Source organism: Paenibacillus sp. 2TAB26, assembly GCF_052115145.1.
Classification (GTDB): domain Bacteria; phylum Bacillota; class Bacilli; order Paenibacillales; family Paenibacillaceae; genus Pristimantibacillus.
This window is the reverse complement of sequence record NZ_JBFRGC010000029.1, coordinates 1-95586: the sequence shown is the minus strand read 5'-3', so window position 1 is coordinate 95586 and position 95586 is coordinate 1. Positions and strand designations below refer to the sequence as shown.

Below are 95586 nucleotides of genomic sequence, written 5' to 3'. Positions count from 1 at the left end.
CCTTATAACTCATAACGCTGCTCAATTGAACTAGCTTGCCTGTTAATTAAATAAAATGAGCGGGCCACCGCAGCGCCTGCTCATTGTAATTCTTACTCATGTACAAATCATTTAAAAGAAAATCTAGGACGAAAAACAAAGTCTCTGTTAAACGGCAGTTAAAGTTATTTTTTAATTTTCTCTGATTCGAAGTCGTCTACGATTATATTAATAATTTTATATGATTCGTCTGCAATAGCTTTGTTAGTATTTTTATTACCATTGTAGGTTATTAACGCCTTCCATAACGCCCATCCTCTTGCTCGGTTCCAAGTTCCTTCATTCATATTTAATACACTTTTGAATATCTTTCTACTCTCTTCATCAAAAAATGTCCAAGCCATTGCAGCATCACAAGCGGGATCACCAACTCCCAATATACCGAAATCAATGACTGCATAAAGTTTTCCGTCTTGAATGAGTATATTTCCTGGTGCAATATCACCATGGACCCAAACCGGCTCCATTTCCCATTTAGAATCAAGGGCCGATTCCCAAATTTCTTTTAATACCTGTTCATTAAAAACATCTTTATTATTCTCAATTGCATATCTTGACTCTCCATCGTATACAGCTATAGATCCGCCTCTATAGAAATTATGCTCCCCAGCTAACGGACCTTCACTAGCATCAATGGATTGTAATTCAATTAAAAAAGAACCCAAGTCTATTGCCAATTGGTTAAGATCATTTAAATTTTCCTGAGACAATGTCTCTCCTTCCAACCATTTGTTGATTGACCATGGCCAAGGATATTCTTCACTAGGATTCCCCTTAGCTATTGGCATGGAAATGGGTAAAGAAAGTTTTTTTGATAACAATGGCAGCCACTTTTGCTCTTTCTCCACTTGAGGTGCATAGGATACTGCACTTGGCAATCTTATACTCATATGTTCACCTAAATGAAAAGTTCTATTATCATTCCCACTAAATTTTACAGGTCTGATTTCTAACTCAGACCATTCTGGGAATTGTTCATTTATTAATTTTACAACAACATCAACATTTATATTTTTCATTAATTACCTCTCTAACATTTCAAATTTTTTAGGAGTTTAAATTTTATTTTTAAATAAGCGCACTAACATGTTTATCAATCTCTATTCTTCCGTTAGCTTAACCAGGCTATGTATTTTGATGGTCCTTGTGAAGAAAATTTACATACTCATCCTTCGTTAAACCGAACAAGATGGAATCATGATATTTTCCGTTTATGTAAAACACTTGACGCCTGATTCCTTCTTGAACACACCCTACTTTTCTAAGCATACTAGCCGATGGCTCATTTCCTTCAAGAACATAATCATTGAATTTATTTAGTCTACGCTCGAAGAAAGCATATCTTAGGAGCATGTGTACTGCACTGGTTCCATATCCTTTACCTCGGTAGGGTTTATCAATCACGATGCCTATGCTGAATGTTCCATTCCTCTCGTCAATGCTATTTAAATTAATACCGCCTACACTTACACCATTCAGGTCTTCAATGGTAAACATAATTCTACTGTTCGTTGATGAAAAGTCCGTATTTTCCTCAACAAATCTTTTTGCTTCAGAAATTGTAGGCGGCAATTCTATTGTACATTCTAACAATCGACGCGCAGGAGTGTCATATCCACTTACATAACAGCTTTCCCAATCTTCTAGTGAAATTCCCCGCAATCGTATAGCTTCGTCTTGCCAAAAGTAAGTGCTGTAGTCTATTTCTTGCACAGATACACCTCCACATAATGATTAATTGTTATAATTATAACTAGTAAATTCAATGCGTAGTTAGTAATTTTCGGTTATAACTATTTTGCCCGTTAGCTTAATAAAAAAAAACAGGCCACCGCAGTGCCTGCTCATTCTTCTATGCTATTCAATCACCATATCTGTTAGATTAACGACCTAATTATACAAACAGCTATTCTTCTCGTTTTACTTTTTTTCGTCGAGAAAGTGATATTCCCCCAAAGCCACTGATGACAGCAATGTAAAAACCTATATCATACCACCAGCCAGAGTTGTAAATTTCATATACTCTAATATCGTGATTGAAAATGCCAATAATAATTGAAATAGGAGCAACCCAGCCATGCCATATCCCCCAGAAAAAACCTGCAGGATTTTGAGCATTATTCACGCCATCTCCAGGTACACAACCCGTTAATGAAAGAACAGTAAAAGTCATTAGTACCATTATTAATAAATACCTTTTTTTCATATCTCGTCACCGTCCAATAACAAGTTTAACGAAGCAAGTTTGTAGAATATAAAATTTCCTTTCTATACTATGGAGACTAATCTCAAAATATTCTACAATTTCTTTTCCCTATATTGATCATGCTGCCAACCTTTAAATATCTGAGATGTCCTCGCTTTCAAAGCGCTCCGTACGTCAATGGGTTCTCGCCACGCTACATGCTATACCAATACATCGGATGCTCTGCGATTTGATCAAATCCAAGTTTATTGGCAAGAGATATCGATGCTTGATTATCTGAATGACAACTCCAGTTTGGTAGTAGTCTTTTACTCCGACATTCATTGATAAACTCGATACCAACTTTTGTCGCGAGCCCTCTACATTTATGTTCCTCAATTGTAATAATATCAATCTCAGCAAAACCTCTGCCAACGTAAGGAGATGAACAAACGCTTATGATTTTATTCTCTTTTGTAATAAAATGTCCGATGCCGCGCTCATTAAAATGCTCGTTGGAATCCCACACTAGCTTATAGTATGTGTAGAAATCCTCGCGATATCTATTCGAGATATCATCGTTTAGCGCTTCATATTGCAGTCCTTCATCGATGTTTATATGTATGTCTTTACTATTTTCAATAAACTTTTGATCATTAAATCGGAAATAAGTACGTTTTATTTTATTTGCATGTTCTAGTTGATATTTCTGGAAAGCTCTTTCCCATTCGTCTGTGAACATCGCCAGTGCATAGAACCCAATGTGGTTGTCCTTATGATTTAGAAAGTTCGCTACAGCATCATTAAATCTGCAATCTGAGGCATTACCAACTAAACAATAAAATCCACCGCAACTTGTAAGAAAAGCAGCAGACGGATATAATCTACTGTTTACAAATATCCTTCCATTTTGCACATGTTCAATTACAGAAAAGGCAAAGACTGCTTTGTTTTGGATTTTTGAAAACATCGGTAATACTTTAGTAAATTCGTTCCTACTCAACTCGAGCATAACCCACCTCATTAAATATGCTTTCATTATTTTTCGATCATAGATTCAGTTACCATTAATTTTTTGATCTACCCATTAGATTAATAAAATTAGCAGGCCATTGAAGCGCCTGATCATCCATTTATGTTATTTAACTAATGTTTCCTGTTAGTTAAACAAATTTTAGGGAGCTAGTCCTTATTTCTTAGCTTATTAAAATGATTTATTGTAGATTTCATATCATCTTCATTATTCAAATCAACTAGTTTACGAAGTTTCATGCTCCAGCAATTCAAATTCAAGGAAGCGCATAACAACCTACATATTCGTAATGCTTCTGTTACACTACCCTCTCCATTATAAACATTAGTTCTGACAGATATCTCTTCAGCCTTTTCTGATTCGGTTCCTGTATTTAGTTCGATCTCAACTTTGTATATCCCATCATCATAGAGAAAATAACACGCATCATTAAATGAATTCCAAGATTTCAAAGTTGGTTCATTCTTTATATAAGCTGAGTTTTTGAGTAATTCTACTGTTTGAACAAAGTCGAAATTATTCTGCCCAACAAACTCCATCCCATCTTCAGTAACGGTTGGTTCATTTCCAAATGGAAATAGAATAAACTGATAATCTCCGATAGCCACAGTAATCGCCTCCAAATATGGAAAGTGAACAATTTACAATTGTTGATCGTTCAATCAAGCTAACGAAAAACATCGATTAGCTTATTCAAAACGATGTATTCCAACACAACTATTCCTATGCAAAAAAGTATAAAAAACTGAAGTCTCGCTGTGTTAATTCTATCCTTCCAGTATTCCCCTCTAAAAAATGAGATTATGTTAGGAGTGAACGTATGCCGAATAGATTCGTTATAATCATTTTCATCCACAAAGAAAATACGGAACAGAAATTTATATATTGGAATATTTAAAAGAAATAAAACAATAATCATAACCAGTTCAAAAGTCAAATTGTTTTCCTCCAAATATATCTTTACCTTATTTTACAATATATGATTTTGTTCATGCATAACAGACTGATCCATCATATGGATCAAGGAACTAGCTGCCGATGTGGGAGTATAGTGATACGTATTAAATTTCCTTCCATTATAACGTCTTATTTAAAAAGTTTGTGATCATTGCATTAAGGTGCTCTCAAAGTAAATTAATCTATCAAAATTGGACTAATAAATAATCATCACTCGTAGGATTTTCCGGCAGAGAGAATAATTGCGAAAGTACGCCAATCTGGCTCAAGATTAGTCCCTGAATCTTCAAGCCACGCCTTCATCCCTTCTAAAAATGATTCCAAATTCGGATTTTCCCAATCATTTTTATTTGTATCCAAATCGCTCATTAAAGAAGCTACAAAATGAAGCATATCCTCTTTTGTTTTTACCTCATAAGGGTTTAAGCTCATTGTACTGAATCACCTCAGGAAAAATTGTTAGTTTTATTTTTTTGTTACCCAATTTTAACACATATTGGAACCATACTGCCCGACAGTAAAAAACAAGAATAAGCAAAAAAACTTCCCCGCAGTACCCTGCAGAGAAGTTCTCTCTAATAAAATATCTTCTCATTCCGTTATAGTTGCTGCTTTGTAACATCTCAAATTATTGATTTTTAAAATATTGCACATTCTCAGACACCCACTGGGCAAAGGTGCGTGCTGGGCGGCCAGTGACCTGTTCGACGGTAGGAACCACTGTATACGCAGATTTAGGAGGGTTGGCATGCCAGCCTATTACAAAGTTAATAACATCCTCTTGAGCTCCCATATTCCGCATGCGTTCGCGCGCTTGCTCTTCGGTGAGCACGACGAATTGGATATCCTTCCCGATTGCAGTACTGATCGTGCGAACCTTTTCTGGTATCGTTAACACTTCAGGTCCAGTCAACGTATAGATTTTACCTGCATGACCGGTATTGGTCAGTGCGGTTGCAGCGACACTAGCGATGTCGGCCGGGTGAATCATCGCATCCAAAGAATCAGCAAACGGCTCCTTCACAATGCCTTCCGAGCGAATGGACTCTGCCCAGATAAGTGTATTGGACATAAACTCTGGAGGCGGCTGGAGAAAGGTCCACTCCAAGCCGCTCGCTTCCACGGCCTGCTCCACGGGTCCGTTCACACCGCTCCACAATACTGTGACTCGTTCTACTCCAGCTTTCTTGGCCAGTTCAACAATTTCGGGTCCAGTCTGCAGCGGGCCAAAACCTTCACTGTTAAAAGTGATTAAGTGCATGCTTGTAACGCCCTTCAGCACGGGCACAAGAGACTCTGGAGAAGCAAGATCGCCATATACGACCTCAACCTCTTTGGGGAAATTTGCTTTTGCCGGGTTACGCGTCAACGCACGCACATTATGACCTGTTCGGACGAGTTCTTCAACGATATAGCGACCCACATTTCCGGTTGCTCCTGTTACTAAAACCGTCATGGCTCAGCCTCCTTGATTTCTTTTATCTTGGTGGTTTTTCATTAAATTGATTTGCTTTTTCAAGCTTAATTCCGCATCTGCTAAAACATTCTGTTGTCGAATAACTTCATCCAGTTTTGTTTCATAGATTTGAAGTAATTCATCACAATACTCATCTTTTTCGCCGAATTCGTCGTTATCGGGATATTGGCAATACATAATATCTTTTATCTGATCCGTTGTAAGTCCTAAATTAAGATAGAGTTGAATCGTATGAATGACTTCGACAATAGAATCATCAAATTCGCGATAATTATTGTCGAGACGAGAAGCGGTTATCAACCCTTTTTTCTCGTAATGTCTTAAGGATCGAATACTAGTGCCGGTCTGTTTCGCTATTTGACTTATTTTCATTTTCATAGCTCAACCTCCTTTCTTTGTATTCTTAGTTCATCATAAAGTATGACACTAGTGTTATAGTCAAGTCCCTTTTAATAAAATGAGCAGGCCACCACAGTGTCTGCTCACATTTTTTATATTTCAACTATTGTATCCCGTTATCTCAACAACCAATATATCCGTAGCCAGCCTTGTTATAAAAATAATTAGAACCCTTCAATACTATTCAGATTGTCTCTCACGTTCCATCGCCTCAAGTACTTCGAGTTTTTGCTCATACTGACGAATTAGGGCTGAATCTGGCCCATTGCGGTGTTTTTCGATGAACGCTTGAAGCGCTTGGCGGTATTGCGAAATGAATTTTGAGTTGCCGGAGTTTGTTGCAAGCTTGGCTTCAGCTTTTATAATCGGTTTCAAATCCTTATTGATTATCCATTTCTTCCCGTATTCTGACTTATCGCTCATGATGAGGAGATTACGTTCGAAACCTGGAACATACTTGGCGACGAAAACTTCATCCTTAGGCGGAATAAGAATGGCATTACGCAGCGGATAAATACTGGCGGACATGGTAGTGAAACTCGCCTCCATATCTTGCCCCTCGGAGGTTTTGAGGACCGCTTCGTACTTCCAAACRTATTGATCATTGTAAAGGGAGTTAGTTTCCTCTGCGTAAACAATGATTGCAGTACTTTCCGTTCCAACTGCGTTAAGAAATAATGAGTTTAGATAATGCGTGATAAAAATGTTGAGAATTGCTGCCAGAAGCCCCAAAGACGGCAGTATGAAAAACCATTTTCCATGATTACGCCATATCGATAAGAAGATCCCCATGGCAAAGCTGAAAAATAAGATTATCAACAATGACCAGAACGGGTGATGCGTCAGGAAATACAATACAGCCGAGATTATATACATGTATTTTACTCACCCCTCATGGTTATACTATGCCAGCCCTATTGTTGTATTCTAATGCGTTCTTGTTTGCCATGACCTTGTTCGACTATCAGCGGCTTCTTATCTAAATAATATTCCCACCATTTGCAATTGCATATTTAATCAAACATTCGCAGTTCTTAGGCATATGAGGGTTGAAGTGCCATCTTCCCATCTAAAGAATCTCGATAACAATTAGTAATTTAAAAATTCGTTAGATATACTGAACTATCCTGCTCGTTAGCTTAATAACAAGAATGAGCAAAAAAACCTCCCAGCAGCATCCTGCAGAGAGGTTTATTTTCAGTTTGAATGGGTCGAAATTTTGATTTTTTTGATTACCTATTGCTCGCCTGAAATTCGTTCCGCTTTAAAGTAAATTCAGCGCCTTCAGCAAAGCCCATTCACTGGATTTGAAGCCTTCTATTGAAAAATGAGCATCTGGAAACATCGGGGACAAATGATGGTACCCAGGGTATACATGTAATTCCACTAACACACCATTAAAGACCAGTTGTTTTGCAAATAATAAGGCTTCATCGATGAATAAATCAATGCTGCCTATACTTATATAAGTGGGTGGCAAACCAGCTAGTGATTTTGCACGCGCAGGCACGTAATATTGACTAACCTCTTCATGACCGAGTTCATGCCCTAAAACAGATTTCCAGCCAAAATAATTGCTTCCTTTTGTCCAAACAAACTCACCCGCATAGGGATGTTCTGGCGCAATACTTGTACGGTCATCAAGCATTGGATTACGCAGCCTTAGATGATGAATATCAAATTCCTTTTGGTCACGAATATAAATGGCTAGACCCGCTGCTAATCCTCCACCTGCGCTGCTGCCTGATATGGCCACTTTTTGAGAATCGATCGCTAATTCCTCGGCATGCTCAATACACCATTTTAGGGCCGAATAACAATCCTGTAGCTGATTAGGCTGAGCATGCTCTGGTGCCAATCGATAATAGACAGATACACAGCAAAAACCGTGCTGGGATGCAAGTGACGCGTTAGCTGTACGATCACCAACCGGACTTCCCATAACCATACCGCCGCCGTGAATAGAATAAAATAATGGCAACTTCTTGTGCTTTGGCTGGATTGGTTTAATGATCTCTATGCGAATATCTGGGCCTCCAAAATAACTTGGTACTGTTTTTTCTTCAAAAGTAACTGGGAACAACTGCGTAACATCTATTTGCGGCATCATTTTTGCTTGATTTTTGCGTGATTCCATTAACATTGATTCAGAAAGATCAGTTGTTGGAAATAAATCAACAGCACTTATAATTTCTTGATCAACTAAATGTCTGCTTCTGTTTTTTTGCTCACTCATGGTTTTTAATTTCCTCGCTTTCTATCTATACACATCATTCATTATGATGTGCTGCTCATCGTTTTATGCAGAAATTTAAGCCCTTTCTAACTTTCTTTCGTCAGCTAATTTCCAACTATCATGTACACTCTCACATGCTAAACCTATTTTAAATAATGTAGACAGCTATTCATATGTCAATAATGGCTTAGATTCATTGTTAACACAAAAAAGGCACTGATGAGAAATTCTCACCAGTGCCATTTATTCTTTATTCATTATGTGAATACACAATTCTCTTAATCGTATCTATGGAGAGGAAATATTCCTTCGAAAGCTGCTCGATACTACTCTTACTCATAAAAGCATTTCTAATAGCGGCATTTCGCTGATCCAGTAATTGTCTACCACCGCTCAAGCTTCCCCAGTTTTTATATTCCTTTTCTTGCTTAGGAATGTAAAGAGCCTCTCCTTGAACATACTTTTGAATTTCCATAATTAGCTCTTCTGGCAATATCTTTGATGCATTAATATATTTCAACTTCGCCCGCTCCTTATTTTGACAATTAAAAATAAGGTGCAAAGCCAAAATATTAGAAAAGCTTATTCAGCGCTATAAAATGTTTCGCCCCACACAAAGTAACGCTTTTCCAATAACAGGCTTTGCATGAGTGGAAGAAGTACCAGATAATCTTAAGAGATTTTCCATCAGTAAGCACCCCCTTTTCCTAACAAGTATAACATAACTTCAAATGGAGAAGATCCGCATAGAGAAAACGTGAACTAAGCCTTTAACCATACGATAAATCGGTTTGTATTAATTTGATATTGATGTGTGCTTGGAAATAGAAGTAATTATTTTATCCCAGTCATCATAATGAAGTTCATGTCCAGTACCCTCCAATGTCAGCAAAACCGCATCCGGAATTTCATTAGCAAGATTTTCTCCATGTTTATAAGGGATAATGGGATCTTCAGTACCGTGTACAATCAGAGTAGGTGCAATGATTTCACTCGTCCTAACCAGATAGGATTCCCCACCTGCCAATAAGGCGTGATTACCCATGCTGGCGATATTGTTGCTTCTAACAAATTCTTTTTCCGCCAATGCGCCAATGCTCTTCTCATCAAAAACATGCTTTGAACCGACCAGAATCTTTGATCTATTAATGGCAAATTCGACCACTGATTGTTTGTTCGTCCAATCTATAGCCCCCATATTTGAGAAAAACTCAATAACGCTTTCCTCCATCGGAGGGAGACGCGGAGCAAAATTGGACGTTGAAACGAGGGTAATGGTTTTAACCCTCTCCGGATGCCGCAGAGCGATCATTTGAGTCAACATACCGCCCATGGACATGCCTATGATATGAGCTTGCTCAATCTTATAAGCATCCAATACTCTTATTGCATCATCTGCCATATCTTCAAAAGTATAACCCGGTTGACCAGGCTCGTAAGTTGTTGAACGTCCAACATCTCGGTTATCATAACGAATGATAAAACGTCCTGCATCTACCAAACGCTGACAAAATTCTTCTTCCCACCATATCAATGAGGATTGAGCCCCCATAATTAGCAAGATGGCCGGATGATCTGGCTTTCCGAAACTGTCTGCACATATATTAATCCCATTTACTTTTATTAGTTGTTCGTTCATATGAAACCCTCCAATGTTTCTTAAAAATAAAAAACACAGGCCATAGGCCTGTGCGCATACTGTAATCGAAAAAGAATTTGAGAATGAACACTGTATTATGATTACCTTTGGAAGACTATCAATTCAGTCACCGGGTTTATCATAAAAGGTTCATTCCATTTCCTTTGTATCTAGTTTATATGGCAGGAGGTAGGGTTACCCCTCTCCCCAATGATATAAAACTAAACTAGGTTACCGTGAAGGCAAACTAATCTTCGATTACGATGCACACAAAATAGTCTTAAACCACAAACCAATTCATTGTGCAAAAAGTATCGAAGAATTAGATCAACACACGTAACCCCTCCGTTCGTATAAGTTAAATTTATGCTAACATATGGAAAAGTCATATGTCAAATACTAGGCGGTTTCCTTTGTGTTAACCTTTATCCTAGTTTCAAAAAGCTATGTTGCCTCTTCCCTTATGTTTTTTGAAATTTTCGCAAATTGATTTACATACCCTGCCAGATAAATAGCGCAGCGCCAACAATTTGACGTTTTTTCTACGCTCAGCATTATTGGGCATATGCTTAAAATAGATCGGTTTCTCAAAACGCTAATCATATGGTCAGCCTGTTTTTTGAATCTTTCCTTTAAGTAACCTAAATACTTTTATTGTTTTTTCAGAGAAACCTTGAAAGAAATCACTTAGATATTTTTGGACAAGGAACCGTACCAAACTAAAGAATAAAGAAATAACTATTATAAACACAAATAGTTTTATTCCTGTTTCTATATATACCATTTAGATAACGCCCTCCTATTCAATTATCATTATATACTAATACATCGATTGAACTGGAACATGTCGATAACAACCGCTATCCGGACATTTAGCTGAAAAGGCTATCGCTTATAGCGGTAGCCCTTTGTGAATGAATTCTTATTATCCGATAGTTTAGAGAATTATTTTCTTTTTATTAATTTATGAATACTCGAAGGCTTTAAACCAGCTTGAATAAGCAATTTAATATTGAAACCCGACTTCCCATAGCTTAAACGATACCAATAGTAATTTATGTATTCTATCACGGAAAAAACATAAATCAACATACCAAAAAATAAGTCTCTTTTATTCTGTGCAAGCATTAACAACAAAATAACAATTATCACAGCCAAAAGAAAATTAATTCTTCTAAGCATGATTAGGATTTTCCGCATTAACAATGATTTCTCTTTACCTAATGATTGAGATCTAAATACCCAATACAGCACACCTTGAATTAATTGCAACACAAGAAATGAAAACGCAAGCAAGCTTGCGAATCCTAAATCTAGATACAGTTTAAATACAACAAAAAAAGAAATAGCCGCTACTAACTCACCAAAAGCTAGATTCAACAGGTGTTTTCTTAGTTTTCTCATAAAACTCCTTATAAAGATCACAAACACCAACTGTTTTAGATCAATTAATGTATTCATTTTACAACAGTATCTTGTTAACGATGAGCTACCACGCGGCAGCCCCTTCGGTGTTCAACTAACGTCCCCCATCCCTTAGTCATATTCGTTCAGGTAAAGTCCAGGTTGTTATTATTTCTTAACCTAATCACTTTCTCTTTGTATTTTTTTAACTTGGCTTCGAAACCGCTTCTATTTTGTTCAAAATCCTTTGTCCATTTATACATCATCTTCAACATCAGGATGTCTGGCTTATAATGACACTTTTCAATACCAAGATTTTGCTTAAGAAATCTCTTTAGGATTCTTATCCTTCGCGTCCACAATGGAGTATCAAGAAATATGATTGTATCGGCCATTTCATACAAACATTGATAGGACTCTCTATCTGTTCCTTCAATTATCCATGTACCGTGTATATCTATTTCCTTTATAACCTCAATTTGTTCTTCTGCTGAACGTTTATATCGTCCCATGGGTGTTTGATGATGGACTATGGAGTCAAGTTCATAACAAGGTACACTAACTTTCTGCGATAAGCGTTTAGCCAATGTCGTCTTACCACTAGCTACAACTCCAATAATGAAGATCTTTTTCATTCCTATTCTAGCTCCCTGCAACGAGCATATTTGATTTAAATGACTTCTCTATTGACAACAGGGATTCCTTCTAATGCAATTTTGGCAAGATATCGGATCACGGTTATAGAACGAATACTCATTAGCGTAACCTGCCCGTTAGATTAACAGCTGCCGTGGCTAAACTGCAACCCGAAAGATAGACACTTTAGAAAGAGTGATCATCTTTCGGGTTTTGTCTAGTCAGGGTAATGATCAGAAAGTGCACCTATACCCTCCAGTTCAAATTCGAGAGATACCTCATTATGTTGTAAATAATCCATAGTTATTTTATCAAGCAATTTTTAAGTACTTGTTTAAAAAATGCTTTGAAAAACGTTCATACTCGACCTAAGCAGGGGGGAAATCCTGATCAAAGGTCTATTTTATGACAAAGCAACTTCCAGTATAGTTCCATATGTAAGTTAATACTAGGAGGTTTTAACGCATGACAGAAGCCGTTTTGAAGCTTCGCAACGTGACCAAATCGATTGGCGGACGTAAGATCGTCGACAATCTTAGTTTCGATATACCAGCAGGCGAAGTATTCGGATTTCTCGGACCGAACGGTGCCGGCAAGACGACAACAATAAGGATGATTGTTGGCTTGATATCGATGTCGAAGGGCGAGGCCCTAATTAAAGGCGTATCCGTTCGCGAGCACTTCGAGCTTGCTATGACGCATGTAGGAGCGATCGTCGAAAACCCGGAAATGTATAAATTTTTGACCGGTTATCAAAACCTTGTTCATTTTGCCCGTCGGCATAAAGGCATTACGAAGGAACGGATCAATGAGGTCGTTAAGCTTCTCGGACTTCAGAACCGTATTCACGAGAAGGTTAAGCGTTACTCTCTCGGCATGAGGCAGCGGCTTGGCGTTGCCCAAGCGATTCTGCATCGTCCATCGTTGCTCATCCTTGATGAGCCGACAAACGGGCTCGACCCTGCAGGCATTCGAGAACTGCGCGATTATTTGCGCAAGCTAACGAGAGAAGAAGGCATCTCCGTCATCGTCTCTTCCCATCTTCTGTCCGAAATGGAGCTTATGTGCGACCGGGTAGCGATAATACAAGCCGGCAAGCTCATCGATATTCGCTCGTTGCAGGAAACTCGCGATTCGATACAGTCGAAGATCGTTATCGAAGTCAGCGATTTACTTGCCGCTCAGCAGCTGCTATCCGCCATCTTCGATGCAACCCGCATTACGGTGAAAGGCAATCAGCTCGAAATTGCGGCTGACAAAGCTGCCATCCCCGATATTACAAGGCTGCTTGTAAGCTCGGAGATTGACGTGCTCGGCATTCAAGCGGCGCAGAAGTCACTTGAAGAACAGTTCTTGGAAATTACCGGAGGTGAGATGGTTGTCTAGTCTGTCTAATCTAATTCGAAACGAAAATATGAAAATATATCGTCGTCCACGTACATGGCTTATGATCGCCTTCCTCGTTTTAACAATCGCATTAATGAGCGGCATCATGAAGTGGGAATCAAGCAAAAATAATACGATCGACTGGCAAAACAACCTGACCGAACGGAATAGCAACATGCAGCAAGAGCTTCAAGAAAACAAAGAACTCTCGGAAGAGGACAAAACATACTTCACTAACGAAATCAAGCTCAATGAATATTATTTGGAACAAAATACAAATCCTAACGAATTGTCATTGTGGAATTATGTAGATACATCATCATACTTAATTATTTTAGCGACGATTCTAACCGTCATTATCGCTGCCGATATGATTGCGGCCGAATTCACTTGGGGCACGATCAAGCTGCTGCTTGTCGGTCCGGCTTCGCGCACGAAGATTATGATCAGCAAATATATCGCCACGCTTGGGTTCGCGCTTCTGCTGCTCATATTGACATTTGCGTCTGCTTACGCAGCCGGAGGTATTCTCGAAGGCTTCGAAGGAACAAGCCAAGCGAGAATATCGATTACCGATGGCGGAGTTATCCAAGAAAGTTCCTATTTGTTGAATTCGTTGGAGAAATATGCTTTCTCGATCGTATCCATGCTCATGTACGTAACGATGGCTTTCATGATATCGTCCGCGTTCCGCAGCTCCTCGATGGCCATAGCCTTCTCGCTTCTGTTCATGCTGGTCGGCAATACGCTATCGGCGCTTCTCAGCGGCTATAGCTGGGTCAAGTATTTGCTCTTCTCTAACATCGACCTGACGCAATATATGCAAGGTGCGACGCCGCTAAGACCGGAAATGACGTTGACGTTCTCGATTATAATGCTTGTCGCCTACTACATCGTATTCCAATTCTTAGCTTGGTTACTGTTTACGAGACGCGACGTCGCCGCTTAAGGGCAATTCCAATACTAAGAACCTCGGGCACTGCTTGCAATAAGCTGTGTCCGAGGTTCTTTTGTTTTAATCCAACTAACCTGTCCCGTTAGTTAAACGATCTATATCCGATCTTTTAATTTTGGACGTGGATAAAAACTTAGAGTATCATCATTCTTTTGCAAAATTATATCTGGTTACGACCGCTAGTGTAGAAAAGACAACCGATCATTTTGGTCGATTGCCTTTGTTCTTAATTGAACCAACGTTATCCGTTAGCTTAAATCCACTTGAATAAATTAATGCCTCATGATTCATTGCTGAGTAAATAATATTATTTTCTATTCCGACACTTTATTTTCTGCGTTTCCCTGTCAATTCGGCGTCCGGTCGACTACTCTTTTTACCGAACCCACTGTATTGCAATTGAATCCGGTCTTCCGGGCGAATGTCGACAGTATACAGAACGAGCAGAAAGAACCATTCCAGCGGCTTCATCGCCACATAGATCACATCCGCTGCTGTCTTCGTACGAATCTGCCGACTAACCGGATATCCGTATTTGTCGTATAGTCGGCGAATCGTCCGGTGGCAAGCGGGCATGTACTGTTCCAGCACGTTTTCGAACGCGTTAGCGATCATCAGCTGGCGATTCACTGTAATAGACATGCCGTGCCGGATTCCCGGCCTAAGCGGCTTGACTAGGGATCGATGCCCCAGAGCGGCGACGGTGCACAAATAATGGCCATCCCCCGACACCATTTCCGGCGGTGGCGCCGGCAGCCTCGACAAGTAGAAGCCGCTCGTATCTAGAAACGCCCGCACTACGCCATCCGGCCGCTGCCCGAACAAGACTAGAAGCAATTGAACAACAAGCTGAACGGGGAATAGCAGTGCGATCCATAGCGCCGGAATTGCCCGGTGACGCATGATGATGAAGCGATGCAGAGGCCGCTGCCAGGCGGGCATCGTCTCCGCATCTTCCCCCCTTCCGAACGCCTTCCATACGTCCAATGAGCGCTTGAGCTGCGCCAGGTACAGCAGGCAAGACGTTAAGCTCCCAGTTTGAAGAAGCAACACGGAGAAGATCTCATTAAAATCGTAATTGGAAAAGCCGGTATGAATGAAATAGACTGCGGTCAGCGAGATGCAAAGAACCAAAAAGACGTTGCAGCAAGTATATACAATTGGAGAAAGCTTCCTATGATAGATTCTCAGCGCCCAATAGGAAAAGAAGCCGAGCAACCAGTCTACGCAAAGTACGGCACTATGCTTGTGGGACAGAGATGCGTATGCATATAATGGCTCTCCGGTTTCTGAGTACATTTTCAACGGCGCTCCTCCTGGTACCCCTTTCGCATCAAATATGAAGCCAACGATCAGGAGAAACGAGGCGATCGAAAGTAGAATGYCGTCTACGAGCCGTGTTAACGTCAATCCTTCGCCTTGTTCGCTTTCCCCAGCTTTTCGCGCGAACGTAAACACCGCCCGAATGAGGGCGGTGAACGCTAGGAGAAGAAATGGAGTGAACAACAGTAGCATTTTCTTGATGCTCCTTCCAGTCGATATTGGACAAGACTTGTGCGGCAGGCGCGCTTGTCGTTTCGTCGACATCGGGCGCGTCGCGTTTCGCCACCGCAATCACAATAAGGTAGACATCATCGTTGAATGCCCGATTTCAAAATTTTAAGAAAGCAGTTTTGGAAGCGGCGAATGCTAGATTCCCTTTGACGCGGTATGATACTTATCCAAAAAAAGGCAGTCTTTTGAGAGGAATCAAAGTCAAACTGCCGCTGTGTTATTAAATGAACGTGTCCTATTTGCACCTCCGAAGATTTTTTTTGATATAAGTAAAGAACTGACCATTTATCTAGTCAATGATACTCTGAATTTATAATTCAAAAAAAGAGAAAAATGATCATGTATATTTTCCTATTTATTGGTCCTTACTGCCCATTAACGTAGCGTAGGGCTGCCATGTGGCAGCCCTTAATGCTTAATATGAGACCTGATATCGGAATTACAGCAGCGAGGTTACGAACTTCACCTCCGGAAAGCGGCTATCCGGTCCTTTCATTAAGATTCCGCCTTGATTTTTTAGATAAATATCGAAGAAATCCAGCATATAGGCATTGATAACGGAGTTCACTCTTTCGGGCGCAATCTTTCCTGTAACTCCCAGCATTTTGAAAATCGGAGAAATGAGCTGTACGTCGGTAAAATTCAAATGCTCCGTATTGTCGATATAGAGGAATTGTCCCCCTACGTCAACCGTTTCGCGCATCCGTTCAAGCTCTACCTTTTTATCTTCCGTTACTTGATCCATCCACTCTCTTGTGTTGCCCATACGTTTAAGCTCTGCCTCCGTATAGGCGTGGTTATCCTTCACCATTTTTAATCTTTCGAATTCGCTTTGCGAGTTCATGAACAAAAACGGCTTTCGCAGACCCTCTCTCTCACGCAGTCGATAAAGCGCTCCATCCAAGTCTATTCCAACCGTTATTCGTGGATCGTAAGTAGCGTCATAGGCCGTCGCTCCTCCGATGGAATGACCGAACACCCCGACATGTCCAAGATCAATCCTCCCCTTTAGATGACTTGGAATCTGCCCCGATTGGATGAGCTCGAATTGGTCCAGGGTAAACGCCACATCGTCGGTTAAAACTTTTCCCAACTTGTCGCGATTTCCGCTTTCCGTCCGGTAATCATGATCGGGCGAGAATAAGTCGTTGGTTGTGCTCGTCGTGATTCGACCATCCGGAAACTCGGTTGCAAATGTATTGTAGGTGTGGTCGATCACTGCCACGATATATCCGTGACTCGCAAGATTTTCGGCTTGTGACGTATGGAGGAACCTGGAAGAGCCGAACCCGGGATTAGCAAGGATCAGCGGGTATGAAGTCTGTGCCGAAGAGACTTCGGCCCCCGAATAAGCATGACTGGATACGTACTTCAGGTGTTGAAGAGTAAACCCGGGAAGGCCATAATTCCCGGCCATATAACGTAAAATCTGGGGATTAGAAATAAAGGGAGCGTATTTACCGGTGCCAGCTTGAGCCGGATACCATACCTGAACCATCAATTCTCTCTTACCATCTCTGGCTTCGTCGAAAATCTCTTCCCTCTCTGTATCCACAAAATGATAAGTTTGCGTTCCTACCTTAAATTCGCCTGTCGGTTCAGGCAGCTTAAATACAGGAAAAGCATACATGAGACCCGCTGTAACGACCAGCATTAGCGCTATAGCGGTATTAGCTGAACCCAACATGAATCGCGGGATTTTTTTTTGGACGTTTTTTTTAAAATAGCTATAACCTGAAATGGCTAAAAAAATGATCGTTATGCAATATAGGAAAAATAGCTGAACTCTGTATCCTTCCACCGTCGAATGAATGACCAGTAAAAGTGTGGCGATCCCGCTTGCAACGAATACTGAAATTTTACGCCGTCCTTTTTTTAATAGGACTGTTAATGCAAACAAGCCGATGTTTGACAAAAAAAGCAACAGTTCAAACAGCCTCATCTCGATTCTCCTTTTAAAAATTTCTATGTTTCTTTATTCCAATATTATCCTGCCAAACTGGCCTAAGCTATCGCTTTGCCTTACATCTACCTTACAATTTTGTAAGACGCTTATTTAGCACGTAACCATGAAGTGGTAGCCATGGTAACCATTCCTGAGACTGATCTTGCGACCCACTTTTCTTGTCCACCCTGATAAACTGACCGTTAGCTCAACGAGGCTGCCGATTTATTTCGGCAGCCTCGTCCTGATGATTATTTACCTGTTAGCTTAATAAAGCATCGTCTGCCTAAGACTTTATTTTCTTATGACACCGCTGGCGCCTGGCTAGCGTCTTGAGCTTGTTCGCATGCTTTTCAATTTTTTGAATACATTTATGTATTCGATTAACAGGAGGACACAAGTCATGTCACAACTCGGGCAATCGTTTATGAGAGGTACTCTGGTTTTGTCTGTTGCTGCTTTCATCAATCGTATTCTCGGTTTTATCAGCGGCATGTATATAGCTCGCGTACTGGGCGCAGAGGGAATCGGCATCTTGATGATGGCGCATCCGCTTGTTCCGCTCGTCATTACGATTACGGAGCTTGGATTACCGGTGGCAATTTCCAAGTTGGTCGCAGAGGCCCAAGCTCGCGGCGAACGGATGAAAGTGAGGCGCATTCTGTATGTCTCACTCGCTGTTACGGGCGTTTTGAGCGTAGCGCTCACGACCATATCGTTACTTGGATCAGAGTGGATCGCGTCAATTCTGTTAAGCGACCAGCGGGCTTATTACGCCATGCTAGCGATTACACCGATCGCACCGATTATCGCAGTCTCCGCCGTATTAAAGGGTTATTTTCGGGGCATGCAGCAGATGAAGACCATTGCAGCTTCCGATGTGCTGGAGCATACGGTTCAAATCGCTTGTGTGCTAGCGTTGGTACACCTATTGCTGCCTTACGGAATTGCTTACGCAGCTGCTGGTGCAATGGCTGCCTCTGTCGTCAGCGAAGCGATAAGCCTCTTATTTCTGATGACAAGCTACAAGCTATATGGTGAATCAAAGGTATCGGGCGAGACTTGGGCGAGCCATCTGAAACAAGGAAGAAGCACACTCGCCGAGCTGCTGCAAATCGGACTTCCGACGACTGGTCATGGTATCATTCATTCGTTATACAACGCCTTCCAGCCGCTTCTTATTACAACCAGCCTGGGCCTGTACGGCATCGGCACAGCTTTAGCCACGAAGCAATTCGGTCTGCTGGCCGGCTATGTGTTTCCGCTATTATTCATGCCAAGCTTTATCACGCAATCCTTATCCACCGCTCTTATTCCCGCGATTGGTGAGGCCACGGTGAACAAGAATAGTTTGCTCATACATGAGCGGATGAATCAAGCTATGATATTGGGACTTCTGATCGGTGCGCCAGCAACCGTTATCCTGTACGAATGGGCAACTCCACTAACGACACAAGTCTATAATGCGCCTGAGGCAGGATTACTTCTAAAAATACTGGCGCCTATGTTTTTTCTACATTATTTCGATGCTCCACTTCATGCGATTCTACTTGGCCTCGGTCGCGCGAAAGCAGCTCTATGGAATTACGTAATAGCTACTGTATTTAAGGGTGTCTCGGTCTTCGTGTTAGGCAGTCAATTAGGAATCGTTGGTGTTGCGTTCGGCATCGGTATTGGCATTTTGATACAAACGCTATTGAACTTTTTTTCCATCTCGAGTTCGATCGGATTTTATGGGAGCATTCGTCCTTATATCAAGGTTGGGATCTGCATGATGCTAATGGCAATCTGCGGACACTTGACCTATAACCAGCTAGTCAGCCACGGTATGCCGCAGTTATGGTGCGTAATCATTTCAATCTTCTGTTCCTTGTTTCTTTATTTCGCTGCTCTAGTCGTGACAGGTACGTTGAATTGGAAAAGCACACGTCATAAATTTTCAATTCCATGGTAAGAAAAAGCAGCAGTCATGATTCGATATGTAAAAAGAATAAATAGTATTAGAATGGATGTCTTTATTCCACCCGATTTTTCGAGTTGTCATACCGTTAGACTCCATAAAATAAGTTTTGGACTGAACTTAGAAATTGAAATAGCGACAGCCAAGGACGAGAAAACAAAGAGTCCTAGACTGTCGCTATTTTATTGAACTTACGTGTCCCGTTAGTTGAATCCCATTATTGAACAGACGATGATCAAAAAAGCTCTATCAACACGGTAAAGTATAAGAGCCAGCGAGATAGGTTCTTCAGTTACAAAAACTAGTTTCCCTTGCTTCAGTATAAACATTTTTACTAACTGATGCCTCTCTATAGCCCAATGAATGTGATAAACTCATTTTCAATTAACTGTTTTTCAATCCAGTAAATCATCTCATTGATTAATTCACCAATTAAAACCCTATTTTCTAAATAACTATTTAAAAAGCTCTCTGTTTGTGTCATAAAATATGGTTGTATGTATTCTGTTAGTTCAGTCTTTTTTTGATTAAGTAAGTATTCCCTTATTAAGACAAGTCCACTTTTAATCTGATTCCAATATTCCCTTGAAATTTCAAAACGATCGAAACTTTCGAAAGGTTCATATCCGTTTTTAATCGCTGGTCTTAAAAGGACAAATAAGTCATCTTCAATATATACAGACTCAGCATTTCTATAGGCTTTTCTTAAAACACCTGGGAATAATTCATGGTAATTTTTATTTACCAATTGATTTAATCCTAGTAGATGATTCAAATTAGGATTCCTCCCTTGTGTTTTATATGAACACCCTATGCCGCACTCTAAACTTCCCTTTAATTCTTCAATGAATTCAACGACTCCCACTCAACTATCCTGCCAATTAGCTTAACGAGAAAGGAGCAGCTGCCATCCGGCTAACTGCTCTATGGTCCGTTGAACTATCGTTCCCCGTTAGCGTAATGAAGGGCTACCACATGGCAGCCCTTTCGGTGTTTAACCATCGTTTCCCTTTAGTTTAATAATTTGGACGTTTTTGATGTACCGCTTTTAGGTCTTCCAATTAGAAATGAGACGGGGAACTCATAATGCTCAGTGGTAATTAAGACCACTCGCCAATATCTGTTGGTACTTCTCTGGTTGCTTGAATAGTCATCATTCCACATAATAAGCAGCTTAGACAGCTCATTCTGCACCTCAACAATCTTAACCTCTACATCAGAAATCCCACTATATAAATCAAGTAAAGGAAACCATGTTCCGGATACTTTTTCGAATAAGAAATCCCATAAGTCAGTTTCTTCTCCGATATCATATAAATACTGAGTTAGTTCCTCCACTTTATTCAATAATCGGTTATTCTCAACAAGAGATTCTAATGGTGTTGGTATATATTCTAGATAAAAAGTTGAGTCGTCTCCATAGAATTCCTTGAAACATTGAAAATGACAAAAGAAGGTTTCTTCTTTTTGTTCCATGCTAGTGCTATCGTAGTTTGTAGTTATTTTCAATGAACACGGGTTATTGTTATTCATCATCTTATCTTCCAATGTTATTTTTTGTTTACATATGCAACACTTATAATCCAAGTATTAGCCTCCTCCTTTTTAATTTTCGCTTCAAAAATTATATTACCATGAATTGTAACTAAACTGCCCGTTAGTTGAACAAAGGGCTGCCTCACGGCAGCCCTTTAATTATTGAACTATTGTTCACCGTTAGTTCAATCATATCAACTCTGAGATAAACATTGGTGTAGCTCCTTCCTCTGTATTAAAGCCAAATTTATTATAGAAATCCACTGCATGAGGATAAGAAATTAATACTTTTGTTTTACACCCTTTATATCTATCAAGCATTATATTCATCATTTCCTTACCTATACCTATACTCTGATAACTCGGATTAATAAGCATATAATGAAAATATACCGTTAAACTACCATCTGACAAAGCATTTATTAAACCGACAAGCTTTCCTCCTTCCCAAGCGGTAACAATTGAATGAGACCCTCTGATTGCTTGTAAAAGCTCGTTTGGATACTTGCCAGACTCCCATTCTACCGAAAGAAATAGCTCTTGGAGTGCATCCTTAGTGATATCCTCTTTGCTTGAAGCGTAATAAATACTCACCCCTATACCTTCCTTTCATAAAACTAACTACGCCACAACATCTGTTTTAAACTCCCATACTTCAATGGTTTTGCAATCCTTACGAAGCCATAAAATGATAGCGACAAAGGAATTTCGGATTTATCAAAGTGAATAATCACTTTATTTACCTCAATATACTATTAAAAAGATGTATAGAAAATGGATTAACTGATGTGGAATTTGTATTTATTTACTTTAGAGAATTCATGAGAATACTTCTTTTATTTAAGCTTACTAATCCTAAGAGGCTTATAGCGTTAATCTGCCCGTTAGTTATCGAGATGTGAAGCTGATTCCGTCCTACTTGTATGCAGGTAAGGTTATCATTTTATTTATTTCATTATTTTAAGAGATACTTATAATATGCTGGGAATTCTCGTATTAAGGAGTAAATATCTCTAAACTCAAAGACTTTGGCATGAGCTGAGTACACTTCTTTAATATCCATTTTTCTAAACGCTAATTTTGTTCTAGATATATGAAAGTATTGAGTAATAACCATCACAGACTCTAAATCTAATTCATCCATTATCTTGCTGGTATTTTGGGCGGTCATATATGAGTTGTACCCATTATTATCCTCTATAATTTTATCTTCCGGTAATCCTTTATCTATTAAGTATGATTTCATAACCTTTGCTTCATCGAAACCTTCCTTACCAATACCGCCACTTACAATAATAAAAGTAAAGTAGCCCCCTTTATAAAGCTCTACGGACTTATCTAATCTTGCTTTTAACCGCTCAGAAGGCTGTCCATTAACTTCTACTTTATTTCCTAATACTACAGCTGCCTCAACTGGTTTCAATTCATCATTCAACCCATCTATTATCACGAAAGTAGTGTGAATGATAAACCAGATGCAAAGACTTGCTACTAATATTCCAAATCGTTTAATGAAAATATATTTCAATCTCTCACCTGCATTCTCTCATATTTCTCCATAATCATACCCTAATTTTATCACACAAGGGTGCATGAAACATTCCACGCAGACGTCCCACCGACTTAAAACTTTATATGTATTATCAAAATTGAAACTAATTGCCCGGCAGTTGAATGCCACGCCAGCTGCTTACATCGCATTGGGCAAATTCATTATCACCTGCAGCAACCACCGTGCCGTCCGATTTAAGACCGAGCGTATGAGCGCAGCCCGCCGCTACCGCCACTATATCGCGCCAGCCACTTACATTGCATTGGCCATGTTCATTCCTACCCAGAGCGACCACCGTGCCGTTAGATTTAAGCCCGATTGTATGATTACTTCCCGCTGCTATCGCCACAATACTGCTCCAGCTGCTTACATTGCATTGGTCATGCTTATTCAAACCCACAGCCATCACCTTTCCGTCAGATTTAAGCCCGACGGTATGAAGGTAACCTGCCGCTGCCGCCACTATGTCGTGCCAGTCGCTTACATTACATTGGCCATACTGATTATTACCCACAATCATCACCGAGCCGTCCGATTTAAGCCCGACGGTATGCCAGTCACCAGCTGATACTCCCACCATATCACTCCAGCCGTTTACATTGCATTGGTCTTCATTATTTCGGCCCACAGCCACCACCGTGCCATCAGATTTAAGCCCCACGCTACGACGCCATCCCGCCACAACCGCTATAATATCGCTCCAGTCATCTACATTGCATTGGTCATGCTTATTCCAACCCACAGCAACCACCGTGCCATCAGATTTAAGCCCGATTGTATGAGAATTACCCGTGTTCGTCGCCATATGAACATTACTTGCCGCAATCGCCACAATATCGCTCCAGCCGCTCACCTCACATTGGCCATATTTATTATCACCCACTGCCGTCACCGTTCCGTCCGATTTAAGACCAACGGTATGTCGACGACCCGTCGCTATTGTAGCTTTAGGCCATCGTTTCACCTTTAACGCCGCTTCAAATGGTGAAGTGTAATCCATGTTTTTCCTCCTTGAAACAAAACTTATTTTTTGATCAGATTATGCTTCTTGCGAACTGCATAAACACCTAACATTATAAGTATTTCGCACATTCAATAAACGATCCTCCCCGTTAGCACAATCACTTATCTCAGTTTCATAGCTTTAGTGTCTTAGATCTCCACACTCGATACAGTCCGACAACTAGAAAGATAAAAGCAACAACTTCTATGATTCTAGGGATGATATTCAGTATTGTGATCATCTCTCCAAATGTCATTCCAAGCGGTAATGTAGTACCGTTCGCATCATAAGAATTAATGAGTCGACTTATTGTAAAAGGTGCAATAAAATCATAGATCTTCAATATTAAAATAATAAGAAAGAAGTAAAAGCCTGCAATGAAGTTATTTTTCCTGCACTGTATAAGTCCAAAAATTAATAAAAATATGAAGAAAATCGAAAATACAATTGCAAAAATTCCTAATATAACCACCAAATCACCCCTTTTTTTCACAAAATTGATATTCATATCTTACGTTTGCCCCAAGGAATAATTCCACTATCTTTCCCGTTAGAATAATGAAATGAGCAGGCTACCGAAGTACCTGCCCATCACTGTCTATCATTTAACTATATTTCTCTGTTGCTTCATTAATCGCTGCCGCCGCTTACTTCTTTATGATGGGTATCCATATTTCACTTTTAAATTGCGGTGATGCTACATCCTTATGCTCATGCCAGAGCATTTCCGGCCCGTTGTTTAGCTCATATTCCGCGGATGGAAACCATTCGGAATAAATGCGCCCCCAGATCTCTTGAAGCGTACTTGGAAAAGGGCCGACGGCTGTGAATACAGCCCATGTAGAGGCTTGCACCTCCAACTGGGCTAGACCATCCCCATCTCTCGTTGTGGCCGCCCCAATGTAATGATCGAGCTCTCCTTTCTCCTCAAACCGCTCTTCACTGAAATTCGTGGAAGCACTGATTAGTCCTGAAGGTTGAACATTCGAAAAACTCTTAATCTTATCAATCATTTCTGGAGTGAGTCCTTCAAACATCGATGCAATCTCCGGATTCACCCCTTGAAATACGATTGGCACTCTTTTTTTGATTCCCACGATGCGAAAAGCCTCTTTGTCTTCAATACGGTAATTCATTTCACTTCCTCCTTTGATAGTCAGTTGAAACGTCATCCGCGGGAAGGCTTTGAGGGACTGTCCATGGATTCGGGCTTCCGAGGGATTAATCCCATGCATGCTTTGGAAAGCCCTAGCAAAGGAATCCGGCGAAGTATATCCGTATTTCATCGCAGCATCGATGATCTTGATGTCACTGTGGCTTAGCTCGAGTGCTGCCAAAGTTAAGCGTCTTCGGCGAATGTATTCCGACAGAGTAATGCCTGCAAGAAATGAGAACATCCGTGTAAAATGATATTCTGAACAGCAGGCAATTTTTGCTGCCTCCTGGTAGTCCACATGATCAGTAAGATTCTCCTCAATATAGCTTAAAGCTTTGTTAAGTTTCGCCAGCATATCCATAATATCGCCTCCCCTCGTTACTCAAAGCATAGCAGAGAAGGTAATTCCCTTCCCGACATTTACTGCACAATACTGTAGGTTCACTCTCAGCTCAGTGAACAGAAGACAAGTCTAGTAGGAAGGCCCCCTGCTCCTTTGTTGTCTCGTTGAAATTAGAAGGCAAATCCATAGGATTAAGTACATGAAAAACAACCGTAGAGTAACAGAAAAAACAATGAGCAGCTGCTGCGGCAGACTACTCATTGTTTTCACGCTAACGTGTTCCACTAGCTGAATCACTTTTTTATTTTAAATTAATTAAATCTGGAAGTTCATTGAACTATCGTTCTAAAAATCTCCAGCCAGCTGCTAACATCACCTTCGGGATATAAGCGTAGGCCATTAATAGGCAGGATTCTAAATGCAATACCTAACTTTAAATTATTGTGAGATGCAAGAAAATCAGCCTTATACTTTTTACATACTGCTTTTTGCGCGTCCATTTTATTCACTTTATTGACAGTAACAACGGACAATTGCACTAATCCAAAATCGATAAATCTTTTATAAACCAAGCGTCTGTAGCATTATGCTCTGAACCATCTAATGGTTTTTCAAGTTGTTGGAAACCTAATTTGATGTAGAGGAGATTTGCTGCTTGAAGTTTCTTCAATGTTTCTAAATAACAATTTGTATAGTGTTCCTTGGCGAAGTCGAGTGCTACTTTCATAAGATCATTCGACAGACCCATACCTTGAGCTTCCGGTGTAATGTATAGCTTTTGCAATTCACAAATTCCCGGATTCTGCCCAAAAGGTGCAATCCCCACACCGCCTACCACTTCGTTTTGTTCATTCACTACAACCCAGTACTTTGAATTTGGTTGTTCCTTGTAATATTGTGCCAGACTGCTGAGTTGAGGGTCAAAATATGCTGTTCCCGGAATGTTTAGGTTAAACGATTCCAATGAGCGTCTAATAATTCGCTCTATTGTTTGATTGTCCTTTTCTTCAATTTCACGAATTTGCATTGATACATTCTCCAGTATCTAAGTAATTTTAATTCTAATATTATTCGCCAAATGATTCAAATTCAAGTATCCAGCCCGTTAGCTCAAGCGATATTCTGAGTATTTTGAAAAAATGTTGGATTTCTTATCACAAATAAGTCAATTAGGAAAAGTAATTTCTAATGTCTTATCATCTTGCTCTTCTCCTTTAAGAATAATTGCAACGACGTCTTCTTTTATCCATGTAAACTCGAAATTTTCGGCCAAAAGTGTCTTGCCATCATTATTAATTCTTTCTTCGATAAAAGTTCGTAGATGTCCAATTTTTCCATAGTAAATTCGTATCGGTGCATTCGAAAAAAAAGCATTCTGTCCTCGAACCCTAATTTCAACTTGGTTTTTTTGTTAGGGGAATTTTGAGTGAGAATTAATTTTTCTGCATAAACAAATTGGAAATAACCGTAGTACAAAATAGCAATTGGTATGGTTATGATACACAGGACTATAGCCAAAGCACGAAAGGTTCTTTCTCGTTCTTCTTTTCTATCTACCATTTAATGCACCATCCCACCGTCATTAAGATATTGTTTATCTTCGTAGTACACAAGCAAAACATCTCCAAAGAAGATTGCCATCAAAAACGCTCTCCATTAATATTTTAAAAACACCGTTAATGCACCTGTCTCCTTATTTCTGCATTTACTTCATTTAGGAGGCTGCTAGGACATTATATTTCATTTACTTTAATCCAAAAAGTGTAACTTTCAGGTGTTCTATTTCATGTTTTCGACTCGGTCATTTCCACGCTAAACTGCCCATTAGTTTAACAACTTCAGCAGGCAAAAGGAAAAACCTCCCCGCAGCACCCTGCAGAGAGGTTCTCCCAAATAAAATATCTTCTAATTGCACTTATCCTTAAGTATCTCCACCGCTATGATATGCACGTTGGTACTCATCGTTTTACTACCACAAAAACAACTCGTTCCCTTTTAGCTTGAAAACAGCTTCCATGAAATAATAGTCGCCATAAATGATTGAAATATGAATGTCATGATGATGATACGCTGCTGAACCATTGATCAACAGATGATCAGAATCCGTCGTCCAGTCGCAGCGAGAAACGTCCAGCGTTTTCAACAGCTTCAGTGCGGCATTCAGATAGACTTCCTTTTCGTACTCGCCAACCGCTTTGGCGATTTCGATCAGTCCGCAAGCCGCGATCGCCGCTGCCGTGGAATCTTCGTAAGCGGGCTCGTTCGGTTGACGGAAATCGATCGGAATAATGCCGTAATCCGGAATATTCGCCATAAAATAATGTGCCACGCGTTTGGCTGCCTGCAAATACTCCTGCTTCCCTGTATGCTTATAACTGATCATAAAGCCGTACAAAGCCCACGTCTGCCCACGCGTCCACGACGAGCCTTCCTCGAATCCTTGACCGCCATAAGTTCGGACAACGCTTCCCTTGAACGGGTCGAACTCCACGATATGATTCACGGAACCGTCCGGCCTAATAAAAGCATCGAGAGCGGTGTCCGCATGCTTCATCGCGATTTGCGCATATCGCGGATCTTTGGTTTCTTCGCTCGCCCAATACAGAAGAGGAAGATTCATCATGCAATCCACGATCGCCCACCCTCTCGTATCTTCGCTGGTTGTATCATCGTTCCAAGCGCGGATAAACCCGCCCACCAAGTTTAATCGTCCAGCAAGCAAGTTGGCGGCATGCAGCGCCCTCTTGCGAGATTCCGTATTACCTGTAACTTTATAATTGGCCACACTTGTAGGCAGCCACATAAAACCGACATCATGATGCAGACCGTAGAATTGATGGAGACAAGCATCCAAAGCATCTTCCGTGAAATTGGCGATATCCTTGTACTTCTGAGCCCCGGTTTCATGGTACATAAGCCACATCATGCCGCCCCAGAATCCATTCGTCCACCAGTTGATATCTTTTTTGATCTGGTTATCGTGCTCACCGTTACTTGTGGTATATGGTATTTTGCTGCTTGATCTTTCACTTACTGCGCCTATTTTGGCTGTTATTTTGGAAACAACATTTTCAATCCAAATTTGATCGTCAGTCTGTAGGTTCAACATCTTTTCACTCCTATTCTTATCTTTCTAAGGGTTTCGCCTTTTCAAACCTATTTGGATATGTGCATATCTCTTTCGTGTATTGAAACAAAGTATCGCTCTCCAAGCTCGAAGTTAAATACACCATCCGCTGTTTCAACAATCTGAACAGCAGGCTGCTGTCCCCCTTGGAAAGGAATAAGCACCGTCAAGAAAGTAACCGTACCGCTGAATCTATCTTGGAAGCGTACCCTTGTCGAAGGCCTTGAGAGATCGGTCTCATCAGACAACCTTCCTTGTAGAAAATCCAATTCTCCTATATAGCTTGTCGCAATCACCAGATTCGCAATTTCGCTCGTCGCAATCACGCCGCCCAAGTTCGCCTTCACTTCGACAAAATCCAGATGGAAATAGCGCTGAACGCTATGGTTATTCAGCCCATCTACCCGATCCGCAATAAGAACGAACCGATTATCGACCAGTGAAATATGCCGGTGATGAATCACCGGTTCGTAGTTTGTATGGCAGGCGCTGGCGAGCCGGTAGAAACCTCTATCCTCCACATTGTAGATTCCGCCGGGTTTTTGCGGTCCGTATTGAAAGGGGCGAATATACTCAAAATGATCTCGCTCATCGATTAGCAGCGTAGAGTGAAAATTTGAACTCTTGAACTGTTTGCGGTCCTCATCATCTCGATAACAAAAAAATCCGGGATCGCAAATCATGTCTTTTCCGAGCGCAGTAAAATCAAAGCTCATCAAATCAATGTGGGCATGGGCATTCTGAACAGGGCTTTTACATGTAAACAAAAAACTAAGAGCCTTTGAATCCCAGCCGCTGCGGATAATTGCTTGATGCAACGTTCGATTCCAAAACGTCGTCGGCTTATCTAGTACAAACTGTCTGCCCTGCAGGGAATACAGCTCTTCCACGAATTTACTGACATCGAGCGCTCTCCATACATGCTTGCTTGCTTCCCGTACCACCTCGTTCACATCGATCAAATTCGTTGCAAGTCCGAGCCAGGATACATCCTCCAATGCAAAGTACCCATAGACGCCGGACATTACAGCAAGGGGATTCGCATAGGAATCACCGACAGGCACACATTTCCCGGTTGGTCTTAACGAGTAGATCGAGTAATCCAAATTTTTCCTAAACCGCTCCATGTACGCTGGTGAGAACTGAAAATGGAAACGTTTAGCCAGAACCACAGCCAGCCCGAACCAGAACATGCAGCCATTATGATACGATGGGCAACCCTCGATTTGACCGCCGTCCTCCGTCAGCTGCCCTATGCTGCACTTCTCGATGCCATCGATCGCAAAAGCCTTCCATTCTTCCGCTTCTTTCAGCTCGGGAAAATAAAGAGCCGTCGTCAGAAGACCCAAACACTCCATTAAATAATGATTATGATCCGCTTTAGGCCACAGCTGAGGCGACACGTTGCGCAGAGCTTTTATTTGCTTGTAAATGACCGTTAAATACTGCTCCAACACTGCCTCCGTAAACAGCTCTGAATGACCTAGATGCTCCAGGATAAGCGGCCAAATTTTGTAGGCTCGAATACCAATCTCCAAAACCCTGAGCGGATGGCATTCCGTAAAATAGTCAAGCGGCTTATCGAGTAAGTCCTCGGGAATAGTGACGAACTCGATCCAGTCCATCATTTCGTCGATGACCTTAACACCGTACTTTACATCCTTAGTGAGAGAATAGGCTTCCAGCAAGTCCTGCCAATGTGTCATGCGATTCAGCTGCCATAAATATTCATTATCATTATGTCTGCGCTCCAGCCAGTTAGGCGGGTGCCCTACAAACTCCCTGACTCCCCCCGTACCGGGAAGCATGATCATACCTCGATAAGCGAGTTCTGCATTCGCGATCGTCTCGCGCACATGATCAGGCATATGGGCTGCTATATAGGCGGCTTTATCTTCCATCGGCTCTAGCCGCGAACGCAAGTTAGCTAGCAGCTCTGTTGTACTTATCGGCTCAATCAACAATGATTGCAGATTCATTTCTTCATCTCCATCATATAATTTTTGTTTCGTTACGATGTTCTCGATCACATTTTCGATAACGTGTACAATTCAGAAGGAATACTCCCTCCGAAATGATCACAACTCCGGAGGGAGGGGTTCCAACTATTTCATGTAACGGTCATATGCACCTTGTTCCAGTTCAAGCAATTGCTTGATGCCTAAGTCTTCCAACTCCTTAATATACTTGCTGAATGTCTCATCGTTGATCGGTTCTACGCCGAGCACCCATCTCTGCAGCTTTTCCTCGACGTAGGTCAATACGCCCGCGTTTAGCTCCTCAAATTTGGTCCGTTCCTCATCCGTATAAGAGATCGGCGGGTAGGCCTGCATAATATAACCATTGTCAATGTATTCCTTGATACCTTTCAACGCAGTCGCGTTTGTCCATTGTTCTTCGTAAGCATAGTCTTGATGGAAGGCCAGCTCGATCTGAGCTCCCTCTTCCTGAAGCTGTTGAATAACTGTCTTTTCTTTATTTTTCAATACGGAGTCTTTAAACTTCGGCTCGCCGTCCACGAGGTCATAGTCCTTTCCTTCGATGCCAAAGTTCATCAGTCTCCGACCCTCCTCGGAGAACCAGAAATCCATATATTTGATCGCTTCGACGGGATGCTTGGTACTCGCTGAGATTCCCCATCCGCTCGCATGCGTCCCTTTACGGGAACTCTCTTCGACAACTTTGCCCTCAGTATTCACTGGTGGCGTCATCGGAACAAAGGAGAAGCTAGGAATCTTAGACGCAAGAATATCATTGAAATTAGCCGTGCTGGCGAACCAATCGTGCGTCATGCCGCCGACATTGTCTCCGAGCAAAATGTCACGCGCTTTCGCTCCGCGGGTGAAAATTTCTTTATCAATTAAGCCTTCCTTGTACCACTTCGCAATATTTTCGATTGCCGTCTTATATCCTGGCTCATACATGCCGTACTTGACGACACCGTTGTCCGCGTAAAATCCACGTTTGGCTGCATCAGCCCCGCCCTGCACACCCCACTGGATCAGCAGGTCGTAAATTCCGTCCAGCTTCGACCTGCTGAAATATGGAATTTCATCCKTTGCTCCGTTGCCGTTCGGATCCTTTTCTTTGAATGCTTTCAATAGTGCATACAGCTCATCTACCGTTTTCGGTTGCTCAAGTCCCAGTTTTTCCAGCCAATCCTGGCGTACAAACCAGCCCCTAGCAGCCGGTCCGTCCGGAGTAAAGTTAAGGAAATACGTTTTGCCGTTATTGGCTTTCATATATTTGGCTGCATCAGGATGTTCGGAAAAGAACTTTTTAATGTTCGGGGCATGTTCTTCAATCAGTCCATCTAGCTCAAGAAAGGCTCCTTCAACCCCTAGGCTGTCGTACTGCTCCTTAATTTGATGATGAACCAAATCAGGAATTTTCCCGGAAGCCATCATTGTATTGAACAGTTCTTTACTATTCGTCGAAGCTTTAGATGCCGTTCCTTTCAACTTAATATTGGTCATCGCTGCCGCTTCTTTGAAGATGGGCCAGTTATCGTCGAAAATAAACTTATCTGAGTAGTGCATATGGATCGTCAGCTCAAGCGGGTCTTTTGCGATTAGTTGCCCGGATAGCTGCTTTGTATCCGCTTCTTTTGAATTATTCGCAGGACTTCCACTATTTTGCGGCACATTATTGTTGCTACAGCCCGCTAGCAGCATACCGACTGTTACCATGATTAATGCAGATGCTTTTATCCTTTTTTTGTTACCCATATTTATGACCTCCCAATATTGGTTTCTTGATTTCATAATAAAAGATTGAAGCAGCCACTAGCCTTTGACGGAGCCGATCATGGTGCCTTTGACAAAATATTTCTGAATGAAGGGATAGGCTGCAACAATCGGAATAATGGAGACGATGATCGTTGCATAAATAATTGTTTCCTTTGAATATACCGCCATATTGCCCATCTCGTCGCTCACGTTCATCTCTACGATGAGTTTCTTTAGCAGGACTTGCAGCGGTACCTTGTTCTCGTCTCTCAGCAGGATCATCGTCCAGAAATAACCGTTCCATCGATGCACCGCATAGAACAATCCGATCGTCACAAGCGAAGCTTTGGACAGCGGCAAATATACTTTCCATAAGATCGTAAGATCATTTGCACCGTCAACCTTAGCCGCTTCCTCGAGTTCCTCCGGGATGGTCTGGAAGAACGTTCTCATGAGGAAGACATAGAAAGTCGTAATTGCGAAACCGATAATAATCGTAAATCTACTGTCGAGCATGTTCAAATCTCGAAAATTAAGATAGGTCGGAATCATGCCGGGTTGGAACCACATCGTCAGCGCGATAAAGAAGCTGATGGCCGTACGCCCCATAACCCGTTTCTTGGATAAGGCATAGGCACCACAAATGGTGAGAATTAAATTGACGATTACACCGAATATGGTGTAATAAAACGTGTTTAAATAGGCAATCCAAATTCCCTTTTCCGATAGTACCTTTGCATAGGAGTCAAAGTTAATATCGTGCGGCAGCAAGATCACCTTGCCTGTAACGACCGATTGGGAGGAGCTTAAGGATGCAGATAAGACATAGACAAACGGGTACAACGCAAGCAAAGCGATAATTCCAAGAAATACACAATTAAAAATATAAAACAGCTTTTCGCCTCTGGTTTTTTTCATCTTCCATCACCTACCATAATCCAGTCTCCGTTAACTTCTTGCTCATCTTGTTGGCAAATACGACGAGAATAAATCCAACGACGGCATTGAACAGTCCCACCGCTGTCGCCAGGTCGTAACGTGCATCCTGAAGACCAGACCGGTACACGTAGGTGTTAATAACGTCGGCCGCCTCATAGGTGGCCGGCTGATATAGAAGAATGATCGCTTCATATCCGACTTCCAGCATAGAACCCACCTTCATGACAAGCATGATTGCGATCGTCGGAATGATGGCGGGAAGCGTGATATGCCATGTTTGCTTCCATCTATTAGCTCCATCGATAACCGCTGCTTCGTACAAGGCAGGATTGACACCAGACAAAGCGGCTAAATAGATGATAGTACCAAATCCCGCTTCCTTCCAAATATCCATGGACCCGATAAAAATCGTACGGAAATAATCGGGATTGGTCAGAAAGTATTGCTTTTCGCCCCCTACCATCTCAATGAGGATATTGATAATACCGTTGCTAGGAGCCAAAAAGTTGGTAACAATCCCAGCTACGACAACGACCGAAATAAAATGGGGCAAATACGTAAAAGTCTGTACCGTTGCTTTGAAAATCCCGCTCTTCAATTCGTTTAGTAACAAAGCGAGGATAATCGGTACAGGAAATGCGAACAGCAATTGATAAAAACTGAGCAACACGGTGTTTTTTAATAGCCGCCAAAAATACGGACTTTTAAAAAACGTCTCGAAATGTTCAAACCCAACCCAAGGACTCGCTTCGATTCCTTTATATACACTGAAATCCTTAAAGGCGATTTGTAAGCCATACATCGGCTTATACGCAAAAATGATATACCAAGCCAGGAACGGTATCAGGAGCAGATAAAGATAACGGTCCCTGATCAGATTGGCTTTTATTTGTTTAAAGTTAAGCAGCACGCATCCTCTTCTCCTCTCGCAATGATGTTTAGCTGATTTCCTTAGGAGCGCTCCCATTTGAAAGGTCAGCGTTGCAATTCAAACTATAGATACGAATGAAAGCGCTGTCTATCGCCATTATTTCATCTAGCATCAACTCTTTATGTCGTAGTCCATAATGTGCATTATTTCATGTATCAACACTTTCCCTTCATTGAGGAAAGTGTCTGTCGAACATACAAAAGCCGCCTGGCACTTAGGCTAGGCGGCTTTTTATGAATCAACGATTCTCATTGTATGAAGCCTTACTACTTCTCGCTAAGCTTCTTTGCGTACTGGCCGGGAGCTAAACCTTCATACTTGCGGAACATTCGAATAAACGTGTTCGTATTGTTGCAACCGACCATCAGTGCCAAATCGCCAATCTTAATATCTTTCTGCTGGCGCATCATTTCTTTCGCTTGCTGCACGCGATAAAAATTTAAATAATCTTTAAAATTTTCGCCGGAATGATTTTTGAACGCGATGCTGACGTAACCAGGAGAGAAGTTAAACTCCTCCGCTATCATGCTAAGCGATAAATCCTTGTTGTAGTTGTCATGTATATATTCGATCATACGTTGAACAGTGCTATTATCCATCATCTCATTCTGCTGATCAATCGTATCAATCATGGCGCTAAACAGGGTCGTGATGGCCGAAACCATTCGTTCCTTCGATTCGCCGTTCTGAACGATGTCCAAAGATTCTTTGTGTGCTCGAACAAACTCTTCGAAGGACATGTTCAGTTGCTGGATAATTCGACTCAGAGTAGCTAATACAAGCAAACAGAACTGGTCGAGCTGCTGCGGTGTTAACTGTCTTTGCTCCAAATTTTCCGATAGAAGGAGGTTTAGTGTATGTAATGCATTTGCCCGCTTGCCCCGAATCACATAGCTGATCAGCTCTCGCTCCGTATCGATAGGATAATAATAGCTGACCATCTGAACTTGACTGAGCTGTTTATAAGTAATGACGGAAGTCTTATCAACTGCCGATTTCCTCTTCAGGGTATCAAGCGCCTGGATAAAGGAGCGGTCAATTTCGCCAGCAGATGCTACAGGCCTGCCAACAGCTGCAGTCAATCCGTACGCATGTGCGTCCTCGATTTGAGCCATCGCTTTCATGAGCTTCTTCTGAATGGATTCCGTATCTGAATCCTTGATTATGAAGACAAATTTGGTGAAATCGTGATCAAGCAGCTCGCAAGGGAAATGGACTTTCATTTGTTCATGAATGATCAAGGAAGTCTTTGATTTTATCGTAAGAATTGCGTCTTTCGAATATTGCTCCTCCAATTCTTTATCGTTCGAGAATGAAACTACGCAAACGCTTAAAGCGGTAGATAGGCTTTGCAGTTGATGTGTATTTAGCAGATCATCCACCTTGTCAGGAGGAACGAGTCCATAGAGCAAATCCCGCAGGAACTTGTCTCTCATTGAAAGCCTGTGCTCATGCAACGCGGTTTTCATCTGTTCATTAGCCTTACTTATACTCGTCACCGTCTCATTCAGGAAGGCGAATTCGTCTGCTCCCGTAGGTTCCCCGTAGCTTTTGAACAATCCGACGAGATGACCGACAGGTCGGTACATGCGCTTGGAAACCATATAGGCGAATGCTAGTCCCACAAAGATAAGAATGGCTAATAAAAGCACAGCCCCTTTCAAATTCGGTGAAAAGGAATCTACCAACGAGTAGTTCTGTGTAACATACATATACGTCCATTGTGGCATCGTTTTTGAGCGAATCAAATGGAAATCAAATTCATCATTGGATAGCTTCGTATAATCCCCGGTTGCCTGTTCATCTAGTTCTCGCAGTGGATAGGCAAGCAATTGCTTCCCCCGTTTATCGTCAAAGCTTGATTTGAGCGTAACGTATCGACCATTCTCAATTATGGCAAAAGCTTCTTGCATATCAGGCGATAGGGACGGTAGCAACAATTGTTCGAAGAATGAGACAACAAAAAATAATGAATTTCCTATTCCTACCCGTTCCGGATTAACGATTATTATCGATGCGTTTTCATCGCTCTTAGAAATTATATTTTTGCTGCTCGATAGTGTTATGGTTGGACTCGTGCTGTCTGTTCCTAATTGTGCAAGATCCTCATTCGTCATTCCCATATCTTCCATATAGCGTCTTCTATCCGATGAAATTTGCGGCGTAATGACCAAATCGTCGTTAGTCTTCATTAGATCGATGCTATAGCCGAATTCAGAGAATGCGTCTATATGATTTTGCAGTGCATAAGAAGTTTGTGTGATCTCATAGTAATTACGATCTTTTTCAGCGAATTTAACAACATGCTCATTTAATCTCAATTGCGCGATTAAGTTGAAAGAAACGCCGAGTTTCGTGTCAATATTGTCGCGAGATTGCATGAGGAAATTTTGCTGGTTTTGACTCAATTCCGATCGCACTCTTTGGCTGTCCTTAAAGAAAGACAGGCAGACCGCAATCATAGTGTAAGCGAATACAATAATAAGATAAGCGATAAGTAGTTTTGTGAAAAAAGACTTTCTAAGCAATTTTATCTCCCCTTGGCAATTCCTTCTGAGCTGAAAATAACCTAATAAGAAAGCAAATATCCTCATTGGTTACTCGTATACGCTTACATTCTTCGAAAATATCATAACTTACACTATATATGAATGTGAAAATACCGTCTATCACCAAAACTCACAAAGCGGTTCTAACTCACAGCTGCTTTTTATAATTGAGTCATTCTATATGACCTATTGTCTAATTGTAGAGAAAATTATTGTACTCATCCATGTATATTCATATGAGTTACATGTATAATCGTACTGAAATTAATGAGCTTTAAAGTTACATGTAGAATGAGATCATATAGGAAAAGAAATATTTTTTTGAATTTAGCAGTATTGTTCACGACCCTAGCCTTCTCTTTCACCGTATCTCAGAAAGAGAATCTAGAGTCGGATATAAAGTCTGAATGTTATAAATATCCTAAATTTAACTAGGGTCCCATATAGCCACTGGTTTATTTCTTATTGAACAATCCGCTCGATCAGCACCGAAATCACTTTTGCTATTTCTGCTCTAGTCAACTTGCCTTTAGCATCAAATTGATTGCCTGGTCTGCCACTAATGATTCCATAACGCTGCAATTGTTGAATAGCAGGCAAAGCCCATCCTGAGATGAATTGTTCATCTGCAAAAGGAAGTACTGCATCTGCTTCAGTAACCGATATGGCTGCATAGTTCATGAAATTTGCGATCATTTGGGCCATTTCTTCTCTTGTAACATCTTTATCCGGAGCGAACTTGCCATTTCCTATTCCGTTTACAATCCTATTATCACTTGCAAAAGCAATAAAAGGAGCATAATACTTGTCAGCATCCACATCATCGAAAGTTGTCTTAGAGGCAGCCATATCCACGCCACTAAGCCTGCCTAGCACTGTTGCCAGCATACCTCTGGTCATTGTGCTGTTTGGTGCAAAAACACTACTCGAGACCCCTTGAAAAAGCTCCCTCGCTGCCACAAAATCCACGCTGTATGTTGCCCAATGCTTCCTCATATCTGCATAAACCTTCGAGTTGTATGCAATAACAAATGTGGAAGCCTGCCGAGTCAAAAATACAACCTTACCGTCATTCGCCATAGCTTGAGCAACAATCACTTTTTGTCCCTCATTCATTCGATAGACGATGATTCGCTCATTAAATTCATTCATTTTCACCTCATAAGGAACACTTACTTTAATATTGCTGCTAAAATTCGTTACTTTCTTACCGTCAACGATAATTACAACCGTTCTTGCCGGCTTTCCATCAACTGGTGCTTCATGCTCGATTCTGATTGTGATGTTTTCACCACCTAATTCCGCAATGGTTTCGCCGTTTATTTCTAGATCGCCGATAGACGTTTGAATGACTAACTTCTTACCGCTTTGGGCGATAAGCTTTGCGGATTCACCGCTAATAATGGCTTCGACGCTTTTTGCAGTCTTAGGTACAGTGATGGTGAACGTTACGTTCTTATATTGACTTTCTCTTATATTACCCCTCACAAACTCGTCCTCTACCCGTACACTTACATGCCCATTCGATTCTTGAATTGGGGTTGGACTTGGATTCGTGGATGGACTCGATTCCGGCTTCGGTGTCGGTTGCAGCGGAGAAACGATCTCAAAGCCTCCCGTCTTGCTTGTCATAACTGCCGATGTATTCAAATCCTTATACGCCTTTAAATCAATTACGGCAAACTCCGAAACCCCTGCTTCTCCAATAGCCTTGAACGTCAAACTCATCACGACCACCGTATCATTTGTCTTAAATCCGTCGGAGTTGACGGCAGCCACTTTTACCGTTCCTCTTGCGGAATCCACATGGTACTCGTACAGCCAATCGGCAACATCCTTCCCTTTCTTAACCACTCCTCCCGACAATTCAAGGGCTGTGTGATCGTAATTCAATTGAAATTCAAACGTCTTTAGCCCTTTCGATCGGTGAATTACGATGTCCACGGTCGCGCTTTTCCCAGGCGAGGCTTGTGCGGACTTCACTTCCAACTCCGGATTAACTGTTGGCGACGAAATGGCATAACTAACATTTTGAAGCAAGAACGAGAGGATGAGCAAACAGCCTATCACTTTCCACAAATGCCTTATTTTCATAGGAATCGTCCTTTCTTGATTAAGGGGGAAGGCGTTCTGTCGCCTTCCCCGCTCGATAGTTTATTATTTAATATTCGGTCCGGCTAGCTTGTCCGCAATGATCTGCAATAGTGCTAGAACATCGAGCGTATCAACCGCTTTATCGCCATTCACATCCGCAGCCGCATATTGAGCTGCATTCTCTTTACTTGGACCAATAACAATTAGTTTAAGAATTCCCGTCGCATCCATTACATCAATTTTGTTGTCTCCATTAACGTCGCCAAGCATCATATTTGTAATGGTAATCGCTGCATTCTTCGATCCGATCCGCGCATATGCCGTCTCGCCTGTGGCGTTCATCGTTATCGCCTGCAAAAGCTCGAACGAAATCGCTGTCGTTTCATCCTTTGCAATATCCGCTTTGGCGCGGAATACCAGGTTGGCAACCACCGTTGGCTCGTCCGTACCAAGTGCAGCATCAGATACACTTGCGAAGCTGACTGTACCAGGTGTTGCTGTATTGGTAGCGTTTGTTTCCTTAAACTTCGTTAACTCAAACGATTCTAGTGTCAGCAGTTCTTCATCATAACGAATGACGCCTTCAAGACCAACGAGATCAGATGCCTGCTCTACGTTAACAGGTACCTTGAAAATACTACCCTTCGTAACGGATTGATCCACGGCACTCAGTTGCATCCCATTCTCGCCGGGATTCGGTTCATCGTCCGGATACAAATTAAGATCCATAGCGAATTGGTTTTTGTCGCGGAACAGTTTGTCATTTTTGACGGAATACCAATTCACATTCACATTGTTGCTGCCTTCCTTGAACGTCATCAGCATAAGCATGCCTAAGTCTCGCGGCTGCATGAATTGGGCATCCACCAGCATTTGCTGGACTGAATTGCCATGTTCGCCGATATCCTCTCTCACAACAAGATCCGGATAGCCAATATGCCCCGAAAGTACCAGCACAATGTTTTCGTGTTTGCTTACGAATTCATTCCACATATCATCGCCGTTATTTGCGTCATTGATATAAGCGGTCGGGTAATCGATATGGCGGGTGCTAATAAGCTCTCCGTTGTGATACACATAATTATGAGTTTCGACGATAATTCGTTTATCTGGGTTTTCAGTCGCGATTTGATTCGCCCATGCCAATACGTCATCGTTTGGAGCAAACTCCATCGCAATGACCATATACTGCACGCCGCCTATATCGAAGTAATGGTACGTATTCTCCATTTTGCCTTCTTGAAAAGCTCCTCCGAAGGTGGATAACTTGGAATATTTGCTGTACGGAAAGTAATTGTTGTAATTCGTGTAATTGCGGGTCAAATTCGTTTTATTCAAAATCACGTCGTGATTGCCTGGTGGCGCCACATAAGGTACTATGCCATCCAAATACGAATACGCTTCAGATGCGACCGCCCATTCTGCTGTGCTCGATGCCGTATCTACGATATCGCCCACGCCTATCGCCAACTTGATATTCATATCGTCAGCATGATCCTTGATCCATTTCATATATTTCTTCATCTCTTCAGGATGCAACCTCGTCATATACTGGGTGTCAGGAATAACAGCGATCGTATAATCACCTTCTGCAAATTCGGGCTCTAGCCAATTAGTCGATTCATTATCGTAGATGATTCCATCGTTCTTATTGGCGGAGACATCCGGATACACGCCATTAGCGGCTTGATTGAGCTTCCAGTTCCCCATCAATCCCGCTTCATTTCCTTGCAATGAAACCTTATAATTCGTTTTTATCTCTTCGTCCGTTCGGATAGTGGACCATACACGAACATCGGCGATTTGACCCTTGAATGTCATCAGCGGCTTGCCGTCTGTGCCATATCCTCTAAAATCCGAACCGATCTTCAGCTCGCGTGCGGTCCTGTCGTTCGGAATCTTCGCCTTCAAAACCTCCTCTTCTAGTTTTTCTCCATTGATATAAGTACTCGCTGTATTGTTCTTGTCATCCAATACCATAGCGACATGAACCCAATCGCCGACATTTACGTTAATATCCGAATAGTAATTGATTTCACTGCTTTTATCGGCTCTCCAGTACAATTTCGGATTGCCGTTGCTGCCAATTTCAAAGTTAAACCGGGAAACATCACTATAATATTGATCTTCGTAATTCCCCAAAACTACTCCAACTGGTTGATCCTTTGGTGTATTGGCCGGTACATTTACCCAAGCTTCAACCGTACGAGGGGCATCCGATAAACGTTCCTCAGTCATTAATTCCAATTGTCCATTGGTAAAATCAGTGCCAGTTCCTTCAAATTCGCTAATGTAAGGCGTTTCGATCTCATAAGCTTTTTTGAAGCCAAGCGCTGTACCGTTAATTTTACCGGCTTTATCGACTACCATATTCGTAAGAGGCACAGAGCTGTCCAGTGACCAAGCATGCATTAAACCTTCTTCACTGCCCTTGATTTCTATATTGACATTATCTTTAATCTCATCCAACGTACGGACATCACTCCACAATCTAACCTCTGCGACCTCCGCTCTAATGTGCATGGAATTCCTTGTGTCCTTTCCGATGCTGTGTACGTACTGAGGAGTGACCTGTGCAGCCAAATCCAGATTTTCAAAGGTGGCAATAACGGCTCCATCTTGGATAACGGTTACTCTCTTATTCACAACGTCTCTGGTCACCGCCAGATGCGTCCATTTCCCCGTCGCAATATTTGCGCCTTGGGTCGATTTATCGATCAGCTTTGAATTGGATAGTTCATAATAACGGAATTGGTTGTCGGCTTTGAGTTCAAGGTTAAATTGAGTGCCTGCATTCGCGTTGTAATTCCCGAACAAAACCTGACGCTGATTGGGGTTAACTGCAAATTTAGCGCGCATCTCAAAGGTGGACGGTACATTGCTCAGCTTCTCATTAAGTTCTACAGCGTTGCTTTTCGCCGCATTAAAGACCAATCCGTAAGGGTCGCCAGACTCCTCAGCTTGTACCGGAGTCATGAAGCCTTGCATAACCATCATGACGGCTAACGTCAATGTAATGAATAACCTTCTTTTTTTCACAATTATCGCCCTTTCTGCCATTTGATTAATAAAGATAAAATTAATACCGATCCGCATCCTGAGGTAAGGTTATCGTCTGTTTGCTTTATCGTATTGACCATTGCCTTATACGTAACTCACCCTCTCAAATCAGTTTGTCATTCCCCATCGCCCGAATCGAAGCATGCTGTTGAACTACAGCAAGGTAAAGTTAAGCACCTATGGTTCATGCTTTTTAAAGTATATAGAAATAATGCATTTTAAAGCAATACATTTTGCTGTTTTTAACAGTAACTTAATACTTTATGCAGTATATTAATTTTTAAAAATGCAAATTATATAAAAAAAAAGCCCTTCCCGCTGTTAAAGCGGGAAAGGCTGCCTTGGCGATTCCTGTTCTGTCCGTCCATTACCGGCTAACTCTGTTTGTAAACGACTTTCATTCCTGAATGTTTATACTTTTTCACAATATCTTCATTAATTGAAGAGTCCGTAATAATCATATCAATCTGATCCAGCGGACAAACATTCAAATAAGAAACCTTCTCGAATTTGCTGGAATCGGCCGCAACATTAATCTGCCTGGCACTTCCTATCATCGCCTTAATAATATCGATTTCATGAATACGGAAATCAGTTAAACCTTTGTTAACCGAAATCGCATTAATCGAAATAAATACCTGGTCAATATTGTATCCGGCGATATCCTCTTCACACTTCTTCCCATATAACGCGTATTCTTGTTGGTCCAAAATGCCGCCTGGCACAATGACAGTGAAGCTCGCCTTGTTGGAGAATTGTTCGATAATACGCAATCCGTTCGATATAATCGTCAGCCTTTCGAAATTTTCGGAGAGCTTCTTGGCGATCTCCAAAGTTGTCGTCCCCGCATTTAAAGCAATGGCTTGGCCTTCGGATACATATTCGCACACCAACTGAGCGAGCTCTATCTTTTTCTCTTTGTTTCTATTCTCTCTATAAAAAAATACACTCTGGTCTCCGTGATCGTCAGCTGGAATAGCGCCTCCATGGACGCGCTTAAGCAGCTTCTTCGATTCCATATTTTCCAAATCCCGTCTGACTGTATCAATCGAAACATTGAGAACATGGACTAGATCGGTTACTTTAACAGAATCGTTTTGCTTTAATATTTCTTGTATTTTTTTGTAGCGCTCTTCTTGGAGCATGAATCCACCCGCTTCCGACAATCTGACAATTGTACAATCAATTGCAACATCAATAGTATACATTTGATAATGCCAGTTCTCAAGTGGTTGGTTCTTTGACAATCCTATTTTTTGCTTTATTTTGCGTCATAAATAAAAAAAGCCGAATCGTTACACATTCATCTTCAATTTCTTCTTGATTATTCTCGCCACGATTTCCAGAATAATAGCGAATGCCAAAATCATGTACGTAATCAGTCCGATTTCCCGTACATCGAAATAATAATTGCTGGCCATAAACATATCATAGCCGATGCCTCCAGCCCCTGCCGCAGCGCCCATCGCTAACGCAACTACGAAGTTGATCTCGAAGCGCATAAACGTCCAAGAGATCAGATACGAGATTGAAGAGGGAAGGACAGCCTGAAACACAATCTGCCACCAATTAGCTCCGCTGGCTTTCATCGCTTCAATAACACCATCCTCCATTTCTTCGAAAGACTCGGAATACGCTTTAACTAAGTAACTCACGGAGTGGAACGTCATGCCTATAACAGCGGCCACACTCCCAAGCCCTGCCGCTACAGCAAAAATAAGTACCCATAATACCGTGGGAACCGCTCTTATGAAGGCAACGATGCTTCTAATGAGCAGCGATACTGCCGGACTCGATAGATTACGCGCAGCAAGTAAGCCAAGAAATAGAGCAATTACCCCGCCAAACAGCGTCGTTAAAAAAGCAAGCCCTAGCGTGATGACCACTTGCTTCAGCGCCTCGGCTAAAGTGAAATGCTTTGCCCTTGCTTCTAGGAACATGGTGCCGAGCGTATCGCCCGTGCCTTTCACTGCCTCCAAGAGATTTAGATCCTTGTAGTCAAACGTGAAAAAACCGAATAACGAAAGCGCTACTAGCGTCATTAAAGTTAGTCGAATAACGAATGAAGCTTTATTAAAGGGCTTAACTATGCGATTCATGTTACATAATCACTCTCCTCACATAGCTTGATACAGACTCGATGATCATGATGGCAATGACGATGACGACTACGACTAAGGAGGCGGCACCGTAGTTCAAGCTTTTGTAATACAGATTGAATAAAAATCCAATGCCCGTTCCGGTTAGAATACCAATTAAAGTCGCTTGTCTAATATTAGTTTCGATCGTGAACAAGATCCAGCTCAGCAACTGAGGAATACTCGATGGAATGACAGACTGTGCAATGATAGCCAGATAACTCGCACCTGTAGCCCTTAACGCTTCTACGGAGCTGTTGCTGACTTCATCAATAGACTCCATGAAAGCTCGTGTAAGAAAACCGAATGAGCCGAAAAACAATGCCAAATAACCCGTCAGCACATTCATCCCGAAGGAGAACAGCAATATCATCGACCATGCAGCTACGTCGATATTACGGAATATTGTAGCAATCCAGCGGCTTGCCAGACTGAATACCCCGTTTATACCTGTCGTCTGCGAGCCTAGGACTGCGAAAGCCAGTGCAAATACCGATGCCGTGGTCGTTGCCGCGATGGAAACCAATAGCGTCTCTATGAGCTTTTCCAGTATATCCGGCAGTTTCATCATCGATTTCTCATCCGGATAAAAGTTGCTGACCGCCCATTGCACCGCTTTAGGAATCGAAGTAAATCCCTTTATCACATCATACTCCGTAATTATTATCGCCAGCATCGTAGCGCCAAGCATCAGTGCGCAGAACAACAGGGTGTTCAGTCTTTTTCGCAGAAAAAAGTTATCCCGCATTAAGGCCACCGTTCGAATCAAGCAACTCATCCAGCTCCGAGCCATATATGTGATGAAGACGCTCCTTCGTCAATCCTTCCGGAGTACCATCGTATACGACCGTTCCTTTGTTGACTCCAATGATGCGATCCGAATATTTCAGTGCTACATCGACTTGGTGCAAATTGACGACGACCGTAATTCCCATAGTGGAGCAAATATTGCGAAGATGCTCCATAATGACTTTGGAAGCATTCGGATCCAATGATGCGATCGGCTCATCGCATAAGAGCATCTTCGGATCCTGTATCAGTGCCCGCGCAATGCCTACGCGTTGCTTCTGGCCGCCGCTTAACTGATCACAGCGTTTATAGACTTGCTCCTCCAAGCCCAGGATCTGCAGAACACCGTACGCCTTCACCTTCTCCTCCTCAGTATAAATACCGAGCACGCCAGCCAAGGTAGACTTATACCCAAGCCTTCCATGTAGAACATTCTCGAACACACTCAACCGGTTAACCAGATTGTAATGCTGAAAAATCATTCCGATTCGAGTCCTTAGCCTCTTCAGCTCTTTCTTATTTATTGCTAACACATTCTTGTTATCGAATAGGATCTCCCCGCTGCTTGCTTCAATCATTCGATTAATGCAGCGAAGGAGAGTCGATTTGCCCGCCCCTGATGGTCCGATGACAGAAACGAACTCCCCTTCATTCACAGCGAAGTTAACATTCGATAACGCCTTTGTATCCGAGCCGTATTGTTTCGATACATGCTTGAATTCCAATAACGTTGTCATGAGTAACTCCTTTTCTCTTTCCCAGTTGTTTTAAAAATGGCCGTATGACGCGATGCCGAATAATATTTCTTATTTAGCCATTTCGCGAACCGGGTTGAAGAAAGCGTCGTCCACCGGTACAAATTTCTCTTTACCCGATTTTTTCTTAAAGATGCTCGTTCCTTCGCCATCTTTCGGAAGGAAAATTTTCTCGTTATTCGTTACAGCGTCAGATGTGAATATTTCCAATAATTTCTGTTGGTCCTCTTCACTAAGTGTGTTTTTGTTAACTGCAAAAGGCTGGTTTAGAACAGGCGTAACAGAGATCAAAGTGAACTCTTTGTTCGCTAGTGTATTGAACGGTTCTTCCGCACCTTCTTTCACTTTGTATACTGCACCTGGTTTATTCGCATCGCCGGATACAAGCTCTACATAGTTCTCCACGCAAGTATCGCAGAATGCTGCAATGTCGGCTTTGCCGGACAAGAGGTTGACTGCCGCTCCTTGGTGCGATCCGCCAAATAAAACCTCACTGAACAATTTGTCGTCTCCGCCTTGCAGAAGATCTTCAGTCGTCAACGTCTTGTACTTGTCCATTTTGCTGAAGTAGCTGATAATGCCTGCCGATGGAACCTTGAATCCGGATGTAGAGGAATTCGATACGAATGAAAATTTCTTGCCTTCCATTTTATCGAGAGCGAAATCGCTGCCATTCATGTATTCAGATTCTTCGCCTTTGTTAACTGCGAGCCAGCTGTAATAAACAGCATCATCGAGCGTTCCGGACTCACCGCTTTGCACAAATAAAGACTGAACCTGATCGTTCTTTGCGTTAGCATCAATGTAGCCTTGCGCTCCCATGTAACCAATATCCGCGTTGCCGTTTGCGATGGCTTCAATCGCGATAATATAGTCGGTCGTCGTTTGGTGTTCTACTTTTTTGCCTGTTGCTTCTTCAATAATTTTTGAAAACTCATCGCGTGCGTCTTTCAATTCGGCTCCTGATTCATTCGGATACCAGACCATCGTAATGGTGTCTTTCGATTTCGCCGGTTTCGAACTGCTGCTGCCATTCTCCGCTGAGTTATTGCTTCCGCATGCAGCAAGAACCGTAATTAGTACAAAAGTAAGAACGATCGATAATGCCTTTTTCATCATCTAACACTCCTTTGTTTTTTGTATTTCGAATGCTTATATCAAGCGTAGTCGGCTGTTCTTTGCGTAATGGAAGTACAAGCCAAACATGACGCTGTGAATTTAAAGCAGTGAAACGAGCATATGCTTCAGTTCTTCAGGCGAAATAGGAGCGGGGTTGTTGTCCATTCTTCCCTTTGTGTATGCTTGGGCGATAATGGCTGCAATTCCTTCTTCAGTAACGCCGTAATCGTTCAGGTTGCCCGACAAGCCGTATAGTTCATAAATGGATTGAACAAACCGTTGCACGCCTTGAACATCCTCCGCTCCGAATGCATGAAGAAGCTTCATCGGCTCTACTAACGTAGAATAGTTATGCTTTAGAACAGTGGCTAACGTCACGCTGGCAGCAATTCCATGATCAATGCCGTAGGATAATGTCAACGGATAAGAAATGGAATGGCAAGCGGTCGTTCTCGTATTGCTGAAGGCCAGACCGGCAAGCACGCTGCCTAGTGACAATTGCTCTCTGCAACCAAGCTGCTCAGAACTTTCTTTCAGCAATGGCAGCGCATTCCGAATTCGTTCAATCGCTTCCAGAGCATACAAGCGGGATATTTCGTTGGTATGGACGGACCAATAGGCTTCAGTGGCATGGCATAACGCATCCAGAGCCGTTGAGACGCTCAAGCGGAGCGGCATGGTCAAGGTTAACTCAGGAAGAATCAAAGCCGCGCTTGCAAACAAACGTTGATCGGATACCGAATATTTGCAGCCGAGCTCCTCATCCCATATCGTTGCCCAGCTCGTTACCTCAGACCCCGTTCCGGAGGTAGTCGGAATGCCGATCCAGGGCGCGAATCCTGTTTGTTTATTATATTGCTCGCCTGTGATTGCCTTCCTAACATCCTCTGGGCTGTCCAGATTTAAGCGCTGCAGTGCCGCTAACGTTTTTGCTGCGTCCATTACACTTCCGCCGCCAATCGCGACAATCAATTCATAATCGAATGAGTTAACCTGCTGAATAAGTTGATAGATATCCTTAATGTCGGGATTGTTCAATGTGACTCCATGAATAAAAACGTCTTTATCGGCTAAAATGTCCTGAACAGGCTTCAAACATTCGGATTTCTCGACTTCAAACCCTCTAGTTAAAAGCAATACGCGCCGTACCCTAGCATACTCGTGCTTTAACTTATCGCAGAGCGCGCCAAGAGATGCTTCGCCGAAATAAATAGATACCGGATTAAAGTAATGATTCATCTGAGCTCCCTCGCTAGACCGCTTAGTTCAAGTTCTTTTATCACGGCTGGAAGCTGGGATATTGAATTAATAATGAAATCAGCTCCCGCTTTTTCGAACGATTTTCTCGTCTCGTCCATGCGCGCTTTCAGCGCGCCTGCGTCCATCATCTCTACCTCTGATTGTGTCAGTCCAAGCTCGCTGCTGCCCGAGATGATAGCCACTGTCCAGACGCCTGCGTTCTTTCCTTCATAAATGTCAGATACCGTGTCCCCGACCTTCATCACTGAAGCGGGAGGAAATATCCCGAGTTCTGTCATATTACGGAATATCATATACGGATAAGGGCGTCCCGCTTTCACCTCATCTGAAGCAATCATAAAGTCAGGCGAATATCCTTTGCGCCTTGCCTCAGGCACGATAACATCCATCATTCCTTTGGTGTAGCCTGTAGTCGAGCCAATAACGATCCCCGCTTCACGGAGAAGACTAATCGTCTCCAACGCTCCTGGTATCGGATCCGTATACGCTTTTAACGACTCCATCAAGGTCGATTCAAAATCGGAATATAATCGATCGATATCTTCTTTAACAGGTTCAGTACCGTACTTGTCAATCCATTGTCCCCTTACCCTATCCATCTGCAATATCGCTTGAATATGATCCCACTTCAACATGCCCATAGGTTCTCTTGCTTCCCGATTTGTGATGGGCACTCCCGCTTTATCGAATGATTCCAAAAATGCGTGCATTGGGGCAAAGCAACCATAATCAATGACCGTTCCTGCCCAATCGAAAATAACCCCTTTAATGCGCTCGTTATTGTTGTCCATTACGTCTCCTCATTTCATTAACTTCGTCGAACAACTCTGATTATAGAGAATAATTCAAAAAGCCGCAATATAATTTGCTTTATTTTACGTACTTTTAACAATTCAATGCTTTTTTATGCTGTTTTAACATTGCGAAAACATAAAAAACTGCAAAACGCGGGTTAAAACCACTCAATACTACATTTTCCTGATCACGTGCTGCAAAAAACTGACTAGGAATTAAGGCATCTTAGGGAAAAACAAGCTTTCTTCCTGAGGGTTGTTGGTTAATGCCATCACTTTTTCAAATACAACATTATATTTATCCATTTATTATTAGAATGGAAAGGCTATTAGCTAGAACTAGAATGCTTAAGAATATAAACAAACAAAAAAACCTCCCCGCAGTACCCTGCAGAGAGGTCCCCTCTCATAAAATATCTTCTCATCTCGCTTATCCTTAAGTATTTCACGACTTCCAGGAGCCGCAGCGAATGCATAATCTCACGCTCCAGCAGATACTAAAAGCTAACCTCATTCTTTTGTCTAATTTTCTTGTCATCCAACATCGAACGCCCTGCCACGTAGGTATAGTCTCCGAAACACTAAACACAAAAAAGCCGCGATTTACGCGGCACTTAATGAGATAAAGCTGTTGTCAACCGACACATGGCTGTGACAAGTCAGGTTATGAGATACTAATGAGCTCTTTGCATGTATAAAATTAAAACGTATTATAGATATTTTCACATTCTTCCCCGGTCGGTTCATAAAAGCAGTGCTTCTTCCAACGTCCTGCGAGCGGCTGATTATACCAAGTTGGCGGACATGGACCGGGATTTTCGAACGATCCTGGACGGAAATACCATAGGGAGAATTTGGCTGGCCAATTCCGCTCCCCATTCACTGCCCGTTGCGCCAGACGGCGTTCCCTGTCTCTTGCATTCTGATAGTACAAACTATGTTGCAACGCTTCGAACGCATGCTCCTGGTTGATCATTTGGGGAATTGTCCGGATATCTTTAAAATCGGAGCAATTCCCTCTTATTCGGTTAATGCCAACATTTCCAACAAGCAGCATTCCCATTTCGCCTTCGGTCTCAGCTTCAGCTCGAAGCAACCTTGCCAACATGTTAATATCCTGTTGCCTTGCTTTTACGACTGCCATTGACTCACCTCTTTAGATTTCTAGACTCATCATATTGTAGGTGAAGCGAATGTGTTACTCTGGCATAAGAAAGAGCGATAATAAATTGCCCACCACACTCTTCTGCCTGTTAGTTTAATGAAATATTGGTTGCTTGTTAAGATCTACAGTCCACTAATTATAAAAAGGATTACGTCTATTTCCAAAAGGTCCAGCTTGGCTGACAATCACTTTCTTAACTGCAACCCATTCAGTAGACTGATGAATTGTTTTTTCGTCGATGCCTCTTTATCATCCTTCGAGAATTCCAATACATATATTATTTTTTCTTGAATAGGTATGACTGCGAAATAGACGTCATGTGTGCCAGTCAGGCCAGAGGCGGCCGTACCGTTATCCGTGTCGAGCGTATACAGCTTGCCGCTTCCGATGGAAGTATCAATTACTTCTTCATCTGTAATTTCACTATGGTTCGGCTTATACATGTTAAAGCTGAAATCGTCAGTATACGGGTATGTGACAACACTTCCGAGATTGATTCCATTCTCGTCGGTGAGGGATGCGCCAAAGTGGTCCTCCGTATTCAGGCTCCATCCCTTCGGCAGGGTCAATTCCAAATTGGAGATGCCGTATTCGATCATCGAATTTGGTTGGCTTAATTTAGAATGTTCCCCAGAATCGATGGTGTTTTCGATATTCTGGTTTGGCAAAACAGATAATTTGGTTGGGTTATTCTTTGAGGCGATATCTTCCTGGTTATCAGAACAACCGGCAAGAACAAAAACCAGCAGTTGAACAGCCAGTAGCAGTTGCGTTTTTGTCATTCTTAGACTCCTTTTAATTATTGAACTAAAACTAGCAGCAGAGATGGTCGATAAACAAATACATAATTCACATATTGGAAATATTCTGTCGTTAGTTTAGATAAGGGCTGCCATGTAGTATCTCTTCTAAAATTGAACAATCGTTCTCCATTAGTACAACCCATTTTAATTCCTAAAATTCAATCGGTTTATTGTTTTTGTCAAAATACTGAATACCGCCTGTTCCTGTAGGGAATATAAAGCACTTCTGATTTGGTTCTTTTGTAAAGGTTCCTATTCTGGTTGTATAAGTGTTTATTTTATTTAAAATACTCTCATCGATGATAAATTCAACTAAGTATTTGTCAGAAAAACCTCCAATGAATCGCTGTGGAATCTTTGTCCCCTCTACATTCTCCCAATGTTTCGAAAATGTTCCATTACCTGATTGATCCAATTAGAAACCTACCTCTGTATCGTTCTTATATGCAATTGCTGTGTACTCCTTGTACTTCACCAACTCAATTACGTTAATGTTATTGTCACTAATAAAGGCCTCAATAACTTTATCATCTGGTCTTACTGGTTGTGATATACATCCAATAATGAGGGTAGCAACAACTATCATTGTTAGAATTAAATTTATAGGAAACAGTTTACCYACCACCCAAATGATTTGCATTTGGCCTTTAATTTTTATCAACAATTGCATCACTCTTAGTTTAATAAAAATGAACAGGCTAACACTCACCTGCTCAACATTAAGTATGATTCAACTATCGTTCTCCGTCAGTAAAACAAGAATCCAACATTTTTTTATTCGAGCACTCCTTTCCAAAAAGACCGTTAAAACAAGAATTAACTCCCTGTACTAGAGATCATTGTTCCCGTAAATATAGACGCACATCGATAATAAAAGGTTCCTTTTTTTAAAGTTCAATATTAAGTTGTACTGCCCTTTATTTGAGTAACAGCGGCTAATATTCTAAAAAAAGTGCCTTTAATTAATTGGTCAAAAAGCCGCTATAATGACCACCTGATAGTCGGGATAGCCAAATTTAGAAACCAGCATCTGTAGCTATAAGGTGTATGCTTTTAGTGTGTTTGGACTAAATCCCTTAATCTGCTTTTCGACTACATACAGTTTCCTTAATTCACCAAAATTCATAATAAAACTTCCCATTAGACCTAATAATTCTAGAGTTGCTTTTAATGAGAAGTTTTAATATAATTTGCGTTCCCCATTAGCACAATGATTCTCTTAAATCGAAGTTTGATCTATACTTCTCCCCAAAATATTTCAGTTTCATAATCGAATAGAACAAAACCATCCTGATTATTCCTATCAAATAGATTTCGCAGATCCGTCATCATCGGTTTGTAATTGGGATGCCCAGGTACAGGGCTGTAGGAAGATGATAGCAACCGGCCTCTCAAGCCCTCGAAATCAAACTCCTGGCTCATTCTGAATCGCACCTCATGCATCGTACCTTCCTTGAAAAAAGAGTGAAGCATCGACTGAGAAATGTTTTTATGATTAACTTTTACGTAGTCGGTTCCGTATGTATGGAGCAGTTGATCGTACTCTTCACGAAATGCAGTACCGCTTGTAAGACGGGAATTCCAGATTAGTATTACTCTCCCGCCCGGCTGTAGAATTCTACGAAACTCGGTTTGCGCTGCTAAGCGATCAAACCAGTGAAACGCTTGTGAGCAGACAATAAACTCAACCGACTGATCAGGTAATCCAGTAGATTCTGCAGAACCTGATATACTCTGAAAGTTCGGATTGCTTTCTAACATTTGCTCGGCGGCTACCCGCATTGCCTGATTCGGCTCGACCGCAATCACATAGCTTCCGCGTTCCAGAAGTAGTTTTGAAAAGATGCCTGTACCGGAACCGATGTCAGCTATTTTACTGTTCGAACGCAAACCGACGTAGTCGTACAAATAATCAACAGCCTCTTTCGGATAGCTCGGGCGATACTTCAAATATGAATCAACCCGGTTCGAAAAGCTTTCTTTACTGTTCATCTCACGTCACTCTCCTAGTATTTCTTACTTTCATTTAGTGAAGTGTATTTTTTAATTATTAAACTCTTGTGTCACTTCTCTTAAGTCGTTCCTAGGGCATTATATTTCATTTACTTTTATCCAAAAAGTGTAACTTGCGGTTTTCTAATTTCATGTTTTTGATTTGATCATTTCCATGCTAACCTCCCTATATGGAGAATCGCTTTTCTCTTAAATGCTCACGTTTTCTTAGATTTTGACCAAGTATTCTTCTTCTCAGATAGCATCTAGATGGAACGAAGTTGTGAATGAAGAAAATTATAGGGCTGGTAAAAGCACCAAAAGTCTCTACTTAGACCACCTTTCCATAAAAAGTGGTTAATTCGGTAAAGTATGGTTGAACCTTTGAATCTCCACATATGCTCATGGCGGTCAACCCTCCCACATCTCACAGCACAACGCGATGAGAGATTGCATTTTTTTAAGTGGAATCGGCCGTTTGGTATAATATTGATTATTTCTCCTAGTAATCCATAGATGTAAAAAAAGAAATCAGCTTTCGAATGGTATTTAAAAAAAAAGAAATCGTCTGTTTATAGATTTTTGAAAATCAGATTTAAATTTCTTCTATAGAAACTTGTTTTCTAGGACTAAATATGTTGTTTCTTAGCAAAATACACACCGCACCCAATATCAATGATAGTAATCCCCCTACTACAATGTATTGTGTACCGATAATTGATATAAATAATCCACCTACAGCTGTACCAATTGTTGTTCCTATATTAGCAGATGATAAAAATAATCCATTAGCGAAATCAGGAGCTTTGGGAGCTGCGGACGTGATCCAATATTGAGCTATATTACCTCCAATACCAGCTAATATTCCCCAAACCAAAGTAATGATAGCCATAGGTACAGTGAACTGTCCAAATGAGAATAACAAGATGTAAACTGCTCCTAATGTGAAAGGAAAAATTGCTACTGTCTTGATGGCATTTTTAGTAAGTAACTTCCCAGCCACAATGTTTCCAATAACATTTGCCCCACCGTATACTACTAACATCAAACTAATCGTTTTCCCTGAAATATTAGTAATGGTTTCAAGATACTCAGCAAGGTAACTGTAAACCCCAAATATTGCTGAATTTATAAAAACAACTGCGGCAATGGAAATCCAAGTAATGGAATTTTTTAATACGCTTAACTGTGATCCGTAAGTGAGTCTTTCCTTAACAGGCATAGATGGTACGAATAGCAATGTAGCAAGGAATGTTAAAGCATTAATGATAGCAAAGAATAACATGGCCATTTCAAACGAAGTTTCACTAGCTATAAAACTAGTAATTGGCACACCAAGTACCATACCTGCAGATACTCCCAACATTATTTTGGAAACAGCTTTTGGAGCTTTTTCTTTGCTCACTGAGTTAGCAGCTACTGTCAATGCCATTGAACAATAAATGGGATGAAAAATAGCTGGAATCACACGAGCAATTAATGCAATTGTAAAGTTAGATGCAAATATCGAGACTAAGTTACCCAAAACAAACACACCAAGTACAAGTAACATTGCCTTTTTGCGATTTATTCCTGAAAACAATAGCGGCATACTTGGAGCAGAAATTGCAACCACAAGTGCAAAGAGACTCACAAACAATCCAGCTTTTGATACACTGACATCATAATAATCAGCAATCAAAGGCAATATACCAATAACACCCATTTCAGTATTCAAAATACCGAAAACTCCTACCGCCAATATAAATATAAGCAAATTACTTCGTTTATCCATAAAAAGCATCTCCAGCCTTCCTTACATCTTTACTATTTTCTAAAGCAAAGCAACAATAACTCTTAAAGTCGACTTTAAGTCAAGCGATATTCTAAAATCACTAGAACAAGATGAGAAAGCGCTGTTGCATTAAAGTGCACTTTAAGGTCTATAATAAAACCTAACTGATGATCACATTAATAAGAGCAAAATAATTATAAGGATTTATGGAGGATTCAAATGAAAATTCATATCAAAGAAGCAGCAGATAAGATAGGTTTGCCTGCACATACACTCCGATATTATGAACAAGAAGGTCTTTTACCTTTTATAAAAAGGGATGAAAATGGAAATCGTATTTTTAACGAAGCAGATTTATTATGGTTAGAGCTTATTGTATGTTTACGAAAAACTGACATCCCTCTTTCAGAGTTACGTGCAATCGTGGAGTTAACAAAAGTAGGAGATAGCACTGCCTCGCAACGCAAACAGATATTTGAAAAGCATAAAGAGAAAATGATGGAGAAACAACGAGACTTGGATAACGCTTTTATAAAAATTGATTTGAAAATAGAATACTACGATGTATTAGAAAAGAAGTACTACAAAGAAAATCTTAAATAAGAACTTTTTTAATAATTTTCAAAAAGCCCTTGCCTTAAAGTCCACATTAAGGATTAAGCTAATCCTGCTATTAAAATAAGTTGATCCGAGTTATTTCTTCAATCAACTTATTATTTTACCAAAGAAAGGATTGTATTATCTATTATGTGTAATAATCATAAAAACATTTCTACAACACGTGTTCTAAGTGTCCCAAGTGCAAAAGCACCATTTGAAAAGATCATTATTGAGAGAAGAGATTTACGGCCAAACGATATCTTAATAGATATTAAATTTAGTGGCATTTGCCACTCTGATATTCACAGTGCATTCGGTGAATGGGGTGGCGGAATATTCCCCATGGTTCCTGGTCATGAAATTGCCGGAGTCGTAGAAGCAGTAGGGACAGAAGTCACCAAGTTTGTTGTTGGAGACCGTGTTGGCGTTGGCTGCTTTGTTGATTCCTGCGGAGAATGCGAATATTGTCTCATTGGAGAAGAGCAATATTGTACGAAGGGTGTAGTCAACACATATAACGGTCTAGACTATGATGGTAATCCAACATACGGAGGATATAGCCAAAAAATCGTTGTAAAGGAAGGGTTCGTTGTCCGTATCCCAGACGGTCTGAATATGGATGTGGCTAGTCCACTATTATGTGCCGGCATTACGACATTCTCTCCTTTAAAACACTGGAATACTGGCCCAGGTAAGAAGGTTGCCATTGTCGGAATGGGAGGTCTTGGCCACGTAGCAGTTCAATTTGCTCATGCCATGGGTGCTGAAGTATCAGTATTGAGTCGCTCTATTGATAAGAAAGAAGAAGCATTGAAATTTGGCGCAGATCATTACTTTGCTACAAGTGAACCTGCTACATTTAAAGAATTAGCGGGTCGTTTTGATTTGATCTTAAACACCGTGTCTGCAAATCTGGATGTTGATGCGTATTTATCACTACTGCGCGTTGATGGGACACTTGTAAATGTTGGTGCACCAGCCGAACCCGATAAGTATCATGTATTTTCCTTAATTATGGGTCGTCGCAGCATTTCAGGTTCACTTGTTGGTGGAATTCGTGAAACACAGGAAATGCTTGATTTCGCAGCTGAACACGGTATTTCCCCTATGATTGAAGTGATAAGTGCAGACCAAGTCGAAGAATCGTATGAGCGTGTTCTCAAAAGTGATGTGCGGTATCGGTTCGTTATTGACATTTCTACTTTATAACTCGCAATGATCCTATATATCCACTTAAACCGGACCTGATGAAAAGAAAAAAAGCCATCGTTTAGTTAGATCAAAACGATGGCTTTTTGCTATTTGATTACCAACTTTAAGTCCTTTGTAACACCGTGTCATACTAAGATCGTTCTTTCAACGACCAATAAATCATACTTACCCGTTAGTTCCGAAGGAATAAACTTATAGCGCTCTAGCAATCCTTAAGCGGAATGGAAAATTCAACATAAAAAGGATGAAGTTCTTCATTCAAGCAAAGCTCAATTCTTTGCTTGAAATTCCCCCAACTTACCATCTTTAATGCTGTTTCGATTGGAAAAAATCCTACTTCCAAAGACTCAGCGGTAGTTGTTAATTCTCCTCCGACCGGTCTGCCTAAAAATAAAGTGTTACAAATACTACTACTTACATTTTGAAAAATACCACAAAACTTTGTCACTTCTATATCTATACCGCTCTCTTCCTTTGTTTCCCTTATCGCTGCATCTTTCAATGATTCACCTTCTTCAACCTGCCCTCCTGGCATTTCCCATCCTCGTTTAGGTCCTTTTATCAATAATATTTCGTTACGCTCATTAACTACAATTGTTGCCGCAGAAACTATATGTTTTGGAGCCACTATATCGTCCTCCCCTTTTTTAAAATAACAAAACTAGATTACCACTAATTTCCTATAGCTGTATACTGTCCTTTTGGGGCAGACCGACGCAGACTGCGTATTGACGCTAAACATTTCCATTCATAGCTTTCTCTCTGGTAAAATAGAGAAAATCATATTTTACTTAGGAGGCAAACGGCAACGATGGAACAAGAGCTAAGCGCACAGATATTGCAGTGGCACGAAGACGACGAACACCAGCAGATCGTAGACACTCTGATGAAGATTCCTACAGCGGACAGGGATTACGATATGATCAGCAGCATAGGTCGGGCTTATAACAATCTGAGTTTGTATAAAAAAGCACTGGAACAGTTTGCTATCATTGCTGAGCAGGGAAAAAATGATCCGTTGTGGTATTTTCGCGTAGGCTATTCCTACTATTATATGAAGCGGTATGAGGAAGCGGCAGGTGTGTTAAGCACCGCGCTAGAGCTGGATCCTGACGATCAGCATTCAGCCAGATTGCTAGACTGGAGCCATAGCAAATGGCAAAAACAACAAAAGGCTGAATCTCTGCGCAAACTCAGCAAACAAATGAAAGACCAGGGAGCGATCCCTTTTGAAGGTATGGATCTCGACAGCTTCTGGGAAGACAGTAACTATGCTAGAGAACAATATGTCTCTGATCCGCCTACAGATGAGCTGATTTCTTCTATAGAAGAAGAACTCGGCTATAAGCTACCGGCAGCCTACATCGCTCTGATGAAGCATCAGAACGGTGGCATTCCCCATAATACATCCTTTCCGACAGATGAAGCCACCTCTTGGGCTGAGGATCATATTGCTATAACAGGAATTATGGGGATCGGACGCGACAAAAGCTACTCTATCTGCGGTGATCTCGGCAGTCCATTCATGATTGAAGAATGGGGATATCCAGATATCGGCGTGGTAATTTGTGACTGCCCTTCGGCAGGGCACGATGTTGTGATGCTAGATTACCGTCGCTGTGGCAAGGACGGCGAACCTGAAGTCATTCATGTCGATCAGGAAGATGATTACGAGATCACATTTCTGGCACCGAACTTCGAGTCTTTCATCCGCGGTCTGGTGAATGATGAGGATTACGACACTACTGAAGAAGATAAAGAGAATGACCTGCGCAAAGTGGCTGAAGGAAAGTTCTCTCCGCTGCTCACGGAACTCTGCAGTCAGGCCTCTGAGGTTGACGGGCTGGAGTCCAAAATACGCAGTGTCTGTACCCGGATCGTCCAGGAGAAGAACCATTTCTCATTTCATGCGGATGAGCGGTCTCATCTCATGTACGATGTCCAGTTCTGGCTATACACCAACGCTTACCCGACTACCAGCCGTCAGCAGTATCTGGATACCTATGAGCAAATGATCGCTTTCGGCGGCGAATTCGGCCAAGGAGGGTACGCTCCTGGCTTCATCAGCGATTGGCTGGATGGACGGATCGCGGAAGGTCTTATCGTTGAGGAGAACAGGGTTCTCCTCTTCACGGACGAGGCACGCAGTGCGGTTATAGCAAAGCTTTCCGCGGAAGCAGAAGCTGCACAGTCATTGTCAGCTACAGGAGAAACGAAGGATGTGGCCCCCTTTACCATCGTGAAACAAATTAATGGCGGCAAATCTGTCATTCTGACGGTCGGTAGCTATTTGGCCAAACTATTCGGCACCCGGGCGGACGAGGGGTTCGAAGGCAACGGTTACGACTGGGCTTCACTGGCGGCGGTGTTCTTGAATGAGCGGATGCCGGAACTCGAGGAAACGATTCATTTTGACCCGGAAGCAGACATGTTCTGTGCCTACTCGAGTAATGGAGCCGCATTAGAACAGTTCGCATGGGCGTTCAAATTCGCCTGTGAGGATGAAGTGCTTATTTACGATCTGTTCACTCGCGCAGAATTGGACTGAGCTAATCATTCGAACAATTCCAGTTATGAATTATCCATCATTAAATCGCCATTTAGATCAACATCGTCGATATTATCATTTTTCAAATTAAGGATAGAGCTTTTAATACTAGTGCTTTTTTCTAAATTTTTATAATTATTTATCTTATTTACTTTTAGCACTGTTAGGTCTACGATCAAGAAGCAGCCGATCGTTGTCATCGGCTGCCTCTTAATTTACTGCTATCCGACGAACTAAGCCTCTCAGATGTGTCTGTGTTAGCTGCTTTACATTCTTCTTCGATTAACTTATAGATCATTATTTTTTCATTATCAAAACCAATAAACTCTTTTGATTTATGATGATAGTTGTATGGATTTATTTTCTCGTCTTCGAATAGTACAATTCCACTATTTATATCATATATTTTCATTCCTGTTTCCTTTAAACAAGAGAACAAATATGTATCCATAAAAATATTACCTGACGATATTGGAAACTCCTTAACTACATTTCCTGTCTCCAGATTAATCACTCTGAAAATCCACCCATGTGGCTCATCCTCATCAATGAAATCATAATTATTTCTACCTACTAATCCAATCTCGTTATCACTTACCCAGCATAATGGATCGTTCCAATCCTCTTTTCCACTCCAGAGATTTTTTTTGCTCATTCCATCTTCCGATTCCCATCGATTTTCTATCCATTCAAGAATGCTCCAACCTGTCACACACCCCGCAGGGTGCCACACCCATCCATTATCAACAATCCATTTATTATCAGGTGAAACTACGAGTTGGCCATGAAAATAATCTAAATAATGTTCTGAATTACTTGATTTGCTTTCAGTTAATTCATATTCCGGATCATTTCTATCAGTTAGTACTTGATAATCGATTGGATTTGTAATATCCAGTCGATTCCATTTTGTACCATGAATTAATAAAAGTTGAGCATTATAATTGACAAATGCAACCGGAAAAATGGTTTGTTCATTATAATAATCATCACGATTAAATCGCATTATGGTCTTCATTGAAGTAATATCTATTACAATTCCCTGTCTACCAAAAGTATTAAATACAGCAATTAACTCAGCATTTGGCGAGACAAGTAGAGAGACTTTCTCTTCAAATGATATTTCTTCATTATCAAAAATAAATAGCTCTTTAAACACATTCTCATTTGTATCCAACTCGATAATTTTCATGGTTGTAGTAAGAATCAGAAATTTGTTACATTCATTAATTATTGGTTGTACATCAATAATATGTTCTTCATTTCCCTGTATTGTTTTTGTTTCAAACTGAAATGTTTTTGTCATTGGGTCACCCTACTATAATTTATTTAAATTCAGCTAACGTCATATTTACGAACTTCGAGAACGTTCCATATATTACGTATTCGAGAATTTCATTAAACTGACCTGCCCGTTAGCTTAATAAAATGAGCAGGCCACCGCAGTGCCTGCTCATCTATGCGTTATTCAACTAATATTTCTTACCAATCAACATTTTAAAGTCCATAGTGACTCTTTTCAGATTCATCTGTAACACTTTTTCTATGCGTTCCTTGGAAGTTCCCCAGGATAATGGTGTCATACCGAGCAATGGTTCGATTAAATGTTCACTCAGGTTTACTTGATATCGAATACTTTCAACATCTAGTAACTTGAACTGTTCGTTGAAGTGGTTAATTGTAAGTGAATTTGAATAAACCCGTTTATCTGATCCCTCATAAAAGATTTCTCTTAATTCTTTTAGATAATCCTGTTCAGGGACGATTTTAATTACCAAACCATTATCACCAATCAATCTCTGAAATTCTGAGTAATTTGCCGGTGAAAGAATGTTTAAAATAAATTTAAATTGCTGATTTGCAAACGGACAGTTTGCAATGTCCGCGACACACCAAATAACATTTGAATATTCAGCTGCAGCAAAACTAATTCCCTCTTTTGAAATATCAATCCCTACAGCCAAAAGAGGGTTGAGTTTTTTCTTATTTATTTCTATTTGTATGTTATTTAAGTGAGAACCTTCTCCACAACCTGCATCCAGTATGCTTAAAGGTTCATCGCTCGGGAGTTGACTCATTATAATTTCACTTACCGCTGCATGTAAGGGATTAAATAAACCACTTCTGCTTATTACCCTTCTATACTCGAAGATTTTTTTATCATACTTAGTATTACTGGTTCCAGACAATAGGTTTATATATCCTTGCTTGGCTATATCAAAACAGTGCTGATTGCAACAAACTAAACTTTGTAAATGGATCATTTGCATCTGTTTTTTACATAATGGGCATATAAATATCTCCTGAGAGTTTTCAATTTTCTCAGCGCTCATCAACTTTTTACTTTTTTCGAACACAAAAAGCACCCTTCCATTCGTTTTAGGTGAATGAAAAAAGGTACAGTCAAATAAACCCTAGCTAGTTTGTATAAAAAAGCCGGGTTATGTGAGCTGCACCTTTCACTACCTTAAACGAATGAACTTGATGATCATGGTTTGAATCTCCCACATTTTAATATTTTAAAACACTTTTATATTAGCATAACTCGCTTGTATGAGAAACCTTAGTACTAACTGCCCGTTAACTTAGAAGAGGCAACCGATCGATGTGATCGGCTGCCTCTTTGTGATGATTGAACTATTGTTCTTATTAGAATTAAACGATCGAGCGACTCTAGAGTATATTGTTCTTATTGGCTGCCCTGCTCAGCTTCCGACTCTACGTTCGTAAACCAGAACGTATTACTGGTTTCAGAATCGCATCCGGTTAGCTTGTAATGGGAGCCTAACTCCTTGTCCTCCTCGAGCTCAATGCCTCGGCACAACGTGCTCGGACGACCTGCATTGCTCCCGAACCCGTCACGCGAGTTGTCGTACGTATACGTAATCACTTCAGCCCCGTCATAGACTAACTCATAGAAGATCGGGTCACCTTCAATCGTATACTGCGTAATACGCACTTGATCCGGCACGCCAACATCTAGATTCGCAAGAAACAGCTTCCACTTGTCGAGATTGTACATTTTCCCGTGAACGTTCACGATATCGCCGTTCTCCGCTGCTTGGTCGGCATCATAAGGGTTAGACACAGCGGGAAACGCTTCCGGCTTCGCTAACGGCGTAAACGTCTCCCCCGGTGCAGGAGCAGTAGTAGGATTAGTCATATTGTCACTATGTCTGCCCGACTTCTCACTGCAGCCCGATAGCAGCACTAATACTGCCGCTAATGTTAACACCCATTTAATCATGAATTATCACCTCACATTTAAGAACGTTATATCGAGTACGATTGTTTCAGTCGTACATGCGCTTTTGTTTCTGCAGCTGCCGTCGTGTTTTATTGAGCTATCACGTCCCGTTAACGTAATGATTTACTGCCATCCGACGAATTACTCTCGTAAGTGTCCTCATGAATCCGTTAACTCGAAATGCCTCTGCTGACTGAGGATCGGTGAAAACGATCTTTTGCGTGAACATATATGAAATCCATTTTACGTAGCTCTAACCGAATACCAATTCTTATTCAGTTTTTTCACTTCCATAAAGTTTCCGCCAAAAAGCATTTCATCAGGGGCGCTATCATTAGCGGTATAAATAAATCCAGCCATATTACCTAATATTCCACGATAGGAAAAAAAAAGAATTTGAGCACTCTGTCCGTATCCATGAACCACGATCTCACCACCGCCTTTGGAAAGTTTCTTATATTCCTCTGGCAAACGAATCAATATTTCATTATCAGATACATTCGGTTTCAGTGTGCCATCCAATACCATTCGAACTACATCTTCTCTTTCTTCCTTATTGAAGCGATAATCTAAATCTAAAACTATTGAGGTAAAAGGAACAATTAACATCAAAATAAAAATAAATAGATTCAACAAAAAAGGTATTCCTCTTCTTGCCCTATTGAAGGATTTACTTACGACAAAATACACAAAAACAATCAGTGAACAAATCAAGAAAATAATATAACCCAGTATCTCAATAAATGGCGCAAAAAAGGAAGTGAGGATATCAGCTAAAGTAAAGCGATAGATATTCAGAAGCAATATTATCATTGATCCAATTATTGCAATCGAAAGCATGAAATAGAATATGATTTTCGATTGATTATTCTTAATTCGCTTTATTTCATCCTCTATGAGATTTAATTCATCCTCCATGAGACACCTCCATAACAAAAGTTTTTAAGTGAATTTCCTAGATCGTCTTATTTACGAACTTCACGAAATTTCCATATTTATGGTATTCGTTACGCGAACTAAATAATCCTGTTCGTTCAATGAAACGCTAACACAAGAAATTGTTTCACCATTATTATACATTTAATTAAAAAATGGCATCAAATTCAAGCGTCGTTTTTATCGTGTTGATCAATTTTTCACTATCATTTTGAATGCTTTTTTTCATGTTCATTTAAATTTTCTACATTACTCTGACAGATATAGCTTTACTTGTTACATTTCGAACAGTTTTACGTATTAACCAAGGGAAATATTTAAATGTGTTTGTTTATTACGCTATAGTAAATGTTTGATATAAAATTTTTGGAGGTTTGATATGCCAGATTTGTTGTTGTTGCTATTCTTGTTTAACTTATCCTTATTTCTCCTGCACGAAATGGATGCAATTCGACGATCGGAATGGAAACTATTTTTTGTTCTACAAGATATGGATGATGCAAAAGCCTATAAAGTGTTCACCCTTATCCATCTCCCCCTGGACACCATCATACTCACTTTACTTTTTAGCCAATATCAGACGATTACGTTTTGGGTGATAGACATCTTTCTCATGATCCATGCGATCCTGCACTTATTTTTCGAAAAGCACTCCCGCAACGAATTTAAAAATACATTCTCTCGTTTAATCATCTATCCGATGGGAATTCTTGCTGCTATTCATTTATTATTAATTGCGAATCCTTAATTTCTCACTTAGGTCTTAGCGATTGTACAAGGAAGGTATCTCCGGTATCGGTCCTCTCATATAGCTTGCATCTGGCTTATGTAATGGGAGGAACAGCTATGGCTTTTTTTGAAATGTAATAAATTGACCCAGTAGCAATTATTCCGTATAATTACTCACTGCCCCAGTATCCAAGCAGCTTTTTCATTGCTCAAACCTGCCCGTTAGCTTAATAAAAAGAGCAGGATACCGTAGTACCTACTCATCAATGTCTATTATTCAACTATCGTTTCCTGTTTGATTAACGCCAGGATTTGTAAGCCCTCTTTTCCCATTAACCTATTTGATTGTAACTTTCGCCTAGGTTTTTAGCAAAATTATGCAATGTAATACCGCCGATAATTGCCAAGAACACAAGAATACCAACAAAAAGTAAAATTCGTTTTTTCATTCTATTATTAGCTCACCTCGTTTATTAATCCTGAATATGTAATAATTTAGACTCTATCTGCGATAAAAGGTTACGCTATCCTGCCCTTCAGCTTAACGAGAAAGGAGCAGTTGCCATCGACTAACTGCTCTATGGTCCGTTCAACTTTCGTTCCCTGTTAGTTAAATAAATTTGTTGTCTGTTTTTATTGATTGTCTTCGTCGCTTTTGTACTCCAAAATATCACCTGGCTGACAATCCAAGGTTTTACATATCGCTTCTAATGTTGATAAACGAACCGCTTTTGCTTTCCCATTTTTAAGAATGGAAAGATTCGCCATAGTAATTCCAACCCTCTCCGAAAGCTCCGTTACGCTCATTTTTCGTTTTGCTAACATCACATCAATATTAATAATAATTGCCATATGCTCCACCTCAGACCGTTAAATCATTTTCTGATTTTATATTAATAGCCTCTTGTAAAAGTCTTTGGAGAACAGCAGCAAAAACGGCGATCACCATAGAGGCGAAAATAATGACCAATCCCATTGGTATGAAACTTGGAGGGTCAACTCTCTTCCCCATGAGATAATAAAGTGGCATACCTAGCAGGTACAAGGTACTGATTGTGATGGCACAGTATTTTATATTCTTTAAAGCTTTTACCGATAATTCCGAGAACGCCTGGTTCTTATCAATATAGCTTAAAAGTTTAAAAGCTTGATACARAGCAAAATAAAAAGGAATCGCCGCTGCGTACATATCGATTAAGACGAGAGATTTCATATAAGCCTTTTCTGGATACAATTCTCCAGCAAAATTCCCAATCTTAGGCACTAAAAATATGTACATAGCAAGAATTGGGATTCCAATAAGAATAACAGCTATCTTCAAAAAGAGTGTTTTTCCTCGTTTCATAAACTGCACCTCACTTGTTTAATGTAAGTTTTTACTTTACCACAAATTTTATCGTTTTACGATAAAATAATATCGTTTTGTATAAAAATAAAAAGCATTTCTCATTACAAAGAAATGCTCTTACTTTAAAATGTTAAATTTGCAACTTGTTCAACAAAACCGCCCGTTAGCTTAATGAAGGGCTTCCGCTTGGAAGCCCTTTGGATGTTCAACTATCGTTCCCCGTTAGCTCAACGTTTAATTGTATTCCCCTTTAAATGGCTTTTTAAAATCCCGTATTTGTTTGTTATTTTGATCGTATTCAGCCCAATAGAACACATCTCTAAAATCTATTTTTGCAATGTTGAGATATTTTTGAAGCTGTTCAATACTTCCTTCAGATAAAAACAAAATTGATCTAATTAATCTCAATATAAACTCTTCTTCGGTGTGGAAAAAACTTTGATTAGTTAATAGGTCTTCAACAAAATCGTATTGATCCTTATATTCCTGCTGTATTTTTTCAATAATATCCAAAGGAAGAATTAAACTCATATTTCAACTCCGAGCTTAATGGATTTTTGAAATTAATGGTACTACMGCAGTTTCTCATAACGTCTTATTTGCGATGACCGTAAATTTCCCATATCTGAGGTATTCGTGAAGAGATCAAACTATTAGCTAGAATAGTTTAACAAAGAAAGGGAGCAGCTGCCGCAGCAAACTACTCCATGTTTGTTCAACTATCGTTCCCAGTTAGTTAAATATTAATTTGCCGAATAAATCATTCCCTCCTATTAAAACTTTGCTGTCGATTCAATAAAAGTTAGTGAGAGTTTATGCCGTCATTTGTCTAACATTTTTGAAAAGTACTTAGGAGCCTCCTTAAAACCTTGTCTCTCATAAAATTTATGAGCATCTATTCTTCTGGAATGACAATGAACTTGGATACTGTCACATCCCCTTTTTCTGGCAGAGGCAGAGGCAAATCCCTCTAATTCCTTTCCAATTCCTTTACTTCTAATTGAGGAGTCCACAACAAGATAACTAATTGATGCGATATCTCCTCTAATTCCTAATTGCGGGATATAATGAATGGAAATACAGGCAATAACACGTCCTTCATCTTCATAAACCATTAATTCTTCGTTGGGGTCAGTAAGAAGTCTTTCCATGTTCTCTTTAATAAAAAATTCGGTTTCCGGGTAGCCTAATTGCGTCAATAGTTTTGCTATATCTTTCCTATCCTCCAATTTTGCAACTCTTATCATAAATTTCATCTCCACTCATCTAACACTTTATAGGCTGTCGCTCGACATAAATCATAATTTGGTTTTGATATGCTTAAATAACTATCGGCAACTGTAACCCTTCACCATAAGCATGGCATTATATTAGCGAAATTACTAGAACCACGGTGTGACTATTTCAATGCAGGTGTGGCTTATTGTTGCTAAACCATAACTTATAAAAAATGCCAACTAGCGCTTTTACGCAATTTATTTAATAAGAAAATCCATAACAAGGACCGTCTGCTTTCTTGTTTTTATTGAGTTAAACTGCCCATTAGCTTAACAAAAAATGGGAGCAGCCGCCACAGCAAACTGCTCATAGGTATGTTCAACCATCGTGTCCCGTTAGCTCAATGATCTGAAGAAATTGTTTTACTCAAGTTATTCCTCAGAAATCTCTACGTACGATCTAAACCTAATTTGACGCCGAAATTGGGCATTCACCTTGCCTAGGGCGAATATCTTAATGGGGAAGTACTTTTATAAAATTGAGGTGATACACTTGGGATACTTCGTTACTGTGGAACCGGGCGTAAAAATATTTATCGAGGACATCAATCCGAAGGGAAATAAAACGATACTTTTTATTCATGGATGGCCGCTAAACCATAACCAGTTCGAATATCAGTTCAATTACCTTCCGAAGCTCGGATATCGTTGTATTGGAATGGACTGGAGAGGATACGGCAATTCGGATAAACCATTCGACGGTTACGGTTTCAATAGATTAGCAGATGATCTTCGTATGGTCATCGAAGCGTTACAATTAAAAAACATAATATTAGCAGGACACTCTACCGGAGGCGCGATCTCGATTCGTTATATGGCTCGTTACAAAGGGTACGGGGTATCTAAACTCGTCCTGATCGACGCTGCGTCTCCATCAAGCGTTCCCAAAGAATTTACGAATAAAATCATCGAAGAAACAAACAATGACCGTCCGAAAATGCTGCAAAACCAAACGGAGATTTTTTTCTTTCAGTACATTTCTGAACCAAAATCCGAATGGTTCTTTCTAATGGGTTTACAAGCTGCGAATTGGTCGACTTCCGCTATTATGGTCACGCTAAGAGACGAGAATGTTTACAACGATCTTGGACAGATCGATGTGCCCACATTAATTATTCATGGAATTCATGATAAAGTCGTTCCGTTTTCCCAAGCTCAGGAAACAAATAAGCTGATTAAAAATTCGCAATTAGTTTCATTCCAATACAGCGGCCATTGCCCTTTTTTGGAGGAGCGTGATAGATTCAACCAACTATTATCTTCTTTTGCATAATGCACATTCTATCTAGGGGTTCCAGCGTTTCATTAGTCGAAAAGTCATTAAGTGCTTGATATGTTTGTTTTTCATCCATTAATTAAGTTCACTTCCCCTTTTATTACCAGTAGCTGTCTTCACTTGCTTAGTGACTAAAAAAACCCCCTTCTAACGAAAAGTATTATATAAAACCAGAATGGTAACAGCATGTTGCTAGGAGGGAAAAATTTATGACTAACCAACTCACTGAATGTATTAATCACTCAGCTCAAAATAATCCCAATATAACTTCTATTATGGCCGAAATGATCGCAACTATGGAGAATGACGCAAAACTCAAAAAAGAAATTCTTTTTAAAGTTGATGAAATCAGTATGGAGATTTTCAGAAAAGATAAACTTTGTTATGACGTAGTGAATGCTACTCGTAATAACGGTGATTATTACAAAGCTATGATGTTATGGAAACAATTTAGAAATGAAGTAGAGATTGCCCTAGGAGATTTGTATAAGCGAATTCAATGGACAAGGTACCCTGACGAGTGGAGTGAGACATATGAGCTCCTAAAGCGTCGAGCAGCTTTACATGATGATGAGGTGGAACGATTAGAGCGGCAAGAGTTATTGAGCGTCTAATCAGTTCTATAAATTGGAACAGTCATCTCTTATCACACTCAATTCGAGCTCGACCCCGGGTAGTCTTGCGCTCGGGCTACATGTTTGAATTTTGCGATGTCAACACCAACAATTAAAGTAGAAGAAGTGATTTGATTAATGCGTTCATTTATCTTGTAGTCTCCTTGGTTTGATTTGAATCCGGTGGCTGACGAGCAACTTGGACCCAATAACATCATACCAAGGAGTCTTTTTGTTACTCAAACCTCGTATTTCTTCATAATAGGAATGCTGCCCGTTAGCGTAATGACGAAGGGCTGCCACGCGGCAGCCCTTTAGTTTTCAACTATCGTTACCGTTAGTGGAAAATCTTGTACGGCACGGCTATTTCTCCAACACATAGCGGGCTGCGATAATACCTGACTGGAGCGTTCGGCTGGACAGCAGCTTGAGCCTGATTTTCTCACCGCCGCCGTGGAATGCCGATTTTCCGCCGCCCAAGATGACTGGACAAATCGTCAGCAGGAATTCGTCGATCAGGCCGAGCTCAAGCAACGTCTTCGCCGCCCCCGGACTGCCGAAGATAACGAGATTTTTGCCTGGCTGCTCCTTGAGCGCCTTGATTTCATCTGCAATATTGTCCTTGATCAGTACCGTATTGTTCCATTCGACAATGTCCATCGAGCCAGAAATAACGATCTTCTTCACATCCTGCAGCCATTTGGCATGCTCCATATCGTGCCTCGACGCATCCGGATTGTCCAGCATCGCGGGCCAGTAGCTCTCCATCATCCGATACGTCGTTCGTCCGTATACCGGTGAGCCGACTTCGGCTACGACTTCCTCGGCGTATTTCTCTAATTCCTCGTTGTACGGAATCCAATCTAGTCCTCCGTTCGAATCCGACGCATACCCGTCCAGCGATACATGCATAAACAATACGAGTTTTCTCATGTTTGCTTCTCCTCCGATTTCTAATTTAGTAATTCGATTATTTGGCAGTAGGCCGTGTTTCGTCCTTCTCTTACGTTTACTATAAATCATTACGTTACGTAAGGGTCAAGTGGAAATCTGAAGACAAAATTATTGCGTATCTGTTCGTTAGCTTAACCAATTTACGGATTCACCAAGACTCTAACATCGAAAGCCGAAAGAGACTTTAGACCAATTTTATTTAGATATGATAGACGCAATTCCAGATCATTAATCAATTCGCAATAATTATCTAATACTTGTTTGTCGAGGCAATTACGTAATTTCTGGACAACTAATAGTGATTCTGAGATCGGCATTCTCAACACATCTGAAAGGGAATTCCCCATAACCAAGCGTTCCTGTTCCAACAAGCTTTCGGTACAATTTGGACACTTTCCATGTTCGGAGAATAATTTTATTGCCCAAAGGTTTCCTTTACTAGTTGTTCCTGCAGCACGCATATGTTTCAAATCGAAAACGCACCCACGATAATAGTTTTTATGTTCCCTTTTCTTGAAAACGTATGTTACAGGCTCCTTATCATATCCATAAAGTAAAATATCGGTAAATTGCTTATCTTGCTCAACAAGTGGGCTTTCAAAGTCAATCCCGATCATTTTAGCCAGTTCTCTAATCTTTACAACAGGTCCGCAGTTAGTACCCGCCCATAAAAGCACAGCTCCTTTTTTAAGCGAGAGTTCAGTTGCGACCATACGACTTGAATCAATATCACCAAGGACAGTACCTGTACCGTTACATGTAGTGCATGTTGGAGTGCTTTCTCGTAAAGACCAAATGCCATTTTTCTCCCTGGCCTCACCAATATTCGCATACAATGACGAAAGATGTTCTAAGACTCCGGTAATTGTACTAACAAGAGACCCTGGTCTTTTGGCGTTAAACTTTTTATGGGAAAGTCCAAATTCCAATTAAAAAACACCCCTTTGGCTGTTTGCTCAATACCCTTAAATTATACCGACCACTTTATATTATGTAAATATTTACCTCCAAAACTATCTTGCCCGTTAGTTCAATGAAAGACTGAATAATTAAAGGCATCCAACAATACCATTGAACCTGATTAACTAAATTCTAAAAAAAATCGGCGATAACGTTCTCTCCGACGCTCTCCGCGGAGCTGAGCATAAGTTTGCATGGTCGATGCTTTTTCATGCTGAGATCGTGAACTAACCGACAGCCCAAAGTATGTAAAACGATTGATGAGCTTAAGCTACAATTGGGTTAGCCTCTTTATTTGAGGGAATTCGAAAGAACATTGAATACTTGGGTCACATTTCGACAAAATAACTATCTTTTTTATTGACAGAGTTCCAAATGATAGTAAGATAGTAAATAGTGGAAATAAAAACTAGTTCTGGAGGCGTTTTTTTTGAAGAGATTGTCGATTACTGCTATGATTTGCGTTTTATTGTTCAGTATAGGTGTTATTCCTGTATCAGCAGCCAATAAAGGAGCTTATATTTTTGTAGATGGAGTCCCACTCAAATCTAAATCAGTAAGCAAGAATGGAGTTTCCTTCGTTCCCTTCAGAGAATTATTTGGAAATTTGAAAATGGAAATCGGCTATGATGCAAAACTTAAACAAGTTACGGGCAAAAAGGATGATTTAAAGATTACATTTACGATTGGCAACAAAACAGCAGTTGTGAACGGCCAGAAGAAAGCATTGCAAGCAGAACCCTTTACGCAAAATGGTAACACTTACATCCCAATTAGAATCGTTGGGGAAGCAACAGGTAACTCCGTTTATTGGTCTGCAGAAGCAAATGTGATTCAAGTTAATAGTCCATCCTTTAAAGGGGCCTCTTACACGATCGACGGTATCCCGATATTTTTCAGTGCTGATGGAGTGATATCGTTTGGTCCCGTTGCAACCAACGCCCTGAATACCCAAAAAGAGTTAGCCGAGATCGATTCCATTACTGAGACAATTGCAAATTTCCCTGAATTCCGTGTTGTTGGTGCGCCACCAACAGAGAAGGAATCCAAACTACCAGGGTATAAAGGATATCCGGATTATTTTGACGCCAATTATGTAGCTGCAGCAGAGAATAAAGAAGCATTGCCACCACTGATGAGCAAGGGATGGATTTCATTATCTATGCTGTCTGAAATCGAAGGCGTAAGCAAACTTGGCAATAGCAATGCCAACATCATTACGATAGGCAAATATGTCGGCTTCGAAATCGTCAGAGTGGATATTAATTTGACAGCGGAATACAAAAAGGCGACGGATGGCGACTTTACTTTAAGTGACATTCGTATTAAGAAATACAAAGGAACCATGTATCTGAACATTGAAGATTTGATAACAACTGGACTCATAGAATCTAATTAACACTCATTTTTTTTCAATTAGGAGTCAAATCATTGCTAATTTAATCGATTGAGCTGATCATGATTGACGCTTCTAAAAAAACTAGGGCCACTTTGGGGCCCTAGTTTTTTGTTTGTTAGCGATTATCCACTTTCAATGATAATCAACGAACGCCAATTTAGCTGTCGAAAGCCTTCGATACATATTCCTGGCTGACATTAACCAAGGTAACTTGAGTTTGTTTCTTTCAGGCTATTCAACGGTTGCATCGAGGAGTTTGTTCGTTATTTCAGCTTTATCAATTGCCACAATAATTTTATCAAACCTATTCATCGTCCTTTCTGTGGCAGTTCGTAACTATTTCAGCTACCTACAAAACGGTTTCTTCCTGCTCCTATACCGACTAAAAAGAGTAAGACCGAAGCGCCAAGCAGAATGAAAAGTGGTAGATTCCAACTATTTGTCAAATCATGCAGAAAACCTATAAGGGCAGGACCGATTGCGGCAAGAAGATATCCGATCGATTGCGCCATGCCAGACAGTTCCGCTGCTTGATGCGCATTTTCAGTACGTAAACCGAAAAACATCATGGACAAACTAAAGGCGCAGCCTCCACCAATTCCGAGTATTATTATCCATAACAGAATTATATTGGAGCTTCCGTATAGAAGTCCGAGCGTTCCCGTCAAAAGCAAAATGGTTATGATGACCACTAACAAACGTTGACTAGACATACGCCCTGCAATAACGGGCACAATAAAAGTAAATGGAAGCAGAGCTAACTGCATTATCGAGAGGTACCATCCTGATTGGTTTGAGTCAATTCCTTGCTGTTTTAAAATTTCAGGCAACCATGCGATCAACACATAGAAAACCATGGACTGTATACCCATAAACAAGGTTACTTGCCAGGCAAGAGGTGATTTCCAAACATTCACATCGTTGCTGGCTATCTGTTGACTCATCGTGGTTGTTTGCTTCGTTTGATTTCTTAGTTGGGGTAGCCAACAGAGAATCGATACAAAGCTTAGAATCCCCCATATTCCCAATGCTCCCTGCCATTTTAGACCTGCGTTCAAGGCTAGCGGTACACTGATTCCCGATGCGATTGCTCCAAATAAACTCATTGAAATGGAGTAAATACCTGTCATGGAGCCAATTTTATTTGGGAAATCCCTTTTGATTAAACTTGGCAATAATACATTACATATGGCAATTGCGAATCCAAGAATTGCTGTCCCAATATACAAATTAGCTATGCCAGATAAAGAACGTATTACAATGCCAACAGTCAGAAAGATTAGGGCAATCAAAATGATACGTTCAACACCATACCTTCGTCCTAATTTTGGTACTAGTGGCGATAATAAAGCAAAGGCAAGCAAAGGTACCGTTGTTATCAGGCCGGCTAATGTATTTGAAATAACAACGTCATCCCTTATGAAACTCACCAAAGGACCGACTGAGGTTAAAGGAGCACGTAAATTAGCTGCAATAACAATAATGCCGAGAATTATCAGTCCTATAGATGATGGTACGGCTTTTTTATTTTGTTTGTTCGACATTCTTCATTTCTCCTTCCTGAATTTATACGTATAATTTGTTTCCTACTGATTGAAAAACTATGAAATAACATCCGCGCGAATAATAAAAGTATATTATAGTATATTATTTTTAACAAGTGGTATTGTATAATATACATAAAATCATCTGAAAACAAAAATACAACTCTGAATTCCCGTCATGGAATTCGGAGTTGTATTAAATAAGTAGGATTTCTGACTTTTAGAAATCATACTTTAAGCATATATGGAGCACTGTTTCGCTATTCGTATGATTGGTATAAGAGTGAGGACAATCTGCACGAAAACTGATCGTATCATATTGATTCAATGTGTAAACCTCTCCATTGACTTGAATTTCAATGGAACCAGTCATTACTGTCGCAATTTCAGTTGTATTCGCATGATGACCTTCAGGGTGATACGAGCTATTCGGCTGTAAGTAAGCCCGACACATTTCAATATCGTTGCTTGTGTGTTTAAAGACTGGTTCAATGATCCAATTTTTTTGATCATTAGAAAACCGCAGTCCTTCTCCTGCTCGATACAAACTAACAGGCTCTTCTGATTTCAACAAAGCCAATAGCGGTAAAGACATGCCTTTTGAAATTTTCCAAATAATCGCCAAAGTTGGATTTGTATCGCCACGTTCGATATTCCCCAGAGTAAGTTTGCTTACACCCGTTAATTCCGCTAATTCGTCTAAGCTCATGTTTTTTTCTTTTCTGTACTTTTTCAAGGCACCGCCGATTTGTAATACAAGCTGTTTTGATTCATCGATTTCATCCATTTGATATTCACCTCAACAAAAAACAATTATAGCAAGTATACTGTTTATCTAGACTCTTTTCCATACAATTAGTATTGGATGGTGGACTATTCTCCTCTGTACAATTCTGTACACAAACAAAAAAAACCTCCCCGCAGTACCCTGCAGAGAGGTTCCTTCTAATAGAATATCTTCTCATCCCGCTTATCCTTAAGTATTTCCACCGCTTCCCGGAACCGCAGAGAGTGTATAATCTCCCGCTCCTGCAAATACTTCAAGCTATCCTGCAGATCCACATCATCCCTAAGATCAATTAGCCACTGATACGTCGCCCTAACCTTCTCCTCCGCCGCTATGTCCTCATATAGATCCGCAATTGGATCACCTTTGGCCTGAATGTACGTAGCCGTAAAGGGTACGCCGCCTGCATTCTCATAAAACAAGGCGCTGTCATGAGCAACATAATGAGCACCAAGTCCAGCAGCCTTAAGCTGTTCTGGCGTTGCATCTTTTGTCAGCTTGTAAATCATGGTCGCAATCATCTCAAGGTGTGCAAATTCGTTGGTGCAATGCCTTCCAAGACTGACTTGGCATTATGGTATCCTACTCATTTAGACAATATATAAAAAAGCCACATGTTATGCGACTTCCGTTGTATAGATATTCATATCATCAGACAGCACTAATGTTGCTCTTCAAAATAATGAACTCTGAAATAACTTCTTTTAATGTTATTTTCTTTTTTGTTTCGATCTATTGGAGTTAGAAAAATCACATCATCTGGGTTTTTCGCAACTCTAAACACTTCTCCTTTAAAACTTACTGTTTCTAAATCCCAAGTCAATAGACTTACCGTAGCTTTGATCAGGGCTATGGTGCCGATTGAAATCAAATCCTCTAAGTCCTCACCCGTATTATCGTATTTTTTGAGGTTGTGGACACAACCCTATGTAAATCATTGCTGCCAAGAGTGGAAAGTTATCCTCTGCAGTTCGATCCACACTAATAGTAAACACCCATTGTATAAATACAATGAGTGTCTGTCTTTCATTACTTAATCGTTTTTAGCTTAGGCGAATTGCTCTCTCATAATGAAATCACCGTTGATAAGCTATTTCTCAAAATCCGAACCCAATTAGCCATTCTCCAAAGCAATTGGTCTACGGCCAGCATGCAAAGAAGCTCTTTATAAACGTTCACGTTAACCAGAAGAGGAAGATTGTCGAACGTATTGTCAAAACCTTTTATCGTGCAGCTTTGGGGGATAGATAACCCCCGTTTCTCTAACGTTAAGAATGCGAATTGAGCGTGCGAATCGTCACGCAAACCAGTACCTCTGGCATGCCTTCTCCGGGAATTTCTCCATCTGAAGATTAACACGGCTTCAAGCCCAATGTGCTCCGGGATGCGAACAGCCCACAGAGTAACCTGGTTGAAGGGTTAAAGAAGTGGCTCAGAGCAGATGTCATCAACATCAATAGTTTGTTTTAGCACATAACCGCTGAGATACGGAAGAATGTAGGGACATTTATGATTAATATTATGAAAGAATCCCATGAGTATTATCGATCGTCTTTGCATCAGAATGCAGAAGTGTCTTTAGTTCAACTTATATTATTCGGATAGGAAAGATTAATAACCGCTTGACCGCGATGCGTCTCGCGATCGCTCTCCACGTTCGGATCCAGCACGCTGCGAATCTGGTCATAGCTGAGTTCTAATGATGGGTTGAACTCCGCAGATGCCGCATATTGCAGCAAGCTATGAAGAAGCTGGCGTACCTCCGGCTTATCTTGGTGACCAATAAGGTCGCTTGCGCATATGAGCAAGCTTCCATTGCCAACCTTAGCTTCAACGATCAAGCCGAGCTTATGATTGCGCTCAAAGTTGTCAATGACCTGCACTAGGGGACGGAACGCTTCCGGCCACTTATCCAGTATAAGCGAATGAGAGTGGGTCAGGATCGGCCACCACTGCCAGTTGCTATGAAACTCGGTTGGAAAGGCCTCGAACATGGGATGCTTCTCATCACATAAGATTCCGAGCGTTCCCGGTGCTGGAGCCGCGTTTTTCCCCTCACAGATGGATCTAAACATAGGATAACACCAAAAGTCCGAAGCAAACGCTCCGCCGATATGGGAGGATAGCTGCTCTTGATGGGGAATGAGCAAAACACGCCCGCCTTCTTCGAGAATATCGCCTACCTCTTGATTGAATTCTCTACGCAAGTGAAATTCAGCTTGTTGCGGCTTGGCTTCTGTCTGCGCCGACGGATATACCCAGATCGGATAATGATTTATAACGTCGCTGCCCTTCCATTTCAGAGTAAGCTCCAGCTTGGCGGGAGCCTCTGCTGCGGACAGGTCGATCTGCAGCGTACCCACATTTTCCAAAGCCCCTTGTTGAATATTCTTTGCCGCCATCGCTCCAGCCTCAATTAGTCGGTCTCCTTGCTTTAGCGACCACTCCAACTGCATAGCTTCAAGCGAGTCAGACCCGTAATTTGCGATTTCCAGCTCGGCGACAAACGTCTCCTCCTGGGTATACGTAAACCTCGGAATCCTTGCCAGCAGAACGATTTCCGAGCAAAACTCGCGCCACTTCTCCGGTTCTATGAAGCCTTTGGATTCCATAAACGCGTCCAATACGCCAACCAATGCCGTTCCTTGGCCCGGAAAGTCCTGCAGATCTAGCAGTTGAAACCCGCCGAAGCCCGGAGTGCGCAAAGCGGCTTCAATCTCTTCGCGGTAGCATATAACCGCGAGCTGTCCGGATGCCCGGAAGAAATGATCGGCTTGATCGAGCATTCCCGCAGCCTGAAGCCTCTCGCGAAACACTTCTAAGTTCCGTGCTTTCAGGACGCCTGTGTATTTCTCTATTTCGCCAAAGTTTGGGAAGGATTGATATTGGCCAATTTCATGGCTTATCGTAGGCACTTGAATGTCCGGAAGATTATCACGATAGTCCGTTAAGGTTGAAGGATAGCTATCCTGCACATGCCCAAGGGGCAAGTCCGCATGGGAGAACGAAGCTCGAACCATCGATTCGCCATGCCCTGTTCGCATGGTAACCCAGAAATCAGAGTCTTCCGAGAAAGCCGGCGCCCAGAAATAGTTATTCGCCCCTTCAGCGTATAAGCGCCTGCTATCTTGTTCCCGATATTCCTTCAACAAGCTCGACATGGCGTTGCGACTGCCATGCAATTCGTTGCCTAGCGTAAACAAAGCAAATGATGGGTGATTGCCATAAGCCTTTAATATGCGCAGTCCTTCCTCCCGCAAGTAGTCCGATCTCGCCTCATCATAGTCTTCATCCGCTGGATCTTGAAATGCGCCCCAATACGGCAGCTCAGGCTCGAAATAAATACCGAGCAAATCCGCGGCTATAAATCCTGCTTCTGGCGGGCAGCAGGTGTGGAAGCGATAATGATTAATCCCGTAGGACTTGGCGATAGATAGCACCTTGACCCATTCTTCCACCGTCATCGGCGCATAACCGGTTAAAGGAAAAGCCAACGCGTCATGTTTTCCTCGCAAAAATACTTTACGACCGTTATTCGTGAACTGTGTGCCTTCCGTACCGAACTTGCGCATGCCGAAGCTTACGGATTGCTCATTCCGATACGATTGCCCGTTAGCGTTCGCCTCCAGACTCACAAGCAAGCGGTATAATACGGGGTTGAACTCATCCCACAGCATGATATCTTCGCCGAGTTCATAGTGCAGTTCAACAGACTGGTTACCCGGTACGGACTGAATCATAGCGATCTTTACTGCTGTTGCAGCATTTACGTTGCCTTGGATTGTTCCAATCATATCCATTAAAGCGATAGATAGCTGGGTATCCGCATTGTCCATCGTGTCGTTGATTAGCTGAAACCTGAGCTGAACGGACTTATTAGCAACATCGGGGAACGCCTGAATGTTGTCTAATCGGATTAAATCCGCTGCTTGAAGCTCCATTCTGCCGAGCAGTCCGTTCCAGTTCGTCTGCGTATCGGGTGATGTCATATGACCGCCTTTTATCGGCAGGCCGCTGTTATCAACCAATATGGTTAACGTATACGTGCCAGGAGTCATGATCCCAAATTCATAGATATGGGGTGCGCTTACGCTGTTCTGCATGCCTTGCAGTTCATCGCAGATCCAAACCTTCGTTACTCTTGTCCGCTCCACGTACAGCTGGATATGCTTGTTCGCCCATTCCGCCTTGATTTCAATCTCGCGTTGGTACCATGCATAACCGTTTATCGGATAAGCCTCAGTTAGGTGAGCGACTTCTTTGGCCGTGTTATATTCGCCTTTTTGATACTCCGAGGTGGTTCCTGGCAGCTGAATGTGATCTTGCAGCCGCTCGTTATACCATTTTTGATCAATGCCTTGCTTGGTCTCATCAAAGCAAAATCTCCACGTTCCCGCAATTGACTCTATCATCATTTTTTCATAGCCTCCAGCTCTTAGCAAATGCCTTAATGGTAATCCCTATATTCTTGCGGCGTATAGCCCGTCGTCTTCTTGAACAAGTAGGCAAAATAAGCTGCGGTCTGAAATCCGACCTGCTCAGATACCTCGTACACCTTGATGCTTGGATTGTTAAGCAGCTCTTTGGCTTTATTCATGCGCGTTTCCTGTAGAAAATCAGATATCGTTTTGCCCATCTCTTTTTTGAACAGCACGCTTAAGTAACTCGCATTCAGATGATGAATTTCAGCAATTTGCTTTACTGTGATATGTTCTTGGAAATGTGCCTCCAAATATTCGGAAACCTTGCCGATCAGATTATGCCTTTGACTGGCTTCACCTTTCTTTTCGATAACCATATGGCGTTGAACGTAATCGATCACGACTTCACGAATTTGCGCCTCGCTTCTGCAATCGATCAGCTTCTGCCACATCTCCAAATTCATTTCCCCGCCCAGCTCTTTATTCCATGTCTGCTTGCGAGCCAGTTCGCTGAGCAATGCCATGCCAAACGCCTGTATATACGTAAATGGCATAGAAGGCTGAGGAAGCAGCATATCAAACACATTATTAACGTAGTCAACAACCTTATGAGCATCGGCAGCATCTTCTGTCAGCTGTATAATCTCGGGTATAATCTCTTCACGCAGACGAAATTGTTGGAATTCCGATTCATCCAGTCGATCATAGTGCAGAACTTGCCCGCTCTCCATCAAGCGGAATCTTGCCATCATGAATTTAACTTCCTTATAAAGCGTCGGTACATCTTCCCAAGTCGTACATACTCTGCTATTGCCAATCGTAACCGTTGAGCCGTATTGCTCCTGCATGACATTTTGGATGAAAGCAAGCTGTTTTTCAATTGACGCACGTTCAAGCGGACTTAAATTAATGTGCAAGGCCACGATTTCATCGGTGACGGTCTTTGCGACATAAACATGATCAAAATCGCTTAAACCGATATGGACCGTTCTCAAAAATCCGTTGCTGATCACAACCCGCTCTCTTGCGTCCTGCACCGAGGAATGAAAATGATCATAGCCCAGTACGATTAATCCGATTTCTTGGTTGCTTGCAGGAAGCTCCAGCAGGCTGCCCCATGAATGCAGCATCTGGGCATGAATGCCTGCCTCCCCAATAACATCGGATACGAACCGTTCTCTGACGATATCGAGACTGCCGGATACTTTCTGTTGCAGCTCCTGCGCTTGATTTTCAATTTGCTTTAACTTGGTTAATGTCTTGCGGAACCCGGTAAGCTTGCTCTCTACCTCTTCCACTTTAATCGGCTTCAACACATACGCTTGCGCCCCAACGTTCATCGCTTCCTGTACAAATTCGAATTCGTTGTAGCCGCTGATCATCAGCACTTGAAGCTGCGCCTGGATCGCTTTAGCCTCTTCAACAAGTTCAATTCCCGTCATAACAGGCATTGATACATCTGATATCAACACATCAATAGAAGTATTCCGCAATATGTCGAGAGCTTCTTGACCGGACTCTGCGGTGAAAGGCGTATCATAGCCTAGCTCCTTCCACTTGATATAGCGCACAAGCCCCTGAACATGGGTAGGCTCATCATCCACGATCAACGCTTTTAACAACACTACATCACCTTCCTAATCTGCGGCCTATGAACACTTGCCGGTATGATAATCGTTGCCGCCGTCCATTCGTTCTCTTTGCTGTCTATGGTAAATTCATGTTTATTCTCAAAATAGAGCTGGAGCCGCTCGCGAATATTAGCAGTACCGTATCCGTTTCCGTTCCCCGCCTGCTTTCCTAATTGAATCTGTTTCAGCATCTCTCTTGAGATGCCTATTCCGTTATCGAACACCTCGAATCGAATGTTGTCTTGTTCGAGCTGCGCCGAAATTCGGATAACGCCGCCCTTCTTCCCTGTAATGTTGCCATGCAAATAACAATTTTCCACAATAGGCTGTAATAACAGCTTGATTGTGTAAAGCTCCAGCAGCTCTTGCTCGATATGCCACTCGATGGTCACCCTTCCCGGATAACGCATTTCTTGAATGTCCAAATAAGCTCTCACATGATCAAGCTCGCCCTTTATTTGTATGACATTAATTTTATTGTCCAGCGCCAGACGGTAAAAGGCGGTCAAGGCGTCTATGGTACGCAGCTGTTTTTCGTCTTGAAGATCCAGCGCACGCCACCTTAGCAAACTTAACGAATTGTATATAAAATGAGGATTGATTTGAGCCTGCAGCGCTTTGAATGATTGCTCGCGTTCCTTGAGCTTCGCTTGCGTAATGTCTTCAACGAGCATACCCAGACGGCCGGACATCGAATTAAACAAAACTTCCAGATCGCCGAGCTCATCTTTAGCCGTATTGCGAATACTGACATCGAACTGTCCTTGACTGACATCGTACATGCGCGTGCCAAGCTTACGAATACGCCATACGACATTTTTCAGCACCGTCATAATTAAAAAAATAGAGCAAAGCAGAAAAAAGAAAATAACAGCCACGATGCCGTATAAAATCATCTTGGACTGGCGCTCAAGCTGATCCATCTGGATCAACGCGGCCACATGCCAGTTCGAATCAATCGGCCTTACCATAAGCAGATTGCCATCCACCATTACGCCATCAGATAGGCTCGCATCATCCCAGTGATTGTTCAGCGTTGTCGATTGAAGCTTTAATCCGATTTTTTCTGGATCGGAGGAAACGATGATCGTGCCGGAATCGTCAATAATCGATAATTCGCCTGAACCACTGAACGGCTGATTGAACAGATTGCCAAAAACCGATTTATAGTCTAACAGCATATAAATAATGCCCTGCAAATTGCCGGTCGGGCTCATCACTTTATGTGAGATGACAAGCTTATTCTTGTTCACGTTGCTCCATATTAACGAGTTGGAAGCCTCGCTCGTTTGGGTAAACCAATCCGTCTCATTCAAGTCAGGCTGCAAGATGCGCCCCTCTGGCTTCCACAGCAATCGTCCGTCCTGCACAAGCATCGGATTCGTGTGGTAAATCCGGAAATCATCGATACCCGGCAAGTATTTACTCGTAAATACAAATGAACGGTCTACATACTCAACCGTGTTCAGCTGCTCGAACATATCCGAGTAATTACGGCTTAACCGCGAGATTAGCTCCCCATCCGTTGCCGTACGCGTAGCAAGCACATCGTAGCTTTGCTTGCGGAATTCTATATTTTGAACGGTTTGGCGCATCGCTTCATTAATGGTGACCAAGTAATTGTCCCTGAAGCTTTCAAGCGCAAGATAGCCCGCAACAATGCCTAAAAAAATCGTTGGAACAAAAATAATGGCTCCATACAGAATTAATATTTTTCGGCGCAGGTTCATTTTCTGGGTGTATTTAATAACGATTCGTTCAAGACTGCGGCGTAATAGCATCGTATCCCTCCTTTCCGTATTGTAATCGTATTCGCAACAATGGAAAAGGGAGCAACCTCCCAGAAAGGAGTGCTCCATTTTGGTGTACCGCTAGCCTTGCTCTTTCAGCAATACTTCATATTGCTCCTGCCATTCTTGCTTAACTTCAGTCCAGTGCCCACGTTTCTCAAGGGCATCACGGAAAGCCATCCACGTCGCTTCGAACTGCTCGCCGCTTTTGGACATGATGAGTTTCGCTCTATACTCTTTGCGAATATTTTCGAGCTCAGGCAAGTATTTCTCTAGCAGACCGCCTGCCTTCGCTTTAACCAAGTCATAGGTTTGCGTGCTACGCACGGCACCCATCTGTCCTACCGTTGCCGTGAATTTCGACGTTTTTTCGTTTCCGACTTTATCGCCTGTGCCGTAATTCCACCACGGATACCAGTCGTTATTATAGGAAGAAATCATATACAGCTCTGGCGTTACTTTCGCTTTCTGTGCAGGCTCGCCAGAATTACGCGCTTTATCATATTCTGCATCAATATAATTCCAACGTCCTAGCGGCTGATCGATCCAGCCCCAGAACTTTCCTTCTGGTCCTTCGTTAATGACTTGCTGCTGATCCGCTCCAGGCTTAAGTGAGTAATCAAGAAACTTCAAAACCGCTTCTAGATTTTTGGAATTTTTGCTAATGTAGACGTCATATCCTGGATACGGGTTGATGACAGTGTTCGCTCCAAGCTTCTCAACGCCCTCTACCTTAGGGAATGGAACGACTTGATAGAACCAGCCTGGCTCAGTCGGGCCGTCCAACGTCTCCCAGATCGAATTATCCACGTTAAAGAAGGAGCCTACGTTCATCGCTACGCGTCCAGCTTTGTTTTTCTCTTTGTAGCGTTCCTTTTTATCGGTTACGACCTCTGGGTCAACCAGATTGGAACGATACATTTTGTTCATCCATTGGTAAGCCACTTTATACTGTGGGTCGTCATACAAGAGGACAAGTTCGTCACCCTTCTTCTCTACCGGGATAATACCGCCTCCCGTCGTTACGCCAAACGTGCTCAAAACCGTATTTTCATCGTTCCAGCCTGCCGTATCGTTAGGATCCATTAAGAAGCTAAGCGGAATCAGCGGCTTGCCTGACGCGTCTTTTTGCTCAGAGGCTTTTTTCAAGTACGCTTCAACACCTTCAATCGTAGCCAAATCAGTTGTGGTCATTCCCGCTTTCTCAAGCACGTCCGTACGGACAAGCCATGTTTGCGATGCCCAGCCCGGCCATGGATTGTCAGGATTTTGGTCGAACCAGGTTGGAATGGACCAAATATGCCCGTCCGCATCCTTCATTTGGTCCAAATATTGCTTAGGAATCGCTGCAAGGTTGGGATATTGATCAGGCATATCGAAATATTGCTCGACTGACAAAATTTTATTGGAGCGAATCATCGCTGCTTTCACGATTTCACTTCGATTGAAGACAGCTGCATCTTCGAAGCCGCCGGTATTCAGCTTCAAGTTAAGCGCCGTAACTGCATCACCTTGAGTAGCTTCAAGCACAACCTCAATGCCTGGCTCCGTTTCCTTCCAATTTTTTTGGACAAGGCTATCATTATTAACCGTTGCCGACCAGCCCAGCCATAGATTGAACTTGTTGGAGCCTTTTGTCGTTTCCGTTCCGCCTTGCACTGCGTTTGTGCTTTTCGGATCATTCTTGGATGCGTTCGAACCCGAACATCCTGCGATGACAGAAAGCAATACGACCGCGGACATAGCCATTAAACCGGTCTTCTTTACCCATTTGCTCTGCATGCTTCTTTTCTCCCCTTTTCGCTTACCTAAGTTACGGTATGTGATGAAGCCCAATACCCTCATTAACGGTGCCTCTTAACCTTTGACGGAGCCGATCAATACGCCCTTCACGAAATACTTCTGAAGGAACGGATACACACATAGAATCGGAATCGCGCTTACCATTACGGTTGCCATTTTGACTGACATGAGTGTCACGTTCTGCATTTGCGACCCTCTGGCTAGTGCTTCCTGATTCGAGTTCGAGCCCAGGATTGCTGACATATCCTGCGCCGACAATAACTGCTGGAGAAACGTTTGTACCGGAATGAGATCCTGCTTAGTGACATAGAACGCTCCGGCGAACCAATCATTCCAATGGCCGACAGCGGTGAACAATCCGATTGCCGCAAGCATTGGCTTCGACAGCGGAACGATAATTTGGAGCAATACGCGGAACGGCCCTGCACCATCCAGCTCCGCCGACTCGACAAGTGCCTCTGGAATACCTTGAATGAACTTCAGCATGACAAACATATTCCAAGCCGAGAACATTCCGGGTATGATATAAACCAAGAAGTTATTAATAAGCCCCAAATTATAAAGTTGAATATAAAGAGGTACAAGCCCTCCGCTGAAAAGCATGGTCAGCAAAATATAGCTGAGAATCGATTTACGGAATGGAACCTTCGTATACGATAAGCCGAATGCCACCATCAGCGTGACCATGAGGCCAGCTAATGTACCCGCGATAGTACGCAAGATCGTAATTAGATATGCGTGCTGAATCACTTCGTTACCGAGTACGATTTCATAGTTAATTAGTGTAAATGCCCGTGGCAACAAATATACGCCGCCCTTCGCTGCGTCGGTTCCCTCATTCAGCGAGATCGCCAGCATATACGCGAATGGATAGAGCACGGATAAACACAGCAGAAGCATAAGAACAATAAGAATGATTTGGGAAATGATCTCACCAGATGTACGTTTCATCGATTACCATAACCCCTCGCCATTCAATTTTCTAGATATCTGATTCGTGAGCACCACTAGAATAAGACCGATAACGGATGACAGCAGACCGATTGCTGTAGCCATTCCGAAATACCCCTGTTGAAGGCCGGTTCGAAGCACATACGTATCGAGAACGTCCGCCACCTGCATGTTCGCCGGATTCAAGAGCGGATAAATTTGATCCATGCCCACGGTAATCAAACTTGGAATGCTAAGAATGAGAACGATTGAAACCGTCGGGATCATGCCTGGCAGCGTAACATACCGGATTTGCGCCCATTTCCCTGCGCCTTCCACCTTGGCCGCTTCATACTGCTGGGGATCAATGGCTGTAATTGCCGCGAGATAAAGAATCGTATTCCAGCCTACTTCCTTCCACAATCCGCTGGAGACGATCATCGGCCGAAACCAGCTCTCCGAGCCTAGGAAGAAGATAGGCTCTCCGCCCATTTTTGTAATCAAATCATTCGCCAAGCCGCCGTCTAACGTAAGAAACGATTGTAAAATATAAGCGACGACAATCCATGAGAAGAAATGAGGCAGGTAGCTAACCGATTGGACGAATCTTTTGAAGCCTGCGCTCACCAATTCATTAATCATAATGGCCAATACAATTGGAGCCGGAAATCCGAATACGAATTTCAAAACCGAAATGAACAACGTATTTTTCACGACAATCCAAAACTGAGGCTCTTGCAGAAACGTGAAGTTTTGGATTCCAACCCACGCGCTGTCCCATATAGATGACCCGATCTGAAAATCGCGAAATGCGATTTGAATGCCCGCCATAGGAACATAATTAAATAGAAACAAAAGCAAAACAGCCGGTAAAATCATGACATACTGCCAACGATATTTGTATAGTTGTGCTAACATGATGTCGCATTCCTCCTTCTGTAATACATTGTAAGGGGTTTCAGTTAGGTAAACCATATAACGTTGATTGGATTTTCATCGTAATGATTTGCTCTTTGTTCGATAACAAAAATAGGCGGCCATGAGGCCATTTGTTAAAATCTTCGTCTTTTCTCTCGAGAGAGATTCGGATGAACTTGATTCTTTTCTTAAAAAAAAAATCCATAATTCGAATGGGATTCGTTGGTGATTGCCTTGGTCATTTCATAAAGATAATCGGGCCGAACGGATGTTTTTCCGCCAGATCCGCATAACCGAAATAGCCTTCGTAGATCGTTTTCCCGCGATGAACAACCGAACAGCACAGCCGGCAAGACCGTCATCCACAAAATGTTGAAGAAGCTCGTTGCTGCTGTAAACGTGACTGTACCACACAGCGCTAAGTAATAGTGACACCTACACATGAAAAAAATCGGCCGTCTCCGTTAAATCCGAGACGGCCTGTTTAGAACTCAACTGGTTTAATACAATACGGGTAATTTATCGAGTGTAATCGCATATTCATGATGGTAAGCCTGGAGTAGTTCCTCCTCGGAAGTCCACTCTGCAGTCGATCCAAATTCGTTTGACCAGATCATGTACCAAACCCACGGAATTCTAGTTATAGAGAGTTGATTTATGCTAGGCAGCACCCCAATCTCTCCTAATGCAACTAACTTCGGTTCTGAGGTTATGCGCATGAGTTCCTCATATTCGGGCTGTAAATCCGTATGCGTATGCTTGGGAGGGTACAGGTCTCTTGATATCACATCAGTCACATCATCACCTGCATATCCTTCCGCCAAAGGTGAGTTCCAGACCCAGATTAGATTATTCAGAGCATGGATGTGTGTATATCGGTCATACATAATACGGTACAACTGCTTTGCAACCTCTGGCCCTTTGTGACCCCACCAGAACCATTCCCCCTCGGCTTCATGGAAGGGTCTCCACAGAATCGGAATCCGATTCTCGCAAAAAGGTTTCAGGATATCGGCCATATGATCCATATCGGAAATCAATGCCTCATACTCCTCCGTTCCTTCTATTACAGCATTGGAGGCGTCAAATGTTGTATTATTCGAATAGAACCCCTTATCCCAGCTTCCAAAAGGAGAGAACCAATGCCAGGTGAAGGTGATCATACCTTTTCGTTCTGCCCATTCCCAAGCGCGGTCAAGCGTGTTTCGGTTCTCATCAATCTCAAGCAGGCACTCTGGACTGCTGTTTTCATAATTAATATTCGGCGAATAACTTAACAGCTCAAAGCCACAAAGCGCAGGAAGCCTCCCTGTAACCTTTTCGATGTACTGGAGTTCCTTTTGCAAATTGGTTTGCGTGTGTTGACCGGTAATAATAGCTTTGCCAGCTATCCCGCTTAAGTACTGTAGTACTGCTTTTACTTCTTTAGAAGCATTCGGATTGCAAGGTACCATAGCAGCGAGATTCGGATTTCTCATGGGTCACTTCCTCATTAGGTATAGATTTGGCATTAAATCAGACAGTGCATAAAAAAGGGCCGTTCCGCCTCCGCTGGGACGGAGAATGTCCCTTAACTTTTCAATCAAAATAAATTACTTGGAAGACCATTAGCCCCCAGGATAACAGCTGGGTCGTCATTTGGATGGGACATCGTGTATGCCGCTCCGTATGCTCTCATTTTGAATTCTTCTTCTTGAGGATTAGGTCTTTCCAATGCTCGATATTATAGGCTTTCAGAGCTTCTTGTTCCGGTTCACTGTAATTCCCTGTCAGCATCTCCGAATAATTGCGAGTAAAATAATATAAAGTTGAGTCCTCGAAGTCACCGCCGTAATGTACCATCAGGTTCCAATAAATTCATATGATTCAGCCAACGGAAATTTTTTTCCGGACGACCAAATTTCTCTAGAACATTAATGAAGTCAGGCCTTACCCAGCCTTAACTGCTTTAAGTCTGAACCATCCACTTTCATAGTCTTTCTGATGATAAGCTAGGTGTAGTCCCAATTGCATGAGCCTGTCTCCCCCATAGCTTGACTTTTCTCCATAGTTACCTGACCAAACTTCGTATTCAAGATCCGGGTTAAGCCCATCAAGCCGCAAGGTTCTTCGCGCTGCATTCGGCACGGCCATCACTTGGAAATAGTACACAACGGCTTCCTCTTTGTCTTCAGATACAAACATCCAAGCCGATTCGTTCCCTTCAAATGGACTCTTCAAGCGATACAAGTCACCCTTTTGAACTAATCCACGAATTTGCTTGTAAGTTATGACTTGGTTTTTGACAATCTCTTTGTCTTCATCGCTGAATTTGGTTAGATCAAGCTCATATCCAAAGTTTCCAGACATGGCGACGTTCCCACGAAAATCAAGTGGCGTTATCCGTCCAACTTGATGGTTAGGAACGGCTGATACATGGGCTCCAATTGCACTTACAGGATAAACAATGCTAGTACCATATTGTATCTTTAACCGTTCTACAGCATCCGTATTATCACTTGTCCAGGTTTGAGGCATGTAGTAGAGCATTCCAGGGTCGAAGCGGCCTCCACCACTTGAGCAACTCTCAAACAGAATATTCGGATATGCCGTGGTGATGCGTTCCAACAGCTCGTACAATCCTAGAACATAGCGATGGGCCGTCTCCGATTGACGTTCAGAGGGCAGTGAAGCGGAACCCATTTCAGTCAGAGCGCGGTTCATGTCCCATTTCACATAAGAGATCGGCACGCTGGAGAAGATCGCTGAAAGGGAGTCATAAATGTAATCACGAACTTCCTTTCGAGTATAATCCAGCACGAGCTGCCACCTTGCTTCGCTGCGCCTGCGTCCAGGAACATGAAGACACCAGTCCGGATGCTCCCGGTAAAGATCGCTGTCCGGCGATATCATCTCGGGTTCAAACCAAAGTCCGAATTTAAGCCCAAGCCGATTAATGCGTTCCGCCACATCAGCAAGTCCGTCCGGCAGCTTCCGGCGATCCTCGTACCAATCACCAAGAGATGAATTATCCGAATCCCTCTTGCCGAACCAGCCGTCATCCAAGACGAACAGCTCAATTCCTAGCTTCTCCCCTTCTTCCGCAATTGATAACAACTTTTCAGCATTAAAATTAAAATAAGTAGCCTCCCAGTTATTAACTAGAATCGGCCGCTCTTTATCTCTATATTCCCCTCTGCATAGCCTTGTCCGGTACAAGCGATGATAAGTACGCGACATATCGCCCAACCCTTGCTTAGAGTAAACCATAACGACTTCCGGTGTTTGGAAACTATCACTTGGATTCAGTAGCCATGTGAAGTCAAAAGAATTCACTCCCATGCTAATTCGCGTAGTGTTGAATGAATCCACTTCAGCAACCGCTTCAAATCCGCCGCTGTATACTAAGCTGAAGCCGTAAGCATCACCATGGTTTTCCGTTGTTTCCGGAGTGACCAACGCGTAAAAGGGGTTTAATTGATGGCTGCTCATGCCTCTCTTGCTATCTATTCGAGTTTCACCTTGATGAAGAGCTCTGCGGGTCATATTACCTTCTCGAGCCCAGGCTCCAGAAAGATAGATGATTTCTAAGTCCCCTTTATCCAGGAAGTCTACACTTGCACTTAGAGCACGGAGAAGCCGAAGCTTCTTTCCCCCTTCATTACTCAAGCGTGTAGAACGGATAATGACATTCCGATCAACAAAAACAGTATAAATAAGGACTACTTTTAGATCCGAATAGGCATCCTTCAACTCCAGCTCCAAAGTCTCTGCTTCGGCTTCATTTTCTACATAAACGGCTGGAAGTCCAGCTAATGAGGGCTTCCCCTTAATGAGCTTATAACCTACGTACTTTAACTCCGTAATTCGGGTTCCATCCTCAAGCTCAACTTGATAAGCCGGGTTACGAAAATCCCCGCTCCCGTATTGAGGGTATTCTTGGAATAAGCGATCCAATCCAGCCTTCTCGGGAGTGTGAATTAATAAATCCGCCATGGGTTCCCGATGCTTCAGGTTACCCCCCCAATATACATGGATAGGATATCCGTCCTTAATTTGAATAAGATAACTCATGCCGGCCGACTGCAGGTGAAAAAGCCCCGTATTCTCTTGAACAATAATGCCCATAAAACTTCTCCTCTCAACACTACCCTCTCAGAGCAAATGTTTTAGTGTTCTCAAAATAAAATATGGTTTTAAGCTTGGTACTAATTAATAGATTATTTGTCAACTATACAGGAATAATATATCAATACTTAATATTGAGTACATAGCTTGATGCTCACTAATTATGTTATAATGCTTGGAATTTAATATTAAGGGGTTATACCATGATTGAGTATTTGTCACGAAGCAAACAGCACACTGAATTGTATCTAACACAATTTGGCATTGAAGAATGTATTCCGAGTCATTTTTTTGGGCCAGCCATAAGAAGTCACTTTCTTCTTCATTATATTTTGGACGGAGAAGGGATTTTTGAAGTTGATGGAAACAAATACCGGCTTCAGAAAGGTCAGGGTTTTCTTATATGCCCGGCTGTCATTACTTATTATCAAGCCGATTCCAAAATCCCATGGTCATATTGCTGGTTTGGTTTTGACGGAACACTGGCAGAATTGCTCCTCAAGCAAGCAGGATTAACGAGGGTATGCCCAATACTCAACTGTGGTAAAGACGATATGATTTATAAATATTTGATGTTAATGGCCGAGTCCAATGGAAATCAAAAAACGAGAGAAACAAGACTGACCGGTTTGCTTTACTTATTATTATCCCTACTTGCAGAATATGGACCGGTAACGCCAATTGAGCAACAGGATAGTCGTGCGGAAATTTACGTAGAAAAGGTGAAGGAAATCGTCGAAACTAACTTTGCTCAGAAAATTACCATTGAGGACATTGCCCGCATCATCGGACTCAATCGAAGCTATCTTTGTTCGTTATTCAAACAACAAATGAATACTAGTATCCAGGAATACTTAATTCGTATTAGGGTCCAAAAAGCATGTGAAATGATGGGGAACGTTGAGCTGACGATAGGTGATATCTCCCGCTCTGTCGGCTACAATGACCCTTTGCTCTTCTCCAAAATGTTTAAAAAGATAAAAGGAGCTTCCCCTAAGAATTACCGATCAGAAACCCAATGATAATCCATCCTGCTGCCTTTACTAAGGATCTAAGAGTGTATGGTTATAATAAAATCTATGTGTTCTTCATCTCCCATATAAAAGGAGTGAGCTCCCGTTTGAACAAAACCCATTTTTTATAAAAATCAATAGCATTCTCATTCTTTTCCCAAACTCCTAGCCAGATCATCTTTTTGTTTTGTCTAATGGCTATTTCCATTGCTTTGTTAAAGAGATTTACCAAGCCTTTTTTCTGATATTTGTTGCTTATATAAACCAGCTGTTTAGAGTTAAATGCTCTTACCAAAAAGGCATTCATATTCTCAGGCGAATTCTGATCTTTAATGTATCGTTACTGTTACAGTCATTTAAACATTTAGCTCCTTTACTCTTAGAATAAGATGAAATTGGTCTCTGCTTCGCTTTCGAAAAACCACGCTAATGCAACACTGTTCGAAATAAATGGAAACTCCTGCAGTTCAGATCGTTTTAATCATCTTGCTCATAAACACCCCGGAACCCGGATCCGGATCAAGTCTCGCATGCACGTTGTTATCTTCGAATTCATGTCAAATATATTCGACTCCCGGGCTCTGCTCCAATCTCCGATTTGTCTACAGAAGAAGTTGTCCGCGTTGAGGCTGCTGACGAAACTTATATACGCATACAGTATTGCATTACATTGTTCTTCCGCATCTTCCTAGCAGAGTGCTTTAGGTAATCTTAGCCTAATGCCTGCTCAAGCAAAGCTGGCATTTCACTGAAATCCTAAAAAAATCGCGTTATCCCATTTGGATAACGCGATTTTTATGTCCAATGAATTTGCTTCCAAGTTAACTAGATACACATTTACTCCCCGAACGCAATTAGACAGCACATATGTTACGACTTCTGATAGCTACGGCGGAAGGCACCAGGTGTCAGCCGTTCCAGCTTCTTGAAGATAGCTCCATAATAGCTAGCAGATTCGAAGCCAACTTGATGAGCGATGTCCTGCATCCCGCGCTGCACATTGTCGAGCAGCAGTTCCTTGCTCTTGTTGATCCTTACCTGATTGACATAGCTGATAGGGCGAATGCCTGTCGTCTTCTTGAACAAATGGCAGAAGTATTCCGGTGTGACACACATCAGTCCGGCGAGCGTATGCAAAGCAATCTCTTCGGCATAATGCTGGTCAATGTAATCCATGACCGGTTTTAACCGCTCATACTGCTGCCCGACGGTATCGCTGCCCTCGACAGAGACGCGCTGAATAATCTCCGTCAATAAGGTATAGAGGATGGCGGAACAGGAGTAATTGCTTAACGTTTGCTCTTGCGGCGTAAGGGCAGCTTGCAGCAACTCCCGCATTCGGGATAAAAGGTATTCGGGCGATGCGAGCGCGAATACGCATGTGTCTACAATGCCGACTGTTTCAAACAAGCTCGCTGACCCGCTGCCATCAAAGATAATCCAGTCGACTTCCCAGTTCCCCGACAAAGCATAGTATTCGTGCTTCTGACCGGGGAACAGCAGCATGCCCATGCCTTGCTTGACGATATACTCCGTTTCGCTTAGCTTGAGCTTGCCCTCGCCATTGCGGCATTGAATCCACTGATAATCGAGAATGCCTGGGTCTCGGCGAATATGCTCCTGGTCATGATGCAGACCAATCCCAAGCAAATAAAAAGGGAGCAGCTTGTCTCGAGCGGAAAGTACTGGGAAAGCGCGATTGGGATGAGGCATGCGACCAACTCTCCTATTATCTTAATATTATTATACTGTATTAATTATTTAAGATTTTAACTCCACTTAATATATCATATAATCGCAATATATTGATGAACAAAGGAGATTACAGGATGACGATTAAGATCGGAATTGATTATTATCCAGAGCAATGGACTCCCGAGCTTTGGGAGAAGGATGCTGCGCTTATGCAAGAGACGGGTGTTGCAGTTGTACGATTCGCGGAGTTCGCCTGGAGCCGAATGGAGCCGACCGAGGGTCATTATCGGTTTGAATGGTTGGATGCGGCTATAGAAGTATTCGCCGCACGCGGCATGGAGATCGTGTTATGCACACCTACCAATACGCCGCCGAACTGGATGACAACCCGTTATCCGGATGTGCTGCCAATGGATGAGCAACGTCAAATCATCCGGCCGGGTGTGCGTGGACATCGTTGCAACAACAGCTATTCCTTGAGAATGCTGGGCTCTAGATTTGTGGAAGTGATGTCACAGCGCTATGCGAAGCATCCCGCCGTCATTGGCTGGCAAATCGATAACGAGATGCACTACCAGGAATGCCATTGTGATACGTGCAATCGTGCATTTGTCGCTTGGCTGCAGAAGCGTTATTCCAGTCTGGAAGAGATAAACCGGGAGTGGGGCATGGTCGTCTGGAGCGGAGAGTACAGCAGTTGGGCCGAGGTAACAACGCCGCTCGGTACCAGCAAGCCGATGAACCCTTCTTATCTTCTGGAGTACAAGCGATTCTGCTCGGACAGCGTAGGCTATCTGCTAGGATGGCAGCTTGAAATTCTACGCAGAAACTGTCCAGGCAAATTCGTGACGCATAACATGTGGCAATTCCCGAATAGCCTGGACTATTATGATCTCTACAAAGAGCTGGACTTCGCCTCTGTCGATTATTATCCGAATGAGCTGTATCGCGATCATGGCGATCGGTTTCCGAGGAACGGAGCGCTGACACTGGACTTGGTTCGCGGCATAAAGCGCCGCAATTTCTGGGTAATGGAACAGTTGAGCGGAGCGCAAGGCGCCTGGATGCCAATTCAGCGTACCCCTTATCCCGGACTGATCCGAGCTCGTTCCTGGCAGACAATCGCCCGCGGCGCCGATATGGTCGTCCATTTCCGCTGGCGGAGTGCTGCCGTCGGAGCCGAACAGTTCTGGCATGGACTCATCGACCATAGCAATGTTCCTGGACGCAGGTTCAGGGAGTTCGCGGAGCTTACTCGCGAGGTGAACCAGCTAGGATTACTACTGGCAGGCTCCACAATCGTTACCCAGGTTGCGATTCTGCATTCGCATGATCAGCATACGGCGCTTTCCCTTCAGGCGCAAGCGGAAGGGGGGATGCACTATATGGACAACTTGTCCTCTATGCACAATGCATTTCTGAAAATGGGCGTCGGTACGGACGTTATCAACTGGACCGAGGAGCTCGATGGCTACAAGCTGGTCATTGTCCCTTCCCTCTTTCTGTTAAGTGAAGAAACAGCGCAGCGGCTGGAGCGATTCGCAGCCGGGGGTGGCACGGTCGTCCTCACCAATCGGACAGGCGTGAAGAACATGAGGAATGTATGTGAGATGCTGCCTCTGCCAGGGCTGCTTGCGGAAGCGGCGGGTGTTGTCGTGAGTGAATATGATGCAATCGGCAACAGCGAACATCGAATACGGAACTCGGAGGGACAAACATTCGCTGCGAAGCAATGGTGTGATTTGCTGGAATTGCGAGGAGCAGAACCGATTGCCTGGTATGACAACGACTTTTACGAAGGTGTGCCGGCAGTTACTGTCAATAAGCTTGGTGAAGGTGAAGTGTACTATGTCGGCACTTGGCCGGAGCCATCGTATTTCTATCAGCTGTTCGAAGGGATATTGAAGGAAAAAGGCTTGGCTCCCAAGCTCCAACTGCCAGAAGGTGTGGAGCTGTCGATTAGAACGAAGGGTGAGGTAAGCTTCCTGTTCCTGATCAATTTGACGAATGAGCAACGAGAGGTTACTCTCGATGTTCCCTATCGCAGCTTGTTGACGAGCGAGATATCGGAACAGAAGATGACGCTGCCAGCTCTGGGAGTAGATATTCTAACTTTATAAGATCAGTGGCTTGCATCTTTGCTAAGGTCTGTCACACAAGGCGGAATACCTAGAGGGACAGCTTTTTAAGCTGTCGATGGACGCGTGTTAAAATGAAATGCTGAATGGGCATCGCCTTCATCGATATGCTACTTTGTATCTCATTTTACAAACGTTGTATTAATGTTCTCGGCTCATCCTTCTTCAGACTCACTATAACATACGATTTCGAGTTGTTTTGCTGGAAATGTTGACAAGCTATTTGTCAGAGTTTCATCCGCCCAAAGCATTCGTACCTAAATATGAATAAAGACAATTGATCTTATATGATCAATTGTAAGCTGTAGAGAAACCCAAGCTTTTTCCGATGCAATGGGCTTCTCTTTTTTTAAGACACGGTTTGAAGAGAGGTTAAAGGAATATTCCCTAGATTGCCCTCCTTTCTAGGAGAAGGGCAATCTTTTTCATGTTCTGCACGGCTGCGGTCATGAGCGCTTGCATAGTCGCATTCCGCAATCCCCTCAAACGGCAATAGCGAAACCCGTCATAGCGTTTTGAAAGATACACTTGTCAGAAGTTGCGGAAATAAAAAAAGTTACTACTGCTTGCATACAACGGTTAGCTCTAACGGAGAACTTTAGTTCTTTCGGAATGACCACCACGTTATCCTATCCGTTTGCTTAATAAAAAGAGCAGGATACCTTAGCCCTTGCTCATCAATGTGTATTACTCAACTATCGTTCCCGTTAGTTGAACAGTCATTGAGGCAAGTCACTGCTTTTTTCTTAAAAGCTTATAAATAATTACACCAGCTATAATCAGAATACCAACAATAATTATTGGAAACCAAGGATTCCCAACAATAAAATAACTATCATGATATTGAAAGTCTTCGCTTAAAGAATACATAGCTATCCTCCTTGTAGTTCCGCTAGCCTGCCCGTTAGCTTAACAAAGAAATGGAGCAGCTGCCGCAGCAAACTGCTCCATGATTGTTCAACTATCGTTATACCGTTAGTTCAACGAGGTAAGAGATTGTTTTCAAAAATGATACTGGCTACTTCTGAAGGTTTCTCCACCTTGTTTTTCAGTGGCTCAACACTTAAAAACTCTGCAAACCCCGCCAGCGCAGCAAATTGAGTGCCTCCCGATTGTCCCCTACCGTCTCGCAGAAACGCATTTTGGAGGCAACATCGGGCGAGCCAAAGGCGCTGGATTATATTTTATTTTCGAGGATGTCCTAAGTATCACTAACAGAGCGCGGTGAGTAAACAGTACCACTGGCACTCTGATTTTAGTGATCAGAAAAGGGTAGGAATCGGAGGACACGATACGG

Annotated in this window: 79 protein-coding genes and 4 pseudogenes; 12 read left to right on the top strand and 71 right to left on the bottom strand. The window is 41.9% G+C overall.

What is annotated here, in order from left to right:
- Window positions 1-164: 164 nt before the first annotated feature.
- The 14 genes from AB4Z50_RS28315 to AB4Z50_RS28250 form a co-directional block, all read right to left on the bottom strand.
- Entirely contained in the window at window positions 165-1058 is an 894-nt protein-coding gene (locus AB4Z50_RS28315) for an aminoglycoside phosphotransferase family protein (RefSeq protein WP_441884613.1), read from the bottom strand.
- 106 nt (window positions 1059-1164) lie between these two features.
- The gene (locus AB4Z50_RS28310; protein WP_441884611.1) at window positions 1165-1752 is read right to left on the bottom strand and encodes a GNAT family N-acetyltransferase; all 588 of its coding nucleotides are present in this window, start codon (window positions 1750-1752) and stop codon (window positions 1165-1167) included.
- Between the two features lie 193 nt (window positions 1753-1945).
- Window positions 1946-2245 (bottom strand): hypothetical protein, encoded by a 300-nt coding sequence (locus AB4Z50_RS28305; protein WP_339208368.1) that lies wholly within the window; start codon window positions 2243-2245, stop codon window positions 1946-1948.
- 193 nt (window positions 2246-2438) lie between these two features.
- Complete coding sequence (locus AB4Z50_RS28300) at window positions 2439-3227, bottom strand: GNAT family N-acetyltransferase (RefSeq protein WP_441884608.1); 789 nt, start codon at window positions 3225-3227, stop codon at window positions 2439-2441.
- Window positions 3228-3406: 179 nt separating this feature from the next.
- Window positions 3407-3865, bottom strand: a complete 459-nt coding sequence (locus AB4Z50_RS28295; protein WP_441884606.1) for a hypothetical protein — start codon at window positions 3863-3865, stop codon at window positions 3407-3409.
- 559 nt (window positions 3866-4424) lie between these two features.
- Complete coding sequence (locus AB4Z50_RS28290) at window positions 4425-4646, bottom strand: DUF7660 family protein (protein WP_441884604.1); 222 nt, start codon at window positions 4644-4646, stop codon at window positions 4425-4427.
- A 196-nt stretch (window positions 4647-4842) separates the two neighbouring features.
- On the bottom strand, window positions 4843-5670 hold the full coding sequence (locus AB4Z50_RS28285) for an NmrA family NAD(P)-binding protein (RefSeq protein WP_441884602.1): 828 nt from the start codon (window positions 5668-5670) through the stop codon (window positions 4843-4845).
- 3 nt (window positions 5671-5673) lie between these two features.
- Entirely contained in the window at window positions 5674-6069 is a 396-nt protein-coding gene (locus tag AB4Z50_RS28280) for a MerR family transcriptional regulator (RefSeq protein ID WP_441884600.1), read from the bottom strand.
- Window positions 6070-6270: 201 nt separating this feature from the next.
- Window positions 6271-6945: a hypothetical protein gene (locus tag AB4Z50_RS28275; protein ID WP_441884598.1), complete on the bottom strand. Its 675-nt coding sequence runs from the start codon at window positions 6943-6945 to the stop codon at window positions 6271-6273.
- Between the two features lie 409 nt (window positions 6946-7354).
- Window positions 7355-8326: an alpha/beta hydrolase gene (locus AB4Z50_RS28270; RefSeq protein WP_441884596.1), complete on the bottom strand. Its 972-nt coding sequence runs from the start codon at window positions 8324-8326 to the stop codon at window positions 7355-7357.
- A 250-nt stretch (window positions 8327-8576) separates the two neighbouring features.
- Complete coding sequence (locus AB4Z50_RS28265) at window positions 8577-8846, bottom strand: CD3324 family protein (protein ID WP_441884594.1); 270 nt, start codon at window positions 8844-8846, stop codon at window positions 8577-8579.
- Window positions 8847-9122: 276 nt separating this feature from the next.
- Window positions 9123-9965: an alpha/beta fold hydrolase gene (locus AB4Z50_RS28260; RefSeq protein ID WP_441884592.1), complete on the bottom strand. Its 843-nt coding sequence runs from the start codon at window positions 9963-9965 to the stop codon at window positions 9123-9125.
- A gap of 945 nt (window positions 9966-10910) precedes the next feature.
- Window positions 10911-11426, bottom strand: a complete 516-nt coding sequence (locus tag AB4Z50_RS28255; RefSeq protein ID WP_441884590.1) for a hypothetical protein — start codon at window positions 11424-11426, stop codon at window positions 10911-10913.
- Between the two features lie 89 nt (window positions 11427-11515).
- A complete protein-coding gene (locus AB4Z50_RS28250; protein WP_441884588.1) occupies window positions 11516-12004 on the bottom strand; it encodes an AAA family ATPase in 489 nt (162 codons plus the stop codon).
- A gap of 466 nt (window positions 12005-12470) precedes the next feature.
- On the opposite strand from AB4Z50_RS28250, the gene AB4Z50_RS28245 reads away from it, so the two are divergent.
- Together AB4Z50_RS28245 and AB4Z50_RS28240 are read left to right on the top strand one after the other, a co-directional pair.
- On the top strand, window positions 12471-13391 hold the full coding sequence (locus AB4Z50_RS28245; RefSeq protein WP_441884586.1) for an ABC transporter ATP-binding protein: 921 nt from the start codon (window positions 12471-12473) through the stop codon (window positions 13389-13391).
- Window positions 13384-14340, top strand: coding sequence for an ABC transporter permease (locus tag AB4Z50_RS28240; RefSeq protein ID WP_441884584.1), 957 nt, complete (start codon window positions 13384-13386; stop codon window positions 14338-14340). Before AB4Z50_RS28245 ends, AB4Z50_RS28240 begins: the two co-directional genes overlap by 8 nt.
- Before the next feature lie 333 nt (window positions 14341-14673).
- Here the strand turns inward: AB4Z50_RS28240 and AB4Z50_RS28235 are convergent, their stop codons facing one another.
- Window positions 14674-15861: a DUF6688 domain-containing protein gene (locus AB4Z50_RS28235; protein ID WP_441884581.1), complete on the bottom strand. Its 1188-nt coding sequence runs from the start codon at window positions 15859-15861 to the stop codon at window positions 14674-14676.
- Window positions 15862-16339: 478 nt separating this feature from the next.
- Window positions 16340-17842 (bottom strand): alpha/beta hydrolase family protein, encoded by a 1503-nt coding sequence (locus AB4Z50_RS28230; RefSeq protein WP_441884579.1) that lies wholly within the window; start codon window positions 17840-17842, stop codon window positions 16340-16342.
- Between the two features lie 406 nt (window positions 17843-18248).
- Here AB4Z50_RS28230 and spoVB point away from each other — a divergent pair, with 406 nt between their 5' ends.
- Window positions 18249-19799, top strand: coding sequence for a stage V sporulation protein B (gene spoVB / locus AB4Z50_RS28225; protein WP_441884577.1), 1551 nt, complete (start codon window positions 18249-18251; stop codon window positions 19797-19799).
- Window positions 19800-20154: 355 nt separating this feature from the next.
- Here spoVB and AB4Z50_RS28220 read toward each other — a convergent pair whose 3' ends face one another.
- The 28 genes from AB4Z50_RS28220 to AB4Z50_RS28085 form a co-directional block, all read right to left on the bottom strand.
- Entirely contained in the window at window positions 20155-20670 is a 516-nt protein-coding gene (locus AB4Z50_RS28220; RefSeq protein WP_441884575.1) for a hypothetical protein, read from the bottom strand.
- A gap of 146 nt (window positions 20671-20816) precedes the next feature.
- A complete protein-coding gene (locus AB4Z50_RS28215; RefSeq protein WP_441884573.1) occupies window positions 20817-21392 on the bottom strand; it encodes a hypothetical protein in 576 nt (191 codons plus the stop codon).
- A gap of 138 nt (window positions 21393-21530) precedes the next feature.
- Window positions 21531-21935, bottom strand: coding sequence for a GNAT family N-acetyltransferase (locus AB4Z50_RS28210; RefSeq protein ID WP_441884571.1), 405 nt, complete (start codon window positions 21933-21935; stop codon window positions 21531-21533).
- 361 nt (window positions 21936-22296) lie between these two features.
- Window positions 22297-22869 (bottom strand): YdcF family protein, encoded by a 573-nt coding sequence (locus AB4Z50_RS28205; protein WP_441884569.1) that lies wholly within the window; start codon window positions 22867-22869, stop codon window positions 22297-22299.
- Between the two features lie 127 nt (window positions 22870-22996).
- Entirely contained in the window at window positions 22997-23893 is an 897-nt protein-coding gene (locus tag AB4Z50_RS28200) for an RCC1 domain-containing protein (RefSeq protein WP_441884567.1), read from the bottom strand.
- Window positions 23894-24543: 650 nt separating this feature from the next.
- Window positions 24544-25413, bottom strand: coding sequence for an AraC family transcriptional regulator (locus AB4Z50_RS28195; RefSeq protein WP_441884565.1), 870 nt, complete (start codon window positions 25411-25413; stop codon window positions 24544-24546).
- A 311-nt stretch (window positions 25414-25724) separates the two neighbouring features.
- A complete protein-coding gene (locus AB4Z50_RS28190) occupies window positions 25725-25895 on the bottom strand; it encodes an immunity protein Imm33 domain-containing protein (protein ID WP_441884563.1) in 171 nt (56 codons plus the stop codon).
- Window positions 25896-25933: 38 nt separating this feature from the next.
- Entirely contained in the window at window positions 25934-26422 is a 489-nt protein-coding gene (locus AB4Z50_RS28185) for a GNAT family N-acetyltransferase (RefSeq protein WP_441884561.1), read from the bottom strand.
- Window positions 26423-27364: 942 nt separating this feature from the next.
- On the bottom strand, window positions 27365-28504 hold the full coding sequence (locus AB4Z50_RS28180; RefSeq protein ID WP_441884559.1) for a glycoside hydrolase family 88 protein: 1140 nt from the start codon (window positions 28502-28504) through the stop codon (window positions 27365-27367).
- A gap of 47 nt (window positions 28505-28551) precedes the next feature.
- Window positions 28552-30501, bottom strand: coding sequence for a heparinase II/III family protein (locus AB4Z50_RS28175; protein ID WP_441884557.1), 1950 nt, complete (start codon window positions 30499-30501; stop codon window positions 28552-28554).
- 126 nt (window positions 30502-30627) lie between these two features.
- Window positions 30628-32250, bottom strand: coding sequence for an extracellular solute-binding protein (locus AB4Z50_RS28170; protein ID WP_441884555.1), 1623 nt, complete (start codon window positions 32248-32250; stop codon window positions 30628-30630).
- A 57-nt stretch (window positions 32251-32307) separates the two neighbouring features.
- Window positions 32308-33168 carry a carbohydrate ABC transporter permease gene (locus AB4Z50_RS28165; RefSeq protein WP_441884553.1) on the bottom strand — a complete coding sequence of 287 codons (861 nt, stop codon included), beginning with the start codon at window positions 33166-33168 and terminating at the stop codon, window positions 32308-32310.
- Window positions 33169-33178: 10 nt separating this feature from the next.
- Window positions 33179-34099 (bottom strand): ABC transporter permease, encoded by a 921-nt coding sequence (locus AB4Z50_RS28160; protein WP_441884551.1) that lies wholly within the window; start codon window positions 34097-34099, stop codon window positions 33179-33181.
- Window positions 34100-34386: 287 nt separating this feature from the next.
- The gene (locus tag AB4Z50_RS28155; RefSeq protein WP_441884549.1) at window positions 34387-36648 is read right to left on the bottom strand and encodes a helix-turn-helix domain-containing protein; all 2262 of its coding nucleotides are present in this window, start codon (window positions 36646-36648) and stop codon (window positions 34387-34389) included.
- 483 nt (window positions 36649-37131) lie between these two features.
- On the bottom strand, window positions 37132-38739 hold the full coding sequence (locus AB4Z50_RS28150) for an S-layer homology domain-containing protein (protein ID WP_441884621.1): 1608 nt from the start codon (window positions 38737-38739) through the stop codon (window positions 37132-37134).
- Between the two features lie 87 nt (window positions 38740-38826).
- The gene (locus AB4Z50_RS28145; protein WP_441884547.1) at window positions 38827-41802 is read right to left on the bottom strand and encodes a LamG-like jellyroll fold domain-containing protein; all 2976 of its coding nucleotides are present in this window, start codon (window positions 41800-41802) and stop codon (window positions 38827-38829) included.
- A 395-nt stretch (window positions 41803-42197) separates the two neighbouring features.
- Window positions 42198-43031 (bottom strand): DeoR/GlpR family DNA-binding transcription regulator, encoded by an 834-nt coding sequence (locus tag AB4Z50_RS28140; protein ID WP_441884545.1) that lies wholly within the window; start codon window positions 43029-43031, stop codon window positions 42198-42200.
- An 87-nt stretch (window positions 43032-43118) separates the two neighbouring features.
- Window positions 43119-43922, bottom strand: a complete 804-nt coding sequence (locus AB4Z50_RS28135) for a PhnE/PtxC family ABC transporter permease (RefSeq protein WP_441884543.1) — start codon at window positions 43920-43922, stop codon at window positions 43119-43121.
- Between the two features lies 1 nt (window position 43923).
- Window positions 43924-44709, bottom strand: a complete 786-nt coding sequence (locus AB4Z50_RS28130; RefSeq protein WP_441884619.1) for a PhnE/PtxC family ABC transporter permease — start codon at window positions 44707-44709, stop codon at window positions 43924-43926.
- Window positions 44699-45487, bottom strand: coding sequence for a phosphonate ABC transporter ATP-binding protein (gene phnC / locus AB4Z50_RS28125; protein WP_441884541.1), 789 nt, complete (start codon window positions 45485-45487; stop codon window positions 44699-44701). The genes AB4Z50_RS28130 and phnC overlap by 11 nt, the downstream gene beginning before the upstream one ends.
- 69 nt (window positions 45488-45556) lie before the next feature.
- Window positions 45557-46621, bottom strand: coding sequence for a PhnD/SsuA/transferrin family substrate-binding protein (locus AB4Z50_RS28120; RefSeq protein ID WP_441884539.1), 1065 nt, complete (start codon window positions 46619-46621; stop codon window positions 45557-45559).
- Between the two features lie 102 nt (window positions 46622-46723).
- Window positions 46724-47863, bottom strand: coding sequence for a phosphonoacetaldehyde reductase (locus AB4Z50_RS28115; protein ID WP_441884537.1), 1140 nt, complete (start codon window positions 47861-47863; stop codon window positions 46724-46726).
- Window positions 47860-48675 carry a phosphonoacetaldehyde hydrolase gene (phnX, locus tag AB4Z50_RS28110; RefSeq protein ID WP_441884535.1) on the bottom strand — a complete coding sequence of 272 codons (816 nt, stop codon included), beginning with the start codon at window positions 48673-48675 and terminating at the stop codon, window positions 47860-47862. The genes AB4Z50_RS28115 and phnX overlap by 4 nt, the downstream gene beginning before the upstream one ends.
- Window positions 48676-49378: 703 nt before the next feature.
- Entirely contained in the window at window positions 49379-49822 is a 444-nt protein-coding gene (locus AB4Z50_RS28105; RefSeq protein ID WP_076270629.1) for a cell wall hydrolase, read from the bottom strand.
- A gap of 206 nt (window positions 49823-50028) precedes the next feature.
- Window positions 50029-50625, bottom strand: coding sequence for a hypothetical protein (locus tag AB4Z50_RS28100; protein WP_441884532.1), 597 nt, complete (start codon window positions 50623-50625; stop codon window positions 50029-50031).
- Window positions 50626-50797: 172 nt separating this feature from the next.
- Window positions 50798-51061 (bottom strand): hypothetical protein, encoded by a 264-nt coding sequence (locus AB4Z50_RS28095; RefSeq protein WP_441884530.1) that lies wholly within the window; start codon window positions 51059-51061, stop codon window positions 50798-50800.
- 821 nt (window positions 51062-51882) lie between these two features.
- Window positions 51883-52638, bottom strand: a complete 756-nt coding sequence (locus AB4Z50_RS28090; RefSeq protein ID WP_441884528.1) for a class I SAM-dependent methyltransferase — start codon at window positions 52636-52638, stop codon at window positions 51883-51885.
- Window positions 52639-53233: 595 nt separating this feature from the next.
- On the bottom strand, window positions 53234-54412 hold the full coding sequence (locus AB4Z50_RS28085; RefSeq protein ID WP_441884526.1) for an MFS transporter: 1179 nt from the start codon (window positions 54410-54412) through the stop codon (window positions 53234-53236).
- 219 nt (window positions 54413-54631) lie between these two features.
- Here AB4Z50_RS28085 and AB4Z50_RS28080 point away from each other — a divergent pair, with 219 nt between their 5' ends.
- A complete protein-coding gene (locus AB4Z50_RS28080) occupies window positions 54632-55015 on the top strand; it encodes a MerR family transcriptional regulator (RefSeq protein ID WP_441884524.1) in 384 nt (127 codons plus the stop codon).
- Between the two features lie 144 nt (window positions 55016-55159).
- The gene (locus AB4Z50_RS28075) at window positions 55160-56221 is read left to right on the top strand and encodes an NAD(P)-dependent alcohol dehydrogenase (protein ID WP_441884522.1); all 1062 of its coding nucleotides are present in this window, start codon (window positions 55160-55162) and stop codon (window positions 56219-56221) included.
- Window positions 56222-56426: 205 nt separating this feature from the next.
- On the opposite strand, the gene AB4Z50_RS28070 is transcribed toward AB4Z50_RS28075, so the two are convergent.
- Window positions 56427-56855, bottom strand: coding sequence for an NUDIX hydrolase (locus AB4Z50_RS28070; RefSeq protein WP_441884617.1), 429 nt, complete (start codon window positions 56853-56855; stop codon window positions 56427-56429).
- Window positions 56856-57035: 180 nt separating this feature from the next.
- Here AB4Z50_RS28070 and AB4Z50_RS28065 point away from each other — a divergent pair, with 180 nt between their 5' ends.
- Window positions 57036-58772, top strand: a complete 1737-nt coding sequence (locus AB4Z50_RS28065; RefSeq protein WP_441884520.1) for an Imm51 family immunity protein — start codon at window positions 57036-57038, stop codon at window positions 58770-58772.
- A 196-nt stretch (window positions 58773-58968) separates the two neighbouring features.
- On the opposite strand, the gene AB4Z50_RS28060 is transcribed toward AB4Z50_RS28065, so the two are convergent.
- The 4 genes from AB4Z50_RS28060 to AB4Z50_RS28045 form a co-directional block, all read right to left on the bottom strand.
- Window positions 58969-60078 carry a hypothetical protein gene (locus AB4Z50_RS28060; protein ID WP_441884518.1) on the bottom strand — a complete coding sequence of 370 codons (1110 nt, stop codon included), beginning with the start codon at window positions 60076-60078 and terminating at the stop codon, window positions 58969-58971.
- Between the two features lie 166 nt (window positions 60079-60244).
- On the bottom strand, window positions 60245-61105 hold the full coding sequence (locus AB4Z50_RS28055) for a putative RNA methyltransferase (RefSeq protein WP_441884516.1): 861 nt from the start codon (window positions 61103-61105) through the stop codon (window positions 60245-60247).
- Window positions 61106-61461: 356 nt separating this feature from the next.
- Window positions 61462-62019, bottom strand: a complete 558-nt coding sequence (locus AB4Z50_RS28050) for a DUF4362 domain-containing protein (protein WP_441884514.1) — start codon at window positions 62017-62019, stop codon at window positions 61462-61464.
- A gap of 243 nt (window positions 62020-62262) precedes the next feature.
- Window positions 62263-62937, bottom strand: coding sequence for a hypothetical protein (locus AB4Z50_RS28045; RefSeq protein WP_441884512.1), 675 nt, complete (start codon window positions 62935-62937; stop codon window positions 62263-62265).
- 397 nt (window positions 62938-63334) lie between these two features.
- On the opposite strand from AB4Z50_RS28045, the gene AB4Z50_RS28040 reads away from it, so the two are divergent.
- A complete protein-coding gene (locus AB4Z50_RS28040; RefSeq protein WP_441884510.1) occupies window positions 63335-63703 on the top strand; it encodes a DUF6713 family protein in 369 nt (122 codons plus the stop codon).
- Between the two features lie 614 nt (window positions 63704-64317).
- Here AB4Z50_RS28040 and AB4Z50_RS28035 read toward each other — a convergent pair.
- The 4 genes from AB4Z50_RS28035 to AB4Z50_RS28020 form a co-directional block, all read right to left on the bottom strand.
- Window positions 64318-64536 carry a helix-turn-helix domain-containing protein gene (locus AB4Z50_RS28035; RefSeq protein ID WP_430062057.1) on the bottom strand — a complete coding sequence of 73 codons (219 nt, stop codon included), beginning with the start codon at window positions 64534-64536 and terminating at the stop codon, window positions 64318-64320.
- Between the two features lie 10 nt (window positions 64537-64546).
- Window positions 64547-65029, bottom strand: a complete 483-nt coding sequence (locus AB4Z50_RS28030) for a DUF2975 domain-containing protein (protein ID WP_441884508.1) — start codon at window positions 65027-65029, stop codon at window positions 64547-64549.
- A 237-nt stretch (window positions 65030-65266) separates the two neighbouring features.
- Entirely contained in the window at window positions 65267-65563 is a 297-nt protein-coding gene (locus AB4Z50_RS28025; RefSeq protein ID WP_339208316.1) for a hypothetical protein, read from the bottom strand.
- A 290-nt stretch (window positions 65564-65853) separates the two neighbouring features.
- On the bottom strand, window positions 65854-66279 hold the full coding sequence (locus AB4Z50_RS28020) for a GNAT family N-acetyltransferase (protein ID WP_339208314.1): 426 nt from the start codon (window positions 66277-66279) through the stop codon (window positions 65854-65856).
- A gap of 523 nt (window positions 66280-66802) precedes the next feature.
- Here AB4Z50_RS28020 and AB4Z50_RS28015 point away from each other — a divergent pair.
- Both AB4Z50_RS28015 and AB4Z50_RS28010 read left to right on the top strand, forming a co-directional pair.
- Entirely contained in the window at window positions 66803-67582 is a 780-nt protein-coding gene (locus AB4Z50_RS28015; protein ID WP_441884615.1) for an alpha/beta fold hydrolase, read from the top strand.
- Window positions 67583-67794: 212 nt separating this feature from the next.
- Entirely contained in the window at window positions 67795-68199 is a 405-nt protein-coding gene (locus AB4Z50_RS28010; protein ID WP_441884505.1) for a hypothetical protein, read from the top strand.
- A gap of 363 nt (window positions 68200-68562) precedes the next feature.
- Here the strand turns inward: AB4Z50_RS28010 and AB4Z50_RS28005 are convergent, their stop codons facing one another.
- Window positions 68563-69132, bottom strand: coding sequence for a dihydrofolate reductase family protein (locus AB4Z50_RS28005; protein ID WP_441884503.1), 570 nt, complete (start codon window positions 69130-69132; stop codon window positions 68563-68565).
- Between the two features lie 161 nt (window positions 69133-69293).
- The gene (locus AB4Z50_RS28000; RefSeq protein ID WP_441884501.1) at window positions 69294-70082 is read right to left on the bottom strand and encodes a hypothetical protein; all 789 of its coding nucleotides are present in this window, start codon (window positions 70080-70082) and stop codon (window positions 69294-69296) included.
- Window positions 70083-70543: 461 nt separating this feature from the next.
- Here AB4Z50_RS28000 and AB4Z50_RS27995 point away from each other — a divergent pair, with 461 nt between their 5' ends.
- A complete protein-coding gene (locus AB4Z50_RS27995) occupies window positions 70544-71512 on the top strand; it encodes a copper amine oxidase N-terminal domain-containing protein (RefSeq protein WP_441884499.1) in 969 nt (322 codons plus the stop codon).
- A gap of 341 nt (window positions 71513-71853) precedes the next feature.
- On the opposite strand, the gene AB4Z50_RS27990 is transcribed toward AB4Z50_RS27995, so the two are convergent.
- The 12 genes and pseudogenes from AB4Z50_RS27990 to AB4Z50_RS27935 form a co-directional block, all read right to left on the bottom strand.
- Window positions 71854-73056: a CynX/NimT family MFS transporter gene (locus AB4Z50_RS27990; RefSeq protein WP_441884497.1), complete on the bottom strand. Its 1203-nt coding sequence runs from the start codon at window positions 73054-73056 to the stop codon at window positions 71854-71856.
- Window positions 73057-73276: 220 nt separating this feature from the next.
- Window positions 73277-73843, bottom strand: coding sequence for a helix-turn-helix domain-containing protein (locus AB4Z50_RS27985; RefSeq protein WP_441884495.1), 567 nt, complete (start codon window positions 73841-73843; stop codon window positions 73277-73279).
- Window positions 73844-74001: 158 nt separating this feature from the next.
- Window positions 74002-74388: pseudogene (locus AB4Z50_RS27980) on the bottom strand (manganese catalase family protein); the annotation flags it as partial.
- Between the two features lie 281 nt (window positions 74389-74669).
- A pseudogene (locus tag AB4Z50_RS27975) lies at window positions 74670-74759 on the bottom strand (flagellar biosynthesis protein FliA); the annotation flags it as partial.
- Between the two features lie 667 nt (window positions 74760-75426).
- On the bottom strand, window positions 75427-78258 hold the full coding sequence (locus AB4Z50_RS27970; protein WP_441884493.1) for a sugar-binding domain-containing protein: 2832 nt from the start codon (window positions 78256-78258) through the stop codon (window positions 75427-75429).
- 32 nt (window positions 78259-78290) lie between these two features.
- On the bottom strand, window positions 78291-79889 hold the full coding sequence (locus AB4Z50_RS27965; protein WP_441884491.1) for a response regulator transcription factor: 1599 nt from the start codon (window positions 79887-79889) through the stop codon (window positions 78291-78293).
- A complete protein-coding gene (locus AB4Z50_RS27960) occupies window positions 79889-81676 on the bottom strand; it encodes a cache domain-containing sensor histidine kinase (RefSeq protein WP_441884489.1) in 1788 nt (595 codons plus the stop codon). The genes AB4Z50_RS27965 and AB4Z50_RS27960 overlap by 1 nt, the downstream gene beginning before the upstream one ends.
- 90 nt (window positions 81677-81766) lie before the next feature.
- Entirely contained in the window at window positions 81767-83467 is a 1701-nt protein-coding gene (locus AB4Z50_RS27955) for a hypothetical protein (RefSeq protein WP_441884487.1), read from the bottom strand.
- A 75-nt stretch (window positions 83468-83542) separates the two neighbouring features.
- Entirely contained in the window at window positions 83543-84439 is an 897-nt protein-coding gene (locus tag AB4Z50_RS27950; protein WP_430062137.1) for a carbohydrate ABC transporter permease, read from the bottom strand.
- Window positions 84440-84442: 3 nt separating this feature from the next.
- Window positions 84443-85336: an ABC transporter permease gene (locus AB4Z50_RS27945; protein WP_441884483.1), complete on the bottom strand. Its 894-nt coding sequence runs from the start codon at window positions 85334-85336 to the stop codon at window positions 84443-84445.
- A gap of 500 nt (window positions 85337-85836) precedes the next feature.
- The gene (locus AB4Z50_RS27940) at window positions 85837-86814 is read right to left on the bottom strand and encodes a glycosyl hydrolase (protein ID WP_441884480.1); all 978 of its coding nucleotides are present in this window, start codon (window positions 86812-86814) and stop codon (window positions 85837-85839) included.
- 451 nt (window positions 86815-87265) lie between these two features.
- The gene (locus tag AB4Z50_RS27935; RefSeq protein WP_441884477.1) at window positions 87266-89443 is read right to left on the bottom strand and encodes an alpha-galactosidase; all 2178 of its coding nucleotides are present in this window, start codon (window positions 89441-89443) and stop codon (window positions 87266-87268) included.
- A 203-nt stretch (window positions 89444-89646) separates the two neighbouring features.
- Here AB4Z50_RS27935 and AB4Z50_RS27930 point away from each other — a divergent pair, with 203 nt between their 5' ends.
- Window positions 89647-90465 carry an AraC family transcriptional regulator gene (locus AB4Z50_RS27930; protein ID WP_441884474.1) on the top strand — a complete coding sequence of 273 codons (819 nt, stop codon included), beginning with the start codon at window positions 89647-89649 and terminating at the stop codon, window positions 90463-90465.
- 29 nt (window positions 90466-90494) lie between these two features.
- Here AB4Z50_RS27930 and AB4Z50_RS27925 read toward each other — a convergent pair.
- Window positions 90495-90787, bottom strand: a pseudogene (locus tag AB4Z50_RS27925) (GNAT family N-acetyltransferase); the annotation flags it as partial.
- A gap of 539 nt (window positions 90788-91326) precedes the next feature.
- The gene (locus AB4Z50_RS27920; RefSeq protein ID WP_339208282.1) at window positions 91327-92169 is read right to left on the bottom strand and encodes a helix-turn-helix transcriptional regulator; all 843 of its coding nucleotides are present in this window, start codon (window positions 92167-92169) and stop codon (window positions 91327-91329) included.
- Between the two features lie 116 nt (window positions 92170-92285).
- On the opposite strand from AB4Z50_RS27920, the gene AB4Z50_RS27915 reads away from it, so the two are divergent.
- Complete coding sequence (locus AB4Z50_RS27915) at window positions 92286-94271, top strand: beta-galactosidase (protein ID WP_441884470.1); 1986 nt, start codon at window positions 92286-92288, stop codon at window positions 94269-94271.
- 405 nt (window positions 94272-94676) lie between these two features.
- Here the strand turns inward: AB4Z50_RS27915 and AB4Z50_RS27910 are convergent.
- Window positions 94677-94808, bottom strand: a pseudogene (locus AB4Z50_RS27910) (transposase); the annotation flags it as partial.
- A 213-nt stretch (window positions 94809-95021) separates the two neighbouring features.
- A complete protein-coding gene (locus AB4Z50_RS27905) occupies window positions 95022-95159 on the bottom strand; it encodes a hypothetical protein (protein WP_441884467.1) in 138 nt (45 codons plus the stop codon).
- Window positions 95160-95586 lie beyond the last annotated feature (427 nt).

What these genes read in the sequence shown, in the direction of transcription:
- AB4Z50_RS27960 (WP_441884489.1), bottom strand. Translation starts at nt 81,676, where the DNA reads ATGCTATTACGCCGCAGTCTTGAACGAATCGTTATTAAATACACCCAG.
- phnX (WP_441884535.1), bottom strand. Translation starts at nt 48,675, where the DNA reads ATGGACAACAATAACGAGCGCATTAAAGGGGTTATTTTCGATTGGGCA.
- spoVB (WP_441884577.1), top strand. Translation starts at nt 18,249, where the DNA reads ATGTCACAACTCGGGCAATCGTTTATGAGAGGTACTCTGGTTTTGTCT.
- AB4Z50_RS28175 (WP_441884557.1), bottom strand. Translation starts at nt 30,501, where the DNA reads ATGAATCTGCAATCATTGTTGATTGAGCCGATAAGTACAACAGAGCTG.
- AB4Z50_RS28040 (WP_441884510.1), top strand. Translation starts at nt 63,335, where the DNA reads ATGCCAGATTTGTTGTTGTTGCTATTCTTGTTTAACTTATCCTTATTT.
- AB4Z50_RS27990 (WP_441884497.1), bottom strand. Translation starts at nt 73,056, where the DNA reads ATGTCGAACAAACAAAATAAAAAAGCCGTACCATCATCTATAGGACTG.
- AB4Z50_RS28085 (WP_441884526.1), bottom strand. Translation starts at nt 54,412, where the DNA reads ATGGATAAACGAAGTAATTTGCTTATATTTATATTGGCGGTAGGAGTT.
- AB4Z50_RS28305 (WP_339208368.1), bottom strand. Translation starts at nt 2,245, where the DNA reads ATGAAAAAAAGGTATTTATTAATAATGGTACTAATGACTTTTACTGTT.
- AB4Z50_RS28290 (WP_441884604.1), bottom strand. Translation starts at nt 4,646, where the DNA reads ATGAGCTTAAACCCTTATGAGGTAAAAACAAAAGAGGATATGCTTCAT.
- AB4Z50_RS28035 (WP_430062057.1), bottom strand. Translation starts at nt 64,536, where the DNA reads ATGGCAATTATTATTAATATTGATGTGATGTTAGCAAAACGAAAAATG.
- AB4Z50_RS28200 (WP_441884567.1), bottom strand. Translation starts at nt 23,893, where the DNA reads ATGGATTACACTTCACCATTTGAAGCGGCGTTAAAGGTGAAACGATGG.
- AB4Z50_RS27955 (WP_441884487.1), bottom strand. Translation starts at nt 83,467, where the DNA reads ATGCAGAGCAAATGGGTAAAGAAGACCGGTTTAATGGCTATGTCCGCG.
- AB4Z50_RS28060 (WP_441884518.1), bottom strand. Translation starts at nt 60,078, where the DNA reads ATGACAAAAACATTTCAGTTTGAAACAAAAACAATACAGGGAAATGAA.
- AB4Z50_RS28195 (WP_441884565.1), bottom strand. Translation starts at nt 25,413, where the DNA reads ATGGATATGCTGGCGAAACTTAACAAAGCTTTAAGCTATATTGAGGAG.
- AB4Z50_RS27905 (WP_441884467.1), bottom strand. Translation starts at nt 95,159, where the DNA reads ATGTATTCTTTAAGCGAAGACTTTCAATATCATGATAGTTATTTTATT.
- AB4Z50_RS28270 (WP_441884596.1), bottom strand. Translation starts at nt 8,326, where the DNA reads ATGAGTGAGCAAAAAAACAGAAGCAGACATTTAGTTGATCAAGAAATT.
- AB4Z50_RS27940 (WP_441884480.1), bottom strand. Translation starts at nt 86,814, where the DNA reads ATGAGAAATCCGAATCTCGCTGCTATGGTACCTTGCAATCCGAATGCT.
- AB4Z50_RS28245 (WP_441884586.1), top strand. Translation starts at nt 12,471, where the DNA reads ATGACAGAAGCCGTTTTGAAGCTTCGCAACGTGACCAAATCGATTGGC.
- AB4Z50_RS28120 (WP_441884539.1), bottom strand. Translation starts at nt 46,621, where the DNA reads ATGAAAAAGGCATTATCGATCGTTCTTACTTTTGTACTAATTACGGTT.
- AB4Z50_RS28005 (WP_441884503.1), bottom strand. Translation starts at nt 69,132, where the DNA reads ATGAGAAAACTCGTATTGTTTATGCATGTATCGCTGGACGGGTATGCG.
- AB4Z50_RS27920 (WP_339208282.1), bottom strand. Translation starts at nt 92,169, where the DNA reads ATGCCTCATCCCAATCGCGCTTTCCCAGTACTTTCCGCTCGAGACAAG.
- AB4Z50_RS28165 (WP_441884553.1), bottom strand. Translation starts at nt 33,168, where the DNA reads ATGAAAAAAACCAGAGGCGAAAAGCTGTTTTATATTTTTAATTGTGTA.
- AB4Z50_RS28105 (WP_076270629.1), bottom strand. Translation starts at nt 49,822, where the DNA reads ATGGCAGTCGTAAAAGCAAGGCAACAGGATATTAACATGTTGGCAAGG.
- AB4Z50_RS28280 (WP_441884600.1), bottom strand. Translation starts at nt 6,069, where the DNA reads ATGAAAATGAAAATAAGTCAAATAGCGAAACAGACCGGCACTAGTATT.
- AB4Z50_RS28045 (WP_441884512.1), bottom strand. Translation starts at nt 62,937, where the DNA reads ATGGAGGATGAATTAAATCTCATAGAGGATGAAATAAAGCGAATTAAG.
- AB4Z50_RS28315 (WP_441884613.1), bottom strand. Translation starts at nt 1,058, where the DNA reads ATGAAAAATATAAATGTTGATGTTGTTGTAAAATTAATAAATGAACAA.
- AB4Z50_RS28065 (WP_441884520.1), top strand. Translation starts at nt 57,036, where the DNA reads ATGGAACAAGAGCTAAGCGCACAGATATTGCAGTGGCACGAAGACGAC.
- AB4Z50_RS28020 (WP_339208314.1), bottom strand. Translation starts at nt 66,279, where the DNA reads ATGATAAGAGTTGCAAAATTGGAGGATAGGAAAGATATAGCAAAACTA.
- AB4Z50_RS28180 (WP_441884559.1), bottom strand. Translation starts at nt 28,504, where the DNA reads ATGTTGAACCTACAGACTGACGATCAAATTTGGATTGAAAATGTTGTT.
- AB4Z50_RS28135 (WP_441884543.1), bottom strand. Translation starts at nt 43,922, where the DNA reads ATGAATCGCATAGTTAAGCCCTTTAATAAAGCTTCATTCGTTATTCGA.
- AB4Z50_RS28115 (WP_441884537.1), bottom strand. Translation starts at nt 47,863, where the DNA reads ATGAATCATTACTTTAATCCGGTATCTATTTATTTCGGCGAAGCATCT.
- AB4Z50_RS28090 (WP_441884528.1), bottom strand. Translation starts at nt 52,638, where the DNA reads ATGAACAGTAAAGAAAGCTTTTCGAACCGGGTTGATTCATATTTGAAG.
- AB4Z50_RS28025 (WP_339208316.1), bottom strand. Translation starts at nt 65,563, where the DNA reads ATGAGTTTAATTCTTCCTTTGGATATTATTGAAAAAATACAGCAGGAA.
- AB4Z50_RS28190 (WP_441884563.1), bottom strand. Translation starts at nt 25,895, where the DNA reads ATGGACGCGCAAAAAGCAGTATGTAAAAAGTATAAGGCTGATTTTCTT.
- AB4Z50_RS28285 (WP_441884602.1), bottom strand. Translation starts at nt 5,670, where the DNA reads ATGACGGTTTTAGTAACAGGAGCAACCGGAAATGTGGGTCGCTATATC.
- AB4Z50_RS28100 (WP_441884532.1), bottom strand. Translation starts at nt 50,625, where the DNA reads ATGACAAAAACGCAACTGCTACTGGCTGTTCAACTGCTGGTTTTTGTT.
- AB4Z50_RS28140 (WP_441884545.1), bottom strand. Translation starts at nt 43,031, where the DNA reads ATGTATACTATTGATGTTGCAATTGATTGTACAATTGTCAGATTGTCG.
- phnC (WP_441884541.1), bottom strand. Translation starts at nt 45,487, where the DNA reads ATGACAACGTTATTGGAATTCAAGCATGTATCGAAACAATACGGCTCG.
- AB4Z50_RS28010 (WP_441884505.1), top strand. Translation starts at nt 67,795, where the DNA reads ATGACTAACCAACTCACTGAATGTATTAATCACTCAGCTCAAAATAAT.
- AB4Z50_RS28255 (WP_441884590.1), bottom strand. Translation starts at nt 11,426, where the DNA reads ATGAATACATTAATTGATCTAAAACAGTTGGTGTTTGTGATCTTTATA.
- AB4Z50_RS27915 (WP_441884470.1), top strand. Translation starts at nt 92,286, where the DNA reads ATGACGATTAAGATCGGAATTGATTATTATCCAGAGCAATGGACTCCC.
- AB4Z50_RS28185 (WP_441884561.1), bottom strand. Translation starts at nt 26,422, where the DNA reads ATGCAAATTCGTGAAATTGAAGAAAAGGACAATCAAACAATAGAGCGA.
- AB4Z50_RS27945 (WP_441884483.1), bottom strand. Translation starts at nt 85,336, where the DNA reads ATGTTAGCACAACTATACAAATATCGTTGGCAGTATGTCATGATTTTA.
- AB4Z50_RS28260 (WP_441884592.1), bottom strand. Translation starts at nt 9,965, where the DNA reads ATGAACGAACAACTAATAAAAGTAAATGGGATTAATATATGTGCAGAC.
- AB4Z50_RS28055 (WP_441884516.1), bottom strand. Translation starts at nt 61,105, where the DNA reads ATGAGCGCTGAGAAAATTGAAAACTCTCAGGAGATATTTATATGCCCA.
- AB4Z50_RS27950 (WP_430062137.1), bottom strand. Translation starts at nt 84,439, where the DNA reads ATGAAACGTACATCTGGTGAGATCATTTCCCAAATCATTCTTATTGTT.
- AB4Z50_RS27970 (WP_441884493.1), bottom strand. Translation starts at nt 78,258, where the DNA reads ATGATGATAGAGTCAATTGCGGGAACGTGGAGATTTTGCTTTGATGAG.
- AB4Z50_RS28080 (WP_441884524.1), top strand. Translation starts at nt 54,632, where the DNA reads ATGAAAATTCATATCAAAGAAGCAGCAGATAAGATAGGTTTGCCTGCA.
- AB4Z50_RS28230 (WP_441884579.1), bottom strand. Translation starts at nt 17,842, where the DNA reads ATGAGGCTGTTTGAACTGTTGCTTTTTTTGTCAAACATCGGCTTGTTT.
- AB4Z50_RS28130 (WP_441884619.1), bottom strand. Translation starts at nt 44,709, where the DNA reads ATGCGGGATAACTTTTTTCTGCGAAAAAGACTGAACACCCTGTTGTTC.
- AB4Z50_RS27930 (WP_441884474.1), top strand. Translation starts at nt 89,647, where the DNA reads ATGATTGAGTATTTGTCACGAAGCAAACAGCACACTGAATTGTATCTA.
- AB4Z50_RS28050 (WP_441884514.1), bottom strand. Translation starts at nt 62,019, where the DNA reads ATGATTAAATGGGTGTTAACATTAGCGGCAGTATTAGTGCTGCTATCG.
- AB4Z50_RS27935 (WP_441884477.1), bottom strand. Translation starts at nt 89,443, where the DNA reads ATGGGCATTATTGTTCAAGAGAATACGGGGCTTTTTCACCTGCAGTCG.
- AB4Z50_RS28250 (WP_441884588.1), bottom strand. Translation starts at nt 12,004, where the DNA reads ATGAAAAAGATCTTCATTATTGGAGTTGTAGCTAGTGGTAAGACGACA.
- AB4Z50_RS28075 (WP_441884522.1), top strand. Translation starts at nt 55,160, where the DNA reads ATGTGTAATAATCATAAAAACATTTCTACAACACGTGTTCTAAGTGTC.
- AB4Z50_RS27985 (WP_441884495.1), bottom strand. Translation starts at nt 73,843, where the DNA reads ATGGATGAAATCGATGAATCAAAACAGCTTGTATTACAAATCGGCGGT.